This is a genomic window from Neiella holothuriorum (genome assembly GCF_019457915.1).
Lineage (GTDB): Bacteria > Pseudomonadota > Gammaproteobacteria > Enterobacterales > Neiellaceae > Neiella > Neiella holothuriorum.
On sequence record NZ_JAHZSS010000006.1, the window covers coordinates 1 to 115343 of the forward strand.

Sequence of the window (115343 nt, forward strand, 5' to 3'; positions counted from 1 at the left end):
GTTGGGGTATCGCCAAGCGGTAAGGCAGCGGCTTTTGATGCCGCCATTCCCTGGTTCAAATCCAGGTACCCCAGCCACTATTTTGAATTGAGATGACTCATCTTGATTCCGGTAATTTGCTTAGCCACTTTTGAGCAGTTGCCATAAAAAAGCTTGCTGATGCAGGCTTTTTTAATGACCCAGTTTTGTTGGGGTATCGCCAAGCGGTAAGGCAGCGGCTTTTGATGCCGCCATTCCCTGGTTCAAATCCAGGTACCCCAGCCATTCTTGTGAAAAGCCCGCTCTTTCGAGCGGGCTTTTTTGTGCTTGTTATCTACGCCACAATAAGTCAATTGCGATCTAGCATAAAAGCTCCGACTTCTCGCCGCCCCCCTCCCACCACTCTAGCGCCCTTACATAACGCAATGCGTTGCTTCATAACGTGCGACTAAAGGCGTGGGCGCGGAATCTACTTCACAGGCCGCACGCATATTGGGTGGCCAAACGTTTGGCCATTGGCAGCTTATTGATGAGGTTTAAACCGAATTGGCGGGCGATTTTAACGCTAGGCCGAGCGTTGCTGAATGTCGCATAAATCGCATCCATGGCCGACATCATCGCTAAATTGTCGAACTTGCGCTGGCGTTGATAAGCCGTAAGGATCTTGTCGCTGGCCCAGTTAGCCTCATCAGCGTCAGCCATCACATCAATCAACGCACGCACATCCTTAAAGCCCAAATTAACGCCCTGTCCAGCTAGCGGGTTAATCAAGTGGGCAGAGTCTCCGAGCAGAACAACGCGTCCGTCAACATAGGCTTGAGCATGTTGGCGAGTCAGTGGAAACGACGCCACCTGCTCAATGGCAAAGTGGCCTAATTGGTCGGGAAAAGCCTGTCGGATCGCACTCAGGAGTTGCGGATGGGGTAACTTTTTTAATTGAGCAATTTCATCGGCGTGGTGATACCACACCAGCGAGCCTTTTCCTTGAGCTAACGGTAAGAATGCCTTAGGCCCAGTCGCACTCATTTGTTGCCAAGTGATGTCTTGCGACGCCTGCTCAGTATCGATGCCCACAACCAGCGCATGTTGCTGGTATTGCCAGCCTTCAACGCCAATTCCTGCGAGTTGACGAATACGCGATTGGCCACCATCACAAGCAATCACTAGATCGGCACGATAAACATCGCCATCAACGGTCAATTCAGAATGGTTATGTTGTTGCATGAGCGACTCAACTGAGCCAATTAATTGGCAATCAATCAGCTCATGTTGCAAACAACGCTGCCACAACACCATTTGCACCACATCATTTTCAACAATGTGGCCTAAATGAGTTTGCGAGATATCGTCGGCATGAAATTCGACCGGCTCAAGTTGATCTTCCCACACGGCCAAGCGACGATATCGACATGCTCGCACGCCAACAATGTCGTTCCAGCAATCAATCTCTGAGAGTAATTTCTCACTCGCCAGATTGAGCGCCGAGACTCGAAGTCCCATTGGCGATTGCGCTGAAATAGCTTTTGGCTCCGCCCGCTCCAAAATGGTAACGCGCTTGCCCTGTTGTGCGAGCATTAACGCAGTGGCACATCCCACCATTCCGCCGCCAACAATTAAGGCTTGGGTCGTTTTATGGGGACAGGGTGCCTGTTGAGATTTCATGATGCGAGCCTGTTTTAGAAACGAATGCTAACGGCATTATTACCTGATTTACCCATCGAATCACCCGTTAACCAGTTGCCCTGTATTGATTAAATGCCAGATCAGCCGTCAACTGTACGATTTTCATTCAAAACAGCTATGGTCAGCGGCTAAACTAGGCGCTAAAATACGCCACCTTATTTTTCAAGCCAGCGGTATTAAAGGCCACTACTCGAATGAGCAAAAAACTACATATCAAAACCTGGGGCTGCCAGATGAACGAATACGATTCATCAAAAATGGCCGATCTCCTCAACTCTAATTCCGGTTACGAATACACCGATGAACCGGAACAAGCCGATGTGTTGCTGCTCAACACCTGCTCCATTCGCGAGAAAGCGCAGGAAAAAGTATTCCATCAACTCGGCCGCTGGAAAGACTTAAAAGCAAAAAAGCCCAACTTAGTGATTGGCGTTGGCGGCTGCGTGGCCTCGCAGGAAGGCGCCGATCTGCGTCAACGCGCACCGATTATTGATGTTATTTTTGGCCCTCAGACATTACACCGTTTGCCAGAAATGATTGCCGCCGCGCAAGCCGGTGAGCCTGTGGTTGACGTTTCTTTTCCTGAAATTGAAAAATTCGACCGCCTGCCAGAGCCGCGTGCCGAAGGCCCAAGCGCTTTTGTCTCCATCATGGAAGGCTGTTCAAAATATTGTACGTTCTGTGTGGTGCCATATACCCGCGGTGAAGAAGTCAGTCGCCCGCTCGATGACGTGCTGTATGAGATTGCTCAACTTGCCGAGCAAGGCGTACGCGAAGTGAATTTGCTGGGGCAAAACGTTAACGCTTATCGCGGCGAAACCCACGATGGCGAAGTTTGTCATTTCTCGGAGTTGCTCCGCTTGGTTGCCAGTATTGATGGCATCGATCGTATTCGTTACACCACCTCGCACCCGGTTGAATTCACAGACGACATCATCGACGCTTACGCCGAAGTGCCTGAGTTGGTGGATCATTTACATTTGCCGGTGCAATCCGGCTCCGATCGAATCTTGAATCTGATGAAGCGTGGCCACACCGCCATCGAGTACAAATCAAAGATCCGCCGTTTGAAAAAAATTCGCCCCAACATCTGCATGAGCAGCGACTTCATCGTTGGTTATCCTGGCGAAACTGCCGACGACTTTGAAGCCACCATGAACCTAATTAAAGCGATCGACTACGATCTCAGCTTCAGTTTTATTTACAGTGCTCGCCCTGGTACGCCAGCGGCAGATTTGCCAGATGACGTGACCGAAGATGAGAAAAAGCAGCGCCTGCATATTCTGCAAGCGCGTATTAATCAGCAAGCTCAAAAGATAGCCCGCAACATGCTCGATACTGAGCAGCGCATTTTGGTAGAAGGGCCATCTAAGAAAAATCCAATGGAGCTGCGCGGTCGTACTGAGAATAACCGAGTGGTGAATTTCGAAGGCGACCACCGCTTAATTGGCAAATTTGCCGACGTCAAAATTGTCGATGTGTTCCCGAATTCATTACGGGGCGAATTTATTCGCAGTGAAGACGAAATGGGCTTGCGAGTTGAAACTGCGCCGGCCGCGATCCTTGCTCGCCGTCAACAAGCAGAATCAAACAACGGCGCTGTGGTATTTGACCCCACCGCATAAGCCATTCAATGCGCTTGGGGCGCGAACCGCCTCAAGCTACGTAAAACAAACAAGGCAAACATACATTGAGTCAAACATTAACGACTGTTGAGTTTTCCCTGGAGCCGGCCGAAAGTCGCCGGCTTTCTGCCCTTTGTGGCCCTTTTGATGACAACATCAAACAACTAGAGCGCCGCTTGGGCGTTGAGATTGCCTACAACGGCAATCAATTCAAAGCGATTGGTTCCGCCATTCCTGCTGAAGCTGCCGCCGATGTGCTCCGTCGTTTATACATTGAGACCGCCCCGGTGAAGGGTGTTTACAGTGACATCGAGCCAGAGCAAGTTCACCTCGAAATCCAAGAAAGTAACGCCCTTGAGCAGCAACGAGACAAAGCTGCAGAGCATGCTTGGCAAAGTAAAGAAACCTTTATCAAAACCAAACGTGGGGTGATCCGCCCGCGCGGCCCGACTCAGGCACAATATGTAGCGAACATTCTTCAGCACGACATCGCCTATGGCGTTGGCCCTGCAGGTACCGGTAAAACCTACCTTGCCGTAGCCGCCGCTGTTGATGCGCTAGAGCGCCAAGAGATTCGTCGCATTCTGCTCACCCGCCCAGCAGTTGAAGCTGGTGAGAAATTGGGCTTCCTGCCCGGTGATTTAAGCCAGAAAGTTGACCCCTATTTGCGCCCGCTGTACGACGCACTATTTGAAATGATGGGCTTTGAGAAAGTCGAACGTTTAATTGAGCGCAACGTCATTGAAGTCGCACCATTGGCTTATATGCGTGGCCGCACTCTTAATGATGCCTTTATCATTCTTGATGAAAGCCAGAACACAACAGTGGAGCAAATGAAGATGTTCCTAACCCGTATTGGTTTTAACTCCAAAGCGGTGATCACCGGTGACATCACTCAGATCGACTTACCTAAGCACCAAAAATCTGGCTTGCGACACGCCATTGAAGTGCTTGAAGGTGTAGAAGGCATTAGTTTCAACATGTTTATGGCCGAAGACGTGGTACGGCATCCGGTCGTACAGCGCATTGTTCGCGCTTATGATGCGTATGATCAACAACAAGCTAAGAAAAAAGCAGAAGCGAAACGCGCTGCCGAAGCGGCTGCGTTAGCGCAAAGCAACTCAGCGGAATCCGGCGCCTAATGGCCATCGAACTCGACTTGCAAATTGCTTGCGAACGCGATGATTTGCCCACCGAAGCAGACTTTCAGCGCTGGCTTGAGACGGCAGCAAACGCCTTGCTGCCCGCTCAAAGTCCAACGCAAGAAATGACGATTCGCTTGGTTGAATCGGCTGAAAGCCAATCGCTCAACAGCACCTATCGCGGCAAAAATAAACCAACCAATGTGTTGTCATTTCCGTTTGAAGCGCCACCGGGCATTACCCTGCCATTATTGGGCGATTTGGTAGTATGTGCCGAGGTTGTAGCGCAAGAAGCCGAGCAACAAAATAAGCCGTTGACAAATCATTGGGCGCATATGGTCATTCACGGCCTCTTGCATTTACTTGGCTATGATCATATACAAGACGATGAAGCAGAGGAAATGGAACAAAAAGAGCGAGACATTCTTGCCTTATTGACGATTCCAGATCCCTATATCGAACGCTGATTGAGCAGCAGAACAGGACACCATGAGCGACGATAATCCCCACTCTAGCAGCGGCTCTGCGCCGAAAGGCTGGCTAGAGAAACTGGGCCAAATATTCCATGCAGAGCCGAAAAATCAGCAAGAACTCATCGAAATTATCAAAGATGCCCAATCCAATGGCCTTTTTGATACCGACATAGCCCAGATGATTGAGGGCGTGTTGGAAGTGGATGATTTGCGCGTTCGCGACATCATGATCCCACGCTCCCAAATGGTCACCGTTGAGTTGAGCCAAACCGTTGCCGAATTTATGCCAACGGTACTGGAGTCTGCCCACTCGCGTTTTCCGGTGATCAGTGAAGACAAAGACCATATCGAAGGCATTTTGCTGGCCAAAGATTTACTGCCCTACGCATTTGATCGCAACGACAAACCGTTTAGTCTTGAAGACGTACTCCGGCCCGCCGTTGTGGTGCCAGAAAGCAAGCGCGTTGATGTGATGCTCAAAGAGTTTCGCGCCAACCGCTATCACATGGCCATTGTCATTGATGAGTACGGCGGCGTTTCCGGTTTGGTGACGATTGAAGATATTCTTGAAGTCATTGTTGGTGAAATCGAAGATGAAACCGATGATGTTGAAGATGATATTGAACCCATCCGTCAAGTCAGCAAGCGTTTATTTTCCGTACAAGCGCTAACGGCCATTGACCAATTTAATCAATATTTTGAAGCAGAATTTAGCGACGATGAATTTGATACGGTGGGCGGTATGGTGGTTCACGCCTTTGGTCATATGCCAGAGCGTGGCGAGTCCATCAAGATCAACGGCTTTCGCTTTAAAGTCATGGCCACAGACAAACGAAGAGTGTCACAGTTGCAGGTTAAAGTGTTGAAAGAACAAACCCAAGAAACCGTTAGCGATTAACATGACCTCGCTTGTTACAGGCAACCGACGTTGGTTGCTCGCATTTGCTGCGCTGCTATTTGGCGCAGCCTATCCGCTTGCTTACGCCCCATTTAATCATGCCGTTGTTGCCTTACTGGCAATAACGGGCTTGTTTAGTATTCTCCGCATGAGCCAGTCTTGGCGTCAGGCGATGACCATCGGCTTTGCGTTTGGCCTCGGTCAGTTCACCGTTGGCATCAGTTGGGTGCATGTGTCTATCGACTCATTCGGTGGCCTTCCCCTCGCGGTTTCTCTGCTGTTAATGGCACTGCTGTGCGCCTACTTAGCACTATTTACCGCCTTTTCTTGTTGGCTCTGGTATCGACTCACCCGCGAAACGGCAACTGCGTTTAATGCCTTACTCTTCCCATCATTATGGATTGTTGGCGAAGTACTGCGCGGCGAATTGCTAACAGGCTTCCCATGGCTTGCATTGGGTTACAGCCAAACCAGTAGTTGGCTGTTTGAATGGGCGCCGTTTATCGGCGTGTTAGGGATTGGCTGGCTTGTTGCCTGCCTGGCGGTATTAATCAGTTATGCATTGGTGAAGCGTCATTTACTTTGGGTTTTGCCAAGCCTCCTCGTCATTGTTGCAGGCTCCTTGTGGGCCAACTTGCAAACGGTACCGCACGCAACAGGAAAGTTTGCGCATGTTGCTTTGGTTCAGGGCGATATTCCCCAAAGTATGAAGTGGGAGCCGGAGCAGCAATGGCCGACCATGAGCAAGTATCAAGACATGACTCGGCCTTACTATGACTATGATTTATTGATCTGGCCGGAAGCCGCGGTTCCCGCCATTGAGCTGTCGGCCCAAAGCTTTTTGCAAAACATTGACGCCACCTTAGCTTGGAAAGGCAGTGCGTTGGTCACCGGGATTATCGACTATCAGCCCTACAGTCAGCTGTTTTTCAATAACCTCATTGTGCTGGGCCGACGCCAGCCAGAGCTGGAAAAAAGCAGTTACTACTACGGCAACAGTAATCGTTACAGCAAACATCACCTGTTGCCCATTGGTGAGTTCGTGCCCTTCGGCGACATCTTGCGCCCGTTAGCCCCTTTGTTCAATTTACCCATGAGTTCATTTAGCCGAGGCGCTTACATTCAAGACAATTTAGAAGCCAACGGGTGGCGACTAGCACCGGCCATTTGCTATGAAATATTATTCGCCGAGCAGGTTCGTCAGAATGTACAAGAGCAAACCGACTTTATTCTCACCGTTAGCAATGACGCTTGGTTTGGCGATTCGATTGGCCCCCATCAGCATTTACAAATTGCCCAAATGCGGGCCAAAGAACTAGCACGGCCCGTGTTGCGAGCCACCAATAATGGCATTACCGCCATTATTGATGCCGACGGTTCGGTTCAAACTCAAGCGTTGCAATTTACCGAAGCCGTGCTCACTGCAGAAGTTGGCCAATATCGCGGGCAAACCCTGTTTGCCCGTACCGGTCATGCCCCCATTCTGATGTTAGCAGGCTTGGTGTGTTTAGCGGCCATGTGGCGCCGTTACCGCCGCCCTCACGAATAACCAGAGCGGTCTATGGCGCGAATGGCTCTCGAGCAAATTCGTCACCACCACAGTTAGCGCAGCCACTTAGCTGGGTTGGGTGGTAAACCTCCAACACATGCTGACAGTTGCAGCAACGCAGTACACCAAAGCCAACGTAATCACCGTTACGGTAAATGCCATCGTGCTTGAGATCATCTGCGAGTTCTCGCCACTCGCATTGGGTTTTGTCGGTAATTTCCATCAGATTGTGCCAAATGCCCTGCGAGATCCCTGTCAGCCAAACGGATGGCGGATGGCTTTTGGAGTCGGGATCCATGGAGTTGGCAAAGGCTTGAATGTCTCGCTTGAGGTAATCGCGCATCAAGCTCAGTTCATCTTTGGTCAAATCACTCGCCGCCCCCAGGTATTCGGCCGAACGCGCTAAGAAGCGATCTAATCCTGCTGCCGTCAACTGTTGCTCTTGATTCAACCACTCAACAGCCTTGCCCAGTAACACATCATAATTATTACTTTGCTGCGATTTATCGTTGGATTTTTTCGATTCAGACATGACGCACTCCCATCGCTTCGATTAACGAGCTCTAAGTTATATGAGTCAGTGTAGATAAAGCGGCAGTTTAGTCTTGTTGGCTGGATCACGGATGCGGTATCCTATGCGGCCTTAAATTTTCAAAGTCGGTCGAGCGATTGTGATAACAACTCAGCTCGAAGCGGCGCTCACAGTTAAACAACGGAACCCTTAATGGACGTGCCATACAACCACCGCGAGATTGAATCGCAAGTTCAGGCTGCTTGGGAACAAGCAAAAACCTTCACCGTTCAAGAAGATAGCGATAAAGAAAAATACTATTGCCTATCAATGTTTCCGTACCCAAGTGGGCGCCTGCACATGGGCCATGTGCGCAACTACACCCTAGGTGACGTGATTGCTCGTTTCCAGCGCATGCAAGGTAAAAACGTATTGCAGCCCATTGGCTGGGATGCGTTTGGCTTGCCAGCAGAAAATGCAGCCATAAAAAACAAAACCGCGCCGGCCCCTTGGACTTATGAAAACATCGACTACATGAAGAACCAGCTGAAAATGCTGGGCTTCGGCTACGATTGGGATCGTGAGCTCGCCACCTGTACGCCTGAGTACTATCGCTGGGAGCAATGGTTCTTCACCAAGCTGTATGAGAAAGGCTTGGTCTACAAGAAAATGGCCACAGTCAACTGGGATCCAGTGGATCAAACCGTTCTTGCCAACGAGCAAGTGGTGGATGGCCGCGGCTGGCGCTCAGGTGCGTTAGTGGAACAAAAAGAAATTCCTCAGTGGTTTATCAAAATCACTGACTATGCCGAAGAATTGTTGAACGATATCGATCAACTCGACGGCTGGCCTGACACCGTGAAGACCATGCAACGTAACTGGATTGGTCGCTCCGAAGGTGTTGAAATGGCGTTTGCCGTTGAAGGTCAAGACGAGCCATTGCACATTTACACCACCCGGCCCGATACCGTCATGGGTGTTACCTACGTGGCCATTGCTGCAGGCCACCCATTAGCGGCCAAAGCCGCAACCGCCAATGCCGAGCTAACCGCTTTTGTTGATGAGTGCAAAAACAACAAAGTAGCCGAAGCTGACATGGCAACTATGGAGAAAAAAGGTGTTGCCACCGGTCTCTATGCCATCCACCCGCTCACTGGCAAACAAGTTCCAATTTGGGTCGCTAACTTTGTCTTAATGGATTACGGCACGGGTGCTGTAATGTCGGTACCAGGCCACGATCAACGTGATTACGAATTCGCGCAAGCCTATGGTTTACCCATTGAAGCCGTCATTAAACCTGCCGATGAAGAAGTCGACATTTCTGAAGCGGCTCACACCGAAAAAGGTGTGCTATTTAACTCTGGCGAATTTGATGGCTTGGATTTCCAACAGGCATTTAACGCCATTGCTAGCAAGCTTGAAGCCGATGGTAACGGCGAGCGCAAAGTAAACTACCGCTTGCGTGACTGGGGCGTGAGCCGCCAGCGTTATTGGGGCGCACCGATCCCAATGGTTACCGATGCCGAAGGCAACACAGTGCCAGTGCCTGAAGATCAACTGCCCGTGGTGTTACCCGAAGATGTGGTCATGGATGGCGTCACGAGTCCAATCAAAGCCGATCCTGAATGGGCCAAGGTTGAGATCAACGGTCAGCCGATGACCCGCGAAACCGACACCTTTGACACCTTCATGGAATCAAGCTGGTACTACGCACGCTATTGCTGCTCAAACTTCGATGAAGGCATGCTGGACTCAGATGCGGCTAACTATTGGCTGCCAGTCGATCAATACGTTGGTGGTATTGAACACGCAGTGATGCACCTGCTGTATTCGCGTTTCTTCCACAAGTTGCTTCGCGATACTGGTTTAGTAAATTCTGACGAACCGTTCAAGCGCCTGCTGTGTCAAGGCATGGTTTTGGCTGATGCCTTCTACCACACCGATGAAAAAGGTGGTCAAGTTTGGGTCTCACCAACCGACGTTGATTTGGAAAAAGACGACAAAGGCCGTATTACCAAAGCAACCAGCAATGATGGTCAAGCTCTTGAATACGCCGGCATGAGTAAAATGTCGAAATCGAAAAACAACGGCATCGATCCACAAATGATGGTGGAAAAATTCGGCGCCGATACCGTGCGCTTGTTCATGATGTTTGCCGCGCCGCCAGAACTCACACTGGAATGGCAAGAATCCGGTGTAGAAGGTTCTCACCGCTTCGTGAAACGCGTTTGGAAGTTTGTCCAAGATGTGGCTGCCTATGAGCAATCGCCGGTACTCAATGTTGCAACGCTTAACAAAGCGCAAAAAGATCTGCGCCGCGCCGTTCACAAGACCATTGCCAAAGTGTCTGACGACTTAGGCCGTCGTCAAACATTCAACACCGCGATTGCCGCGGTGATGGAACTCATGAATAGCCTGACCAAAGCGCCATCTGACACAGAGCAAGACAAAGCCGTGTTAGCAGAAGCGGCCGAAGCGATTGTACTGATGCTAAACCCAATCGCACCGCATGTTTGCGATGAGTTGTGGCGAGCACTAGGCAATAGCAACGTCGAAAACGCTGACTGGCCACAAGCTGATGAAAGTGCCATGGTCGAAGATGAGAAGCTCATTGTGGTTCAGGTCAACGGCAAGGTACGCAGTAAAATTACGGTTGCCGCCGATGCCACCAAAGAAGCGGTAGAACAAGCCGGAATGGAAGATGCCAATGTGAGCAAGTTCACCGAAGGCAAAACCGTTCGTAAAATTATTTACGTACCGGGTAAACTACTGAATATTGTTGCAAACTAATGAGCTGTCGGGCTGCACTTGGCAGCCCGCTAATTAAACGCCACTGAAAATTTGCCGCCGCAGGAGCACTTAATGTTAAAACGCTGGATGTTAACTTTGGCATGTTGCGCAATGATCAGCGCATGCGGTTTTCAATTGCGCGGAAGTTACACCCTGCCTGATGAATTTCAGCAACTGCACTTACAAAGCCAAGACAGCTACTCTGCCATTACTCGCGAAGTAACCAAGCGTTTTAAAGACAGTGGCATTACCTTACTGCCGGTCGCGAGCGATGAATCGCCGATTGTGGTGTTAGGCCAAGACAAACTCGAACGCGCCAATCTGTCGGTTTATCCTGATGGCCAAGTGGCTGAATACCGGCTCATTTACAAACTCAAAGTCACCGTTTTGCGAGCCGAGAAACCGCCCGAGAATCTCGAACTGCAGGTTCAGCGAGATTACCTTGATGATCCAAGACAGGCACTTGCCAAGCAGCGCGAACGTGAATTGCTGCTCAAAGAAATGCGCAAGCAGATTGCCTATCAACTCATCGCCAAAGTCTCATCGCTTTGATCATCATCACTCGCTGCAATCAGGCTTAACCATATGGCAGCCAACCGAATTTACCCCAATCAACTCGAGCAGGCGCTGCGCCAGCAGCTGCAACCGGCTTACCTGATTTTTGGCGACGAACCCTTGCAGCGATTCGAGTCCGTCTCTGCCATTGTCGCAGCCGCAAAACAGCAAGGCTTTGAAGAAGTCGAGCGTCTCTATTTAGATACCAGCGATGGTGCCGAGCAATTGACTCAGGCTTTACAGGGCATGAGCTTGTTCGCAAGCCGCCGGGTTATTGTGGTGGATTTAGGTAACGGCAAAATTGGCAAAGACGCGAGCCAAATTTTTAATTATTACGCCGAGCAGCCAAGCCCCGATTTACTGCTGATCTGCCATGGCAGCAAGCTAGAAAAAGCACAACAAAACAGCAAATGGTTTAAAGCGTTAGCCGCATTTGCCGTCACGGTGTCCATTACCGTGCCAACCGGAGAGCGTCTGACTCGCTGGCTCCAGCAGCGAGCCCGTAGTTGTGGCGTTCAATTGCCGCCAGATGCTGTGCAATATTTGCAAGAGCATCATGAAGGGAACTTAATGGCGCTCAGCCAAGAGCTAGAAAAACTAGCGCTGCTGCACGGCTCAGCTCCTATTTCCGTTGAACAATTGCATCAAGCGCTGATCGATCAATCGCGCTTTGATGTGTTTCAACTCACCGACACCTTACTTGCCGGTAATCACCACGAATTAAGTCACATGCTAAGCCAATTGCGTGATGAGGGTGCCGAGCCCGTCGTGGTTTGTTGGGCATTAAGCCGCGAAATAAGTCAGTTCGCGCAACTTAGCCAACAACCAGCGGCACAAGCCAAACTGTTCAAGCAATTTCGTATCTGGCCATCGCGACAACCGTTGGTAAAGCAAGCGCTGGCCAAGTTATCGCTACAGCAATTACAACAAGCCTTAATGTTGGTGGCGCGCCTTGAACGCAATGTCAAAGGTGCGCAAGCCGATCCGCAAGCTAGCTGGCCGCTCATAGAGCAGTGCTGTCAATTGCTGATGGCTCCAAACGCCACAGCCGACTGGCTGCTCGCGGCTGACCAAACGTAATTAGCGGAACCTCACAGCCATGGCTATCAAACACCCAATCCAACACATCGGCCTGCTGGGTGGTACGTTTAACCCCATCCACAATGGCCATCTCGAGTTAGCCACTTACGTACAACGGCGGCTTGGCCTCGACGTCATGCAATTATTGCCAAACCATGTGCCGCCCCACAAAGAAACGCCCATGGTCAATGCCAAGCACCGATTGGCGATGGTTAACGCAGCCATTGCAAACTACACACAGCTTGATGTGAACCCCATTGAGCTTGCTCGCTCACAGCCGTCATATTCGGTAGATACCCTCCTCACCATTCGCCAGCAGCAACCCGATAACGCCATCTATTTCGTGATGGGCATGGACTCATTCGCTTCGTTGAGTCAGTGGTCGCGTTGGCAACAATTGCTCGACTTGTGTCATTTAGTGATCTGCCAGCGCCCTGGCGATGCCATACCAACCAAAGGCATTGAGGCTGAATTACTTGCCCAGCATCAGAAATCAGGTATTAGTGAGTTAAATGGCAAATTGAGTGGCCATATCCTGTGCTTAAACAATCCGTTGTGGCCTGTCTCTTCCACTCAAATTCGCCAACACCTCAGTCATGGCACAATTGATCTCGATTTGTTACCCGAATCGGTTGTGCAATATATCGCTAACCATCAACTTTATCGCCAATAGCGCTGACGCATTGAAGCTAAATTTGTTACGCTTATAGGGTTAATAAAAACTCATTCGCAGGAGAGCAAGTTGCACGGTAAAGAGTTGATTGATTTCATCGTTGATAAAGTTGACGACATGAAAGGCCGAGACGTTATGACGTTGGATGTTGCCAAGCGCAGCACCATCACCGACACATTGATTATTTGTTCGGGGAATTCCAAGCGTCACGTCCAGTCCATCGCAGAACACGTGGCAACGGAAGCCAAACATGCTGGAATGCCAGCGCTAGGTTTGGAAGGACAAGACGAAGGCGAATGGGTGCTGGTAGATTTAGGTGATGTAGTTCTGCATGTAATGCAGGAGAACGCGCGTGAATTCTATCAGCTGGAAAAACTCTGGAGCTAACGGGTGCGCCTGCAGTTAATCGCGGTCGGTCAACGCATGCCCGCCTGGGTATCCGCCGCGTTTAGCGACTACCAAAGTCGCTTCCCTCGCGACTGTACCTTTGAACTCACTGAAATTCCCGCAGGTAAACGTGGCAAGAATGCTGACATCGCGCGCATCTTGGCACAAGAAGGCGAGCGCATGCTCAGCGCTGTGGGGAAAGGCAATCGTATCGTGACCCTAGAGGTTACCGGTAAGCCATGGGACACCCCTCAGCTTTCCAAGCAGTTAGCCAGTTGGCAGATGGACGGTCGTAACGTTAGTCTACTCGTTGGCGGGCCCGAAGGGCTTGCTCCGGCATGCATCAGCGCCGCAGAGCAGCGTTGGTCTCTGTCGAATCTAACATTGCCCCACCCCATGGTACGCGTCATTATCGCTGAAAGCTTGTATCGGGCCTGGAGCCTGTTGAACAATCACCCCTATCATCGGGAATAACAGAGACAAGTATGGCGGCGCGTAAACGCATAACCATTCGAGATCGGCAGGCCGAATCCTCACTATTTTACCGTCGAGCCGTTGTCGCCTTGTTGGTGGTTGTGCTGTTGATTGCCATGCTGATCTCCAACTTGTATAAGCTGCAAGTCACCCGCCATGAAGACTTTAATACACGCTCTCACGACAACCGTATTCGGGTGCTGCCAGTCGCGCCAAACCGCGGCTTAATCTACGACCGAAACGGTGTGTTATTAGCTGACAACCGGCCGGTTTACTCACTTGAATTAGTCCCTGAAGAAATTACCGATCTCCCTGCAACTGTTGCCGCACTTGCGCAGTTACTTGGTATTTCAGAAGAGCGTCAGCAGAAGTTTCTGGAACAATCGCGAGTCAGTCGCCGCTTCAAAAAAATTCCGCTAAAAGAAAGTTTGTCAGAGCAAGAAGTCGCCCAAATAAGCGTGAATCAACATCATTACCCAGGTGTTTATGTTGAGGCTCGCTTAAAACGCCATTACCCGTTTGGCGATGCCTTTACTCATGCTGTGGGTTATGTGGCAAAAATCAACAAACGCGATCTAGAGCGGCTCGATCAAGAAGACAAGCTCGCCAACTACAAAGCGACTCGCGATATAGGCAAACAAGGCATTGAGCGTTATTACGAAGACATGCTCCATGGCTCCGTTGGTTATCAAGAAGTTGAGGTAAACAACCGCGGCCGTATTACCCGCACCGTTAATTTTGAGCCACCGGAGCCCGGCAGTGATTTGCGGCTCAGCCTTGATATTCAATTGCAGCTGAAAGCACAAGAATTACTGACCGATAAACGCGGCGCAGTGGTGGCGCTCGATCCACGTGACGGTAGCGTATTGGCACTGGTATCTGCCCCCAGCTACGATCCCAATCCGTTTGTTCATGGTATTAGCAGTAAAGCGTACCGCGCCCTGCTTAACTCGGACGATCGCCCTCTCATTAACCGGACGACGCAAGGCCAGTACCCTCCAGCGTCCACCATCAAACCCATTTTGTCGCTACTGGCGCTCAATGAAGGCATTGTCACCCCAGAAACTCGCATTTGGGATCCGGGCTGGTTCCAAATTGATGGTGTGAAACGTAAATATCGCGACTGGAAGAAGTGGGGCCACGGCTGGGTTGATTTACAATCGGCCATCGAGCAGTCATGTAACATCTACTTTTTCGACATTGCCACCAAGCTCGGCATTGACAAAATTGATGAATTTGCCAGCCAGTTTGGCTTTGGCGAGTACACCGGCATTGATATCCGTGAAGAAAGCGCAGGCGTACAGCCATCGCGCGCTTGGAAACGTGCTCGCCACGGTCAGCCGTGGTATTTAGGCGACACCGTCAATATCGGCATTGGTCAGGGCTACTGGACCGCCACGCCACTGCAGCTCGCGCACGCCATTGGCATCATGGCTCGCCATGGTAAAAACTACACGCCGCGCCTCGTACAATCGATTCAAACCGATACCGGCAATATCAACTTGCCGGCCGATCAACGCCCGCCAGTGGTGTTGAATCGCGATACCTATTGGGATGAAGCGATTGAAGGCATGCGTCGAGTCAACCATTCCGAACACGGCACTGCCCGCAAGGCATTTGCTAACACGAGCTACATATCTGCCGGTAAATCGGGCACGGCGCAGGTGTTCAGTCTTAAGCAAGATGAAGAATATGACGCAGAAAAGCTCAACAAGCGTAAACATGATAATGCGATGTTTGTTGCTTTCGCGCCGCTCAATAACCCGCAAATCGTAGTCGCGGTCGCCACCGAAAACCAAGGTGGTGGTTCAAGTAATGCGGCGCCTATTGCCAGAGCCATTATCGATCACTATGTTGAAACGACTGGCTTTGAAAGTAACTTACCCATTGGAATTCCCGTGCCATGATTTTCGGCTCTGTTGAACGCCTCGAAGCGCAAATGCGCAAACCTAGCGTGTGGTTTAAGCTTCACATCGACGCCTATTTGCTAATGCTGTTAATGGTGCTGATGGCCGTGGGTCTGATGGTTATTTATAGCGCTGGCGGCCAAGATTTAGATCTGGCCATTCGACAAATCGTGCGCTTAGGCGTGGCATTTTTCGTCATGATCGCACTGGCCCAAATCAACCCTGAAAATTATCGCCGCTGGGCTTACCCCATTTATGTGATTGGCACCTTACTACTGGTGGCCGTGCTGGTTGTGGGGGTTGTAGGCAAAGGTGCTCAGCGTTGGATTGACCTCGGTTTTATGCGTTTTCAGCCATCCGAGATCATGAAATTAATTGTTCCCATCGCAGCGGCTCACTTTCTTGCGAATGATGCCCTGCCCGCCCGCTTTGGCCGCGTGGTCATCGCATTTGTGGTGATCTTAGTTCCCACGCTACTCATTGCTCGCCAGCCTGACTTAGGGACGTCATTGCTGATTGCTGCATCCGGCGTGTTTGTGATTTTCTTAGCCGGCGTGAGTTGGAAATTAATATTCGCAGGTGCAGTTGCGCTCGCAAGCTTTCTGCCGGTGCTGTGGTTTTACCTCATGCACGATTACCAACGAACGCGCGTATTGACCTTGTTTGATCCCGAACGCGATCCACTTGGCAGTGGCTACCATATTATTCAGTCGACAATTGCAATTGGCTCGGGCGGCTTTAGCGGCAAAGGTTGGCTGCACGGTACGCAATCGCAGTTAGAGTTTTTACCAGAGCGTCACACCGACTTTATTTTCGCAGTATTCAGTGAAGAGTTTGGTCTGACCGGCGTGTTATTGCTGTTATCGCTCTATTTGCTCATCGTGGTGCGCGGTTTGTACATTGCTGCCAATGCGCAAACCACGTTCGGTAGTTTGTTAGCCGGCAGCATTACCCTCACCTTTTTCGTTTACGTATTCGTGAACATCGGCATGGTTTCTGGCATTTTGCCGGTTGTTGGCGTTCCATTGCCACTGGTCAGCTACGGCGGCACTTCGATGGTGACATTGCTAGCTGGCTTTGGCATCTTAATGGGCATTCACACCCACCGACGGATGATTATATGAACTTTTCGACGATTCGCCTGCCAAGCTGGGCGCGTTCCATCGGGTTATCAGTTTGTGCCAGTCTGGCTGCATTTTCGGCGCATACAGCAGCTAGCAATACAATTGATGACGCATTTATTAATGAAGTGGTCAGTAGCTACCAACTCGATGAGCGTTGGATCCGCACTCAGGTCAAAGCCGCGCAATTTAATCCGGAGATTATTGAGCGCATTACCACGCCTTGGGAAGCGAAGCCTTGGTATCAATATCAAACCATTTTTCTTAAGCCTGAGCGAGTCGAGCAAGCCGTTGAGTTCTGGCAGCAACACCAACAGGTGTTGGCTCGCGCCGAGCAACAATATGGCGTGCCACCGCAATTTATTGCCGCCATCATTGGCGTAGAAACCTACTTTGGTCGTTTTAAAGGCGATAAGAAAGTTCTGGATTCGCTCTATACGCTGGGTTTCCATTACCCGAAGCGCGCTAAGTTTTTCCGCTCAGAACTCGGTCACTTCCTTGCGCTGAGCTACGAGCAAGGCTGGGATCCAGCAACCATTTATGGTTCTTACGCTGGTGCCATGGGATTCCCGCAATTTATTAGCTCAAGCTACCGCGCCTACGCCGTGGACTTTAATGGTGATGGCCAGCGCGATTTACTCAATTCGCCCGAAGATGCCATTGGCAGCGTTGCCAATTACTTTGCTGAACATGGCTGGCAGGCTGGAACTTGCCTAGTCGATGAGGTGACGCTTACGCCAGCGGCTGAAAAATTTGTTCAAACCGATACCAAGATTAAACACTCATGGGGCGACGTTCGTGGCGCCGGCATTGTCACCAGCCAGCATTTGAGTGACAACGATAAGGTGATGCTATTCCCGCTGGCTCAAGATGAGAACATCAACCGACATTATCTCGGCTGCAATAACTTTTACGTGATCACCCGCTACAACCACAGCCGACTGTATGCCATGGCCGTTTATCGTTTAAGTCAGCAAATTGAAGCTGCGTGGCAGGCCAAACAAGTCGCCAATTGATGATAAAGCCTGCGGCATCATACGCCTGTTTATTGAGCGCCATATTGCTGGCTGGTTGCGCCAGCAATATGAGCGCCTCAGATCGTTATCAGGCCAAACGCTATCAGCAACTTGACGACAGCGCCCCAGCCAGCCCGGTTGATGTGTCACAAGTTCCCGATGCAATGCCCGCCTACGAGCCAAAATCTCGCGGCGGCAATAGCAACTATAAAGTCCGGGGTAAGCACTACAAAGTCATGGACTCAGCCGATGGCTTTAGTGAACTGGGCAATGCCAGTTGGTATGGCAATAAGTTTCATGGCCATAAAACAAGTAATGGCGAAATCTACAACATGTACGCCATGTCTGCCGCTCATAAAAACTTACCGTTACCTAGCTTTGTGAAAGTCACTCGACTCGACACAGGGAAGCAGGTCATTGTACGCGTGAATGATCGAGGGCCATTCCACTCAGGCCGGATCATCGATTTATCATATGCCGCGGCTTATAAGCTCGACATGCTGAAGCTCGGCACCGCCAAAGTTAAAATTGAAGCCATTACCGTAACACCGCCTTGGCAGCAGTCCGATCCCATCATGGCGTTGCTCGACCAACAGGCTGCGGAAGCAAAGCCAACATTGCCCATTCATGTTGCTGTAACCTCACAGGTAGCATCTGCCTTCACTCCAATGCTCGATCCCGTAGTGACCAACTCAACTCACTGGTTTATTCAAGTGGCAGCAACGCAAGATAAGCAACGAGCAGACGCCTTGGTGACACAGTTATCCTCCATTTTCGAGCAAACGGGCCGCACGGTTACTGAACAGAATTTACACAAAATTCAGCTCGGCCCCTTTGCAGATGAAGTTGCGGCAGACAAATTGCTGGAAATATTAAAAAAAGGTGAATTTTCTTCGGCTTTTAAGGTCTATCAATGAAACGAAGCGTATTTGATATAAGTCATGTTATGCTAGCGTTCACTCACACATCCTAAATTCCTAAACCTAGAAATAAGCTATGCCTCAGCACACAACAATTCGTTCGTTAACCGCAGGTCTGGTTGCTTTAGCAACTTCATGTGTCGCTTTTGCTGCGCCAGTTGTGACGCCTGATCCGCCAAAGGTCAATGCCAAAGGCTACGTCTTGGTCGATTACTTAACAGGCCGCACGCTGGTTGAGCACAACGCTGATGGCCGTTTGGCCCCTGCCAGCTTGACCAAAATGATGACCAGCTACGTCATCGGCACCGAAATTAAAAACGGCAATGTCACCGAACAAGACATGGTCAAAATTGGCCCCAATGCTTCGCTTTATACTAATGCCGAGTTACGCGGCTCATCCTTGATGTTCGTACAGGTCGATACCGAAGTGCCTTTGGGAGAGCTGAATAAAGGCATCATCGTGGTTTCCGGTAACGACGCTTGTATCGCGGTGGCTGAACACCTAGCCGGTACAGAAGATGCGTTTGCTGACATGATGAATGCTTATGCCGAACACTTAGGTATGAGTGGTTCGCATTTCATGAACAGCCACGGTCTTGATCACCCGGAGCATTACACCACGCCACGTGACATGGCCACCTTGGGTGTCTCCTTGATCCGTGATTTGCCAGAAGAATACGCCATCTACAAAGAGAAAAGTTACACTTGGGATGGACGCGAGCAATTTAACCGCAACGCCTTGCTGTGGGATAAAGATCTCGGTGCAGACGGCATCAAAACCGGCCACACCAATGAAGCCGGTTATAGCTTGGTGTCATCCGCAGTGAAAGGCGACATGCGCTTGGTTGCCGTGGTCATGGGCACCGACAGCACTCGCGCCCGTAACGCCGAAAACCGCAAATTGCTGCAATATGGTTTCCGCTTCTTTGAAACCGTGGTGCCATACGATCCGGGCACAGTCTTTGCCGAAGAACGGGTTTGGTTTGGTACGCAAGAGTCCGTTGAACTGGGTGTCTTGGAAACCGTTGCGACGACCTTGCCAAAAGGCCAGCGCAAAAACCTAAAAGCCGATTTTGAGCTAACATCTCGCCCTGAAGCGCCAGTGACAAAAGGACAAGAGTTTGGCGTAGTACACGTCACTTTAGATGGTGAAGATATTGCGACCTATCCGCTCGTTGCGCTGCACGATGTGGAAGAAGCCGGTTGGATGAGTAAGCTCATCGATCACATCTTGCTGTTTATTCACAATCTAACGAGCTAAAGCAAAGTATTTAATTTGCTAAAAAGCCGCCAGTAGGCGGCTTTTTTATTTTTCTAGATTCGATTGAACTTGCAGCTCGATCTTCTCAATAATCATTTCATAACGCTGTGGCAGCGGCTTTCGACGTTTGTGGGTCCAATATAACGGTTGTTGAACCGGACTACTTAATGGCACCACATCAACCTGCTCACTAAGCTCAAAAGCTTGCCATGCCGATCGGGGCACCACTGTGAAGCCAATCCCTCGCGATACAGGGATCAAGATTTGTCCAATTTGATTGATAAATCCTCGCTCAGGCAAAAGCTCCATCCCGCTAAATTCTTTAAAGTAGTTAGATGACAACACTGCTGTTGCAAATTGGTAGCCGTCAGGGTGATTAATAAAACCCAATTCTTTTAGCGTGCTCCAATCTCCGTTTACCCCTTGCGGAACAACTAAACACAATTCGTCCGAGCCAAATAGCTGCTGGCTAATAGCCGCATCCTGAACGACTTCACTGGTAATACCCAGCTCAATCTCTCCGCTTTTAACTTCTCGGATAATTGTTCGCTCCGGCGCAGCTTCTAACGAAAACCTAAAGTCTGGGTAGCGCTGTTGAATATCAAGTAATAGAGGGTAGATCTGCAGCGCGAGGCCACCAGAACAAGCTAGCTTGCAATGGCCCCCCAATGTTTGCTGATAGTGCACAGAATCTCGAAATGATTGCTCTGCTCTGAATTGTGATTGGGCAAATTGCAATAGCATCTCGCCCGCTTCGGTAAATTCAAACTGCTTGCCATCTCGATGCAACAAGGGCTTGCCCAACCACTGCTCGAGTTTTTTCACATGCTGCGAGACTCCCGGCTGCGTCATATACAAGTTTTCAGCGGTGCGGGTGAAATGCTTAGTTTTGCCAAGCTCAATAAACGTTCGCAAGTAGCTAGGATGTATCAAAACGACACCATAAATATAAATTATCAGAATGATGATGAATCATAATTTATATTTTTAACTTTGTCCGTCTAAACTTCTCCTCGTTGACATCGACTTTTACAGGTAAACCCCATGACCGAACAAGCTAAAACTTATCCTCGTACTTTTTCTCACATCGGCATTTCTGTGCCGGACTTAGAAGCAGCAGTAAAATTCTACACAGAAGTACTGGGCTGGTATCTCATCATGCCGCCAACGGACGTCAATGAAGATGACTCTGCCATTGGTGAAATGTGCACCGACGTCTTTGGCGCCGGCTGGAAGCACTTCCGCATTGCCCATATGTCTACTGGTGATCGCATTGGCGTTGAATTATTCCAGTTCGATAACCAAGAAAACCCTGAAGACAACTTCGAATACTGGAAAACCGGCGTGTTCCATTTCTGTGTACAAGACCCAGATGTAGAAGGCTTAGCAGAGAAGATTGTTGCAGCAGGCGGTAAAAAGCGGATGAAAGCACCGCGTTACTACTACCCAGGTGAAAAACCTTACCGCATGATCTACATGGAAGACCCATTCGGTAACATTCTGGAAATTTATAGCCACAGCTACGAGTTGCATTACTCAAGCGGTGCATATAACTAATTGACTCAATAACTCAGAGTGCCCAACTGCACTCTGAGCCATGTCACAGTTTATCTTTCTCTTGAAACTTCGTGATAGAATCCCCATCTACCGGCTTCCACTGGATTATTTAGCGCGCATTTGGAGCAAATGATGGATACCAAATTTGGTGAATTACTCGACTTCCCCTGCAACTTCCCCTTTAAAGTATTGGGCGTTGCCGACGAGTCATTACCCGAAAAAATTATTGCAGTCATTCAGCAACATGCGCCAGGTGACTACGCTCCCAAAGTGAAGCCCAGCAGCAAAGGTAATTACCACAGTGTTACCATTGACGTCACCGTGACGAGCAAAGAGCACGTTGAAACGCTGTATGTTGCCCTTGGCGATATCGACTTAGTACGTTATGTACTCTAATCCCACTAACGCGTAGCGAGTCGTCACGTGAGTTCATTGATTATCCGCAGCCTTGGCCAGCAGCCTTATCAGCAATGCTGGCAATGGATGCAGGACTTCACCAATCAGCGTGGGCCAGAGACACCCGATGAGCTCTGGTTACTTGAACACGATCCTGTGTTTACCTTGGGTCAGGCCGGCAAAGAGGAACATATCCTCAGTCAAACCAATATTCCCATTGTGAAAGCTGATCGTGGTGGCCAAGTGACCTATCATGGTCCCGGCCAATTAATTATCTATTTATTACTGGATTTGCGGCGGCTAAAAATCACCGTGCGCGATCTGGTCACGCACATGGAGCAGGCCATCATTGAGCTACTAGCTCAATACCAAATTAACGCTTATGCCAAGTGCGACGCACCCGGCGTTTACGTTGATGAAGCCAAAATAGCTTCGCTCGGTCTGCGCGTGCGTAAAGGCTGTACTTTTCATGGCTTGGCATTGAATGTCGACATGGATTTGCAGCCGTTTCTAACAATTAATCCATGCGGCTATGCCGGCATGGCAATGACTCAGAGCTCAACTCTGGGCGGCCCCGCCACCACACACGACGCTGCGGCCAAACTCGCTCAACGACTCGCTGAGCGCTTAGGGCATGCAACAACCGACTATAAAGATGAATTACCGAGCCTTGTAAATGACTAAGTCTGTGAGAAATGAAGCTGGCGTAAAGAAGCGCGATGCCGATAAGGTCCAGCATATCCCCATTACCGTGCTGCCCAGCGAAAAGGCCGAGCTGCTCCGTAAACCTGAGTGGATGAAAATCAAGCTGCCATCAAACAGCGCCAATATCGAAAAAGTAAAAGCCGGCATGCGCAAACACGGCCTGCATTCGGTATGTGAAGAAGCAAGCTGCCCGAATTTGGCAGAATGTTTCCATAAGGGCACCGCAACCTTCATGATCATGGGTGATATTTGTACCCGTAAATGCCCATTCTGCGACGTTGCCAATGGTAAACCATTGCCGTTAGATGAAGGCGAACCCGAAAAGCTTGGCCGCACCATTGCTGACATGGGTTTGCGCTACGTGGTGATCACCTCGGTTGACCGCGATGATTTGCGTGACGGTGGCGCTGCTCATTTTGCCGCTTGTGTTGAGGCCATTCGCCGCCATAGTCCAGACATTCAAATTGAGATTCTGGTCCCCGACTTCCGTGGCCGTATGGATGTTGCGCTTGAAGCGCTGGCCAAGCATCCGCCAGATGTATTCAACCATAACTTGGAAACTGCGCCGCGTTTATACAAGCAGGCTCGTCCGGGCGCCAACTATAAGTGGTCGCTAGAGTTAATTCGTCGCTTTGGAGAAATGTTCCCAGAGATTCCAACCAAGTCAGGCTTGATGGTTGGCTTAGGCGAAACCAATGATGAGATCTTGGAGGTTATGGAAGATTTACGTGCCAACAACGCCACCATGCTGACCATTGGACAATACTTGCAACCAAGTTTGCATCACTTGCCCGTCACCCGTTATGTGCATCCGGACGATTTCGATATGTTCCGCGACAGAGCCAATAACATGGGCTTTGAGCATGCCGCTTGTGGCCCACTAGTTCGCTCAAGCTACCACGCAGACAAACAAGCTGCCGGTGAAGAAGTGAAGTAAGTAACTACTTACTCTAAATAGAAAAAGCCAGTCAAACGACTGGCTTTTTTATTGGCTCTATTGTGACAGTCAGGCTAGCTTAAGGCCCTGTTAGCTGCAGTTTTCGAAGGCTATATTTAGCGTCGCTATCATCTTCTAATTCCAAAAAAATCAAGTTGTCACCGGAGGTAAATAGCCATCGTGCACTACCTTGTGTTTCAACGGTGTCAAGCAATAGTCCTTGCTCAACATCGATGATGTTTATGCCAAATTCAGGGTTATTAACGGAGCCATTATCAAAACTGTGATAAGCGATAGCTCTCGCCTCATCTATAGCGACATCTAGTGGTAACAAATACTCCACACCTTCCACGCTAGTATAATTCTCGGGATCATCTAGGTGATAGATAACTCCGGGATTTGCACTAAAAGCAAGATCTGAATTTGGCAACATCCACACATTTTGCCGGAGTTGCCAATAGGCAAACGACGTTGCCAGTATTTGATTATCGCCATCTGAGTAGGCCCGCAAATCGGCATAGCTTGCCGTAGGTTCAGCAAAGTCTCCCGAACGAATTTTTAGTAATTGAACAAAGCCATGATCGAAATAGTTGTCTACGGTAAAGTCGCTCAGCAACTCATTCTCTTTCGCATCATAAACAGCCCCAACACTTCGGTAACTATCCTTGTAATACCAGTTGAAGTGCGGTGTGATGTAAAGCCTGTTGTTATCGACAAGCAATGAACCCGGCGTTAATTCCACCTTATACGCGTCATAGAATGAACCTGTATCTAAGTTGAGCTTTGCAATGACGCCTTCATTTGGCTTTATCGGCTCAACGTCACAATTAACTGAAGAAGGATATTGGCATCCCCAAGGACCCATACCGACGTACAGAGTGCGATCCGCAATGGCCATTTGCTCTGGCATATACCTAAACTGATACTTGTTCAGAATCGCACCGCTGCTAGCATCGATAGCGTAAACAGCCCCTAAATAGCCAGCAGATACATAAATAATATTGGTCTCATCATCTATTACGGCATCAAACAAAATAAAATTATCTGGCATTTCAGATAGAACACTAGATTCAGGAGACGCTCCCGCATTCTCTCCATAACTCAAATTGAAGTTGAGACTTTGCTGTGCAACCAATCCAGAACTATCTTTGACTTGTACATTGATGGTTCGATCTCCTGAGTAATCGAACTTATTGCTATAGGTGCTGGAAGATGAGAATGGAGTATCCCAGGTACCATCATTGTTCCAATCCCAGCGGTATAAAAGTTCTCCGCTTTCGTCTGTGTCAAAACTTGCCGACGCATCAAATTCAATAACATCCTGCACCGTGGTTGGTGAGGGTATGTCAGCAATTTGTGCTTGTGGGGCTTGACTGCTGGCACATTCCCCACAGGGATGATTAAAGCTTGTTACTTGCGTACTTCCATCAGCAAGAGGCCTGATAAAAAACACTCGATTATCTACAACGTCAATAACATGACTTACAGAAGAAATAACACTTTCTTGTTCGAAAAGCTGTAAATTCTGGTGAGATGACTCCGCCATGCTACTTGCATTGACAAAATACACATTGCCTTCGTAGTCGCCGAAAATGATTTGACGGGTTTCAGTATCCAGAGTAGCGCCATCGAGAAAAGGGGAAGTGATCACTCCCTGCGAGTCGTAACTCGACAAATTGATCAATTGATATGGCTCTCCACCAATTAAGTCACTACCGACAGTTACCTGTAAGTCAATTGCGCTTCCATAAGTCGATATAATTCTACGCTCAGCTTCATCAATATATACAGGCTCCTGAGGGGTGGGAGTCGTTCCGTAACCAACATATTCCAGCTCCTCTCCTACCCCAAAGACTGCGAAATATTGATCACCCGACAATACAGCTAACTCTGTACTAACGCTTAAAAAGTCCTCGGCCATACCTAGGTAGGCAACTTCCGCCATTAACTCAAGCGTATCGTAACGGTACCTTGCCAAGGTACGCTCACTATTGAGTCCGTTGAATATTGATATCAGAAATGTCTGTTCAGAATCGAAGGCTATGTCGAACACTAGACCATCATGTTGCATAGTTTTAAGTAGATTAAACTGATAGTTAAGCGCAAGTACGGTGCTGTTTTCACTCGACATAGTCGGGTACATGTCTAGGTAAGCATAAGACGGAACCGTTGCAACTAATATCTCTTCAGCCCCAGGCTTCACAGCAATGCCGGCTATGACTTCATCAAATTGGATATGGCTAATTGGCACTCCTGTTTGTAAGTCATAGCTCGTTAAATTGCCTAGATAATCGGCAATAAATAGTACTTGAGCCTCTTTATCCAATGCGTATCGCTTGACACCATTTCCATCAATAAATACGTTGCTGACATCTACTTTTTGCCTTTGCGCCAAGCTATGGCTAGATTGCTCCCAAGGAAACTCATCAGCATTGTTTAGGACCCCGTCACCGTCAAAATCTTCGGCATAATGCCCTCCGGCATGAAGCCATTGGAAATCGCCATCGGAGCCCATCGATTGATTCATGTAGCGCATGAAATAGGCTGTAACGTTTTCTAATGAAGGCAACTCATTAATCGCAAGTAAGGACATCAGCTTCGTTGTAGAGGAAAGCTGAGAAAAATCTGATGGTGAACGATTCAAATCAGCAAAGCTGAGCCCAGATTCGAAGAGGGCTTGTCGTACTTCCTCACCAATATTAACTAGGCTCGACTGGCTTTCATTCGTGTCTATAGCCATTAACAACCGAGTTAAGTTAACGACTTCATTGCTTTGCTGGTTAAAGGTTTTTACCAAACTAAACAGGGACATGCTTCGTGGCGACGGCATTGCGGGAAACTCAATTGAACCTAACCAAAAATGAGTGGTTTGCCCTTCGGTGCCATCATATTCAAGCATCTCAGAATATTGATTAAATGTTGTGTAGCCGTGCGAACCCGTACTTGTGAAGTACTCTAGACCTTCGACCATAATACCGGACATTTGGCCTACATAGTCATGACCCAAGTTGCTTATTATGTCTCCGCCAACCATGCTGTAATTTTGCTTCTCGTATTCCGCCAACAACTCTGTAATTCTAACTTCGTCTTCTGTTGGCTCAGATGGCGTTGATGGCGTTGATGGCGTTGATGGCGTTGATGGCGTTGATGGCGTTGATGGCGTAGCAGAGTCTGAACCACCTCCCCCGCAAGCAACAAGGGCTAAGCACAACCCTGCAACAATAGCTTTATGACACAACACAATTCACTCCTTTGAAATATACAATATCGCCATGTAAGCGCTTTCTTGTATTATTTGAGGAGGCTACTCCGATACTTTTGCCTCATCAAATTTGAATTTCAATTCAGTGAGTTTCATCACCAACAAAAGTTTCACAACTCTGTAAATGGTGACTTACAAAGATGCCGTCCTTGCGGTAAACATGGATGCATCAATAAAAAAGCCAGTCAAACGACTGGCTTTTTTATTGGCTAGCGCAACCTTATGCGTTATTGCCCCAAAGCCAAGCCGCACCGCGCACACCACTTGAATCACCGTGAATATTTTTCACAACCTTAGTGTCGCATTCGCCGCCAAACACCCAGTCGGCCAGCATGGCGTTGATCTTGGGGTAAAGAACGTCAATATTCGACATACCGCCGCCTAGTACGATAATGCTGGGATCAAGGACGTTCACCACATGCGCCAGTGACTTGGCTAAACGCTGGCAGTACTCATCAAACGCTTTCACGGCCAATGGCTGCTGTTTTGAGGCTAACTCAATGATGGCTGGCGGCAGGAGTGCTTCACCACCCGCGAGTTGATAAAGGCGAGCAAATGAGGGCCCAGCGAGCCATGTTTCAATGCAGCCTCGGCGGCCACAAAAACAATCTTGCTGATGAGCAAACTCATCATCGGTCAATCTAGGTAGAGGGTTGTGGCCCCATTCTCCGGCAACACCATTAATGCCGGGCCAAACTTGTCGATGCACACTAAACCCCGCACCGACACCAGTACCAAGAATGACGCCGAACACCACATCATGCTCGGCACCGGCTCCATCCACCGCTTCTGAGACAGCAAAGCAATTGGCATCATTTGATAGCCGCACGTCTCGGAGCAAGGCGTGTTGTAAATCTGCTTGTAAATTTTGTCCTATCAGCCAAGTAGAATTGGCATTTTTTACCAAGCCCGAAGCTGCAGAAACGGTTCCTGGAATACCGACGCCTACCGTCCCATTTTCGTGATAGCTTTTGCTCAAGTCGGCTTCGGCTTGGTGTACTAAGTTCGCAATAGCTGCAACTGTGCCTTGATAATCATGGCGCGGCGTCGACGTGCGTTGTCGCCAAAGCGCTTTTCCGGTTGTAGCATCAAGCGCTACACACTCTATTTTTGTGCCGCCAAGATCAATACCGATTCGCAATTGTTGCTTGCTCACTAAATGCTCCATGGTGTGCCCATTCGATAGATAGGTCATGCTAACCATCGGTGATGACAACAGCCAACGCGGCATGAAAAACCGAGACCAAGCGCACTGGGTTTATACAAAAAAAGCGAGCCTAAAAGGCTCGCTTTGCAACGGAATCATGCGCTATGAGAAGCCACTAAATGCGACTTAACTCAACAAGGTCATTAGAACTTAGCGCGCAGACCCACGGTAATGCGACGGTCAGCTTCGGTGATCCGCCAATCGTCACCACGTGCAGTTTTGTAAACCAGTGGCTCTGACGTCAAGTTAACCACGTTACCAACGAAGGTCAGGTTCTCGTTGTAATCATAACTTGCTGAATAGTCCAACTGACCACGTGATTTGCGGTAGCTGTTGCCAGAGGTAACATCAACACGCTCACTGTCATAGCCTAAGCCCACAGAGCCCGCACCCCAAAGACGCTTACCGTAGTCTTCATCATCGAGGAATTCATCACGCCAGTTGTATGCCAAGCGTGTTTGGAAGCCTTCCCATTCCCAGTACAACTGAAGGTTATATGAATGGTCTGAGATATTTTCCAATGGCAGGCCGTTTGGCTGCTCACTGTGAGCGTAGGTATAGTTCGTGCTCATCCCTAAACCGGCCCAAGGACCCGGTAAGAAGTTAAAGGTTTGTTGATAAGCCAATTCAAAACCAACAACCTCACCACTACCGCCGTTAACATCACGAGAAACAATCACCCCCGTCAAGCCGGCATCTTTCATTCCTTCAACGTAAGCCATACCTTCTGAATCACTGAGCCCCATACCTGACGCAGTATTGATATCGGAGGTTGATTCACCAGCATTTTCCAGCAAACACACAGTGCTCCACTGTTCATCAGTTTGTTGGTTATTCACCGTGCGGCTATCCGCGTAGCAGTATGTGCTTTCAACGGTAAACGACTCAACGTCTTTATAGAATACCGCACCAGAAACCAAGCCACCGTCACCGAAGTAATGCTCTAATGACATATCGAATTGAGTGACGCGATATGGGTCCAGCTCGTAGGAGCCCTGTGTGCCGGTCAGGTAACTTGTACCTGAAATGCTATACGCAGGGCTTAGCTCGGTAAACGCAGCTCGGCGCATCACTTTGGCGGCGGCAAAACGAGCGATGGTATCGTCAGAAATGCTGTAGCTGACGTTCAGGCTTGGCAAGAAGTCTGAGTAATCATTGGAGCCGGTCGAATAACCTGTGTCTTCAATGATGGTCGAATCTAAATCAGTCTCGATGTAACGCGCACCAACAACGGCCGTTAGTTCATCAAAGTCCAAATTAAATTGCATATAAACCGCACGGGTTTCTTCTTCAATTTTCTTCCACTCGCCTACATCTTCGACCAAGTTGTCTTGCAAAGACCCCGTGGTTTCGTAGGTCGTGCCAACCCAAAGCGCCTGGAATTTTTCAAAGGTTCCATTTGGATCATCACGTAGCAACTCCGCATCATAAGCATTGACGGTGCCCGCAAGCATGTTCTCGCCAGCGAAACCAGCTTGGTCAAACAGGTTGTCATGATTTACTTCGATAATGCCACTAAATGAATCTGTTGAGGTTTGGGCCGCGTGATAATCTGTTTCATTACCATTGTCATCAACTTGCATGGCCTTTTTATAGGCATCACCAAACTTGGTTTCTTCATCAGGATCCATGTACAGCGTTGCTTGGTTGTATTCGTAAGAACTATCAGTAAGACGAATACCTACCTGAACCGATGAAATCCAGTCCAGATCCATAGGCTCTGCGTACTCGGCATCAAAACGGAATGCCTTCTCATCGGTTTCAGTTTTGTATTCATCGTAAAAGAACTCACGAACCACCATGGTGTCGCCACTGGTGAGCAAGTCTGGATCGTCATAAACAACACTAGAAACCTTGTCGCTTTCATGAGAAACAGTGGCAGTAACCTTGTTCATGTAATCGCCAGGGCTGGCCGTTGGATCAGACTCAAGCGCTTCGTAGTAAGTGTCGAGATCAACCGGGCGCAGGTTTAACTGCGAGTTCACCCCATTTTCTTCTGCGCCAGTCATGGCAAATTCAGAAGATACTTTTAACCTGTCACTTAACTGCCACTCGCCACCTAAAGCATGCGAATAACTGTCATTTTCAGCAAAGTCACTCTCGGTTTTTGGAATAACAAAAGCACCAACCAAGTCATAGTCAGTTAAGTAACCATTTGACGTTTGGGAAGTATTTTCGTTCGCGGTAACGGTACCACCGACATCAAGAAAGTCGTAGCCTGCCTGCCCACCGGATAACTCTGAATAACTCAGATCTAAATAGATATTGCCTTCATTAGAGCTTGGTGCCCATTGGAATGATGCGGCATAAGCGGTGCGCTCTCGATCTTCAGTTTTCAGGCGAACTGTGTTTTCACTGCGGTACTGGAATGTACCATTTGGACCCAGCGCCTCCTCTTCAAAACCATCGATGCTTTCAGTTGAGTTAACCTTTGTTTGGAACTCATCTTGGCGAATTTCACGATCCAAGTATGAGAAAACAAAATTTGCACCAAACGTACCGTTATTGCCTAAATCCCAGTTTCTGCCCGCAGCAAACGTTAACTTAGGCGCAAAATTTTCTGTTTTATCGGCATATTCGCCATCAAGCGTCATCGCCACGAGCGGCTCTTGCAGCTCTAATGGGCGAACCGTTTCCATATTGACCGTACCACCCAAGGCACCTTCAATCATGTCTGCTGTTGGCGACTTAATGACAGATACAGTTTTCAAAAAGCTCGATGGAAAATCATCCAAGCTGATACCGCCACGACCGGTACCCGAAGTCGAGCGGCCGTTTAACTCCACTCGGTTTTCAGAAATACCGCGAATGGTGACGGATTCACCAACGCCAAAATCAGAGCTAATTGAGATACCTGTAATACGTTGCAACGCTTCAGCAATGTTGTTATCTGGAAGTTTACCGATATCCTCTGCAACAATGGCGTCCACGATTTGATTCGAGAAACGCTTTTGACGAGCGGATTCGGCCATACTGCCTGCAATGCCGCTAACTTGAATTACTTCGACATCATCTGCCGGTAATTGAGACTCTTCTTCTGCAGCATAAGCGGCAGAAACCAAAGATAGTGTGGATGCAGAAAGCACCGCCACGGCAATTTTCGAAAGTCTAAATTGCATACTTTTTCCCCTTGCTGCGTGACCTTTGTTATTTAGGAAATCCGGTCGGTCACACTCACAAATTCAAATGGTGATGGTTAGCGCAACACGCGATAACCGAGGCGATACTGCACCAGCCTTTATCGGGTTTCAAAAATGGGGGATTTTGATAAAAATCTTCGAAAAACAGGCGTAAATTGATTAAAAAATGTTGAAAGAATCGAAATTGGAATGACCATTCGGCATGACCAACGTATAAAAAGTATTTTGGCCTGACCGAAACCGAGGGGTATGGAGCGTAACAAAGCCCCTAATATTAGGCCTCTCAGGGAAATTTACATCCTGGCAACATTAAGTGGGCGCATTATTGGACTGACCAAAAATTAAATTAGGAACGTGAACAAAAGACGTTTAAAAAACCATCAAAGATAGCCGCCCGCTAGGCGTTACCTATAAGACTTATCCCCCCGAATAGCGCTGATACAGGTGCCATTGAAAAGCCCAGGATACCTGCCAAAGACAACCGTAACGATCTAACCAAATGCTATTACCAATAGGCATTGCAGCTAATTTAGGTTGATGACACCCACCCCACAACTGGTAACAAAAGAACACAAACTTATTGCTTTAGTTCACACTTTTAACTTAGTTCAAAAAAATTGGACTAGTATTTATCTCAAATGTGACAGATCCCGCGATGTGCCCGAACTGTGCAGCAAAAAAGGAGCAAATCTGGATTTTTTATGCATTTAAATCATAAAGTTAAACTACACAATGTCTGCACAATCTGGCGTACCAAACAGCACTCAGCAACCTTTCCAAAACGTCTCATTAACATTTAGATAACACTAATCCTGCCTTCGGTTAGCACTTTAATTGGTCAAACAATACGCTTCAGGTTTTGACTAAACGTGTTTATGTTCAATCCCCTTAAACCGTTAGAAAAAACCATATTTAAATGGAAAGCAGCACCAATAAAAAAGCCAGAGACAAACGCTCTGGCTTTTCTGGATTCGACTCTAACAATCGACGGGTTAAATCGGCTCAACAATAAAGTAAGGGTTCAACACCGATTCTTTTTGGTTGTAGGTCAATGGCTCGCCTTCTACCGTAACAACTCGTGCGCCGGCTTGCAGCGCTACGCCATGGGCTGCGCCCGTGTCCCACTCGGAAGTAGGCCCTAAGCGTGGGTAAACATGCGCCGCACCCTCAGCAACTAAACACAGCTTCAATGAGCTACCCATAGCGACCATTTCATGTTGATCAAACTGCTCAAGGTAAGCGGCCATATCAGGGCTTGGGTGTGAACGACTACCAACCACTTTGACAGTTTCACCTGCAGAAGCTTTGCTCGCCTTTATCGCAACAGATTCGGCATCAGCAACTTGTTTGTATGCACCGAAGGCCTCGGCTCCCCAATACAAAATGTCGGTTGCCGGCGCGTATACAACACCCATGATCGGCACGCCGTTACTTACCAGAGCTATATTGACGGTAAATTCGCCATTCTTCTTAATGAACTCTTTCGTGCCATCCAGAGGATCTACTAACCAGTATGTATCCCACTGCTGACGCTCCGCCCAATCAATGTCGGCATTCTCTTCAGACAAAATAGGATAGAACACAGCGAGTTGCTGCAAGCCTGCCACAATCACTTTATGAGCAGCCAGATCAGCTTCAGTCAGCGGGCTTTTGTCGTCTTTTTCATAAATAGAAAAATCTCGCTGATAGATGCTCATGATTTCTGCGCCGGCTTTTTTTGCGATCGCAATAACGTCGTTAACCAGAGCCTGGTTAATTAAATCAGACATTAAGTCGTCCTTGTAAAAATAGTGATAGATGGTTGTCCTAAAACGCTAGAGCGCAAGCAAGCGCCCTAGAGTCTTAGGTTCAGTATTACTCAGCGTCGAGGTAACCATTGTCGGCCAGAAAGGCGACAATTTGGTGCGCACAGTCAAGTACGTCGCGGCCACTGGTTTCAACTCGAACTTCTGCGGCTTCAGGCTCTTCATAGGCCGAATCTATCCCCGTGAAATGTGGGATCTTGCCAGCTCGAGCTTTCTTATATAAACCTTTCGGATCGCGACTTTCACAAACGTCCAGCGGTGTATCAATATACACTTCGACAAATTCGCCTTCAGGAAAGAGTTTGCGCGCCAACTTACGATCGGCTCGGAATGGCGAGATGAACGCCGTAGTAACAATCAAGCCTGCATCAACAAACAGTTTTGACACCTCACCCACACGGCGAATATTTTCCACTCGCTCTTTATCAGAAAAGCCTAAATCGCCATTTAAACCATGACGCACGTTATCGCCGTCGAGCACGTAGGTATGAACACCACGCTTATGCAATAACTCGTCAACAGCATTGGCTACGGTAGATTTTCCAGAGCCACTCAAACCGGTATACCACAGTACACAAGACTTGTGTCCACAAAGCTTATTGCGTTGCTCACGGGTAATTTTATGTTCGTGCCAAACAATATTTTCAGCCATGTTCTAGTCCCACCATTAAAAAGGGAAGAAATAAGGTACTGCTAGCAGCACCACCGCACTGTACACCAGTGATACCGGCAGACCGGCGCGTAAAAAATCTTTTAATTGATACTGCCCGGCGTTATACACCATCAAGTTGGTCTGATAACCATACGGGCTGATAAAGCTTGCGCTAGCCCCAAAGGCCACCGCCATGACAAAGGGCATGGGGTCTACACCAAAACCAAGTGCCATCCCATAGGACATGGGAAAAACTAAAGCCGCAGCTGCATTGTTGGTGACCAACTCCGTTAGTACCAGGGTCAGTAAGTAGACACCAGCAAAGGCCAAATAGATCTGACTGTCACCAAGCGATTCAGCAAACAGCGTGGCGAACTCACTCACCATGCCGGTATTCGTTAACGCATGTGCCAACGTCAAGGCTGAAGCAACCACTAACCAGATATCAAGTGGCAAGCGTCGCTGTACTTCGTTTAAGCTTAGGCAATCAGTGAAATAGAGAACAGCTAAAAACAACATTAAACCTTTGAGTAAGCTCAAAGTTCCGGTAGCTGCTAGCACCACAACAGCCAAAAAACCAAGCCCGGCAATCCATTCGCGTTTACCGGCTAGGCGGGTCTCAGGTGCCACACCAGAGATTACGATGAAGTTTTTGGTTAAGTTATTGCGTGATGAAAAGTCTGGGCCCACCGCTAAAACAAGAAAATCACCGGCTTGAATTCTAACGTCACCGAGCTTACCGGACAGGCGCTGGCCGTCGCGGCGCATGGCAACAACGGCGGCGTCAAATCGCGCTCGAAAGCCTGCATTTTTAAGGGTTAGACCAATCAAAGAACTGTCGGGGCGCACCACCACTTCAGTAAGGTTCGACGCGAGCATGCCGCTTTCATCGGCAAAGGTCTTCAAACCATCGAACTGACTTAGTTGCATCACTTTTGAGATGTCGCCTGAGAACACCAAGCGATCACCTGATTGAATCATTTCTGCTGGCGTAACCGGGGAAATTAATCGTTCGCCACGAGCAATTTCCACCAAGAATAAAGATTCCAGATGACGAAGGCCGTTTTCTTCGACCGACTTGCCGATCATTGCAGAGCCAGCCTGCACCTGCGCATCGAGGAAGTAACCAACAGAGTCCTCTTCGGTCACTCGGGTGCCTGGTAACCATCGGCTGGTGAAGAACAACGTAAAACCACCGGCGGCAACTAGCAAAATCCCCACCGAGATAAAGGCGAAAAAGTCGAGTCTGTGGCCCGTCGATTCGTACAACATACTATCGACGATTAAATTGGTTGAGGTGCCGATTAAAGTCAGCGTACCGCCAAGAATGGCAGCATAGGAAAGTGGTAGCAGTAGCTTGCCTGCGGGGTGATGCGGATTACTGCGAATAGGGGCAATTAGTGTCGCAACGACGGCGGTATTGTTGAGTAATGCTGATGAAAACACCGTGGTGCCAAACAGCCGAAGCCAAGTTAACTTAAAACCGGGCTTGATTACGGTAGCTGCGACAATGCGCAAGAAACGCGTTTTCTCGAGTGCGAATGAACAGATAATGAGCAGGATGAGGGTCATCAGTCCGGGGTTAACCAGACTAGAGAGCATTTGCTCCGTTGATACCAAGTCGAGGCTAAACACGGCCAACAAGGTACAGGAAAATACCTTTGCTGGCCGTTTTTGAAAGCGAATTAAACCGGCTAGGGTAGCAACAAAAATTGCTACCACCAGCCAGCTATCGAGCGTCATTTGGTAACCTCGGCTTGGGATAAGAAAGTCAATGTCGTTAACTTATACATTCCGGAGGCTAAAGGCATTAGCCAGTGCGGCAATTTTAGATGCCTAACAAGGCAAAATCACAAGCCAATAGCCAGCCTATTGCATTGATTTTAACGAGGTTAGGCGCTAAAAGTGCTGTGCAGGCTGGCTTGGCTTATCCCAAGTTGAGGTTACTTCAGCAACTCTCGCAGATCTTTAGAGTCCCAGTGTGGGAAGTGTTTGCGTATTAAAGCATTCAACTCCCATTCAAACTCACTGAACGTTGCCTGGGCGCCAGATTTATCATCTTGGCCTTTACCTGCAATCATACCTGCGCCAACAGTGACATTAGTCAGGCGATCAACAATAACAAACGCGCCAGTGCCAGGGATTTTGTCGTAAGCATCAAACGCGACCGGCTGATTCAAATGTAATTGGCAACGACCAATCTCATTCAAGTTTAACCGCACAGCAGACTCGTCATGCTCTAAGGTATTCACATCAATTACATGTTGAATATCGGCAATTGAGCCAGTCACCGTCTTGGTGGCCACCTTAAAGTCATACTGCTTGTTGGCGACTAACGCATCTTCTGACATCCAGACAATATGAACATCCAACGATCCGGCAACTTCCGGTTGATTGTTGCTATGAACAATCATGTCGCCACGACTGATGTCGATTTCATCTTCTAACGTCAGGGTGATGGCCATTGGCGCGTAGGCTTCTTGGATTTCACCTTCGAAGGTGACAATCGATTTAACCTTTGAGCTTTTACCGGACGGCAGCGCCGTGATCTCATCACCAACGCGAACCATGCCAGCGGCAATGGTGCCACAGAATCCACGGAAGTTGAGGTTCGGACGGTTCACGTATTGAACTGGCAGACGGAAGTCTGTCAGGTTACGCGCAGCGGCGATCTCAGCGCTTTCGAGCATCGACATTAAGGTTTCGCCGTGATACCAAGGACTTTGGTCACTGCGCTCGACTACGTTATCGCCTTTCAAAGCCGAAATGGGTACAAACTTGATACTTGGAATATTCAAGTTCTTAGCAAACTCTTCGTAGTCCGCTTTGATCTTGTTATAGACATCTTCAGAGAAGCCCATCAAGTCCATTTTGTTGACGGCAACCACAACTTGACGAATACCCAGCAAAGACACAATAAAGCTATGGCGCTTGGTTTGAACCTGAACGCCATGACGGGCGTCGATCATTAAGATGGCTAAATCACAGGTTGATGCACCTGTGGCCATGTTACGAGTGTATTGCTCGTGACCAGGGGTGTCAGCGATGATGAATTTGCGTTTGTCCGTTGAGAAGTAGCGGTATGCAACATCAATGGTAATGCCCTGCTCACGCTCAGACTGCAGACCATCAACCAATAACGCTAAATCAAACTCTTCGTCAGTGGTATTGAATTTTTGTGAGTCTTTTTTGATGGCTGACAACTGATCTTCATAGATCATCTTGGAGTCATGCAACAAACGACCAATTAAGGTGCTTTTACCATCATCAACACTACCGCATGTTAGAAAGCGCAGTAGTTCTTTGTGTTCGTGCTGGTTCAGGTAGGCCTGAATATCTTCCGCAATTAAATCTGATGCGTGACTCATTAGAAATAGCCCTCCTTCTTTTTCTGCTCCATCGAGCCAGCGGAATCATGGTCAATGACTCGGCCTTGACGCTCTGATGTTTTCGTCAGCAGCATTTCCTGAATAATTTCTGGCAACGTCGTCGCTTCAGACTCAACAGCGCCAGTTAACGGGTAGCAGCCTAATGTACGGAAACGCACCATTTTTTGCATTGGCACTTCGCCCTCAGCCAATGGCATACGCTCGTCATCCACCATGATCAAGGTGCCATCACGTTCAACCACTGGGCGTACTGCCGATTTGTACAACGGTACAATCTCAATATTTTCGAGGTAGATATATTGCCAGATATCCAGCTCAGTCCAGTTGGACAGCGGGAACACGCGAATGCTTTCGCCTTTGTTCACTTTGCCGTTGTAGATATTCCACAACTCTGGGCGCTGATTTTTTGGATCCCAGCGATGGTTCTTATCGCGGAACGAGTAAACCCGCTCTTTAGCGCGCGATTTCTCTTCATCACGACGAGCACCACCAAAAGCGGCATCAAACTGATATTTGTCCAATGCCTGCTTCAAGCCTTGCGTTTTCATCACGTCAGTGTGCTTAGCACTGCCGAAATCAAACGGATTCATGCCCATAGCGATGCCTTCTGGGTTCTTATGAACCAACAGATCAAGGTCATACTTCTTGGCCATGTGATCCCGAAACTCAATCATTTCCTTGAATTTCCAGTCGGTGTCGACATGGAGCAAAGGAAACGGTAAGCGACCCGGAGCAAAAGCTTTACGCGCCAGGTGCAACATCACAGCAGAATCTTTACCTACGGAATAAAGCATGACTGGATTATCAAATTCAGCCGCTACTTCGCGAATAATGTGAATACTTTCGGCTTCGAGAGCCTTAAGGTGGGTAAGGGTATGAGCATCCATATGCAATATCTTTGTCCAGCTAACCTAGTTCAGGAGTCTAACCAATGAATTCGGATCACACTAGGAATAATGTGATTATGATCTCATCAATACGGCGCTAGCACATCCTGTGAAAGAGCCTTAGTCGAGGGGCAAATATAAAGGATTTCAATCACAAGGAAAAGATAAGTTTGGAATAGTTATATAAAGATAAATTTTTATACTTTTTTATTCTATGTTCACTCATGATAGCAGTAGCGTAAATACAGCCAATTACTTGTCTAGTGGGCCAGATTTAGCTGCCAAGCCGTGCCAAACTCCTTTCAACATTAATCTGCAACGCTTATATCTTGGTGCTTGAAACAGGCTCATTAATAGAAAGCGAATCGGCATAGCCAGCAAATTTCGAACCTTCCAATAGAGCGGTACATATGGTCTGCGGCTCAGCACTAATATATTTCGAAACTGATAATACAAGCGTTCGGGGCTACCTACTTTGTAGGAGAGCCCTAGCAAACCGCCTCGGCTATCTCCCAGTACGTGAGGCATTTTGACGGTCTCACATACCGCCACCGAAAAGCCTTTAGCTAAAGCCCGCCAGCACCATTCATGATCAACACCGTCAATAAACAAGCCGCTTTCTTTAGGGCCAACTTGATCAAAATCTGACAAACGAATAAGCATGCCCGATGCGATAATTTGCCGTACTAAGGTTACTTCTCCGAATTTACCCAAAGGTGACTGAACTCTCGGTTTAGACTCTTTATTCTCGTGCAAGCAAAACGGCCGGGGGCCAATACAGGCAAGCTGGATACCTTGAGATCTTAAACTGTTCGCAGCCACGGCCAAGCCCTCAACAAAGCCAGTATTAACTTGGCTGTCTTGATCAAACAAGATGACTTGTTCTGCTTGCATTGATTTTGCGGCTTCAATGCCTAGGTTATGGGCTCGTGCAATGCCAACATTCCTGCCAAGAGCTAACCAACGAGCATGTGGATCATTTGAGGATGAAAACCAATCAGGCGCGGCATTAGCTTTAGGCGTATTATCGACCACCACAATGCCGGCAACCTGCTCAGATAAGTTGCAGATCAAATGTTCTAGCTGTTCTGACCTTGGAAAATAGGCTACGACGACCGCGACAATCACTTATTTCGAACCAATAGATGCAGTATTAATCGATCGATTTTGTAGGCGATTTTCAATAATTTCGGCGGTAACATGCGAACAAAAAGAACCGAGCAGGCATAAAACAAATTGCCGGGACTAACTCGTTTCAGCGTTTTCATGGCGTACAGGCGCGCGCGAAACTCGTTTAACGACTTAGCCAAACCTCGGCGCTTAAAGAAGCCCTTGGTTCGACGAAACTTCAGCAAGGGCTTGTCTATATTTGCAAATACAAAACCGTTGGCGGCTAAATCCACCCATAAAAAATAGTCCTGCGTATTGCTTAAATCGGGGTTATAGCGAAAGCCTTGCTCAAAAGTGCGATAACGCATGGCGATTGTTGGATGATTCAGCGAACAGCGCTTGGTCATAAAACGCATTATTTCGTGATGTTGCTGTGGCATTTTTCTGCGCCCAACACCCTTGCCGTTTTCATCAATTTCTACCAAAGATGAGCCGACGATATCTACATTAGGGTTGTTGCGCAGAAATTTGACTTGCCGTGCAAGCCTGCCCCGAAAGCAGATATCATCAGAGTCCATGCGAAAGAAATAACGCGGCGAGTAGGTGCTCGCATAATCAATCACGCCATTCATGCATGCCGCAAGGCCCAAGTTAGTTTGAGTTTCAATCAGAACCAAGCGTTTTTGTTGCTTATCAAGTGCGGTAAGTAAAACTCGCATTTCGTCGTTAATTGGCCCGTCAATAACAACACAGAGCAAAAAATCGCGATAAGTTTGGTTAAGCACGCTTTGAACAGCTAACTCAACCCAGTCAGTTCGATCGCCTGCATAAACAGCCATACCGACGATGCTCTCAACCTGAATATTTTCCAAGTGAAAGTGAGAGTAAACGACGAAGTCTGATTGCTTTCTGGTTTCCATCAGCATAGGGCTAACGGCTGTCCTTAGTTGCTCTGTAGCGAATAATGAATCCATGTGGCTAAACATCACATCCTTGTGATAGTAGCGAGTTTAACCATTAATCTGCGCTATTCGGGCAAACTAAAGTCTTCTCGCTTTAATGTTAGGTTGGGATTATATGCGGGATCAGGAAGAATGTCTGTCTTCCATGTGGTTTTCATATAGTTAATTTCAGCTTCAAAGCGTTTCAGCTTGGCACCAGATTGGTCACTGCCGCGCGAGACGCTTTCATGGTGATATAAGCGAGCGTAAGGCGTCCAAACATTGCGATAACCTGCCGCCTGCACTTTCAGACAAAAATCGACGTCATTAAACGCTACCGTTAAATCGCGCTCGTTTAGCCCTCCGACTTGATGATAGATGTCTTTCTTTACCACCAAGCAAGCCGCAGTAACTGCACTAAAGTTTTGTACCGCCTGAAGCCGATTCATGTAGCCAGGATGATGCATGGGGAAATGTTTATGTGCATGCCCAGCAACACCGCCATAACCAATAATCACACCCGCGTGTTGAATTGTGTTATCGGAATAGAACAGCTTGGCTCCCGCACAGCCCACTCCTGGTCGCACCGCGTGACTAACCATTTCAGTTAACCAGTTGCCATCAATTACTTCTATATCGTTGTTTACCAGGGCAATAATCTCACCTTGAGCTTGCTCAACGGCAAAGTTGTTAATGGCTGAATAATTGAAGGGTTGATCGTATCGTAAAACTCGAATTTTCGGGTGTTGATTTAACTGCTCAAAATACTTTAGTGAAGCTGAATCATCGCTTTGATTGTCAACGAGCAGAATCTCGAAGTTATCATAATCAGACTTTTCTAGAATCGAGTTGATGCATGTTTTAACAAGCTTCAACGCATTTTTGGTAGGGATGATTAAGCTAACCAGCGGCTTCTCATCAGGAAGAGGCCAATGAATACGTAAGCAACCGTGTTCATCGAATAGCGGCTGCTCAGGTAAACCCAGGGAAATTAGATTATCCGGAGTTAGCGTTACGTCATCGTTTAATGTTGAATTAGGCTGCCCCCCTAACCGAAACAGTACTCGCGGGATATGTACTATTTTTTTAGAGCCAGTTACTTCGCCACTGTCAGATGTTGCTAGAGCACATGCTGTGGTCAAATTGTACAATGCACATCTAATAGTGTCCCGCCCGGACAAAATATCACTTAGTTGTTCTAAGGTTAGCTGCCAAAATCCGGTGGTTCCGACGTAATTGGTCGTCAGTTGCAAATCAAAATTCCAGCTTGGCTTAAATTGCGGCAAAGAACGCTCGCCAACAAGGTTCAAGTAATCATGATCACTGTAAAAAATTTGCGCCTCAGGCCTTTGCTCCATTGCGGCTGATAAGTGGGCAAAAGTGTTGGCAGCTAGGCGGTCGCCAGCATGAATAAATGACCAGTAACAGCACTCAGGTGTTATTTCACTGCAGATATAATCATCGGCAAACTGCCACGCGATGATATCTGATTGCTGGCTACTCATAAGATCCAAGACTAGGGGCTTTAGCTTTTGAGAAGCTTTAATCAACAACACTTGAGGCTTACTACTAGATGCTGAAATAGACACCAGAGAATTAACTAGTCGCCTGAGCAAGCTCGAAGTTACGATCACAACCAAGCCGCACTTCACTTGTCGGTTGGCCACTGTAGGAGCAACTTCATTGTCTGTTTGCTTATCGCACCAAGTTTGGTAATAAGAGGTTCGCACACTCGAATCAAAGCTATACGACTCAAAATAATACTCATTTAAATTTTTTCGATACCAAGCGCGCAATCCAGCTAAATTGTGAAGCCAGCTTTTAGCTACGGGCGGTAAGCAGTCAATTAGCCGCTTAAGAACATGTATAACGAATTGTTTCAAGGAAATGTCTCTGTAACTGGCTACATCTATAAGTGACGCAGCTTAACCTTGCCAATATTGCAATGGGAATTCTGAGCCGTTGAGTAGCAAGGAAAAATTTGTTGTTTTGTTAACCGTATCTGACAGTTTAGAATTCATTTCGAGCATGCCATTTTTCGAGCTCTCAGCTTTGAATGCTAGGCGTTGCTTCGCGCCTTGCTGTTGAACAATCACCTCTGCCCGCTCTAACGGCATACCATCTTCAGCAATGGATACTTTCACCAGCCCTGAATTTAAAAGGCTAACGCCACCACGCACCATTGCTTTTTGTTGTCGAATCATTGCCAATCGGTTATCTAAGCAATGGTTAACCTGCTCATACAGGGCTAAGTCCAGTCGATTTAACTCATTAATTCGACTTTCATACTGGCTCATATCTGCTTTAGCGTGTTGTTGTGCTTTTTCTGATATTTTATTTTTCCGGCCAGCGTCAATATTTTTTCGCTTTTCAACCAAACTCAAGCCGAAGTGATGGTTAATCACATCGAGCGATTCGGAAAATCGCTCAGTCACTCCAACACAAGCAAAAGCTGGCCAACACTGTCGAGCAAGAAAGTAGCTTTGTCGGTTATGAAGCTTGGGATCTTCAATAAACTCGGCAAACGATTTATCCGTTCTGTTATGGCGCAACCTATGGCGATAGACTGAATTTAAATAGTCAAAAGGTCGGCGAACAAACGCTACAAAGCTGCTGATATCGAAAAGATCTGAGTAACGATCTGCAGGGTAATGACCAGACAAAGCAATATAGCCTTTTCTATCAAATACTTCCCTAAACTGTGCAGGTTTATTTTCGTCAATGAGCCATTGACTAACTTCAGGGCTAATGAGCCCTGATGCTCCTCGGTAATCAAAGCAGATTTTCTTTTTACCAACAGCTGCAGCCAATGAAGCTCGAAAACTTGTTCCCGCCGCTTTTGGAACATGAACAAAGACCAAAGGATATTTGGGTTTGGGTTGCAGAAACATATTAAACATAAACAGTGACCAGATACTGGAAAAAAGAAAAGTTAATGGCGATCATTTGATCCCTTAGAGCAACGATTAATGCCACTTGCTGCTCTAGTTGAATTAACGCCTACAAATAACTTTTTCACTTGAACTTTGAGCAGCCATAAAAGCTTTGAAAAGTTCCGCTTGAAACGCTTATCTTCTGGAAGTACCGCCTTAAAATCATGACGATAGAGTGGATTTCTAATATTCACATGCACACGCTGGCAGAGCGCTTTATATAGCGAAGGGTCTTCAGCCTGAATGTAATTAACAACGTCAGAAAATTGCTCAACGCCAATGTTTTGCTCCATAAATGGCGCTTGCTGAGATCGTCTTACGTGGTTAATGAGTGCATTAGCTTGATAAAATGGCACCGCTTGCCGAAACTCTCGGAGTAAACTGACTGTTTGCTTGCGGAATTTCTCAAATTTATCAGCGGGAATAAACGAATAATCAAGCTGTTCACCAGGATAACGCTGCATTAAGTTATCGAGTTTATGCGCCAACTCATCGAGTTCAAAACCATTGAACCAGCGCTTTGTTTCCAAGGCTTCAAGACTATAACTAGGGTTAACAACCAGAGCCTGCTTCGTTAAATAACCTTCAACGCCTATAGATGGCAAAAAGTCAGCCAATATATCTTGCTGCGGGAACGAGCTCGGTAAGTAAGCTCTTAATCTCAATCGAGAGCGAGCAATTTGTCCACCATACTCTTTCAGTTGTAATAATGGGCGAGCATTTACATTTGGTCTCAGCTTAATTTTTTCCGCATTGCCATGACGCTTTACCGACTGGTTATATGAAGAATCAATAAGCTCTATGGGGCTACGCACATAACCAATGAACACGGCAGTTGGCAGCGCGTTTGAAAGCTCTAGCAAGCGCTGAAAAAAGAACTCGGAGCTCAGCACCAATGTATGCGCCCTGCTTTGCTCAAACTGATCAAGCAATTGTCTGATTTTTTGCTGATTCAATGACAGAGTTCGATCTGCGGCGCGATCATAAATCGCCAACACATTACCCGAACTGACGCCATTACTATCGACTGAGTGTTGGGGATAAAAAAAGCCCTGTTCATGTAATACTTGGCTATTGCTTTGCAGCCATCGTTGAATAGCTGACGTTCCCGTCTTGGGAGGCCCAAAATGGATCAGAACTTTTTTTGACACTGAAAACTACCTATTCCGAGCGGCTTGTTGTAATAACTTCGATCAATTGTGTGGTTGAAACAGACGGTGTGCGCTCCAAGTAAACCACTTCACAAATATCTCGAAATTCATCAAACTTACCCTTCCAGTCATCTCCCATGACCAAGACGTCGGCTTTGTAATACTTTAAGTATTCAGCCTTCTTTTCAAGCGACTCTTCACGAAAGCACAAATTTACATACCGCAAACTGTTAATGATCTTCATCCGATCCTGTTCGCTGTAAATCGGGTAACGGCCTTTTTTCGAAAAATTAAGCGCATCAGATGATACCCCAACAATGAGCTCATCACCGAGAGCGGCTGCTCGCTGTAGCAGATTGATATGTCCGACATGGAACACATCATAGGTACCAAATGTTAATACTCGTTTCATGGATTTACTCAAAAATATAAAAATTTAAAATCGCGTTTTGCCTTACCCCAATCAAATGACCAGAGCGGATCAGGTGTACGCCAGCTTGGTCCATAGTTTAAGACAAGTAAAGGCTCAGGGTCTTGCGGCAAGTATAAAGTAACCCCCTTAACGACTTGTGTTTTCAAGGGTAAGACAGACTCAACTACTACCTCTTTCCTACTAATTGGGTTCATGCTACAGAACCCATCTTCCATGAAGCCGCTGAATATATCCATGCTGACACCATGTGGTGTAGTACACCAATAATGGGCAATCCCTGAAGGTGCAGTTTTACAGCCTTTTGATTGGAGAAAAGCCATAATCTCGAGGCGTTCGCTCAAAATCTCTTGCTCTGTCGTTTTTGAACTGACGTAACAAATATCAACATCATCATCATGACCAATAAACTTGCCTTCTCGAACAATGCCAAGCAAGGTGCCGGAGCTAATAAACGCAGGAATGCCATAGTCCTCATTTAGCCACTGAAGTACTTGAGCAAGCTCTTTGTAAGTCTTGTTTTTTTCTTTTTCAGAGCTCAAGTCAAAAGGTCGCGTAAAACCGTGCTGTGGAGCCAAGGCAAAGCCTTTGTCTTTCACTAGCTCATTGGTTAACTCCAGCAAATTGGCGGCTCGCTTTAAGTCACCTTCGCTTTTATAGCGCTTTAATAATTTGCGAACGGGATCTGCCTCTAACACACCAGCGAACAACAAAGCTTGTTCTTGCTCGGAAAACCCTTCAGCATCTCCGGCTTTTAAGCATTCCCAGTTATCATAGATAGGTTGCCATTCATGTAAATCTCGGCTGGACTCAATTTTTAAGCTAAGGGCTCGGGTGTAGAAATTACCTTCGCGGTTGTAAACAATTACCTCAGCAAGGTTTCTAATTGTACCTAAATCGACAACTAACCATGGGTTTCGTTCGCGTTTTGTATGGAAGCCACAGCCACCATTTTTTTTACCAACAAGGGCGCCGCGACCGTCGTATTTATCGTCATCATCGTAACAAGAGCTAATAATCGTACGTTTATTGGGCGCAATATTTCGCCCTGCCTTATTGAAAATTTCAATCGTATCAAGATGAAATGAGACCTCCGCCTGCAAACTGAAGCGAACGAATCGTCCTTTATTATCTGTTGTGATACGCAGCGGCGAATCAGATTTAGCCCCCTTAAAATGCACTACAGGATGCGAAGTTAAGTGCTCTCGGACTTTAGCCAACGAGCACTCAAGTTTTGAGGAGTCACAGGGCTGAGACTTACTCTGCTTTTGTTTCTTTTTTTGAAACATCGAGAACATACATGTTCCTAGTTAACAACGACCAGCACGCAGTCGTTAGAATTTGTTAAAAACCACTATTGATTATTACGCTTGATTACATTTCGTAAGTAGGGTCTGGCGTTACCCAACCTTCCCCATAGCGGTCCTCTAAAAAGCCTTCAACTTTAGCCGGAACGTAAAACGTATGGCCTTTAAACTCTCGGGTGCCTAGAGGCTCTAACAAATCTTTACGAACTTCGCGTGTTTTATAGCCTTGCATGTGAGTCCAGACTTTATTCATCTTTGAAGGGTGGCGGTAAACCAAAAACAGGTCCATATCGCAATCGGCGAAATAACAGTGAAGATTCAGGCTTTCTGGCGTTGGAGGCCGGCACTCGACTCCGGCTTTCCTTAGTCGCTCAGCCCAATATTCGGTAGCTTCTAAGTAAGTCATTCCTTGAGGCAAATCGACAATGGCCGCTAAATCGATATCGTCATCGTGCGGTAAGAAGTCCCCATCCCGGTGTATTCCCAACAGCGTACCGTAACAGGGAAATGCTTTGAGCCCAAACTCGCCCTTGAGAAATTCGGCGAACTCAAACATCCTGCGAGCAAGAAAGTCCGAATCTTGCTCACTAAATGGCACCGCTATACCATGCCGCGTATAAATGACATTCGGAAGATGTGAACTTCGGCTCCCTCCAGCACACACCCCATCAAGGAAAGGTTGAAGGGGCAGGTTATTGGGGCGTAATAATCGCTTCGCACCTCGGCCGGGAGCCATACGATACAATGCAACGATCTCACCTACTCGATAAGCAAAGCGTTCAGAAAGCCCTGGTCCAAGTACCCATTCGTACATTGCCATAAGCTGATGGTGAAGCAACATATTATCGAGCGTTGTTTCGATTGTGTGCCAGTTCTTACCGTCTTCAGAAATTTGCACTAAACGCTGAACAAGAGCTTCTTGACTATAGTCATCAGCAGCCCACAGTTTGATGTTGTGCTGCTTGAGCTCGGTGATATCTAGTTCAAATAAGTGAGCCGCCTGTGCGCACCAATATGTTTGTTTGGCAGCAAGAACTTGGCCATCGTGAGCAGAAACACTCGATTCTGAGAGAGAAATAGGCTGCTTGCCTCCGACATCCACCGACAACTCTAGCGGTCGCATCATTCGACGCTTAAAGCAACAAACGCGTAAGAATCTAGCGTTAGGGTTGCCAATATGAATATCTAAGCTTTCGCTAGCGCTGGTACCCAAATCGCGAGGTGCAATTGCTAGCACATCCAAGCACTGCTCAAGGCAGTCAATTAGCTGCGTTTTGCTCTCTTGAGTGACTTCAGCAACTTGACTGTATGCCTCCCATTCAGCCACGAAGCGTTGGGCTAGCCCATACTTTTCAGCTTGTTTTAATGCATCAACAACATTGTCATGCCAAGCTTGGTATTCTTGTTGCAAAATTTGGGTTTGCGTGGCTTTTGTACAACGCGCATAACGAGCAATAACCTTTCCTGATTCAGAAATAAACTCAAAAGCAATAGCTTTAGCCCTAACTCCATGCTGGTCTTTTCGGTTATGAAACTCCAAGCTCACCACATCTGTTGGTCTATCTAATTCAAGCTGCCACCAAGGACACTCTTCTCGTTTAGAGTGAATTGCAACTGAATTATTAGAATCGCCTCTCATAACTGCTGAAGGATCTGGTCTCGCATCCGCTAACGAACTCATGCTGCATTGGTAGCCTTCGTTGAGTGCGTAAACTTGACCTTGCGCATCACGACACCAAACTCGTATGAAATTGAAATTCATCGACACAGGAGTCTTGGCAATAATCCGAAGGCGTATCAACTTCGTTTTATCTACACCGTCGATATATCTAGGGCTTAAGTTTCGCCAAGCACCATAAACTAACCCAGGAAAGCGCTGATTAAGAGGTGAAGATGGCAACGGTCCAACCGAGGGTTGCGCCGAATCCTTGTGTTCACTACGTTTGGCATCCTGCCTAATTAGCGCGATAACTTTTCGATATACTCGCATTGGAAAAGTAATCACCGTCGATAAGACCCTTTTATTATAAATTCAAAAGGGCGTCATGATAACGTCATAAAGCTGTGGTTGCCAGCCAGTTCCATTGGCAAAAACTGTGAAAATGCGCGAAGGTGAGCGAGGTCGTATTTAATACTTTACTCACTCAATTTTTGACGATGAAGCCGAGCTAATTGCATTAAATTGAAAGCTGGAAAGTAACTAACTGATCAAGTTAGATAAAGTAACTACTATCCAGCGAATAACCTTGGCGTTTCATTTCTTTCGAGCATATTGATGTAAAGGTAGTTTGTTGCTCTTCACTCCAACCTTGCTCAGAAATTGATTTAGACCCTTTTCGCTTACTGGTGCGCTGAGGGCTATGTTGCTTTAGGTAACCTAGAGTTTTCATTGATTGCTCATCGCTCAAGCCTAGGCTTCGTTTGATATCCTCAACCTGAATGTCTGGCTTTTCTTGTAGCAAATATTGATCGACTTCGACAAACCATTCTTTGCTCGACAAAAACTCCGTAATCGTCGTTTTTGCCGCATTCCACTGATGAAAACTATTGCGCCATTGGCGGCAATGTTGTTCAAAAGGTACTTTAGGAAACTTCACCAGACGGGATGCCACGTTTTCTATACCGCGACGTTTGCAAAAAATAACTTTTGCTTGCGGATAAGCCTTAAATAACATCGGCAGAGCGTTTAGCATCGGCCCTCCCGGCGTTTTGTCGATAATAACCCGCTCCCCGTAATACAACTTGTGAAGGTGACGCAATGAATCAAGCAGAATACTTTCGAGCTCAACATCAGAAACAGCATTGGCTAAAGTGCCGGGGTTTCGCGCCGCGGCTTTCTTGGTAACGAATTCTCGACTCTGAGTCACCAATTTATCGTATAACTCAGCCAAATGAGACTCACCATGACTACTCACATCATAGCCTGCCTGCATCGCATTACCCACTGCAGTAGTTCCACTTCTAGGTGAGCCCACGATAAAAACTACTTCCGGTATTGCGTGAATCGGTGTAAATGCTACTGCACCAATTAAGATTGGTTTACCTAGTTTGGGAATAAATTTGATAGTTACCGTTGTACGATTAGAGAAAAGTTCGAGCGGGGCTAAATCAACGTTTATCACGCCGTCACGGGTTTGGCTGAGCGGCAACACTATAGAGGTACCAGCAGATAACCCTCTTGCCTCGATCTCTCCATGAAAATCGCCTTGACAATTAATATTCCCAGCAAGAACTAAGTTGCCTATATTTTCTACATAGCCAGCTAAAGGCCCTTCAAGCCGACAAGAAATTTGCTCATTCTGACAACCGACCATAAGAAAATGGAACATAAGAAAACGACACCCAATTCAGTTGTGCATCTAAAAACAAAGCATTACAGCCTGATGCAATTGTCACGATTCGCCAAATTACCCGCACTTAAAGCCGCTTGGTTAGCACAGCTATAGAGAGCAATTCCTTTACCATAAAACGGGAAATTACAGCGAAACATTAAAGTAGCAGGATTCTACCAACAGGACGCTATTAAATACATCACTAAGGTGCTGGCAAGCTGTTCTTTTATACTTGGCAAGATGCTTTTAGCAATGGGTAAGAGTCGTTAAATGAACCTTCAGCTTTGGCTAACAGCGACGGCTCAACAAATTGCAACTCATAGCTGTCTCGCCGTGCGATCAAACGCCCAGATTTAACATAATCAGACGGATCACCATGACCTGTTTTACCTGTTTTGGCAAAGGTTTGATACTCAGGACTGAGGGGCGAGTTTAGCTTAAGATAGTGAGTGACCAACTGCAAAACCGTTTCTGTCTGCTCAATCAAATTTTCAGCCTCGAAAAACAGTGGTTTACAGGGCGCCTCAGTACAAAAATCAACCAGCCATTTGAGCCTATTGCAGTAGTAATTGACAACAAATTCTGGATTAGTGAAATTGGCTTTGTTTTCGCCCTGAGTATATTTTTTTCCCATGGTCAAAATACTTTTTATCGTCCGCTCTGGCTTTCGCACAACAACCATCGGAACAACGCATTTTTCAGTCAATAGCTGATAGGACACAGGAGCATTGTGAAGCAATTTATCGAATAGATATTTAGCTTGCGCATAACCTTGCTCTTCAGCCAATCGCTTGTCCGTTTGTACAAGCTGAGCTTTTGAAGCGTATGGTGTGTGAAGCTCAGAGTAACCACAAATATCCGGGTGGCTGCCCAAAATATGGGAAAACACGGAAGAACAGCTCCGCATATGGCTAAGCAATAAAACGAGGGGTTTCATAATTCTGTTCGGTACTTCTTTAGCTTTTTAATCAATTTATGTGATATCTCTGGGTGCATTTTACGGGCAAACATCCGCCCTGAATTAGCAATATCCCCAAGGTCACGCTCATCCAACACTTTTGGCAGTTCTCCAATTTGCCCGGGTTCACGCCAATTTAAGTAGTGAGTCGGTTCGCTGTGGATGCTCTTCTCATCACAAACCAAGCGAACCAAAGATTGAAACATCGCCTCATCAGGCACTTCGCTGTACCGAAAAAAAGCTTTAACTGCAGGTTGTTTATCAAGTTCCTCAAGCATTTTAACGATTGTGTTGCGAGTTAACGCCCACCATTGCGAACCAACATGAACAGGAATGGGGAACTTTTTCTCAGGAAGGCTTTGACAAAACACCTTCAGGTAATCATTGATATGGCGCCGTGAATTATCACTAAGCTCTTCACCACGAGGGTTAATATAGCGATTATCGAACAAGTGATAGTTGGCAAAGCGAGGGTAGAATTTATGCCCCTTCTTTAATGCCTTAGGCGGTGATTCAATATACTCAAGATCCGAATCGAGTAATTTTTGTAGTAGTTGTTTATTACTAAAAACCGGGTAGCTGGAACCACTCAATAAACACAAACGCTGAATACTCGGATCCGTCAATGCCGCCTTTATTGCCAGAAGTGTTGCTTCAACCATATGGAAGCCGCGCCAAAACACTTTGACTCGGTTTTCCACCCAATGAACATTATCAACTTCGCTGAACAAGCTGATGTATGGTTCTAGGGGTTTACGTGCGTCAATGTGAACGAAAAACTTGGTTTTCCCGGATACGTTTAACGCCTTAATGAGCTTTTTTAGCTGTTCTGGCGTTTCATGAGCGAGGAGTAGATATCCAATCAAATGTGGCTTGTCTCATTTAACTAAATGGAAAGCCACATTAAAACGAAGGAATGTTACAAATATAAGTCAGCGTGCTGATTAATACATTCTTCAATAGACATCGGCGGCCTAATGTTTGCCGAATATTCATTTTGTAGCGCCCTATTCGCTACGACAGATTCAATCACGCGAGCTAAATCCATCGCATTGCCAGCACCAAAATGAATACCATTAATACCATCTAGAACCTTTTCTGCCATACCTCCAATGTCGCTAACGATAAGAGGTACTTTTTGGGTAAATGCCTCTTGAATCACCATAGGCGAGTTTTCCCACCATTTTGAAGGTACAACAACCCAATCCACTCTGCTGAGCAATTTCGGCATTTCTCTGGCTTCATAGGCTCCACACATTTTGACAACATGGGTTAACTGATCGAGTAACTTGTGGGTCGACTTTTGATACTGCCCTGATTGCAATTCAAAGTTCGCACCATGAATTTCAACACTCAGTTGATATTGCACTTTCTTAGGTAGCGACTTGACCGCATGTAACAACACATCAATCCCTTTGTATGGGTTGATTTGGCCGAAAAATGCCAACCTGACCTTACTCAAAGGAGAGTCATCTCGCTTCAGCTTGTCTGTGGGTAACTGCCCATTTTCAATCACTTCAATTCGATTAAAATCGAGCCCCCAGTCCACATAACGCTGCTTAAGGAAGGCTGATGGCGACACAAACTGGTCAACTACAGAGAAAATGCGTTTGATGTATTGTTCACGTAAGAAAAAATCTCCAGGCTGTTTATCTGGAAAACAACCATGGCAATCCCGAGGCGAAGCTTTGTAGCAAAGCTTTCCGCTTGGTTTCACCATTAGTCCTTTCTGATGGCAAATGCCTAGATACTCATGGAGGGTCAGAACAATTTTGCACTTTGGCAGGCTTGTTCTGATCTCCTGCATCATTTCAATACCGAGCAAAAAATAATGATGCAAATGAACAACGTCGGGCTTAATTAGCATTAACAAGTCACGGAACTCTTGCCACATATGGCGTGTTTTAATGTTGGAAAAGAGAAACCAGTCGTCCATCGTGGTATGAAACAGGATTTCACGATCGCTATTGCGTGACGAAAACGCAGCGCCCCCATGAGGTTTTTGATCCGTACGAGCCAAAAAGAAAGCGTCAACATCCTGGCGGCGAAATTCATTAAACATATTGTAGGCGGCCATTTCTGCACCACCTTTGTTAAGGTCAGGGTGGCCATGTGCAACAACAAGAACGCGTTTATTCGCTAGGCTCATTTAGCAACCTCTTCAATCAGCTTCTGCCAACGGCTAACCTGAAATACGCCATTCATCAAAGTCAATTTAAACTTCCAGTCTCCTGCATCAACAAGATCTTGGGAAAGGCGCTCGAGGTGATACAGTTGAGTCTGACCAGACACGTAAATCTTAAGGCCTTTGTTGTGGCACTTTAAGCATAAATCAGAATCTTCAAAGTCGCCTAAGACATACATGGGTTCAAAGCCTCCAAGCTCTCGGTAAAGCTCTGTATGCATAAGCATGCAAGCACCTGTAGTTAATGGCGACTCAAACAAATCATCAAGCGGAACTAAACTAAGCGGCACCCCCTTATAAGGGTGGTGGTTCATCCAAATACCTGGATAGCTCGAGTCTTGCCGGAACTCCATCCCTGCATGTTGTACCGTGTTATCTTCGTACAATAAGGTGGCGCCAAGAATACCGCAGTTATCAAGGGAGTCGAATTGGGCTAAATAATTTTCTAACCAACCACTGCGGCATGGCACAATGTCTGAGTTTAATAACAACAATCGCTCAGAATTTGCGTGCTCTACGCCAAGATTATTAGCACCAGCAAAACCGAGATTACGTTCCGAAAGAACCACTTTAAACGGCAGCTTAAAAGTCTCGAATAATCCATGGGCGGTGACACTGACTTCATGGGCTAACGGGGGATCATCTAAAACATAAATAAGTTCAACATCCGCAAACTGCAAGTCTGCAGAAAATTGAGCCAATTGATGTTGCATGAAATCATAACGCCCGTACAACGGCACCACCACAGATAATTTAGGGTTTGAGATCGGCGAACCAAATTGTTTTATCGCAGGGTTATTACCTTTGGCCAGCCGGCTTTTCCAAATACGATGAATGCTAGGCATCGCATCGTTAAGCAAATCGGATTGAAAGTCGGCAGAATGCGGGTTGACTCCACCCATTACATTTTGGATTTTAACCACGTCCTGATCTTTAGGCCGCTTACGAGCGGCAGCAGCAGAGCTTGGCATATCGGAAACGTCGATATTGTGCGTCTTTAAAAAAGCTACCGCATCGCCGGATTCAGCGCCAATATGTGGAATAAGTGCGTCGACCGAATCGACTCTGGTAAAACGAAGCTGAGCTAAACTAAAGCTTCGACCTGAATGTGATAACACCACTTTTTGTAACTGAGCATCCGAACATTCTAAAACAGCCAAAAAGCCAAAACATTGGTTTAATGAACTAATTCCATACTTAGCCGCAACATCAGCCCTAGAGAATTCAAAAAGATCTAATTTCAGATCCTTGCCAGCATTGATGGCAGTGACTTCATCAATTGATTCGGATAGGTTAGCGCACCACCCGAGCAAAACCGTTTTACCCAACGCTGAATAGCGGAAATCTATATTTAATAGTTCATAGCGATTGGAGAGCGAATTTAACAGCCTCCTCGCTAAGGACTTTAAGGTTTTTTTTGGCATGAGATTATTTAGTAACTCGTTTAGCATCTAGTATTAGAATTCATGTAAGGAGCATCAACCTTGCGACAAACAAACATTTATATCAGGATGGTCTTAGCCTAGCAATCAAATTGCTCAGAATGGAAAGCGACAAGTTGAATTCGAATTGTTGCTCATATGATTTCTCTTTAAAAGTCTCAGCTCCCCCGAGCTTGCCAGCCCTAGAGCATAACTTTTTGGGATATTAAGTTGGCAAGTTTTTTAACCGAGCGTAATCAAAATTTCAGTATAGCTCGAAGGAGAGACTGTTGTGAAAGCTATAGCAGCTTAATTAATAAGTAGGCATCAAATTACACCAAAAAGTATGCGTCATGGAAGACCTGTGTATTTAATCAGCGTTAGCAAAATCCCAATACTCATCAGGAACGCCACAGAATATGACTTCACTACGGTCAACGATTGAAAACCTTACATCTCCGCCATTTTCAATTACGTGATTGTACATTGGAGCAATATAGTACTCATTACCATCTAGCTCTTCTATTGGCTGATTTTTCATCTGTGTAAATGCATCCAAAAACAGGTGATAGTTTTTCCACATATAAATCCCCGTACAACAAAATTCTGATAGCTCTTTTTTTTCTGCAGTCAACAAAACGTTTGAGCTGCCGACTCGCACTGGCACTACGTTGCTCCAATTCGGACCGCTACCAATAAAAGTTTCCAAGTAACCATCAATTTCATCAATATCGAAATCTGAAGGAAACTCATAATTAGGCCTGAACGTATCTATATTAAAGATGAGAAGCCTCTCTTCTTTATTTACGCTCGAAGCCTTCAACCCTTGTACTACTGTTTCTGCTTGTCCTGCGGTTGGATGTTCTAAACAAACAATTTCATAATTTTTAATACCTAACGATTCAGACTTCGTTTTAATAAACTTAACCGTATCGTTAACACCCAAGCAAATAAACAAAAATCTTTCGTTTTCAAAGAAACGTTTAAAACTTAAAATCGCGTGTTCAAATAGTGTCGATCCTCTAGCCTCGAGCATATATTTTGGCAGTTCGAATCCGGCTCTCTTAAATCGACTAGACAAACCAGCCATAGGAATAACAATCATTTAGGATTACCTTAAAGGAGAAGTTAAGTGTATGAGCTTGCCGAATAATCTAATAGCATTTGCAATCATAGCCATTTGACGTTCTGGACGGTCTGCATGTAGAGGCAACATTGAAATAAATAGTTGGACGTTTATTGCTAAAATTTCTATTTCTGAATAGCCAGAAATCCGCAACACGTGATCGTTAAAAATCTTTTCTAATTGTTCTTGACGATTACTTGCCAACACTTTGAACTCAAATGTATCGTCCAAACCTGTTAGTTTTATTTCGTATCGCCCTGCAATAATAAAATCATATAAGCCAACTACGGAATGATACATCTTGGCAAAGTCGTATCGACGATCACCGAAAATAGAAAGGTTGCCTTCAAGATCAATACCGCGAGGGTCAATCATTTTTATACATTGAACACGACTATCATAAAGGATATTGCTAAAGCAAAAATCTCCGTGCACTATACCAACATCAGATTCAGAAGGCGGATTGATAAACCGACTAGACTTTTTCGCCATATCATGTAGTGAAATAGGCGGGATATCTAAGCCTTTTAATGTTAATGGCCGATGAGTATTGTAACCTGACGTGACGGCAAATTCTTCCAGCCTATTAAGTGTTTTTGTTAAGTAAAGTTTGTTCAAATTATCTAGGCACGTAGTATTTGAATTTTGCGTTGAAAAATCCCGCAAAACCTCAGTAGCAGCGCTGAATATTTGTTTCCAAGCCCCTACACTAAGCTCGCCAAACACAAACAAATCATTTAAGGGTAAAAGGTACAAGTACTCCAACTTGTACCCAGTAACTTTATTGGAATGAATAGTTTTAGCAACAAGTTTTGGTGTATTGATTGTCATCTGAGAAGGAAGGAGCTCAAACCAATTCACTTCTGCAGCCATCTTTTCATAATTTCTACTAGCTTTGTCAACAATACGTGGTGTTATTGTCATTTCGTTAAAAGCTCTCTGAGTCGTCATTTCAGTCCTAGAGCGGAAAAAGCTATTCAGATGACCAAAGTCGTACCATTTTCCTTTTGTAAAAGGAGCAAGCCCCTCGTGCTGCCCATAATGTTCCAATGCACCAACGAAACAGCCTTTAGATTTAACAATTCCTTGCATTAGACGCTGGGGATTTTGAAATGAAAAGAAACCTGAGACAACAAGTTCCTCTTCCGTAGCCCAAACATCTTCAAATTGCTCAGCAAAAAGCGTATTTGCGCCTACTCGAGCTCTTTGATAGTAGCCACAATTCTTGTGTATTGAAATACTATCACTAGGTATCGGGGGCACTTCTGAAAAAAGTGTATCACCGTGCAGTATCGACATGCTCTGATACGAAACCCCGCTGGCATTCCAACAATAAAGGATAGACTCACCTAAAGGAATATTCTCTGGAACTCGGATCAAATTAACATTGTTAGATTCGATTATTTGTTTATCTGCTGGTAAGATTTCGTAAGAGTCAGGCACCGATATATAGACATCTTCCCCCAAAGGGGTTAATAAGGCTAACTGATGCTCAAATAAGCGCTTATTTGAGACTGGTAGGAAACTTGGTGGCAACACACCGACTTCAGAAGCAAAGTCTTGGCTTATGTAGGCACCTGATGTTATCAAAATCATTTGTTGCTGCCATCGTCTTGAGAGTTTTCTATAGCTAATAAGTTTTTAATTTTTTCATGTGACATTGAAGCAAATTCAGAAGGACGAATAGCCTTATCATCAATATAAAAACCATTGTGACCGCACCAAGGTTTTCCTACGATAACTTCATCGTACGGTACATTGTGCACTTTTAGCCATTCTAGGATAATGGGTAGTGTATTAACGTTTATCTTTCCAACATTACCGTCATACGTGCGCATATTCCGAGCTGTGAAGATACAAATATAGAAGCCGGAAGACTTATACTCCCTCAACTTACTAATTAACTCGCTATTGGGAGACACACTTTCATAATCAGACGAATCTCCAAGTGTAATAGTTGAGTCTAAATCAACAATCAATTTATCCATAAATAATAAAACCTAAACCTTCATTTACGGCCAAATTTCGCGAAATCTGGCCTGGGCAGCAGTCAAATTTGATGAGCGAAAAATTTCGGTCAAGTGAACATATCTTAGCCAGAGTGATTTAATATTAACAGGCGAAGACGATAGAAACCTTTCAAGACACACGAGTTCTTCTTCAAGCTTACCTGAAAGCCTATTTAAAATTGATTTTGAAGCAGGGAAAATTTTTGGAGCACGTTCTATAACTGACAAAGAGGTCGAATCCAAAGTATCAGATTGGTTCGAGCAAAGAACTTCATAAGCAAGAAAATCTACACCTGACACAATGGACATTGGTATAGAATCGACGTTATTAAAAACATAGTTAACTAATGAATTCACAATATCGCTTTCATCTAAAGTAATGTTCAAGAACGAGGGATATGGACGATGTCTAAAATACGACCAATTTACGCCATTCAAATTAAGGTGCTCATATACGATTCGTTCTGGACTCAAAAGCTCAGGAGAGACGTTATCAAAACCACCTTCTAAGTACAGATGAAGTTTATTCCACACCTTTGAATATGTATAAAAGTCATTTTTGCTACCAATACATATTTGATCTGATGCAAAAGGGTTATTTCCATATCCTGGGTGATACAGTACATTCAATTCATCAATATCTAAGAGCGGTAGTAATTGTTGTGAGTCAAATATTTGATCTGGTCTTAAACGAATATACACATCAAATTCTTCTGAACTATCTACTTCGTATTGCTCAACCAAGGTTCTACACTGTTCCATTTGGAAGAACATTGGTAGCATGCCTAATGGAAGATTCAATTTTGCTATAGCATCATGAAGGGAAGTGTTATTTCTTTTGAAACTATTATAGCTATACACCTTACATTGACTAAGTTTCGGAATAGCGTTGTGTAAAAATTCAGGAGTAATAACTTTCTTGTCGCTAGATATTTCAATCAAGCTTTGTAAAGGAGGCAATACTTGTAGCAAGTGGCTTGGATTCTTAGAGCGGTCACTCCGAATCATATTTCGAGGAACAAACGACCTTAACTTAGATGGTAGAATGCGAGTTAGATCTGAACTAATCCCCTGCTCTGACCAAGTAGCAAAAAAAACTCGAACATCGTGTTCCAGTGAAAAATCGTCGATCAGATTGTTCAAGTGAACAGTCGAACTAGAGATCTCTCGACACTGGCCGGATATACATATTGCTATTTTCATAAGTTTTCACGCTCTGTAAATTAAGCGCTGAATGAAAAGCCGAGGCGCTTAAAATTATCGACCACCCAAGGTTTTGTTTCAAATAGGCTATTTTTAAGAACTGTACGTTCGCAACCTGAATAGCTCTCATAGAATGATTTAATAACTTGTTCCCAACTTAATTTACCTCCAACACCATGAAATGTCTGTTCGCAATCGAATTGCAAAGCTAAATTTTTAGTTGTGGAAGGGTATATTGGACATTTTATAGAGTCAAGGTGCTCTCGACCATTTGACGAAATAGATATATCAGCCAGTAAGTCACTTTCTTGAGAAATAAGTCCCCATAGGTGGCTAAACATAAACCTTGTTGGGTGATTAAATTGATTAAAAAGGAGTCTTTCACTATAGCTATTAGCTATATATTCAGAGACCTTAAGGCAGCCACTATGGTCCTCTCGCTTTTTCAAATTATAGATAGAATCTTGGCAAAGTAATTGTGAGGTAGAACTCGAATAAAACTTTTCTGACAGTAGCAAGTCCAACAAATCATCTTGGCGAAACCCCAAAAGGTACCCAGCAATGATGTTATAGTCGTGCACTAAATTTAATACTGATCGACTTCCCCTGAACATGCCTAAGTGAGGGAAATATCCGTCAAAGTACATATTAGGAACTTTGATAGAAAGAGCTGTATTTTTAAGTTTTCGCCATACAAACTCCGACGACAGCCTTTTAATAAAGTAGTCCGTAGATATAAATTGATTAATAAAAATATCGGCTTGCCCAATTATATTTTCAACTCGACTCAGATCCGGACCACGTATATTTTGAATTGGCTCAATGGGATTAAGATCTAGCACATCAAAAATACCAGTTTCTGATAAATAATCAGCTAAAGCAGCACCTTGACAGTTGCCAAATATAGATAGTTTCAATCGCTTATACCTAGGTCTAATTAAATAAAAAATTATATAAACGCTCATCAACTGAGCAGCGGCGGGCTAAAACTTGCCGAACAACTGGTACATTAATATCAATTTTTCGTGTAGTTTTAGCCTCATTAACTCTAGAATAAAAATCCATTCTCTTAATTAAATCAGACGAAAAACCAAGACGACGAAGAAGCACAGGGAGAGACGAGGATAATTTATTTTGATCTATCACGAGATCTAAGAATCTTGCGTTCTCGATAGCCTCATCAAGATCAGACAGAGATAGCGGGACTTCTCCCTTATTAAGTAAGTAACGACATTGGCAATTATCAAGAAGCTGAATACCTACACCACTTAAGCTTACTAAAAATTTATCAAGTTCTTTGTAATTCGTTATATCTGTATGTTTAATTGAGTAGACCAGCTCTTGTATTTGCGGAGAAAGCCTCTTTCGATGAACCTCTTTATCCACATTATTATAATGATCTAGCCACCCTATATGAGACGCAAGATGTGAGACACCATCTCGTATAACAGTAAATTTAAAAATTCCCTCATTTAAATGTTTACGAATATTGTGTAGATGAATATGTCCGGATATAAATTTATTCTTTGCTAATACCGATTCAAACTGGTCTAACTTAAACTCAGCATGCTCCTGATAAACATCGGCATCAATAATATCTCTGAAAACCTTATTAACTTTGCTACCAGCAGTCTTAGCGATATGCATGAAGAATATTTTGTCATCAAACATTAATCGTCCCCTCATCAATTATATTTTGTAGTCCTATGATTTTATTAGTTACGTCATCTAAACTATCACCTTGCCCCTGGTCAAAAATACTATTAATGGTATCCAATTTTATATTTTCATTATATGTAAGACAATTATCTTTAAGAAAATTAGCAATAGCCATCGGCTCAAGGCTGCCAAACGTCAAATATGGGCTATCGTAATAACTCGCCCCTTTATTATCATAGACGTTAGTATATGTATAAACTTGAGATGAACTCATTTCTAGTGGGGGGTAACTCGGGTGCGGTGATGCCATTAAAGAAATACCAACATACGATTTTGCTAAGTAGTCAGCATACTCTGATAAAGTTACCTTTCCTTTAACATCGACATCGTATGACTCAACTAATTGGCTTGAAATATCTTCTCCCAGAGATATAACTGTCCAACCTATTGATACATCATCTTGCCTCCATATACGGATTGCTTCCAAAATCAGCTCAAAACAATTTCGTTCAGCCGAAGGCCGCCCATATATCAAAATCAGTTTTTCTTTAGGTACACCGATTTTTTTATTTACTTCGGACAAAATATTATCATTTAATCTAGGTTTCAATATATAGCTTTGGCCGCTAGACTTTCCTCTAAATTTAAAGTAATCATAGAGAGCGATCGTGTTATATACTTTAATCCAATCATTTTCATATGTTAGATCGGCTAATTGACTTTTACTAGACCAAGCATAAAAATGGGGCTCATAGTCTTGTATCAAGTAAATATGTTTAGGGCTAAATTCAAAATTATCTATTTGAAACTTCTCTATTTCCCTCAGGTGGTTTGCTGTCCACCATGCGGTAGCAACAAAAATGTCATTAGCTCTAATTGACAAATCTCCGTTATGTCGCTCAGAAACACTAAGAATCTGCCTAGGGTCGTCATCTGAAAAGTATGACAAATTGTAATTAGAGAAATTTTTATATTTAGTCGCAGAAGTAGATCGTGCGGCCTGGTCTGTACATATTATTCGTATATCGAAACAGCTTTGTTTCCATAGAGACATTAAAAATTTCAATGCCGTCGATATTCCACCAAAAACTGCCTCTTCATTAACTGTTGGTACAAGCAGGTTAATACGATATTTTGTACTGTCAGCGCTTTGAAATGTTAAAGGAGCAAGCTCAGGATAGAAATTTTCTAGAGCAAGATTATAATCGGAACTAGATTTAGTTATATGGTCAGGAAGATAACGTTCGAAATCATAGTAGCCCTTATCAAACGAAAAAATTTTTGTATCTTTTTTACGTATAGGAACCAATTCTTTATCTATATGTCCAACGTAGACCCCAAAAAGGCGCTCAAGTGCATGTGAAAGAGTACCATCAACTTGCCCAAACTCTGGTTCAAACAAGTAGTCAGAGATATTTAGGTTAAAAATCGGAGCGAGGTCAGCAATGCGAAACCAAAACATTGAGCCTGCAGGGAAATCTAAAGGAAGACGATTATCGAAGTCTATTCCTAGCATATCAAGAAGGCCAATAACTCTCTTTTTATTGCCGCCCCAATTCATAATATCTTTCAAAAAATCGGGAGCTTCCGGATATACAATTGAAACATTTTCATTGTCGAAAGCGCGTTGGACAAAGTCAGACGAACTCAGAAGTGATTCAAGGCAATAATCTAACCAGTCGCTTCGTTCTTCACCGTAGTGCAGCGACTTTTTTGTATGTAAATGTAAGCAAAAATCATAGTCATTAATTCTTTTTTGCAGACTTCTAATAAAGGGCAACATATCCCGCCCTCTATTTGGATACTCTTCAATAGTTATATTGTCGCCATATCTTTCTAAGTGATGAATATAATGCCCCCCCTCAGTTACTGTCACAATGACATCAATACCTAATTTAATACAGGGATCTATTAGCTTATAGGCTATATCAGGATAGTAGCAATGAACAATAGCTACATATTTTGTTTTATCTGTAAAACCACGATTGCAACTTCCGTTATCCTCTATATGTCTAGGCGAAGAAGTAGGCATATATCGTTGATAGACATCTTCAATCCCAACATCAAATATTGCTCTATTCTCTTTATGTCCACTTTGCAAATAGTGCTGAATGGGATCAATCCCTAGCTCATCTAATTTTTGTTCAAGAAAAGGTTCAGATCTTAGGTATGCAAGAGTATTAAACAACGCTGACGGATCTCTTAACTCTTTCCAGCCAACGTTTATATAATGTAAAAAAGGACTAGCTTCATAATTTTTGACATCAGGGTATTTTTTTAAATACCACTCTTCATCAAATATTTTTTTTTGTCCATCTTCATGAAACAGTTCTCTAGAAGCAGATGATGCTATATATGGTAGTTTTATTAATTCTTTATAACTATAATCATGAAAAATCACATCACAAAAATAACTTAATGGGTTTGTTTGTTTCTGATTAAGAAACTCGGTATTGTTGTAGAGGCTTATAAAAATATCGTTATCAAAATATACAGAAGGATTTCGACCTTCTTTCCAGCCAAAATTGCAATAATGATAAAATGGGTCCATATCACTACTTTTAACATCGGGATAACTATTACTGTACCAATGTTCATCAAATAATATCGCTAATACTTCTTCGCTATTCATGCTCACTCAAATCCCGTAATTTAACATGCCAACTCGTCACACCAATTCGAGTTATTAATGTACCAATGAATGGTTTTTAGTATACCGGTCTCAAATGATTCAGTCGGTATATAAGCTAATTCTTTATTCGCTTTAGTCGCATCAATAGCATAGCGCCTATCATGACCAGCTCTATCAGTTACAAAGCTAATTAATTGCTCTGCTTTACCTGCTATTGCCGATTTTGCACTCGCATATTGACTTGCAAGCTCAGGGTTATTTGCAAATTGTTCATTCATTAACTGACAAACTAGCTTCACGATATCAATGTTGGCCCACTCATTGTGACCACCAATATTGTAGTTTTCTCCCACTCGGCCTTTATCGAGCACTAGCTCAATACCTCGAGCATGATCTTCAACATAGAGCCAGTCACGAATTTGTTGCCCGTCACCATAAATTGGCAGCGGCTTATCATGCAGGATATTTGTGATAATCAGTGGGATCAATTTTTCAGGGAAATGATATGGGCCGTAATTATTTGAACAGTTAGAGGTCGTAACCTGTAAGCCGTATGTGTGGTGATAGGCTCGAACCAAATGGTCAGAGGCCGCTTTACTAGCCGAATAAGGAGAATTTGGCTCATAGGGGTTGTCTTCTTTAAACGGCGGATCATTTGGTTCTAGCGTGCCATAGACTTCATCGGTAGATACATGATGGAAACGGTGAGGAAGCGCTTGTTTACCTGCAGCTTTCGGTTCATCGAGCCATACTTTTTTGGCGGCTTTAAGTAGACTGTAGGTACCAATAATATTGGTTTCAATAAAGGCATCTGGGCCAGTGATCGAGCGGTCGACGTGTGATTCAGCTGCAAAGTGAACCAGAGTGTCAATATTACGCTTTTTTAACAGTTGCTCTACCAATTCTGTATTACAGATATCTCCATGAACAAACGTGAGATGTGGATTGTCAATAACAGAATCTAAGCTAGCTTTGTTGCCAGCATAGGTTAATGCGTCCAATACGACGATGTTGTCCTCTGGGTGCTGGCCTAACCAGTAGTAAACAAAGTTCACGCCTATGAAACCTGCTCCACCAGTTACTAATAAATTACGTTTATTCATAAGATCTAAGAACCTTTTACTAACTCATCCATCATAGCGCTTAGCTGTTTGCGCCAATGAACGGTTTCAAGCTTGTTGAACACTTCAGCAGATGTTTTATCTATGACACTAAAAGCAGGCCTTGCGGCAGGCGTTGGGTAAGCAGATGTTGGAATGGGCAGAATCGGAATTGATTTGTTGATTAACCTTTTTTCAATCCCCAACTCCTGAATCGCAACAGCAAAATCATACCAAGATGCTACGCCGGCATCCGTCCAGTGGTAAATTGGCGTATCGTTGAAGCCCCAATCGGCCTCTAGAGCAGCCCAAAGCCATTTTGCTAAACCCTTCGCCCAAGTTGGAGTGCCAACCTGATCGTAAATAACACCTAACTGCTCTTTTTCCGACATCAGCCGAAGCATAGTCTTGACGAAGTTATTACCATTGGCGGAATAAACCCATGCAGTTCTAACGATCAGTGCTTGCCCAGCCATAATCTCAGCAACAGCCTTGTCACCCGCGAGTTTAGAGGCGCCATAAACCCCTAGTGGGTTTGGTTCATCTTCTGGTTGATAAGGCGTGACTTTATCGCCAGAAAAGACAAAATCGGTCGATACGTGTAACAGTTTCGCATTTACTGACTTTGCAGCGTTGGCTAAATTTACCGCGCCAGTTTCATTCACAGCATAAGCAATCTTTTGCTCTGATTCTGCTTTATCTACCGCGGTATAAGCTGCAGCATTGATTACAGCATCAGGCTGGTGCTCCTTAATCGCGTTTTGAACTGCTGCTTGGTCGGTAATATCGAGTTCTTCTATACCTAACTCAATTAATTCAATATGCTCGGGCTTTGTTTGTGTCAATTCCCAAGCGAGCTGACCGCCTTTTCCTGTTACTAATACTTTCATCTTTTTCCTTTGTTCATCCTTCGAGAAGCTCTGGACGAACGATTGGTTCTATCTAGCTCACCCTATGGCAGGCTCTCGGCGAACGGATGCTTTTGCGGCCATCCTTCGATAACTCTAGGACGGCATCGTTTGAGAGCTATTGTCCAAAACTAGAATTTCGGTGCTTCTTCAAAGCTTTTGCCGCTAATATCTTTTTCAGATAATAGTGGTTGTTGCCCGTTGACGAGCGGCCACTCAATACCAATATCGCGGTCATTCCACTTCACAGACACATCAAATTCAGGTGCATAATAGTCAGTGCATTTGTAAACAAACTCAGCAGTTTCGCTCGTCACGTAAAAACCATGTGCGAACCCTTCTGGAACCCAAAGTTGGCGTTTATTTTCAGCAGAAAGCAAATACCCAACCCATTGACCAAACGTAGGCGAATTTTTACGCATATCGACTGCTACATCAAATACTTCACCTTGAATAACTCTGACCAACTTTCCCTGTGTTTTCTTAGTTTGATAATGCAGACCGCGTAAAATACCTTGAGCTGATTTCGAATGGTTGTCTTGCACAAAAGGTTTTGCGCCCGTTATTTTTGAAAACTCGTCAGCTCTGAAGGTTTCCATAAAAAAACCACGCTCATCACCAAATACCTTAGGCTCTAGTAATTTCACTTCAGGAATGGCGGTATCAATAAAATTCATATTTGTATTACCCGCTAAATAAAAACATCGTCGTTAAGCATTTGAATTAAGTACTTGCCATAACCATTTTTCATGAGTGGTTTGGCCAGCAATTCAACCTGCTCTGCAGTGATATAACCATAACGGTATGCAATTTCTTCTGGGCAACACACCTTAAGGCCTTGGCGCTTTTCAATCGCCGAAATAAAATTCGCAGCCTCAAGTAGCGAGTCATGAGTACCAGTGTCGAGCCAGGCTGAACCGCGCCCCATGACTTCTACATTTAGATCACCTTGCTCTAAATAGCGCATGTTAACATCAGTAATTTCCAACTCACCACGGTTGCTCGGTTTAATTGATTTGGCAATATCCACTACTTGGTTATCGTAAAAATACAAACCTGTTACTGCATAGTTGGATTTAGGTTGTGTAGGTTTTTCTTCTATAGATTGCGCTCGCCCATTCTTATCAAAAGCCACTACGCCATAGCGCTCTGGATCATGAACGTGATAACCAAACACTGTTGCACCGGAGGGTTGTGAGCTAGCATACTTCAAACTTTCGGATAGCCCATGACCATAAAAGATATTGTCACCAAGCACGAGGCAGCTTGGATCATTGCCAATAAAGGTTTCACCTAATATGAACGCTTGAGCTAACCCGTCAGGTGATGGCTGCTCAACATAAGAAAGGTTAAGCCCCCATTGACTGCCATCACCAAGCAGCTCTCGAAATCGGGGGAGTTCTTCAGGTGTTGATATAATCAATATATCTTGGATACCAGCTAGCATTAATGTAGATAACGGGTAGTAGATCATTGGCTTGTCATACACTGGCATCAGCTGCTTACTAATGACCCGCGTTAATGGATGCAAACGGGTTCCAGACCCACCGGCTAGTACAATTCCCTTACGCTTCACTCGTTCAACCTCTTTATCCGTTCGTGCTCGACACTTGGCGAGCTTATGTTGTGAGTTCTTTGATAGTTGCGACCACAATTCTCACTATGCCAAATAATAACAAGCCAAGCACTGCAAATAATATAATATTATATAACCGCTCTGGGTAACGGGCATCCTCTGGCAATGTTGGTGATTCAATCGTTACCAAATACTGTAGTTTTCTGTACGCTTCAATTCTAGATTTCTCCAGTGAAATCAGAGAACTTGTGTAAGCTTGCAATGCTAACTCCATAGCTACTTTCAAATCACTGTAACCAGCCAATATCTCGCCGACCGACAATTGTTTCGCCGAACTGCTTCCCACCCTAGTCATGTCAATCATTTGATTAGGTGATAGTCGTTGCCGCTCGAGTTTAAGCTGTTCTGTTAACGCATCAATTTCAGCTTGAGCAGCCATTACTGCCGGGGCCGTATCACTCATAACAGATTTAAGCGCCTTTAATTCTGCGTGCTTGACCGATAATTGGCTTTCAATACCATAAGTAATTTGCTGTAGGGCTGCGCCTTCGGCTGTTGGATCTAACAGGTTGTAGCGCTCTTGAAAGTTAAGTAGATCTGTTTGTGCTACATGTAATTTTTGCTCAGTTAACGCGTGCTCATTTCTAGCAAAGGCGAGTTGCTCTTTTGCAAGCATATGCCCAATATTGTTAATAAACCATTCCGCACGCTGGACAATAGCTTGATTTAGCCTTAAGGCATATTCTTGCTCAAATGCTTGTACTTGAATGGTAATAATACCTGATTCGCTAGAAGCTAGCACACCAACATGCTGTTTATAGTATTCCAGAAACTCTTCTTGTTCGTTCCACTTATGCAAGCGGCTAAAAAAATCAACGCTGTAACTTGAGAAATGAGCTCGAAGATTCAACTCATTCTCAAGATAATTAAGCATGTCATTAGAGTGAATATAAACCATAACTACTTGAGTATCTGAGCCTCCACTAGCAACGCCAAAGCCAGAGAGTAGCGCCATGGCAGGGTCGAGCGTTGCAGCAGCATCGGGCTGTTTAACAATCACTTGTGCTTGGCTTTCAAATCGAGGCGATGCCCAAAGAAGCTGGTAAACAGAAAACAGTATCCAAGGCAGCATAAACAACAGCATCATAGGTGTTTTTAAATTGGCAGGGACTAGCTGCCAATTTTGCAGAGCTTTACTTTTTGCTCTCTCTAAGTGGCCTTGAAAAGGAGCAGACTTCACTTTGTGAATCAAACTAGAAGCTGGCTTTAAAGCATTTGATGAAGCCAATTTGAGTCTCGCTTTAATCTCGGCATGGGCAGTAAGCACTGACTGATGCTCTGGCTCTATATTATGCGCCCGCTGCATAATTCTATATGCTAGCTCTAAGTCTGTTGCTGCAATATTTAGTGCATGCTCTGTTAATTTTAGCGCGTCATCCCAATCAGAAGCTGAAACTTTCTTACGAAAATCTTTTAATTTACTTGCAAGATCTTGGTTAGATTTCATTTTATTCCCATCAGCCATTATTCGCCCTCATAAACCATAATGGCTTCTTCTAAATCGTTATAGAAAGTCAATTCACCATTATCAATGACGATAGCGCTGTCACAAAACAAACGGATTTCATCTATTTCGTGGCTTACCATTAAAATATTGGCTGTTCTACTTTTGTCGAGCAGTGCTCTTTTCGCTTTTCGTTTGAATTTTTTGTCCCCCACAGATAATGCTTCATCGATTAGATATAAATCAAAGTCGATCCCCATACAGCATGAAAATGCCAAACGAGAACGCATCCCGCTTGAATAGCTTTGTACCGGTAAGTCGTACTTTCTACCTAGCTCTGCGAAGTTTTGAACACGCCCCTCATACTCTTCTAAGTCTTGCACGCCATTAACCCGAGCTATAAATCGAGTATTTTCTCTCCCTGTCATTTTTGGATGAATTCCAGTGCTTAATGCTACAGGCCAAGAAATAGTAGCATCGGTTTTAATTTGGCCCTTATTTGGATATTCACTACCAGCCAACATTCGGAATAAAGTAGACTTACCTGCACCGTTTGAGCCGAGTAAGGCGATATTGTGATCAGTAGGAATTTCAAATGTTATCGAGCTAAATATATGCTGTTCACCTTTTTTGGTGGAGTACCATTTGCTCACGTTATCCAAATAGATCATCGACTCAATACCTCTTTCCAGGTTAGCCGATAGCATGCCAAGGCCAAAAATAAAACACAAATTGTGATAATCGATACGTAAGAATAATCAACCCCCACAGCACCAAAATTAGGATACGCGGCCTGCCGACTTAATTCGATGCAATGAAGAAGGGGATTCCAAGTAAAATAAGGCCATAACTCTTCGGGAATATCTTGTAGCGAGAAAAAGACGCACGAAATAAACATGAGCGGCCGAGTAATTAGAGATCTGATCTTATCTAATTCTCGAACAAATGTAGAAGCGATGCCAAAAAGCAACCCAAAAGAAATCCCCATCATTATCAACTGAGCATAAAGTAACAAAATGGTCAACATATCCGAAATTTGAAACTCGATTTTCATTAGGTACATGAATAGTAGGATTAGCGAAAAAACAAAAATGTCGATAATGACATTAAAAATAGCAGAGGCGATAACAGAACTAATTGGCTGAACTTGACGAAATGCAAACAGGCTTTTGTTTTTTCGCAGCGCAGATGCAGCATCACTTAAAACATCAGTAAAAGCTCTTAACATCAACATGCCGAACATGATAAATACAAAAACTGGCATTCCATGGGACTCTTCGCCTCCCATTCGTCCACGTAGAAACGACAACATAAGAATAAACAACAGCGGTTCAATAACAGCCCAAGCCATACCAAATTTATCATCAAATTTGCTACCTACATGACGAACGAGCAGAGCGAATATTACGTCGCACCATATTTTTATACGTGAACGTCGAAGCGCTTTTGCCACGATCTAATCCAAAACCACATTCGCAGCTACGGCGATTTGATAGATAATCTGAGTTATATCTTTAACTGCTTGCAGAGCCTTGGCATCAATTTTAGGCAGCACGAGGATTTGGTCACCAGGATGTAGTCTTACGTTACTGGTATCGGCCATCCAATAGGCACTAGGGTCCCCTACGAAGCTCGACAGTCCATTGGCGTGAACAATTAAAATTCGCTCGTAGTTTGCCCGTTCGGTATAGCCCCCAGCCCATGCCACATAGTCTTGAATGCCCGCTTGCCCGTTAAACACAACGGATTGCGGCATAAGTACTTCACCACCAATATGAATGAGATCTGACTTCTGCGGAATCACAACCTCATCGCCCTGCTCCAGCAGAATATTGGCAATTTTGCCTTTCTCTGAAACAATAACTTTTCCTAGCGGTTGGATTTGTTTTGCGCGGCGCACAAAATCTGACACCAAACCGGCTTCTTGCGCGCGAATAGTGCCTTCGCCGGTCGATTGAACTGGCGCTGTATACACACTGCGTTCGAGGCGATCCAGCGATTGGTCAATCATTTCTTTTTGGCGCAACGCCACGCTTTCGCGCAAGATGTATATGTTTTTGAAGTCTGTCAGTACTGGATCTATTTCAACTTGACTGAGTAAGTCGTATAAGCGTGTTTGCTTACGAACGGTATAGTAAGAAGGGCCTAAATGACTACCGGATACCTGCACGTCGTAAATTTCAGGATCCCAATCGTCATTGAAGATTAAGCGGTCACCATCACTTAAACGAAAGGCAGTGAAATCCGCGTACGGCATGTAAACAGAAAATGGGCCATCTCGACGCGTGCCAATAACGCCTACATGAGAGATTTTAGCTAATGGCCGAGCATATGTCGCAAGTTCTTGACCTGAGGCAAACTCACTTGAGAACTCAAAACGAAACGGGTTGCGCGCACCTTCCACCACAGTAACAGCTGCACCTTGCGGCTCTACTAAGATCACGTCTTTGTCTTTAAAGGTGAAATCAGGCAGTTGACCATTGCGCATAAAATCGTACAAATCGAAACTAACAACAGCTTGCCCTTTGCGTATTACCTTAATATGGCGATAGCTACCTCGGTCAGCATCGATGCCGCCAGCACGCTTGAGAAAGTACAGCACACTGTCAGAGGCCATTCCTGCATATTGCCCAGGCCGAATAACGGGCCCAGCTAAATAAACGCTGACCGGCGTTGCCGTTAACAAATTAACGTAGACCTGCACATTCTTCTGGTAAATCTGTTTGATTTGCTGAGTAACCAAAGCATTGACTTGACTGGCTTTGGTATTTGCCACCATTACCGGGCCGATATTTGGAATAAAAATATTTCCTTGATTATCGACAGTGACAATTTGCGAGAAATTAACCGCGCCCCACATCCAAATATTGATTTTGTCGCCAGCGGCAATCAAATAATCATCATTCAAACCATCGATACGTTCACTTTCATAACCACCTGCGAATAAATTGGCACCGTAAGGCGCGGGCGCGCCTAGTTCAGATGGCGGCAACAACATTTCAACACGCTGCTCGCCAGGCAGAATAACGCCTTGACGGCCAGTTGCCGGGTACTGACCTTGTGCAAGCGACTGATTGGTGGTGACCTGCGAATTCAGATCTTGGTTTAATAAGCCATTGGAGAAACTAGCTTGTTGATTTCTTGCCGCTGCTTGAGAGTTATTGCTCTGCCCGCCCTGTTGTTGCTGAAGGGCTGCAATTTGGTCTGCGGTTAAGGTCTGAGCATGGGCTAAAAAACAACTCAACGCGACTAGCAGAAGCGTAGTGGCCTGAAGACAATATTTATTATGCATTCTTATACGTCCTAATTCAGTTTCTTAGCTTCAATCGGCATCAAACTTGGCGTCGTGAACCACCCTTCATCATTTTTGCAGGCGGCTGTTTTATAAGGCGCATAGGCGGGCGTTGACACAATGATTTTTTTACAAGGCATACCGAGCGCAGATACATACTGGTGAATCACAGAAATTTGCTCGTTGCCGTTGACGATTACGCTACCGACAGCGGCCATTTCTAGCTGATTAGCTGTATTAGACGACAGATAGCTGGCATCGTAAGTCGCTTTTTCAATTAGTAGTGGCACAGAGGCAGTAACTTCAGGTGGAGGACTAGCACAAGCAGCCAGTAAGGATGCAGCAATTGCAGCAAAAAAATGCGGAGTTAATTTTATCATGATTTTCTTAAAGTCAGTCCATTGCCATCGCGAGAAAGCTTTTATCCAGCATCTAAAAATGACTCATTTAGTGAGTCAAAATCGATGATTTTCGGACAGAGACTATAACGCGTTCGCTATCGGAGAAACAAGCAACCACCTAGCCGAATTCGGCTTGGCGCTTACGATTTAGGAAGTTTGCGATGGAGACCAAAAATTTGCGCTGTCGAATACGGCCATGGATGACAATAGCGTATGTCGCAAAGCAAATCAGGAAGGCGGCAAACATGAGCGGTTCGGGCAAACCAGCTAATTCGCCTAGAATACCAATTACAGCAAAGAGCAAGGACACAGCCATAACCATCAACAGTATTTGTGCGCGGCTGAAGCCAGCACGTAATAACACATGATGTAAATGCTCTTTATCAGCGTTGAAGATCGGGTTTTTCTTATACAAACGTCGAGCAGTAACCGTCGCCAGATCCATCAGAGGGATAGCGGTTAACCACAAAGCGGTAACAGGACTAAATGCAATCTCTTTACCTTGAGAGCCAGCGATCATTAGAAACGCCACGCTCAAGCCCAAAAACATGCTTCCGGCATCGCCTAAGAATATCTTAGTGAGTTTATTACCGGGAATGCCGATGTTGTAAACCAAGAAAGGAACTATTGCGCTCGATAGTGTAAACGCAACGAATGCTTGCAAATGCATGCCGTAGTTCAACATCAAAAAGCCGCTCGCCATAAGCGGCACAATGCTTACAGAGCCGAGTAAGCCATCCATACCGTCAAGCATATTAAATGCGTTTATAACGGCAAGAACTGCAAACACGGTGAGGAAGAAGGCAACGGACGGGCTCAACACGATGTTGCCCAAACCAAATAGATCGCCCAGCGCCGTCAAATGAGTCTGTGCGCCAATCACAATCATGAAAGAAACGATAATCTGCCCGACCAATCGAGCACGTACACTTAGCTCATATTTGTCATCGAGGATGCCAACAAACACGACTAGCGATGATGCGAGGAAGTAGAACTTAAGGGATTCAATGGCTTCGCCTAGCCAAAAAGCACAACCGATTGCGGTACTGATAAAGACAGCAATGCCGCCAGCGAGAGGAACATCGCCTACATGGTGTTTGCGAGTGTTATTAGGGCGATCAACTAAGCCGAGTTTGACGGCAAGCGGCGTCACAAACTCAATAATGATAAAAGTTGAAAGGGCCGTTAGGGCCAAAACTTCCAACAACATGAACAAAGTCACTTGCATTCAAATATCCTAAGATGCCTTTTCAATATGCCAACTACCTACACAGCATAATGGTCACATCCAACCACCTAGCAGTTACTCAGTACCGCCGATAAACTTACGAACGGGTGGTCGCGAAATCCGTTATCTCTCGATGCGTTCCATGCTGCCCCACACGCCTTGACTTTCAAATACCCAGATAAAAAACTAGGGTAATAATGTGAGGCTTGTCGCAAATAATGGTCGTCTAATCGATATATGTCAAATTGAATTCACCAATTTGATGCAATTAGTTCTAGTGGCGATTCAAATGTTACTAAAGCGTTAACAAAACGATTCAATAAGCCATTTCTGTCGATCATTTTGACTTGACACCATCATCCTTGTCCGAAGCGGGGCCATACATTGAAATCACCATATGGTTTCTGTATAACCAAGCTCGCAATGCTGCGAACCGGCACCCTGCCGAAGCGGCGCATAATACAACAATAATGATTTTTTACTACCGAATACTGGGAAACTATTAACATGAGTCAATTACCATCCAATAAGACGATGTTCGGCCATCCAGCCGGCCTGTTCTTGTTGTTTGGCACTGAATTGTGGGAGCGCTTCAGCTACTACGCAATGCGTGCCATTCTCGTTCTCTATCTCGTCGACAAAGCGCAAGGCCAAGGCGGCGCTGGTTTGGGTTGGTCAGAAGCCGATGCAATCCACTTGTACGGCACATTTACAATGCTGGTCTACCTGACGCCACTCATCGGTGGCTGGTTAGCCGATAACTACCTAGGTCAACGCAAAGCCATCTTGATTGGTGGTGCCTTGATGGCTCTTGGACAATTTACCTTGGCTATGCCTCATGGCTGGGTTCCGGGTATGTCCAACGAAGTATTTTACGCGGGTCTAGGCTTGCTGATGGCTGGTAACGGTTTATTCAAGCCGAATATTTCCACCATGGTTGGTGACTTGTATGAAGAAGGCGATCATCGCCGTGATGGTGCATTCACCATCTTCTACATGGGTATCAATATCGGCGCTTTCCTATCCGGTATTTTGGTTGGCTTGGTATACGTTCAATTTGGTCATGCTGAAATCATCAATGGCCAAGAAGTGTTTGTGAACAACTACCAAGCAGGTTTTGCTGCTGCCGGTATTGGCATGGTGTTGTCACTGATCATCCAGTTAACGTTTGCACGCAAACTACTCGGTAATATTGGCGTTGAGCCGGTCGCCAAGTCAAAACAAGCTCAGCAAAAAGCTGATGAATCAGCTGGCCCATTGAGCAAAGTCGAACGCGATCGCATCAAGGTTATTTTCGTACTCGGTTTGTTTACCATCGTGTTCTGGGCGGGCTTCGAGCAAGCCGGCGGTCTGATGAACATTTACACTGATAAGTTCACCGATCGGATGATTGGCGATTTTGAAGTACCAACGGCTTGGTTCCAATCAGTTAATGCGTTCTTCATCGTATTATTTGCTCCAATATTTGCACTACTCTGGACTCGCTTGGGCAAGCGCGATCCGAGTTCGCCGGTTAAATTTGCGATTGGTTTGCTATTCCTCGGTTTGGGTTTCTTGTTTATGCTCGGCGCATCTGCAGAAATCGCCGGCGGCAATGCTAAATCAAGCATGCTTTGGATTATTGGTGCTTATTTGTTCCATACATTGGGTGAGCTGTGCTTGAGCCCTGTGGGGCTATCAATGGTGACCAAGTTGGCACCGATCAAATTGGCTTCACTGTTCATGGGTTTGTGGTTCTTCTTTACTGGCTTGGCCAACAAAGTTGCAGCCTTGGTTGGCGCAATGATTGGCGTGCATGGCGGCGAAGCCGACTTTGCTGCAGCCTGTGCAAACGATGCCAATGTACAAGCTTGCATTGATGCAGCCAAAGAAGCGGCCATGATTGACAAATCATTCTCGATCTTCGGTGGTTTGGTGATCACCGGTGTCGTGTCCGCAATCATCCTATACTTGTTGTCAGATAAGTTGATTGACTGGATGCATGGCGCCGAGGGCCAAAACCATGAGTCGCTTGAAGAAGAATTAAAAACTACGAGTGAACATCAGTAACTCTTCAGTTGATTTTTAAAGAAAAAAGGCTGCTTGTGCAGCCTTTTTTGTCTCTAACGAAGCTTATGAAGAACGAGGAAAGCCGATGCAGTTGACGTTGAATCAGGTCGCCGAATTAAAGTCCTACCGACCACTTGAACGTGTCGCTATCTTAAACTTGGCATTGAAAAAGTTAACGCCAATACAAAAGGTAACGTTAAACCTCATTAAGCTGGTTATTTTTGTACCGCCCTTTTTCCTTCTTGCGCAATTCCCCCCAATAGCAGCGCTAGCCGGCGTACTGGTGGTATTGCTTGCATTTAGCCTGCTGACTAAGCCAATTCACATAGCCTTTGCCAAATCTCACTGGGACGCAGCCATTCACGAATTTGATAAAACACGCGCTTCATCAAACAACTAGTCTTTTATCAGCAATCGATTATAGGTGCGGAGGGCTTGACGGCTAGCTACTTTGGCGTTCGGCCTATAACAAAGCTAAACGCGTTGTTATCAGAATCGCTGGCAAGCGCTTGAGTTAGCAGATCACTGACGGGAATAGGTAAATTATTGGTTGTTTTCTGTTTTGCCAACAATTTCAATTGCTCTCCCGGTAAATGGCTAAAGACTAGCGGGCGCCCTTCATCGACATTAAATTCATTACAGCGATAAGCATTAGCGGGCGCGCTTAGCGCAAGTTCAGGACCGGGATCGGCCAATGCTTGGGTGGCTGCATCAAACCAAACGTATGGCCCTTTATCAAATGCCGCATTTGCCCATTTCATCCGGCCGTTTTTGGCATCAATAAGCCCATAAACTAAAGCTGGCGGCTCTTTTAGATTCAGCGAACTTAAATAGTGGTTGGCCCAACTCATCACTTGAGCAGGATTCCGCAGCAACGTTGATGAATTATGATTTGATTCGCGTAGCGCCTCGTTGAACACCACTTTCAAAGCGCCACTTGCAAACGCAGCATCCAAATTGTTATCGCCAAAATCGGCGATGTAGAAAGACGCTTGGTCGTCAGAAACAGGAAACACATCAAGGAAGTAACGATTCGCTTGAGGCTTCAGTGGCATTCGCCAAGAAACACGATAGCGGCCAATATCAAATTGCTGCTGTGGCAATAAGCTCGCTTGAAACAGGCTTGCCATAGCTTCATCGTTGCGCAACTCTTGCCGGTTGTAGCTCAGCTCGCTGATGGCAATTTCCATTTCATCCTGTTGTTGCTGTTCATCATCAATCAGCAAACTGCGCAACGTGTGCATCAACAACGATGGATCAGGAAATGGTTTCGTCACGAAGTCTTGCGCACCAAAGCGTAAACCGGACAAGGCTCCGGCCATGTTGGCCTCTTCTGCCAACACTACAAATGGTGTCGTTTTATCTAGCTTTCGAATGGTTTTGAGGAATTCAGTACCCGAGGTACTCGGTAGCTCTAAATCGCAGAAGATCGCAACAGGGCGAGCATGATGGTAAAGCGCTAGCGCTTCGGCATGAGTTGCAGCTTGGTCAACCGTATAACCGTAAGCGCTAAAAATGTCAGAACATTGATGGCGATAAGCTGGATCAGAATCGACAATAAGAATACGGCCTAGACTTATAGCGCTGTCGGTCAATTCGTTCTCCAACGGAATGAAGAGATTGCTACATTGAGTCAATCTCGTCTAAATAGTCTTCTAAAAAGGCATCATCTTCAGCCTCTACGTCAGGCAACTGGCCATCGTAGACTTGATAGCGAACATGCTGAAAATAGCTTTCTTTGACTAATAAATATGGGTCGAGACTCGTTTCAAGAAAACCATCTTGTTCCAATAACTGGGCTCGTGCGTAAAGGCCTTTGAAAACCCCCATCAACAGCTTAGGCCAGAATCCAATCTTCGCCAAAGGCCAGTAAGCATTGTCAACGTAGTCGCCTGCTTCTTCACGCACCGACGATGGTCCCATCGCTGGCAACATTAAATAGGGTCCGTCACTAACGCCGTAATAACCGAGCACTTCGCCAAATTCGTCTAGCTTGCGCTCCATACCAAAGTATTGAGCAACATCGACAATACCTAAAATACCAACAGTCGAGTTGATAACAAAGCGGCCTGCATTGTTTGCCGAGTCACCGCCTTTGCCTTGTAATAAATTATTTACAGCAGACGATGGCTCTTCGAAGTTAAGCACAAAGTTGTTGATGCCTTCGCGCGCCAATTCTGGCACATAATCCACATAAGCTACTGTGAGCGGCCTAAAGAAATATGGATCTAACACATTGAAATTAAACCGGTAGAACACACGGTTTAAATCCTCTATCGGATCGCGCGGATCATAAATCCGGTTGGCATAGTATGCTGCTCGGCGTGCTTCTTCGCGCTTTTGGACTTCGGCATTTTCATAGCCTGCGTGCACGTTTCCGACCATGATTAAGGAGATAAATAACGCACTCCACCCCTTCAATTTCACGAAAGCATTTCCTTAAATTTTGATTTCAATTACTGAGCTTGCAGACTCAGGTTGATCTGCGTAGGCAAATCTTGCTTGCTAAGATTACGACTAACCGCTTCATAAAGACTATCAGCGGTCGCGACATTCGCACTGGCAACAATCTTAACCACAACTTCAAAGGGTTCAACAGCCCCAAGCTGATAATTTTCCATCATGGCATCGGCAGAACTTAATTCCACCGTTAGTGGGAATGATGGCAGCGCCATGCGCTTGACAGCCATTGGCATTGGCGGCCCTTGCACCGCACGGGCGTAGACCACCAAGAAACTAGTATCCGGTACATTCACGCTGGCGGCCGCATCGATGGTTACTTGGATGCTAAGAGCTTCGGCCTCTGGCGTGTTGGCGTCGCTTGCAGCCACTTGTGGTTGCGGAGCCGCTTCGGGCTGCGGCTCAGCTGCTGCTCGTTGCTGCGCGTGCGGATTGCTCGCGTGTTGCTGTGATTGCAACATAGCAATGGTTTGCGCTATTTGTTGATGGCGAGGGTTATCTTCTGGAATGATCTCGAGCATTTTTTGCCAACTCGCAAAAGCCCCCTTGCGGTCACCCGTTTCATACAACGTAAATGCTTGCTCACTTAAGATATCGAGATCATTGGGCGCCGTAGCCAGTAGTCGCTGATAAACACGTTTGGCGTAGTTAATTTTGGCGGGCTCGCCGGTCATTGCCATTGCTTTGGCATAACTCAAATTAACCGACCGGTTGTCAGGCTCCAAACGAAGCGCATGTGTAAAAGCTTCAGTGGCTTCGTTTAATCGACCGAATGACAGTTGGATACGGCCAAACAACAACCAACCCATGGCATCGTCGCCATTCTGCTGTAGCTTGGTTCGCAACGCTAAGGCGAACTGTTCAAGCTCTTCGTTCGACAATGGGTTATCGCCCGGTTGCATTAAACGTTGCGCCAGCTCTGGCATCTCAACCATGCTTTGTTGCCACTGGTCAACTTTTTGAAAGTGGCCCATCGAAACATACAGCGCAATCGCAGCCACAAGACCTACCGCGGTCATTGCCCATAATGGCGCCATACTGCCATCTTGACGCTGTTCAACAGCCATATCCTCTGTGTCGTCCAACAAGTTGGTTTGCAGCTCTAAGCTAAGCTGTGCGTGCTCATCTTTGGTCAACGTGCCAGCCGCTAATTGTTCGGCAAGCTCCTGTTGACGCTGCTCAAACACTTGTTTATTCAGCTCTAGCTGGCTAATGCCTTCGGTAACTTTGGGTCGTTTTGCAATCATCACAAAAGGAACCAGCACGATCAGCAGTAAAATTACCGCCCCTACCCAAAACAACATCATGACGGCGAATCATCCTTTTTCAGTAATTGCTGAAGTCGTTGCTGCTCGGTCTCTGACAATTGAGGCTGAGCTTTTGCTGGCTGTTTCTTACGGATCACCAAAACCACAGCAAGAAGGGCTACGGCGAGAAACACAAACGGACCAAACCATAGCACCCATGTTGTTTGTTGAACTGGCGGTTGATAATGAACAAAATTGCCATAGCGCTGCACCATGTAGTCAATCACTTGGTCTTTTGTTGCGCCTTGCTGAACCATTTCGTAGGTTTTGTCTTTTAAATCTTTCGCCAAGCCAGCATCCGAGTCTGAAATCGTTTGGTTTTGGCATTTGGGGCAGCGCAATTCGTTGATTAGCTCTCGAAATTGATTTTCCTTGGCATTGTCGTCAAATGGATAGGCATCAATGGTCGCAAAAGACACTGCGCTATATGCCAAACCAACCACAAGCAATAAAGTTTGTATCATGGCTGTCATTTATAAACCTCCAGCTTGGCGGTATATATCGGCGAGTTTGGCTTGCCAAACTCGCGCGTTTACATCGCCAACATGGCGATACAAGATCATCCCGTTGCTATCGACGATGAAGGTTTCCGGCGCTCCGTATACGCCTAAGTCAATTGCCAAGGTGCCTTCGTAATCCATCACGTTCAGTACATAAGGATCGCCTAATTGCGCTAACCACATGCGCGCTTTGGCTGGCTCATCTTTGTAATTCAAGCCGATGATTTTAACGCCTTGCGCCGCCAGCGTATTAAGGTATTCATGTTCCGCGCGACAAGTCGGGCACCAAGTGGCCCAGACATTCAACAAATACGGGCCATCGCCAAACGCTTGCTGACTGACCGTTTGATTTGGTTCAAGCAAGTTCGGTAGTTCAAACTCAGGCACAGGTTTGCCGACTAAGGCGGACTCCAGCTCTCGCGGATCGGAGAATAACGCCGAATAAAAAAACACCCCAACGGCAAGGAATGCCAGCAGTGGCAACAACAAAAAAAGCTGTTTTTTCATCCTGCTTCTCCTTCTGTTGTTTGAACTGCTTGAGCTGGCGATGATTGACGACGACGAGCAACACGATAGCGACGATCAAATATCGCTAAGCCGCCGCCGAATGACATCACCAATGCACCCAACCAAATCCAGCGAACAAATGGCTTATAGTGCAGGCGAACAGCCCAAGCATCGCCACCTAGAGGCTCGCCAAGAGCAATAAACAAATCTCGGAAAAAACCAGCATCAATAGCAGCTTCGGTCATCATCGAGCCCGATGCGAGATATTGTCGTTTCTCAGCATGGAGTTGGGCAATCTGCTTATCGCCGTCCCACACCGAAAACTCACCAGCCGTGCCACGATAGTTTGGCCCTTGCATTGGGCCCACTTGTTCAAATTTAACCACATAACCGGCCAGCGGTTGGGTGTCACCGGGTTGCATACGGACATCCCGCTCAGTGGTGTAAGTGCTGGTCAACGCAATCCCCACCACGCTCATGGCAAACCCAAGGTGACCTAACACCATCCCCCAGTGGCTGCGCGACAACTTAGATAACGCTTGCCAAAGGGTTTGATTACCATGCTGATGACTCAGTAATTCCTGCAGCGTGCAAATAACCACCCAAATCCCAAGTACCACACCAAGCGCCGCGTGAAATTCCTGTACATCACCAAAAACAGCGTTGAGTACGATGCCGCTGGAGATGCTTAAGCCCAAGGCAAAAAGAATCCTCTGCCGCCATTTGGCCATCGACTGACGACGCCAACGCGCCAACGGCCCAAGGCCTAAAAGAAACACGAATGGCACCACCAGGATGGAAAACAGCAAATTGAAGAACGGCGGGCCAACTGAAATGGTACCCCAACCGATTTCTTTATGAATCAACGGCCAGATCGTACCGACCAACACCACTAAGGTTGCTGTTACGAGTAGCAAGTTATTGCCGAGTAACAATGTTTCTCGGCTGACGACTTCGTATTGCCCACGACTTTTGATGGCCGCACCTTTCCAAGCAAATAAGCCGAGAGAGCCGCCAATGACCAAGAATAAAAATGCCAGAATGAACAGGCCACGACTCGGATCGCTGGCAAACGCATGAACCGAAACCAATACGCCCGAACGGACTAAGAATGTGCCGAGCAAACTGAGTGAAAATGCCGACAGAGCCAATAACACTGTCCACAGTTTGAATACGCCGCGTTTTTCACAGACGGCCAATGAATGAATTAATGCCGTACCCGCCAACCAAGGCATAAAGGAAGCATTTTCGACCGGATCCCAGAACCACCAGCCGCCCCAACCTAACTCGTAATAGGCCCACCAACTACCTAAGGCAATACCCACCGTCAGGCTGATCCAAGCTGCCAATGTCCAAGGCCGAGACCAACGGGCCCAGGCAGCGTCTAATTGCCCAGACAACAACGCGGCAATCGCAAACGCAAACGCCACAGCAAAACCTACATAGCCCATGTATAACATTGGCGGGTGCATGATCAAGCCAACGTCTTGCAGCAACGGATTTAGGTCGCGACCGTCTACCGGGTAGAAAGGTAACAAGGTTTCAAACGGGTTCGAGGTGAACTGAATAAATGTCAAAAAGCCTATTGAAATCAGCCCCATGACCGCTAAAACTCGGGCAATAGCGACTAATGGTAAAGCACGACTGAACACCGACACAGCGGCTTGCCAGCCACTTAGCATTAAAATCCATAGCAGCAAGGAGCCTTCGTGCGCGCCCCAAACAGCCGAGAGTTTATAATACCAAGGCAATTTCGAGTTGGAGTTTTGAGCAACGTAGCTGATGGTGAAATCATCTTGAATGAAGGCATAACACAATGCAGCAAACGCAATTGCGACGAACAAGAATTGCAGTTGTGCTAGCGGGCGCGCGAGCTGCATCCAGTTGATGTATCCGCGGTAGCTGCCCACCATCGGGATCACGGCCAGTAAACAGGCGCAGATCAGCGCTAAGATCTGTGCAATGTGGCCCCATTCAGCAATCATTAATAACCACTCCCTTGGTTTTGCTTGTCACCACCCACGCCATTTGGATGAACTTTACCAACCGCCTCTGCCACGTCAGGTGGCATATATTCTTCATCGTGCTTGGCTAGCACTTCAAATGCTTCAATGGTTGTTGCGTCGCGCAGTACACCGTTGGCCACAATGCCCTGACCTTCACGAAACAAGTCCGGCAAAATACCCTCATAAACAATGGTTACCACAGGACCAGTGTCAATCAGACCAAAGCTTACTTGTAAGCTCTGCTCATCCCGCTCAACACTGCCAGGTACCACCATGCCACCAATGCGCAGGCGTTGGCCAACTTGGGGCTTAACGCCGGTTTCATTCTTGCCGTTAACGATTTCTGACGGGGTGTAAAACAGATCAATATTTTGAGTCATAGAAAACAACACAAAGCCAACGGCAACACCTAATCCAATCAAAATGGCCAGCGTAGTCGCTAAACGTTTTTTGCGACGAGGATTCATAGGACTCGCTCCGTTTGTTGAGTTGTTTTACGACGCTGACGCCGTGCTTCTAAATCTTTTACGCCAGCCACAATTTTTGCTCGGGTAAACAGGCAATGGCCCCAAATAGCAGCAAATGCCAGCAAGCCAACGCCATACGAAAGCCAAACATAAAAACCGTGCTTGCCCATTTGGATAAATGCAGAAAAACTTTCAAACGCCATTAGCGGCCTTCCTCCAATACTTTCTTCACCCAAGGCCGGTGCCCTTCTTTCATCAACAAGTCGTTGCGTAATCGCATTAATGTTAATGCCCCAAGGATCAAGCCAAAGGCCACAATATTGATTAGCAGCGGCCATAACATACTCGAGTCCATCTTCGGCTTTTCAAAAACCGTCACCGTGGCTCCCTGATGAAGCGAGTTCCACCACACCACCGAGTAATGAATGATAGGAACGTTAATCACCCCGACCATGGCTAAAATAGCAGCTGCACGAGCGCCACTGCGCTTGTCTTCGTAGGCATAATAAAGCGCAATAACGCCCAAATATAAGAACAACAAAATGAGCTCAGAGGTCAGCCGTGCATCCCATACCCAGTACGTTCCCCATGTGGGCTTGCCCCACACCGCGCCGGTAAATAACGCCAAAAAGGTATAGACAGCACCGACTGGCGCCAGAGCAATAACCGTCATATCGGCATGACGCTGTTGCCAAACGGTACCAATAAAGGCGGCAATGGCCATACCCAAGTAGCCACTCATTGACATCATGGCTGTCGGAACATGCAGGTAGATAATGCGAAAACTATCCCCTTGCTGATAGTCAGCAGGCGTGAATGCCAGCCCCCAAATCGTACCGATAATGGCGCCAATGGTGCCGAGCCAACCGAACCAGAATAGAAACTTTCCGCTAAGTCGATATAGATTTTCTGATTTTGCGTAAGGATGAAGCCACTTAAACATATGTTATTGCACACTAATTTTTAACGCTGCCAAAACAGCAAAAGGAGTAAGCGTAATAGCAGCAGCAGAAAACGCGGCCAACAAGGCCAGCTGCCCCAAATAAGGTAGCGACATAGCGGCCGCATCAATTGCTGCCGTCGCAAAAATCAATACCGGAATAAACAACGGCAAGATCAATAAACTCAATAACACGCCGCTTCGGCCCACACCAACGGTCAGTGCTGAGCCTACTGCGCCAATCATACTAAGCGCCGGCGTTGCCACCAGCAAACTTAACATCATGGCCACTAGCGCAGGCGGGCTAACGCCCATGAGCAATGCCGCCAATGGCGACAATATTAAAATAGGTACGCAAACCATCAACCAATGGCTTAGGATTTTGGCCAAGATTAAACCAGCGCCAACATGAGGAGATAGCAATAATTGTTCAAGTGAGCCATCACGGTAATCGTCTCGAAATAACCGCTCGAGCGACAACATCACACTCAATAGCACCGCCACCCAAATTACACCCGGCGCAATACGAGCCAGCGTTTCCGGTGCTGGGCCAACGCCCAGCGGAAACAAGCTAATCACCAAGAGGTAGAACACCAGCGGGTTTAGGACATCTGACTTTTTGCGCATCACCAGCAAGGTTTCACGACGCATGGTTTCAAGCCATACCGTCATGCGCTTGCCTCGGACTCTGGCTCCGGGCAGCTTAACTCCAGCCGCGTCGTTGCGTGCTCAGGTAAAACTGCAGGTTGGTGGGTTGTTACTATCAACATACCACCGGCATCTAGGTGTTGCTTAAAACGCTTTTCAAGCCCAGCGACAGCTTTTACATCCAACGCTGTAAGCGGCTCATCCAAGATCCATAATGGCGCTTTGGATAACCATAACCGACTTAACGCAATTCGCCGTTGCTGGCCGGCCGATAACTGCCCCGCCGGCACATCTTCATAGCCAGCAAGACCAACCGCAACCAAAATGTTAGCGATTGATTCGGCGTTATCATCATGAAGAGCACATAAGTAGCGTAAATTTTCGGTTGGGCTCAATTCCACATTAACAGCGGGTTGATGACCGAGGTAAAGCAGTGAAGCATGGAAGTTTTCAGATTGTTGAATAGGCGAGTCTTGCCACAGCACTTGGCCATCGTCGGCCTGTGACAAGCCGGCCAAAATCCGCAGCATGCTGGTTTTACCGGCGCCGTTGCGTCCTTGGAGTAATAGCGCCCGTCCTGGCTCTAAAGAAAAGCTAACGTCACTAAATAATTGTCGGGATTGGCGAGCCAAGCTCAAGCGGCGCGCTGATAGCATTTTGTTATCTTTCTAATCCAATTATTATCGCTACGCTCGATAATAACAGAGCCGTTAACAAAAAGGGATGCCTCTTTGAGCCGCTTCTACGTCACCTTTAAAAATGCCAAAAACCTTATTTTATATAGGGAGTTGCGAGTTAAAAGCAGCGAGACTGACGTGTCAAAGGTGAACAGAGCGAAGCGAGAGGAATGAGTCTTCGCTAACCTGATTTATTTTGATGAAGGCTAAACAACAATTCGGCTTCGGCACGTGGTAATTCACACTCTCGCATGATTTCTTCCAGATCCGCGCCTAATTCAACCATACGAACCGCACGACTATAGATCCGCCGTTCCGGCTCGAGATCATCAGGATTTGGTTGTTGTTCAGCAATTTCGTCGAGGCGTGACTCGATGGCAAGAATACGACGACCAAGGGCTAACGAGCCAGCACGAACTTCGTGAACTTCATGCTCGAGTTGATTCGTTTCAGCACTGGCCATTAAATCAACTTGCTCGCTAAGCTGCTCTAGCTCGGTTTTAAGCAGCGCAGCAGCCGCTTGCTGTCTAAGCAGGTTACCCAGCAACAGAAAAATGGCGGTAAACGATAAAATGGCCAGCGCTAAGGCCAGCCATAAAACTAACGTATCAATGGGCATGATGGATTACAGAGTTGATAACTCGTCCCATTCTTCGTCATTCAGTAACTTGTTCAAGTCCACTAAGATCAGCAGTTCATCATCGCGGTTCGATACACCTTGAATAAACTTGGCACTATCTTCGGTACCCACGTTTGGCGCGCTATCAATTTCAGAGCTACGCAGATACACAACCTCAGCGACACTATCAACCAGAATACCAATCACTTGCTTTTCTGCTTCAATGATCACAATGCGCGAATTTTCGGTTACTTCCGCCGACTGCAAACCAAAGCGAGAGCGAGTATCAATCACAGTCACCACGTTGCCCCGCAAGTTGATAATCCCCATCACATAACCGGGAGCGCCCGGTACTGGAGCAATTTCGGTATAACGCAGTACTTCTTGTACCTGCATTACATTAATGCCATAAGTTTCATTATCGAGTCGGAAAGTAACCCACTGCAGGACCTGATCATCAGTTTCGGGATTGGTGGCAGTAGTTCTATCGTCAGCCATGTTGTTACTCCGGATTATTAGCTTGCTGGCTGTTCATGCCAGTATTGAGTAGCTCGATTAGAGCATCTACATTAAGCAAAGCACACATTTGCTCTTTTACCATGCCGCGTAGCCAAGGTCGCTTGCCCATGGTGGTACGCCAGTTGACTGCCGAGGGCATCAATTGGCTGGTGGTAATCAGTCGCTCGCACGCAAGTCCCCAATTACTATCCTTTAACATAACAAGATATTGATAATTGAGCTGTTCTGCCAGTTTATCATCGTATTTTTCTGGCATTACCCACAAAGCGGTGTCAACAACGTTCAACTTTCGTTCACGATGGGCTAGCAAGCCGCGAAACCAAGACGGTTTACCAATCAAATTGCTGACTTGCTCTTCATCTAAATTATGAATGCCGCCCAGTTGCTCTAAAGGCACCGCGAGCGTCATTCCGGCCACTTCAAAGTAAAGCGCCTGAAACTCTTCATCTGGCACCGGCGGAGCTTCTGTTAAGCTATTTGCAGGCGCCGTCTGAGGCGCTACATCGGTGTCGCTTTGAACATCAACAACTGGCTCTTCAATGCGTTCCGTCGGTGCAACTACCGGCGCAGGAGCGATAATTCGCGCAACCGACTCAGGCTTGGTCACGACGGGTTCACTAACGACCGGTTGTTCTGTTGGCGTTACCTGTTGCGGTACTGTCTCAACCTTTGGTTTGTCGACACCATCTAAAAGCTTTTGCAACGGAGCCGAATCGACTTTCGCCTCTGGCTCATCAAGCAAAGCGGTAAAAAATTCTTGCAGCGCTTTATCACTAGACTTCATAACTAGTTGGTTCCATTTCGTGCTGCGACTTGTTCATCGATTAAATCATCAAGTAGTGCGCGATAGGCCACTACCCCACGAGAATGACCTGCGAACATCGATGGTGGCAAATGCTCTAATGAGGCATCGCGAAAACGCGTATCAACCGGGATGACATCTCGCCATACGGCATTGCCATATTGCTCTGCTAAACTCACCATGGCCTGATTAGCCGCCTTGGTTCGTTTATCAAACATGGTCGGCACAATCATATAATTGATATTTTGGCTGGGTGATGACTTCATTAACTCAAGGGACATAATCATACGTTCTAACCCCTTAAGCGCAAGAAATTCAGTTTGCACCGGTACCAACACCCGCTCACTGGCTGCGAGCGCATTGACCATAAGTACGCCGAGCACTGGCGGACAATCAACCAAGACCACATCGTAGTCTTGCTTCACCCTATTTAACGCATGTCGTAGGATTAATCCCATTCCCTCAGTATGACCAAACTTTCTGTCGAGAGTCGCCATGGCCATGTTGGCAGGCATGATATCAATGCCATCTATGCTTGTGGCATGAATGCTTTGCTTAACCTGCTCACGGGTTGCTGCGCGGCCGTGGACAAAAACGTCATAACCGGTGTGCTCAAGGCTTTCAACATCTAACCCGAGGTAATAACCAAGTGAGCAATGGGGATCCATATCGACAAGCAGGACGTTGTAGCCGCGATCAGCCATCAACCCAGCTAAGGACACCGCCGTGGTGGTCTTACCTACGCCACCTTTCTGATTGGCGACCGTCCAAACCATCATTGCTCAGGTTCACCTTGGTCAGCCGCTTCGCGACGGGTGGTAATGCGAATACCACCGCCGGGTAACTCGAGGATCTGAACCTCATCATAATCAGGTAACGGCTCGGCTGCTGAATCGTTCGCTTGTTCCGGCGCCGGCTCTGTGTTTTCAGCTGCTACAGGTGCGCCCCACTTGGACACTGCGATATCGACGCGGCGGTTTTCTGCTCGCCCTTCCGCCGTATCATTTGATTGCAGTGGAAAATTTGCGCCATAAGCTTCAACACCCAATAGCTCTGGACGGATCCCTTCGGCAACAATTTGCGTTAATACTTCGACTGCGCGGGCCGAGGACAACTCCCAGTTTGAGCTGAATATTTCATTGCGAATAGGAGACGAATCGGTGTATCCACGAATACGAATGTAATTATCCACAGGCGCTAATACTTTGGTTATCGTCGGTATGATCGCACGTAAATTTGAGGATGGCGCAGCGCTACCGCTGGCAAATAGCAAGTTTGAGTTGAGCGATAACACCAACCAATCTTCCTGTCGCTCGATATCTGCAAAGCCTGAATTCACCAATTCTTGTAACGCTTCATTAAATTCATTTTCTAAGTTCGACAGGCTACTGCCTTGATGCTTCTTGTTGAAATTCACGAGCTCACTACGCCCATCAATCAGATCGGGCCCGCCTTCGGGCCGCAATCCGTGCCCGTACAGCATGTCATCATTTGCTTGCGTCATGATGCCGTCGTTTGGGTTAGGCTCTGCGATAGCGGTATGTTCGGAATGAAATAGATCACCTAATCGACGAGTTAGTTCATCCAGTGATCCTTCACGTGCCAATGCCATGGCATAAAGCACCACGAACAAGGCGAACATTAAGGTCATGTAATCGGCGTAAGAAATTAACCAGCGGTCGAGATGTTGGTCATCCCGGTGTCGATTGCGGCGCTTGTATTGATACACGGTTACTGCCCCAGAAAAGCACGCAAACGTAGCTCAATATTCCTTGGATTCTCTCCGTGAGCAACGGCAACCAGACCTTCAACCATTAATTCCTGATAGTTAACAATACTGTAGATGTGGTAGCGCATTTTATTGGCAATAGGTAGGTAAAGCAGATTAGCAAAACCAACACCGTATATCGTGGCGACAAAAGCGGTCGCGATGCCTACGCCCAGCTGGTCCGGATCGCTCAGGTAATTCATCGCCTGAATTAAGCCAAGTACCGCACCAATAATACCAATGGTTGGCGAGTAACCACCCATGGCTTCATAAGTTTTTGCGGCGTCTAGTTGCAACTCCCGCTGCATCACCATTTCAATATCAAGCATTTCGCGAATGGTGCTGGCATCTGCACCATCAACGAGTAGCGTCAGGCCTTTTTGTACGAAAGGATCGGGTTCATCTAGGATTTGGTTTTCAAGCCCCAACAACCCTTCTTGGCGGCTGGCATGGGACCAAGTAATGATTTTCTCAATACTGTGTTCAAGTGGTAATTCAGGTGGATTGAACATCCAACCTAACTGAGTGATAGCGCGTTTAACCACCACCAATGGCGTTTGCAGCAGCACAGCACCGAGTGTGCCACCCACGACAATGAGAAAAGCCGGAAAACTGAGCAATGCCAGTAAATTCCCGCCTTCCCATACTTGGCCGAGTAAAATAGCACCAAAGCCAATGATCAATCCCAGCAGTGTCGATTTATCCATTTGCCGTTTCTATGACGATTCGTTCCGCGATGTCGTCTAGTGCAATACTGTCTTCTGAGATCCCCGCACTAGCGACGGCTTGTGGCATACCATATACAACACAGCTTGCCTCATCTTGTGCCCAAATTTTAGCGCCATGGGTTTTCAACATGCGGGCGCCATCTCGGCCATCCGCTCCCATTCCGGTTAGCACAATCGCGAGCACTTCACTGCCATACACTTTTGCTGCTGCCCCGAAAGTAACATCAACACATGGCTTGTAGTTCATTTTCTCGCCGCCATCGATGATCTTAATCCGTCCACTAGACGCATTTCCTTCGATCATCATCTGCTTACCGCCTGGCGCTAAATAAGCACAACCTGGTTTTATAGCGTCACCATTGGCTGCTTCTTTAACATTAATTTTGCACAGCGTATTGAGGCGTTGCGCAAATGCGCCGGTAAATGCTGCCGGCATGTGCTGAATCAGGAGTATGGGTAACGGGTAGTTGGCAGGTAAATTTGTTAGCACTGACTGAAGCGCAACAGGACCGCCAGTTGAAGTGCCAATAGCAAGCAACTTGTATGATTTACCGCTCGCGCGGCTTCGACTAACCGGTCGAGATCTCGGTTGCTCCGTTTGCGCTGTCATTGCCGCCGCGCGTTGTTTACGCTCGGCATTGGCTTTTTCCAACGCACTCGTCGCACTGCGAACCGCTTGCTGAGTTGACGAAAGCGAATTACGCACTGGCGACGACGTGCGAGTAACGGGTTTAGGTTGCGCCTTCATGGGACGCAGACCAAATCGACGTCGGGCAATCTCTTTGATTCGTTGTACTAAGAGATTTGAAGCCTCTTTCCGATCGCGCGCAATGTCCTCAAATTTTTTCGGTAAAAAGTCCAGCGCCCCCGCCTCTAAAGCGTCTAACGTGGCCTTTGCGCCTTCGTGGGTCAACGAAGAAAACATCAGAATAGGCACAGGGTTAGCGCCCATAATAGCTTTAACGGCCTCAATCCCGTTCATGACCGGCATTTCAATATCCATGGTCACAACGTCAGGCTTTAATGTACGGACTTTTTCTACGGCTTCCTTACCGTTTACGGCAGAGTCAATAACCTTCAATCCGGCGTCGGCATCAATAATTTCAGTTACACGCCGGCGGAAAAAACTGGAGTCATCGACCACCAAAACTTTTAGCTGCATCAGGTTCTCTCTGTTCTTACGCTTTGCGTGCGTAGAACTTTAATAAGCTTGGTACATCCAGGATAAGGGCAATACCACCATCACTTGTAATTGTAGCGCCTGCCATGCCTGGTGTTCCTTGAAGCATAGTGCCAAGGGGCTTAATCACCACTTCTTCCTGACCAATTAGAGCATCCACCACAAATCCGATTTGCTGCATGCCGACCTGTACGATAACAACATGCCCTTTGCTCTCGCGGTTACGCGTATCCACAACAGCACCACGAACGAGCCATTGTTCAAGATAAAATAATGGGATTGCTCGGTCTCGAACGACGACCGTGACTTGACCATCAACCACATTGGTTTTGCCCAAATCTAGGTGGAAAATTTCATTGACCGAAGCCAGTGGCAAGGCGAAGGTTTGCTTACCGACCACGACCATCAGCGTTGGCATAATGGCTAGTGTCAGCGGAACTTTAATTTCTAGGCAAGTACCCATACCGCGTTCAGAGCTAATATGGACAGAGCCGTTCAATTGGGTAATTTTGGTTTTCACCACATCCATGCCTACACCACGGCCTGAGATATCAGAAATCTCGGTCTTGGTAGAAAAACCTGGTGCGAAAATCAGGTTATAGGCATCTTCATCGCTCAAGCGAGCGGCGGAGTCAACATCAAGAACACCGCGTGAAATGGCTATTTCTTTTAGTTTTTCGGCATCCATACCGGCACCATCATCTTCGATGGTCAACAGAATATGGTCGCCTTCTTGGCTTGCGGTTAATTTAACTTTACCAGTACGAGGTTTACCAGCTGCCGCTCGGACATCAGGCATTTCAATACCGTGGTCAACAGAGTTTCGAACCAAGTGAACCAATGGATCGGCCAAGGCCTCAACTAAGTTTTTATCAAGATCGGTTTCTTCGCCTTCTAACTCTAACTTAATGTCTTTTTTCAAGCTTCGGGCCAAATCACGGACAACCCGTGGGAAACGACCAAACACTTTCTTAATTGGCTGCATGCGAGTTTGCATGACCGCGCCTTGTAGGTCGGCAGTCACCACATCTAAGTTGGCAATGGCTTTCCCCATGTCCTCGTTATTGTGGTTCAAACTCAAGCTTAATAAGCGGTTACGGACCAATACCAGCTCGCCCACCATGTTCATAATTTGGTCGAGACGCGACGTATCAACTCGAACTGTGGTTTCACTCTGTGGCGGTTTGATTGGCGCTTTTTCTTTTGGCTCTTTAGCCACAGGTGCAGATGCTGCCGGAGCTTTTGGTGGTGCCGGCGGCGCTTGTGGTGGCGCTTGTTTGACAGGCTCAGGCTGTGACGGTTGAGCAGCTGCAGGTTCAGCTTTAACAGCAGGCGGCGGTGTTGGAGCTACTGGTTCATCTTTTAGTGTCGGCGAGCCGCCGGCACCGTGCAATTCATCAAGCAACGCCTCGAATTCATCATCTGAAATGGTATCACCGCTGGCAGGAGCGGGCGTTTCAGGTACGGCCGGAGCTGGAGTCTCGGCTGCTGCAGCGCCAAAGCTGCCTTTACCATGAAGCTCATCAAGCAGAGCTTCGAATTCATCGTCGGAAATATCATCGGCGCTGCTAGTCGCGGCTGGTTCGCTAGCGGGTGCTGGCGACGGTTCGACCGGAGCCGTTGCCACAGCGGTTGGACTACCACCGGTACCATGCAAATTATCAAGCAAGGCTTCAAATTCATCATCGGTAATGTCTTCAACAGGACCGATACCGCTGGCGGCTGGAGTTTCAGGGGCTGGCGGAGCAGCAACTGGCTCTGGCGGTGGAGCAACCACAGGGGCTGGCGCTTCTGGTTCAGCGGTAGGTGCTGGCGCGGCGCCTGCAGGTTCACTTAATTGATGTAGCGCCTCAAGCAAAGCTGGATCGGCTGCACTTAATGGCTCTCGCGCTTGCACCTGAGCAAACATTTCGTTGATGCTATCGAGCGTTTGCAAGATGACATCCATCAACTCAGAGGTAACCTGGCGTTGGCCGTTACGCAGAATATCAAAGACGTTTTCTGCACCGTGGCAAGCGTCAACTAATTCGGTTAGCGAGAGGAAGCCGGCGCCACCTTTGACCGTGTGGAAGCCACGGAAGATTGCGTTTAATAAATCGCTATCTTCTGGGTTGTTCTCCAGATCAACTAACTGCTCTTGCAGCAGCTCTAGAATTTCTGCAGCTTCAACCAAAAAGTCCTGCAGGATATCTTCATCTAAATCGAATGACATACTTCAAACTCCCGCTAGAATCCAAGGCTCGATAACAAATCGTCGACTTCATCTTGTCCACTGACCACATCAGTGCGCTCTTCCGCATCGATGACAGGCCCTTCAGCTTCAATGGCGGGTAACGCTGTGGTTACCTTGGCAGCAGGAGCAACGCTCTCAGCTTGAGCCATGGTGCTTTGGTGATCACCAAAGACCTTCAGCATGTGAATTAAGTTGTCTTCAACTTCTCGAACCAGATTGATGACGCGGCGGATCACTTGGCCGGTCAGATCCTGAAAGTCTTGTGCCATTAACACGTCCGTCAACTTACCGTTGAGTTGACTCGTATCGTCATTCGCTTCTTTCAGGAAGGTATGAGTGTCCTGACACAGGCTTTTGAAATCATCGATGGGCATGCGGCCGTCAACAATGCTTTGCCAACGAGGCAGCAAATTAGCAAACGACTCATTTAGTTTGTCAGCAACTGGCAAACTGAACTCCACTGCATCCATTGTCTTGTTCGCCGCCTTTTCTGTCATTTCAATAACATAGTTCAGGCGAGACTGAGCGTCTGGCATATCTGTGTGAGCCAGCTCAGTAATTCGATCATCAAGTTGGAATTCGTTGAGGGCAGTGTGAAGCTGGCGAGTCATTTTGCCGATCTGCTCAAACAAATCACTATCAAGGTTCAATAAGCTTCCGACTTCTTGAAAGCTTTTATCAACGGCTTGATCAATAATTTGATTGGCTTGTTCAGTATCTCCTTGCTCAAGACTTGCAACCAGTGCACGCGCTTGCTCAAGCGAAATCTTCGGCTCTTTCGTTGTTGTCATTATGGCTCCGACTCCGCGGCATCGAAATATCAGGCAATTCGCTCAAAAATCTTATCGAGCTTTTCTTTCAACGTAGCTGCTGTAAACGGCTTCACAATGTAACCATTCACACCAGCTTGAGCGGCGGCCACAATCTGCTCTCGCTTGGCTTCCGCTGTCACCATCAACACAGGCAAATGCTTGAGTTGGTCGTCAGCACGAATGTTTCTCAGCAAATCAATACCCTGCATGCCTGGCATATTCCAGTCAGTGACCACGAAGTCGAAGTCACCATTTTTCAGCATAGGCAACGCAGTGCTACCGTCATCGGCTTCTTGTGTGTTGGTGAACCCGAGATCGCGCAAGAGGTTTTTGATGATTCGCCTCATTGTAGAAAAGTCGTCCACAATCAGGATCTTCATATCTGTATTCAAAGCGAGCCCTCCTACAGGCGCATTTTAAAAATGTTATCGGTTAATCTTGCCAAGACTGAAGTCTGGCTTTCAAGCGATGCATTGCTTGTGAGTGAATTTGGCAGACTCGCGATTCACTCACACTCAGCACATCGCCGATTTCTCTTAAATTTAATTCGTCATCGTAATACAACGACAATACCAATGCTTCTCTCTCTGGCAAAGTTTTGATGGCGTCGACTAAAGATTGCTGAAATTGTTCCTGACTCATGTCATGGAACGGTGTCGATTCCTGTCCTTGCCACTCTGGGTTCAATGCATCTTCCGATACGCCCAGGTCTTCAATGCCAATGATCCGACCACTATTTAGGGTCGCAATGAGTTGGTGGTATTCGGTTAAGCCCATTTCGAGCTTTGCCGCCACCTCCGCATCTTGTGCATCGCGTCCAGTTTGTTGCTCAACGGTTTTAATTGCTTCGGCAACACGCCGACTTTGTTGATGCACTGAGCGCGGTGACCAATCACCACGACGCAACTCGTCAAGCATTGCGCCGCGAATTCGAATACCGGCATAGGTTTCAAACGCGGCACCTTTGCTCTGATCGTAATTTTTAAGTGCTTCAAGCAAACCAATCATGCCTGCTTGAATTAAGTCGTCTACCTGAACGCTAGCCGGTAGCCTTCCTTTTAAGTGATGTGCAATTCGCTTCACCAAGTCCGCATGTTGCCGAACTAAATCGTCCCGCTGTTGCTCCTGGTAAAGGGCAGCTTTATTCACTGAGTGAGTCTTCCTGCTCTCTCGCGGTACCATTCAACAACTGCTCAACAAAAAAGGTCAAATGCCCTTGCGGTTGAGATGGAATTGGCCAAGTTGTCACTTTCGATGCCAATGTTTTATAGGCAATCGAGGCCGCTGATTTTGGAAACTCTTCGACCACAACCTTTTGTTTGCGAACTGCGCGGCGAACATTTTCGTCGAATGGCACAATTGCAACCAACTCTAAAGCGACATCGAGAAATCGATCCGTCACTTTGGTTAACTTGGCGAACAACTCTTGCCCTTCGCGCAGGCTTCTCACCATGTTGGCTACAATTTTGAATTTGAATAGACCGTGCTCGCGATTAAGAAGTTTAATCAGTGCATAAGCATCGGTGATGGAGGTGGGTTCATCACATACAACCACTACCACATCTTGTGAGGCGCGAGAGAAACTCAGCACCATGTCCGAAATCCCAGCTGCTGTATCAACAATTAGGACATCGTAATCATCTTGTAACTCACTGAAAGCTCTAACCAAACCGGCATGTTCAGTCGGTGTTAATTCCACCATGCTGCGCATACCAGACGAGGCTGGAACAATTGATATACCTTGTGGGCCTTCTAACATGATCTCTTCTAGATCACATTCGCCGGAAAGGACGTGAGAAATGTTTTTGTGTACTCGCAAGCCTAACAATACGTCGACGTTTGCTAAGCCTAAATCGGCGTCAAGTACAACCACACGCTGGCCTTGTGACGCTAAAGACACAGCCAGATTGATGGAAACGTTTGTTTTACCTACGCCTCCCTTACCGCCTGTTACAGCAATGACTTTCACCATTTTACGGCGATTCATATTTCTCAACCCTGTTGCTTGGTCCAGTTCCATACTACCTATTTATAGCCTCATATGTTGCTTCCGACTATCTGATGTCTGTGAGTTTGCCTGTACTTTACGCTGACGGCTAGCGGCTAATGTAAATGCTTGTTTAACTAAATAGCTCGCATCGGCAACCCGAAGATCTTCTGGCACTCGTTGACCGTCGCTAAGATACCCGATTGGCATCGCATTTTGAATCGCAACGCTAATGCACTCGCCAAGGCTGAGACATTCATCGAGTTTGGTGAAAATGCAACCACGCAGCGGGATTTGACGGAATTGCTCAATCGCCTCTTGCATCACATCGCGCTGTGCCGTAGCAGGCAACACCAGATAACTCTTTATTTTAACACGGCTATTGCTAATTAATGTATTTAACTGCTCATTGAGACGCATATCACGTTGCCCCATGCCCGCAGTATCAATGAGAATCAGCTTGCGATGGCGAAGTTGGTACAGCTGATCGGCCAATTCATCGGGGTTTTTCGCGCTTCGCACCGGACAGCCTAAGATCCGACCATAGGTAGCGAGTTGATCTAGCGCACCAATTCTATAGCTATCGGTGGAAATGAGCGCAACCTGATCGGCGCCATATTGTGCAGCAAAGCGGGCTGCCAGTTTAGCAACCGTTGTTGTTTTGCCAACACCTGTCGGACCGACTAAGGCCACAACACCGCCTTGGCGTAGAATTTCATCTTCTGTGACGACCAATTGCTCGGTCAGTAATTGCTGCAATTGTTTCCACGCTTCACGTCCCGTGGTGTGTTCACCAATGTAGCAAGCAAACTGATCCGCGAGGTTCTCGGCAATACCCATTTTACAAAGCTGTTTGACCAACATGGCACGAACCGGCTCAGAGCGCTCCATTTCTTGCTTCATTAAGCCTGACAGTTGGTGCTCAAGCAATTGACGCATGGCCAACATTTCTTCTTTCAGTGCTTCGATTTCGGCCGGGTTAGTCGCCGGAGCCGCTGGCGTCGTTGGGGCCATTTCTTGACGCCCACTGACATCAGCAAAGGCTGGGTTAACCGGGCGCTTGGTTTTGGCTGGCGTTTGTTCTAATTGCTGCTGCTGACGTTTTAATAGGCTATGCAGGCTATCGGCAGGCGCTTCTGGTTGACGAGTCGAAGTCGATGGTTTCGTCGGCTGACTCAAGCCAAGTGAAGCCAATTTCTTTTTGAAACCAGACAAATCAATTTTATCGTCAGTCAATTGGCGCTGTGCGGCAGCTTGTTGTTGTAGCGTTTCGATAGCACGTTGAGGAGCAGGTGCTTGGGTATCCGTCTCAGCGTCAATGCCAGCAACCAGCTCAATACCACCAGTTACTTTCTTGCTCGACATGATTACCGCATCGGCACCCATCACTTCTTTTACTTCGGCCAAAGCAGTACGCATGTCTTTGGCAAAAAAGCGTTTCATTTTCACGAGTTAATCTCCTCAAGGTATCCGTTACTGGCCAATCGAGCTGACGATTTTTATTTGTTTGTCGTCAGGAATTTCCTGGTAGGCCAGCACTCGCATGCTCGGAATCGTATTTTTGATAAAGCGCGCTAGGGTGTTTCGCAACACACCGGATGTCAGCAAAATCGCTGGCTGGCCAGCAAGTTCTTGTTGCTGAGCCACTTCTTGCAGTGAACGCTGCATACGCTCTGCAAGACCCGGTTCAATAGCAGCGCCCTCATTTCCGGCGGCTTGGAGAGACTGGTGCAACATTTGTTCCAACTCTGGCAACAGCGCCACAACTGGCAACTCATGCTCCAACCCGTTGATTTCTTGTATAATTAATCGTTTTATTGCCACACGAACGGCAGCGGTTAGAACGTCAGTATCTTGACTCCGAGGCGCATACTCGCGAACCGTTTGCAAAATACTGCGCATGTCTCGAATCGGTACGCCTTCATTGAGTAAGTTTTGCATGACCTTGGTTAAGGTGCTCAGCGGCAGCAGATCGGGCACGAGACCTTCAACCAATTTCGGATATTTACGGCTCATCATGTCCAGCAGATTCTGTACTTCTTCATGCCCAAGCAAGGTTGCCGCTTGGTTCGTGAGCAGCTGGCTCAAGTGAGTCGCAATAACGGTTGAGCAATCAACCACGGTATAGCCAAGCGCCTGTGCTTGTTCGCGCATGTTGGGGTCAATCCACACCGCATCGAGACCAAACGCAGGATCTTTGGTTTTAGTACCGCTCATTTCTCCAAATACTTGGCCCGGGTTGATGGCCATGTCTTTGCCTGGCATGACTTCGGCTTCACCGACAGAAACGCCCATCAATGAGATGCGGTAGTTATTGGCAGGTAGGTCAAGGTTGTCGCGAATGTGAACCGCCGGCACCAAAAAGCCAAATTCTTGTGAGAGCTTTTTGCGAACGCCCTTGATTCGGTTGAGTAATTCGCCGCCCTGACCTTTATCCACCATTGGGATCAGTCGGTAACCGACTTCTAAACCAATAACATCAACGTGCTGCACATCATCCCAAGACAGCTCTTTTTGCTGCTGAGTTTTCACTTGGGTTTGTTTTTCTTTTTCTACTTCTTGAACCTGCGCAGCGGCTTTTTGATCGCGTTTGTGAGTACCAAACCAAGCACCACCAGCAGCAACAAGCGCCAACGACAAAAATGCAAAATGCGGCATTCCCGGCACGATGCCCATGACAAATAAAATACCTGCGCTAATTGCCAACGCCTTTGGACTTTCAAACAGCTGTAGTACAACCTGCTCGCCCATGTCCTGATCGGTATTTTGACGCGTCACCATAATCGCCGCGGCAATCGACAGCAATAACGATGGAATTTGTGCCACCAAGCCGTCACCAATGGTCAACAAGGTATAAATTTGTACCGCTTCGCCAAACAATAATTCGTGCTGCACCATACCAATGACAAAGCCACCGATGATGTTGATAAACAGAATCAAAATACCGGCAATCGCATCACCTTTTACAAATTTACTGGCACCGTCCATTGAGCCGTAAAAGTCCGCTTCTTGGGCAATATCTTCACGTCGTGCTTTGGCCTGTTCTTGCGAGATCAAACCAGCATTCAAATCGGCGTCAATCGCCATTTGTTTGCCCGGCATTGCATCTAAGGTAAAGCGAGCACTTACTTCCGAGATGCGCCCTGCACCTTTGGTTACCACTACAAAGTTGATAATGACGAGAATCAAAAACACCACCAGACCAACAGCGTAGTTACCGCCAATCACCACATTACCGAAGGCTTCAATCACTTGACCGGCAGCATCGCCACCCTCGTGACCTTCCAACAACACTACCCGAGTAGAGGCAACGTTAAGCGCCAAACGAAGTAATGTTGCGACAAGTAGTACTGTGGGAAAAGCAGAAAATTCGAGCGGTCGGCGGGTATACACAGTGACGAGCAACACCACCATGGATAAAGAAATATTAAAGGCAAAGAGGATATCCAGTAGCAGCGGCGGCATTGGTAAAGTAACCATTGCCAGCGATGCCAACACCATGATTGGAACGCCCATGCCTGATAGATTAATACGACCAGATTTAACGTTATCGAAGGTTGCAGCCAGGTTCATTCAAAAACTCTTCAGCGCCAGAATATTGTCATTGTGGGTGATGTCTGCAAAGAGTGCGCCAAGGAAGAACTCGGCATTAAAACTAAAGCGGGTAGGCAATGTGAGAAAGCAAAAACTAGGCGTCAGGCGGCGTTGATTCGTTGGTTGGATGCATTGGTTTACCATCTTGATCGAGCACCAACTCCGTTGGGATATGTTGCTCGACAGACAGAGGTTTTGGACGGGCACCTTTGCCTTGTTGGAACATTTTCAATTGGAACACGTACGCTAAAATCTGCGCCACCGCAGCGAATAGCGAACCCGGAATTTCTCTATCTAGTTCAGTCGTATAAAAGATCGCCCGTGCCAAGGTTGGCTGACGCATGATGGGAACATCATGCTCTCTGGCGAGCTGGCGAATCTGTTCGGCCAGAAAGTCGACGCCTTTTGCGATGACTACAGGGGCTTTGCCACCATTGGTGTCATAGCGCAGAGCCACGGCAAAGTGGTCGGGGTTGGTGACCACCACATCAGCCTTCGGCACTTCCCCCATCATTCGCTGTTGCGCCATTTCCATCTGCACTTTACGAATGCGCCGTTTAATTTCAGGGTTACCTTCAGTGTCTTTGTATTCGTCTTTAATTTCCTGCATCGACATCTTTAATTGTTTGTTGTGATTGTAGATTTGGAACGGCACATCAATCAGTACAATCAGCAACATCGAGCAGCATAAGCCGACAAACATCCATAAAAACAAGGTCATGGCAGACGTAATGTCGTGGGGTGATGCTTTCTCTGACACTTGTAAAATATTAGGAAACAGCCAGGTCAACATCAAAATAGCAACGGAGGCCACCACCAAGAACTTGGCGATCGCTTTGATAAGTTCTACCCCTGCTTGCGGTCCAAACATACGTTTAAAACCCGCGAGCGGAGACAGTTTATTCCATTTGGGGCTAGCGGCTTCAGCACTAATGGTGACACCACCAAGGGCGATAGAGCCGATAAAAGCACAGATAAAAACCAGCGCCATAAAGGCAGACATGGGGCCAAGCAAGCCGCTCATAACGCCAGCTAAGCCATTCAAAAAGGCATGAATATCATAAATTTTGGCACGTTCAATCGTGAACATTTCGATGAACACTTGCTGTACCGCCATCGCCAAGGATTTACCAATCCATAGGAAACCAATAGCACTGGAAATCAGTACTGCTGCGGTGGCCAATTCTTTGGAGCGAGGCACCTGACCTTTTTCGCGTGCCTTCTCCTTTTTTCGGGGCGTTGCCTCTTCTGTTTTTTCCTGATCGCTGTCTTCAGCCATAGCAATTCGAGCTTATGCGCTACGCCTCCTCAACAGTTCAACAGTAACAGATCGCACACCAAATCGAGGTGTCGGTGCCATTGCCGTTCAAAATGAATCGCAAAATTGCCAATGGTCAGCCACAAAATCAGCAAGCCCGAGAGCATGGTAATCGGGAAACCAATAGCAAAAATATTGAGCTGCGGCGCGGCTCTTGTCATCACGCCAAACGAGAAATTAATCAGCAACAATGCCACCACTGCCGACAGCGCCATGCTCAGTGCAGCGGTATACATCCAAGCAGCCCACTCAACAATGGCGAACAAGTTCACTTGTGACAAGCTGTTGATTGCCACTGGCAGTGAGTGGAAGCTTTTGGCGATGGCCATTAACAGCGCAATATGACCATCAAAGGCTAGGAACACCAAGCTAGCCAACAATAAGAAGAATTGGCCGACGGCGGGCACTTGTTGACCATTCATCGGATCAACAATGTTGGCAAATCCTAAACTGGTTTGCATACCAACAATCTGGCCGGCAAGCACGAAACTGGCAATCAATAATTGTGATGCCAAACCGACGGAAAAACCGATAATCATTTCCTGTGCCGTCACAAGAAAGCCCGCAATGGAAAACAATTCAATGTCGGGCATGGGCGGCAGCGTGGGTTGAATCGCCACGGTTAGTGCTACGGCTAACGCAGCACGAATGCGCGCGGATATGTTTTGCGAAGAGAATAACGTCATGGCGGCGAACATGGCACTGATCCGTGCCAGCGGCCAAAGCATGGTCGCTAAAAAATCAAGAATGACCTCAAGCGGCCAATCCATCAGCCAATTACCGTTGGGATCATCTGCGCCAACCGTAATGTAAAGTCCATGATGGTGGCGGTTAGCCAATGCGCACTCGCCATCAAAGCCACCAGCGTGACAATCAGACGAGGCAAGAAGCTCAAGGTTTGTTCGTTAATGGATGTTGCGGCTTGAAACACAGCCACAATTAAACCGATGCCCAAGCTCGGTAAGACAATGACAGACACCATCATAACGATCAGCTTGAGCGCTTCACGAAAGATATCGACAAAGACTTCAGGTGTCATCGTTGCTCCCCTTGCCCTACAAGCCGAAGCTTGTTGCCAGTGTACCCATCACCAGATTCCAGCCATCCACCAGCACAAATAACATCAGCTTGAACGGCAGCGACACAATCATCGGCGACAACATCATCATACCCATGGCCATCAATACACTGGCAACCACGAGATCGATAATCAAAAATGGAATAAACAGCATAAAGCCGATTTGGAATGCGGTCTTGAGTTCACTAGTCACAAACGCGGGTACCAAAACCGTCAGCGGTATACGCTCGCCCGCTGGCACCGCATCAATCCCCGCAATCTCCATAAAGGCTTCTAAATCAGTCGTTCTTGTTTGTGCCAGCATAAACTCTTCCATCGGCACTCGGCCAACGGCAACAGCATCCTGAAACAGCATTTGTTCATTCAGGTAAGGCTCAACGGCTTGGGTATACACCTGATCAAAAACCGGCCGCATAATGAACAAGGTCATGAACAATGCTAGTCCAATAATAATTTGGTTTGACGGTGTTTGCTGTAGACCTGTTGCTTGGCGCAGAATGGACAGCACCACCACAACTCGGGTGAAGGAAGTCATCAGCATCAAGATGGCCGGAATAAAACCAAGCGCGGTCATAATTGCCAGCACTTGTAGGGTGACCGAATAGCTTTGCGAGCCATCTGGATTTGTGGTCACCGTAAACGCGGTAAGACCTGCCGGGTTGTTTTGCACCGCGGCCGCAGGGTCGACCAATGCCGTAACAGCAGGATCTTGTGCCAACACGCTGGTTGAAACCACAAGGAGCAGGGTGCATATCAGTTGGACGAATCGGGTCATGCGTTGCGTCGCCATTGTTTCCTTTGCCATTCTTTCCATTGCCATTCGTTCCGTTGCAATTATTTGCTACGCCATTTTTTACTTAACCAATCTTTACCAAACAATAGCTGAGTGGGCGAAAGCTTCTGAGTTTGAGAGGGCGTTTGTTGAAGTTGCTGCAGTGCATCTGGCAATTGCTCGGCGGTAAATTCGGCAAGGGTATTAATCGCTTGCGCGGTCGCCCCGAGTAGCAGGTAGCGCTCACCAACTTTAATCAGCAACAATCGCTCTTTGGCTCCAATGTGGCGAGTTGCCACCACATCTAGACCGGTTTGGCCCATCAGATTGGTCGGCATAAAACGCTTCCAAAGCCAAGCTAAAGCGATGGCCACCGCCAACACCACCAACAATGAAACAAACATGGCGATGAGCTGATCTACTGAATTTGTTGCTGCCACAAGCAGTTGCCTTTGCTAAACATGTTGCGTTACTGACTATTCAGCAACGCATTGGATTAACGCAATTTTTTAATGCGCTCAGTTTGGCTGATCACATCGGTCAATCGAATACCAAACTTATCATTAACGACAACCACTTCGCCATGAGCAATGAGGGTGCCATTCACCAACACATCAAGAGGCTCACCAGCGACTCGATCAAGCTCGACAACAGAGCCTTGGTTTAACTGCAATAAATTTCGAATGTTGATTTTACTGCGCCCGACTTCCATCGAAATAGTGACAGGAATGTCTAGAATACCTTCAAGTCGGCGCTTGTCTTCTTGGGTAATTTCAGTTTCTTCACTGAACTCTTGTAGTTCAGCGGGCTGCGCTTCTAACGCTTCGTTACCAACACCATCGGAGGTTTGTGCCGCTAGGGCTTCGGCCCATTCATCGGCGACCTGTTGATCATCAATCTTGTCATTGTCGTCGCTCATAAATCCTCCTCGTCCAGGGTTTCTTCAAGCCGTTCTATGTCGGCTTGCCCATCAATCCGTACACCACCGCGGGTGACCAACGCCAGCTCGCTCTTCACGCCAGCAGGACGTTTTATTTTTTCTTTAATTTTCAGCGCCATCATGTCATTGCTACGACCAACAGTGGCACGATAAGACGGTAAATCTTCAACAAACACTGTCGCCGCTTCTGGCATCTCAACGGGAATAACATCCCCGGGTTTATAATTCATGATGTCACGCAGGCTTACTTCGGTGTCTAGCAGTTTGGCATGCACTTCGACAGGCACGTCCATGATTTCATCACGAAGCGCCATCGCCCAGCGCAAATCAGTGTCTTCTTTATCGCTCTGAACACCGGCATCAAGCAGCTCTCGAATCGGCTCCAGCATGGAGTAAGGCATGGCAATATGAAAGTCACCACCGCCGCCATCGAGATCAATATGGAATGACGACACCACCACCACTTCAGTTGGGCTAACAATGTTAGCCATGGCTGGGTTGACTTCACTATCGAGGTATTCAAACTCGCAATCCATGACCGGCGCCCAAGCTTCCTTATAATCAACAAAGACAAGCTTGAGTAACATTTGAATGATTCGACGTTCGGTTGGAGTAAATTCACGACCTTCAATTTTTGCGTGGTAACGACCATCACCACCAAAGAAGTTATCAACCAAGACGAACACCAAACGCGCTTCCATGGTCACCAAGGCCGTGCCTTTGAGAGGGCGGAAACGAACCATATTCAGCGAGGTAGGAACAAACAGGGTGTGAACGTATTCGCCAAATTTAATCATTTGGACGCCATTGATCGACACTTCAGCGGAGCGTCGCATCAAGTTAAATAGGCTGATCCGCATATGGCGAGCAAAGCGTTCGTTGACAATTTCGAGGGTCGGCATGCGCCCTCGGACAATCCGATCTTGCGACGAAAAGTCGTATTCCATGACGCCTTCGGCGCCACCTTCGTCAATCTCGTCTTCTTCGACCTCATCGGCGCCATGCAGTAGCGCGTCGATTTCGTCTTGGGATAATAGATCGGTCACTCGTTTGTCCTACTCAATGACAAAACCGGTAAACAACACTTGCTCTACCACGTTTTGTCCTTCCACATTGAGGAAGGTTTCACGAACATCACTTAATGCTTGCTCGCGAAGCCGCTCCTTGCCGGCTAGTGACACTAGCTCTTGCTCGGTAGTGGCACTAAAAGTTTTGTGTAATGTCGCTTCAACCAGCGGAATATGCTTACGGGCCAGTTGCTCTGCGTCTTGTCCTCGAACCAATAATTGCACTTTGATCTGCACGGTACGTGGACGAGAAGCGCCTTGAATCATAAAGTCCAGCGCTCGCGGCATAGCCACATAAAGGGCATCGCCAATCTTAGCTGAAGCTGCAACAGGCTTTTGTTCAGACGCCGCCGCCGATTCTTCGACACTCGGTGTACTACCAAGCAAAAACCAAGCCGCAACGCCACCACCCACTAAAACAACCACCACAAGTGCGATAATGATCGGCAATTTGCTCTTTGCAGGTTTTACTTCCAATTCAACTTCTTCAGCCATAACCAGTCCCGTTATTTTCAATCGGCGAATAATCGGCGCTAGAGTAGCACAGCGGCCGTTATGCGTAGAAGTCCACCTTGCCCGCTTTGAGATTTACATGCACGGTTTCTTCAGATTCGGATAACGATTGACCATCTGCGCCAACATCAGCGCTTGCTTGCTGCTGATTGTTCTGATCTTGGTTACCTTGACCACCCTGACCACCTTGTTGCCGTTGATGAGAAATGTTGGCTTGTGTCAATTCAATCTGCTGTTGCTGCAGCATTTCTCGCAGTCGCGGCAAGGCTTGCTCTAATGCATCTCGCGCTTGCGCCGATTGCGCAACCATACTGACTTGAGCTTGGTCGTTCTGCACCTGAACTCTAACCATCAAGCTGCCCAATTCCGGTGGATCAAGCTGAATTTCAGCTTGCTGCATTTTGCTATCCATCATCATCATCAGGCGCTGGCCAAGCATGGGTGCTAATTTGTCTTGCAATACCTGCATGCGTTCTTGGACTTGAGCTAATTGCTGGGTGTGACTCAATGGCTCAGCTTTGGCTGCTTCAACAGAATGTGTTGAAGCCTGCGCGGTACTGGCAAGCTGACTCATATTGGCTGAAGTAAGGTGTGGCTCAATATTCGCAGGGTTAGCGCTGATATTCGTTCCTGGAACTTGTGCAGAACGTGTATTGACCGAGGCTAACTCCACTTCAGACTCGGCGTCACTGTCACTACCGAGATCCGTTTGCAGTGACGCTAACGTTTTAATGTCACCATCACGTTGCGCGGCTGCTTTTCGCTCGGTATTGCTCAATGTGGCTGTTTGTTGCTGAGAGGCTGCCAATTCAGCATTGCTCAACGTTTTTTGGCTCAACTCGGCGTCTGCTGCGTCCTGCTCAGAATTGGTTTCGGTCGCCGGCTGCATCACTGTTGCGGCACTTTTGTCCACAGAAGCAGCTGCAGCGATGCTCTTATCAAGCGACTTTGATTGATCATTGATAGCTGCAGTCAGTGTTACACCAGAGTTTGCTACACGTCGTACAGACTCATCGAGCGGCAGATCAAAGTCCCCTTCTTCAGCTGTAACTTCATCGCCTAAGAGCACATTTTGAGGTTGACCAGACAATAGTGTCTGGGATTGCGAATTGCCTAGGTCAGATACCGTTTTTGCTTCGGGTGGTTGCGTTAGCGTGCCGTTACTAGCGGGAATATAACCATTAACACCGGCTTTTAAATTAGTGGAACCTTCTGTTTCCTCATTGTTCGAGAAAAGCTGCATTTGGCCAGTTTGATCTAACGGCAAGCCGCCTTCGGCCGCTGCAGATAATTCACTCAGGCTAGCCTTCGCATCGTTTAACTGCTGCTGCCCCATTTCAGCTTCGCTAGAGTCAGTTTGCAACGCAAAAGCATTCGCATTGGTCGCTAATAACTGTGCTATTTTCGATTCGTCAGAGGCTAATTGGGGCGCGTCTTCTAAGTTACCCGCGCTATTGATGGCGGCATCGTTCGAGTCCCCATCATGACGAGAATCCCCCTGACTTTGTTGTAAATGCTGCCACAGCAACGCTCGTAATTGTTCGTTAGCGCTAATATCAGGTGTCTGCTCTAGCGCGACCAAAGCTTTTTCCGCGTCTGAAGCACTGTCAGTTTCACTACCGGTAACAGCATCAGTAACAACGAAATCGCCTTCGCTGTCATTGCCTGAAGCCAAGCTCTCCGCTGTCAATAATTCGTCAAGCGGCCAAATGCTACCACTCCCGTTATCATTGGCTTGCTCAGCACCTATCTCATCGAAATTGACACCGCCAATACTCGCCTGCTGTTTTGAGAGGCTTGGGTTCTGTTTATCGCCAAGTAATTGATTCAATAAGCTCAGCACTTGTTCAGACTGCTGATGATCGTCTGACATAGGCGGCAAGGGTTTGCCTTGTTGCTGGAATATTTCGGCAATTTTCGATTTAAGCTCAGAGAGATCATCAGTGGCAACATCATGCTCACCAGAAAGCACGCTCGCGAGCGCTGACAACTGACTATCCGCCGAGTCAAAATCACCGTCTAAGCCACTAAAAACATCAGCAAAAAGACCGCCAGCATCGCCGTTTTCAGAGCTATTACCAGACCAAGATGATGAATCAGAGGTGCCTACAGATGGCGCAACAAACAGCATATATTTTCCTCAACAATGACGCTTTAAGGCCGCTACTTCACCATTAAATTCATGGAAAAGCTGGCCTGCTAGTTAATCACAGCAAGGTTCATACCAATTAGAATGGAGAGGACTACTAGAGGTAAGCACAACACAGCTACACGCCATCCTGTTGCAATAGCGGCAATTCAGAGCAGTTAGGAGTTTTGAGCGCGGCGAATGAAGCTACGACTGGCAAATTCGTCCATTTGCTTCTGCTCGCGTTGATTTTGAATCAGCAGTTGTTTTTGCTGCTCACGTTCAATCAACATTTCGATGGCATTTTTCTCACCACGAGCCTGAAGCCAACCTTGACGCCGTTGTTCATAGACTTGGCGGGCAACATTCATCGATTGCTCAGCGCGCCCTAGCGCATCACCTAATCGCATGACGAACTGTTGATATTGCATAAACAGCTGACCACTGACACCACTTTCGCCAGAGTTGTTGAGTTTGGTCATGTAATCTTTGCGATAGGTCTGCAACGTCTGCAGCTGTTGCTCTTGTTGAGCAAAGGCCTGCTGCGCTTGTTCCATCAGCTTGGCCGCTTTGTTCTCTACGTCCTGGCGCAATTTCACAATCATTTCCAGCTGCTTGATGTTGGCCATTAGCCAATGCCTCCAAGTCGCTGGCTCATCACGCCGGACAGCTCAGCTAGCTTTTGCAAGCTGGCATCGTATGGCGTGACTTCTTTCATTTCCTGCTGCAAGAATTGTTCAATAATAGGCAAGTATTCAATGGCAGCATCAACTTTGGGATCGGAGCCTTTGGCATAGGCGCCAATGTTAATTAGGTCGCGGTTGCTTTGGTAGGCGGCGTAAATCTGACGAACCATACGCGCGCAAATCACATGTTCATTGCTCGTAACTTGCTGCATCACCCGGCTGATAGACGCTTCAATATCAATTGCAGGGTAATGCCCGGAGTCAGCCAAGTGACGTGATAACACTAAGTGACCATCAAGAATAGCCCGCGCGGAGTCAGCAATCGGATCTTGTAAATCATCGCCTTCCGTCAAAACAGTGAAGAATGCCGTAATCGAACCCTGCCCTTCACCACCGTTACCCGCGCGTTCAACTAGCTGTGGTAATTTAGCGAAAACGGAGGGCGGATAACCTTTGGTGGCAGGCGGCTCGCCAACGGCCAAGGCAATTTCCCGTTGGGCTTGTGCATATCGCGTTAAGGAATCGACCAACAGCAATACATTGAGCCCTTGATCTCGGAAATATTCGGCAATGGTCAAGGCGGTTTCACAGCCTTTCAAGCGCATTAGCGAAGAGGTATCTGCTGGCGCCGCCACAACCACTGCTCGTTGGCGCCCTTCTGGGCCTAAAATATCATCAATAAATTCTTTTACTTCACGGCCCCGCTCGCCCACTAATCCAACCACTACAACATCGGCAGACGTACCGCGCGTCATCATGCCCATCAACACACTTTTACCCACCCCCGAGCCGGCGAACAGCCCCATGCGTTGACCTTGGCCAACCGTATTCATGGCATTAATGGCGCGAACGCCCACATCTAACGGCTGAACCACAGGCTTTCGCAGCAACGGGTTAAACGCTTTAGCTTTACCAGATGCATGGTGTTGACTGTATATGGCTCCCAAACCGTCAAGGGCTTTGCCTGTGCCATCGATGACGCGTCCTAACAAAGACATGCTAAGGGGAATGCCATCAACTTTTCCGAGCGGCGTGACCCGTGCCCCAGGCACGACGCCTTGGGTATCATCTGAAGGCATTAAATATAAGGTATCACCGTCAAAACCAATCACTTCAGCAGTGATATTGCCGTCTGCCACTTCAACAGCGCACGCATCGCCCACGGCCGCTTTGCAGCCAACGGCTTCAAAGGTCAGGCCAACAACGCGCGTTAACCGCCCCGACATAATCGGTGGTTGCGACTGAATTCCGTGATGATATTGACTAAGACGTTGGCTCAGGGTCATTCGACGACTCCGGGCTAGCTGTATCAGGTTCCGCTTCTTGTGCTTCAGGTTCTTGGGCAGTTGGTTCGTTGATCGTTAACGCAGGGCTTTCGATGTCAGAAAGGTTGTTTAGTTGTGCCAAAAAGATGTCGCTGACTTTGGCTAAGCGTTGTTCCATGTCAATAGTGACATCCGAATGCTCCGTAAGCATACGCACGTCGCCTCGGTTAAGGCCGGCTTCAGGCTCTAACAACCAACCGCGCTGCTGAATTTGTTCATCAGAATAGCTACGTTGGACCTGCTCCATGTCTTCTGGGTGCAACTGCACTCGAACACGTTGTTGCTGGAACGGTAATAAATCGGCAGCTTGTTTAAGCGTGTTGAGGATCAGCGCAGGGTCGCTCGTTAGCTCATGACGAGTCACAGCTTGAGCAACCGCGGTCACCAATTGTACTAATTCTCGCTCCACGAGTTGATCGATCTGCTGCTGTGGCACGTGCAAGCCGCGCATCAGCGCGTCAAATTGTTGTAATCGCTCATCAACTTCAGCCTGACCTGTCGCGAGACCTTGTTGATGGCCTTCTTGTATGCCTTTTTCTAAACCTTCAGCATGCCCCGATTCAACACCTTGCTGATGACCTTTAATAAAACCTTCTTGTTTGCCTTCTGCAAAGCCTTCTTCGCGCGCAGCCGCGCGGATCTCTTCAAGCGCTTCAGCCGTTAACATTGGCGCTTCGTCAACAACGTCTTCTTGCTCTACGTCTGCTGTTTCGGCGCCAAGCGTGAGATTCATGGCGTTGCCAACATCTTCCTGCTCAACGGTAACGTCCGGCAGGTTCCAGCGAGCCATTAACTCGGCTTCGGTTTCGTTACTAGGCGTGACCACTTTGTGGTCTTCAGGGTTTGTCACACGCTTCTCTTATCGAACTCTTGCGATTGCTTTAAACGAAATCATCACCACCACCAGCGCTCAGCATCAACTCACCAGAGTCGGCTAAGCGTCGGGCGATGGACAGAATTTCTTTCTGCGCGGCTTCTACATCAGCCACACGAATTGGCCCCATGGCCTCGAGATCATCGGCCAGCAAGTCTCCCGCACGTTTAGACATATTGCTGAAGAATTTCTGTTTGAGCTGATCATCAGAACCTTTAAGCGCTTTTTGCAGCACTTCTTGTTGAATTTCACGCAGCAATGCTTGAATACCGCGGTCATCAACATCAATCAGGTTCTCGAACACGAACATCAGATCTTGAATCTGCTGCGCCATTTCTTCGTCGCTCTCACGCAACATATCCATCAACTGACCTTCGATAGTGGTATCGAGGTAGTTCATAATATTGGCAGCAGACTTCAGGCCGCCCATCTTGGCTGCTTGAGCACCAGATTGACCGGCGAATTGTTTCTCCATGATCTCGTTTAACTCCTGCAAGGCTGCTGGCTGTACTTCTTCGAGGTTGGCGATACGCATCATTAGATCAAGGCGCACTTTATCTGGGAATTGCGACATGATCTCAGCCGACTGCTCAGGCTCAAGATAAGACATCACAATAGTTTGAATTTGTGGGTGTTCGTTTTGGATGATGTTGGCCACTTGGCGCGCATCCATCCATTTGAGGGAATCCAGCCCCTTCGAGCCACCACCGGCAATAATCTGATCAATTAAGTTGCCCGCTTTATCTTCACCCAACGCCTTGGTTAAGGCATTGCGGACAAAGTCAGCGCTATCCACACCAATGGAGGAGTATTTCTGAATATCATCGAGAAACAGTTTATGAACGGCGGTGATCCGCTCTTGGGTGAAGTCGCTCATGCCCGCCATTGCCATACCAACTTTTTGTACCTGCTTAGGTTCAAGTTGTCGCAATATCGATGCAGCATCTTCTTCGGTCAAACTGAGTAGCAAGATGGCGGTCTTTTCAAACCCTGTCATTCCCTCTAATTCGGGAGCAACTGCTGTCTCTTTGTTTTCTTCGATTGCAGCCATGTCTAATTTCCGCCTCTGTTACTCTTCCAGCCAACTTTTAACCACTTGAACCGCAAGTTCAGGCTCATTGGCAACCAGCGCTCGTACCGCTTTGAGTATGTCTTCATCTCGATGTAGATCGGGCAGCTCTAGTCTACCACTGGTCAGGGTGCTGATCAGCTCGTCATTATCAGACTCCAACAGCGCTTCCTGAGCGGCCAGCATAGTATCATCGAGTCTGCCAGCAACCGGTCCATCAAGTAGCAAGGCATCATCTTGACCATCATCACTGCTGGTTAAGCGACGTAGCATAGGTCGCATCACACCGAGGATCAGGGCAATACAAACCAGCGCCAACATGAACCATTTGATGGAATAGCGGAACCACTCGGCGTCGTAAAATGCTTTCTCTTCAACCAAGCCCAAGTCTGGGCGCACAAACGGTACAGTTACCACTTCTAACGCATCACCGCGCTGCAATGAGAATCCCAATCCGCCTTGTAGCAAGCGACGAATGTTATCCAGCTCCTGCTGCGTGCGTGGGGTCGTTGTAGGGTTACCTTCAGCATCCACAGTATCGGAATAGTCCACGGCGACTGACACGCTCAAGCGGCGGATCACGCCAATCTGTTGACGGGTGTGACTGATGGTTGTGTCCAGCTCGTAGTTACGCGTCGCTTCGCGGTGAGAACTGGTTGGTGTTGTTTGATCTTGACCACCACCAGCGGCTTCTTCAGGGATGTTGGCATCCAGCGGCGGTTGGTTGGTCAACGCCCCGGGGATCCCCACCGCTAAATCGCCAGAATTGGTGTTTTCCACGGTCATTTCTGAGCGAATGGCTGGCAAGTCAGGATTGTAGCTGCGGTGCGTTTGTTCAACCGCGGTGAAATCCATATCAACATCAACTTGCGCGGTGTAACGCTCAATGCCCACCGTCGGGATCATGATGGTGTCGATTTTTTCCATATATTCTTGTTCGCGCTTGCGCTCAAGCTCATATTCTCGACGTTGCGCCATGCTTAGTGGATCTTGTGAACCCGAATTCAGCAAGCGACCGGTTTGGTCAGTTACTGTGACACGCCCAGGGGCCATGCCGTGAACTGCCGAGGCGACAATATCAACAATCGAATCAACTTCTTCTTGCATTAAGGCACGACCACGAGCGAGGCTCACCACCACCGTAGCCGAAGGCTGCTTGGTTTGTCGTGCAAATACGTTTTGTTTTGGAATCGCCAGCAAAACGCGGGCTTTTTTAACTGGATTCAGGGCTTCAATGGCGGTTGCGAGTTGTTGTTCTCGGCTGTATTTAAGGCGCTCGCCTTCTAATCGTTGAGAAACGCCAAATCCCATGTCTTGCATTAGGATGTTGTCACCCGCTTCATGATCTTGGACCAATCCAGCACGGGTCATCAGCAAACGAATGTTCTGATATTCCGACATATTGACCAGCACGGTATTGCCGTCAATTTTGTAATCGATTTTGTTTTGATCGAGGAAGTTAAGCGTCTCAATCAGCTCTTCGGTATCCATTTTGCCAAGAGGACGCATGTCTGGCTCGTACGCCCACATCATCACAAAAATGAGCAACGCCAAACTAATGGCTAACGACAGGATGATCACCACCTGACGCATCAAATCAATGCTGCCTAAGCCTTCCAGTAATTTACTCTTGGCGCTTCCAGAGGCAGCGTCATTTTCAGTTGGAGTGCTAGCAACTAGGTCGGTGCTTTCGGTAACAGCTTCAGCCACGGGACGGTCTCCTTAAATTACACCGGCATGCTCATGATTTCTTTGTACGCTTCCATCAATTTGTTGCGTACCTGAACCGTTGCATCAAAAGCAACGCCCGATTTTTGCGACGCAATCATCACGTCGCCAAGCGAGACCGAACGGTCGCCCATTTCAAAGGCCGTCGCTTTCGCTTTTGAGTCCGCTTGCAGTTCATTAACATTGTCAATGGCTTGGCGTAATAAGTTGCCAAAATCGACTGAGGACGTGTTGTTAGGAGCGACAGGCGTGCGCTGAGCCAAACTGTTGCTGGCTTCCAGCTGCATGCCTTGCATTTGTTGAAATACGTCGTTGCCCATCACTTTCATGGCGGTATCCTCAGGTTGCCAAATAATTGGCAGTTGTTACGAATTAGTGAGGATTCTGCAAGGACTTTGCCAACAACGAAAAAAGCAGCCTTAACGGCTGCTTTATTTGATTAACTACCTGATTAGGCGGGAATATCAATTCCCTGATCGCGCATGCGTGCAATCTTATATCGTAACGTTCGAGCGCTAATTCCAAGCTTTTCCGCCACCGCAGAACGCTTACCACCACATTCAGCGAGGGTGTTTAAGATAATGTGATGTTCTTGGTGACGAAGTTCGCTTCCCAAATCATCAGCAGCAACCGCGGCATCGGCCAACGCATTGGCTTGCTCCACCGGCACCGTTGGTCGAACAGCAGTCACATTCGACATCATGGACGATTGAACTTCCAGCAGTAAATCGGCTGCTTCAATGCGTCCTTGATGCAAAATCAACGCGCGCTGAATGACGTTGTCGAGCTCGCGAACATTGCCTGGCCAGTGATAGCTAGAAAGCTTCGCGATGGCTTCTTTTGATAAGGCTGGGATCGGTTGGCCTGAGCGTTTACAGTGTTTGCCAATCAGATGATTCGCCAGCGGCACAATGTCAGCGGCCCGCTGAGCCAGCGGCAGCCAGGTCAGCGGAAAGACATTCAATCGATAAAACAGATCTTCTCGGAACTTACCATCGGCCACTGCCTGTTGTAAGTCTCGGTTACTGGTTGCCAATACGCGCACGTCCAAGGTAATTGTTTTGCGACTACCTAAGCGCTCAACTTCACGCTCTTGCAGCACCCGCAATAGCTTGGCCTGCAATGACATATCCATTTCTGTAATTTCATCGAGCAACAAGGTACCACCTTGTGCTTGTTCAAACTTGCCAGGACACGCTTGAATGGCGCCGGTAAACGCGCCTTTTTCATATCCGAACAAGGTTGCTTCGAGCATGTTTTCAGGGATCGCAGCACAGTTAATGGCGACAAAGGCTTCATCCCGTCGCGGCGAGCAATCGTGAATATACCGCGCTAAGACTTCTTTACCCGCGCCCGAAGGACCTAACACCATCACACTGGCGTCAGACTGAGCAACACGAGCAGCCAAATCTAGTAATGCTTGTGAGTTTGCATCTGCAACCACGGGCCGTGTTGGCTCCACTTGGGCAACAGGCGCATAGCGGCTAACTTGGTTTAACAATACTTCCGGCGCAAATGGCTTTGATAAATAGTCTGTAGCGCCATCACGTATCGCCGTCACGGCATCTTGCACGTTGGCGTACGCCGTCATCAGTAGCACAGGCAGTTGGGGGTACTTGGCTCGAATTGAACGCAGTAAACCTAAGCCGTCCATGCCAGCCATTTGCACATCTGAGACGACGATATCGAACATCGGCTCTTTGAGCGCCAACATGGCTTCTTCGCCACTTTCGGTTTCAGTACATTGATAACCGGCAATTTCTAGCGTATCGACCAGCGCTTCACGCAAGCCAGCATCGTCTTCGACAACAAGTACATGAGCAGACATTTATTATTCTCCTACCGCTGCGGCGCTTCGCTGGCAAGCCAGCACAGGTATTTCTATGCACACTTGGGTGCCGAGATCAGGTTTGGAACGAATGGTTAACTTGCCCTGATGTGCTTGGACAACGGCTTGAACAACCGCTAAACCCAGCCCAGTGCCCTGACTTCGGGTGGTAAAAAATGGTTGTTGAATTTTAGTCATGAGCGCTTCAGGAATGCCGCTACCATCGTCACTCACAACAATCTGAAGCATGCCTTCGGCATCGCAATCAGCATTAATTTGGATTCGCTTCGCTTTCGCTTGCAGCGCGTTGTGGATCAAGTTGCTCATTGCACTCGATAGCGCATTGGCGTTGCCCGTGATCATTTGGTCAGGATCAGGCAAGTTCACCTGCAAGGTCGCTTTATGCTGTTGCACCATCACTTCTACCGAGCTCTCGATAGAATTAAGTAGCTGCTGACATGAAAGCTCTCCGGCAGCTACACCTTCACCTGAGCGGGCAAAGAGCAGCATGTCGTTGACCTGATTTTCTAAATCTTTAAGGCGATCGAGTAACTTACCTTGGAATTTGTGGCGAGCCGTTGGGTTCAACGATTCGTTTCCCAAATTTGCTGCGTAAAGCGTGGCTGCGGCCAGTGGCGTTCGCACTTGATGTGCCAGTGACGCAACCATTTTGCCAAGCGACGATAAGCGTTGCATGTGAGCAACACGCTCTTGCAAGCGACGCGTTTCGGTCAGATCGGTTAATACAATTAATTGACCCGTACCACCTTGAATGGCGCGAGTGACAAATTTGATCCGGCGACCATCTTTCAAACTGATTTCATGGCCGTCGTCTTCGCGAGGCTGGAATGAGCGTTCAATGATATTGCGCCATAAAATGCCGTGGAGCGGCTCACCGAGCATGTCAATAGCGGCTCGATTGGCATCGGTCACAATCCCTTTTTCGTCAAGCACCACAATGCCAGACGGCAACTCATCAACCAAATGTGCCAACATCTCCGTTCGGTCACCCGATAGAATCGAGCTCGCCATCGAAGAAGGCGCATCTGTAGGAAGTCCTGTTGATGACGCTGAAGGATTGATTGACTGCATGCAAACCTCTGTCAGAATATTGAATCCAACAAGGCTATGCACTCAATGTGCCAATTTTATTTCTATTTAATTTCAGCTAGTTAAGGGTTAAATTTGAGGTGTCATAATGATGACACCTCAGGAGGGAGGCTAGACAGTATCTTTCGACAGGGAGTACTTACGCATTTTTTCAACCAAGGTTGTTCGGCGCATACCGAGCAGATCCGCCGCACGAGAAACAACCCAATCTGTGGTGTCTAAGGCCTGACGGATCATGTCTATTTCCAGTTCCGTCATCATCTCTTTTAAGTTGACACCTTCGGGCGGCAATTGCGTTGACAAGCTATTTTCTGGTGGCTCGTACACTTCATTCTGGAACACATCGTTGAGCATCTCTTGCTCAAGCAATGATTCATCATATTCATGTTCGTAATCGGCGGCTTCTAAATGACGATACTTGACCGGTAAGTCGTTTACGTCGATCAAGCCATTCGGGTAGAGGATCACCAAGCGTTCCACTAAATTAGCCAATTCCCGCACATTGCCCGGCCATTGATGCTTCATCAACGACTCCAATGCGCGCTCGGTAAAACGAATAGAAGCTTTATGATCTGCCCATAAGCGCTCGACCAATTCCTTCATGAGCAGCGGCACATCTTCGCTACGTTCACTGAGTGACGGCATTTCTATCGGAAAGACATTGAGGCGGTAGAACAGATCTTCGCGGAAATCGCCTTTCTCAATCATCCCTTCAAG

104 protein-coding genes, 2 tRNA genes and 3 pseudogenes (1 of these 109 running past the window's edge) are annotated in these 115343 nt (G+C 46.8%); 24 read left to right on the plus strand and 85 right to left on the minus strand.

Going from position 1 to position 115343, the window contains the following annotated elements:
• The first annotated feature begins 2 nt into the window (after window positions 1–2).
• Together K0504_RS06630 and K0504_RS06635 are read left to right on the plus strand one after the other, a co-directional pair.
• Window positions 3–77, plus strand: a tRNA-Gln gene (locus K0504_RS06630).
• A gap of 112 nt (window positions 78–189) precedes the next feature.
• Window positions 190–264: transfer RNA gene (locus K0504_RS06635), tRNA-Gln, on the plus strand.
• A gap of 189 nt (window positions 265–453) precedes the next feature.
• Here K0504_RS06635 and K0504_RS06640 read toward each other — a convergent pair.
• Window positions 454–1647 (minus strand): annotated as a pseudogene (locus K0504_RS06640) (FAD-dependent oxidoreductase); the annotation flags it as partial.
• A gap of 209 nt (window positions 1648–1856) precedes the next feature.
• Between K0504_RS06640 and miaB the strand changes: the two are divergent.
• The 5 genes from miaB (at window position 1857) to lnt (ending at window position 7349) form a co-directional block, all read left to right on the plus strand.
• The gene (gene miaB, locus K0504_RS06645; protein WP_220103396.1) at window positions 1857–3287 is read left to right on the plus strand and encodes a tRNA (N6-isopentenyl adenosine(37)-C2)-methylthiotransferase MiaB; all 1431 of its coding nucleotides are present in this window, start codon (window positions 1857–1859) and stop codon (window positions 3285–3287) included.
• A gap of 65 nt (window positions 3288–3352) precedes the next feature.
• Window positions 3353–4429 (plus strand): PhoH family protein, encoded by a 1077-nt coding sequence (locus K0504_RS06650; protein ID WP_220103397.1) that lies wholly within the window; start codon window positions 3353–3355, stop codon window positions 4427–4429.
• Window positions 4429–4896 carry an rRNA maturation RNase YbeY gene (ybeY, locus tag K0504_RS06655; RefSeq protein WP_220103398.1) on the plus strand — a complete coding sequence of 156 codons (468 nt, stop codon included), beginning with the start codon at window positions 4429–4431 and terminating at the stop codon, window positions 4894–4896. The genes K0504_RS06650 and ybeY overlap by 1 nt, the downstream gene beginning before the upstream one ends.
• Before the next feature lie 22 nt (window positions 4897–4918).
• Window positions 4919–5800 (plus strand): CNNM family magnesium/cobalt transport protein CorC, encoded by an 882-nt coding sequence (corC, locus tag K0504_RS06660; protein WP_220103399.1) that lies wholly within the window; start codon window positions 4919–4921, stop codon window positions 5798–5800.
• Window position 5801: 1 nt separating this feature from the next.
• Window positions 5802–7349 (plus strand): apolipoprotein N-acyltransferase, encoded by a 1548-nt coding sequence (lnt, locus tag K0504_RS06665; RefSeq protein ID WP_220103400.1) that lies wholly within the window; start codon window positions 5802–5804, stop codon window positions 7347–7349.
• A 10-nt stretch (window positions 7350–7359) separates the two neighbouring features.
• Here lnt and K0504_RS06670 read toward each other — a convergent pair whose 3' ends face one another.
• Window positions 7360–7881, minus strand: a complete 522-nt coding sequence (locus tag K0504_RS06670; protein WP_220103401.1) for a zinc ribbon-containing protein — start codon at window positions 7879–7881, stop codon at window positions 7360–7362.
• A 192-nt stretch (window positions 7882–8073) separates the two neighbouring features.
• Here K0504_RS06670 and leuS point away from each other — a divergent pair, with 192 nt between their 5' ends.
• The 11 genes from leuS to K0504_RS06725 all read left to right on the plus strand — a co-directional run bounded on the left by leuS (window position 8074) and on the right by K0504_RS06725 (window position 20044).
• Window positions 8074–10650, plus strand: a complete 2577-nt coding sequence (gene leuS, locus K0504_RS06675; RefSeq protein WP_220103402.1) for a leucine--tRNA ligase — start codon at window positions 8074–8076, stop codon at window positions 10648–10650.
• 72 nt (window positions 10651–10722) lie between these two features.
• A complete protein-coding gene (locus tag K0504_RS06680) occupies window positions 10723–11202 on the plus strand; it encodes an LPS-assembly lipoprotein LptE (RefSeq protein WP_220103403.1) in 480 nt (159 codons plus the stop codon).
• Between the two features lie 33 nt (window positions 11203–11235).
• Window positions 11236–12285 (plus strand): DNA polymerase III subunit delta, encoded by a 1050-nt coding sequence (gene holA, locus K0504_RS06685; RefSeq protein ID WP_220103404.1) that lies wholly within the window; start codon window positions 11236–11238, stop codon window positions 12283–12285.
• A gap of 19 nt (window positions 12286–12304) precedes the next feature.
• The gene (gene nadD, locus K0504_RS06690) at window positions 12305–12958 is read left to right on the plus strand and encodes a nicotinate-nucleotide adenylyltransferase (protein ID WP_220103405.1); all 654 of its coding nucleotides are present in this window, start codon (window positions 12305–12307) and stop codon (window positions 12956–12958) included.
• Between the two features lie 69 nt (window positions 12959–13027).
• Complete coding sequence (gene rsfS, locus K0504_RS06695; protein WP_220103406.1) at window positions 13028–13345, plus strand: ribosome silencing factor; 318 nt, start codon at window positions 13028–13030, stop codon at window positions 13343–13345.
• Window positions 13346–13348: 3 nt separating this feature from the next.
• Window positions 13349–13819 carry a 23S rRNA (pseudouridine(1915)-N(3))-methyltransferase RlmH gene (gene rlmH / locus K0504_RS06700; protein WP_220103407.1) on the plus strand — a complete coding sequence of 157 codons (471 nt, stop codon included), beginning with the start codon at window positions 13349–13351 and terminating at the stop codon, window positions 13817–13819.
• Window positions 13820–13830: 11 nt separating this feature from the next.
• Window positions 13831–15726 carry a penicillin-binding protein 2 gene (gene mrdA / locus K0504_RS06705; protein ID WP_220103408.1) on the plus strand — a complete coding sequence of 632 codons (1896 nt, stop codon included), beginning with the start codon at window positions 13831–13833 and terminating at the stop codon, window positions 15724–15726.
• On the plus strand, window positions 15723–16850 hold the full coding sequence (gene rodA, locus K0504_RS06710) for a rod shape-determining protein RodA (protein WP_225918010.1): 1128 nt from the start codon (window positions 15723–15725) through the stop codon (window positions 16848–16850). The genes mrdA and rodA overlap by 4 nt, the downstream gene beginning before the upstream one ends.
• Window positions 16847–17863 (plus strand): lytic murein transglycosylase B, encoded by a 1017-nt coding sequence (gene mltB, locus K0504_RS06715; protein WP_220103409.1) that lies wholly within the window; start codon window positions 16847–16849, stop codon window positions 17861–17863. The genes rodA and mltB overlap by 4 nt, the downstream gene beginning before the upstream one ends.
• Complete coding sequence (locus K0504_RS06720; protein ID WP_220103410.1) at window positions 17863–18780, plus strand: septal ring lytic transglycosylase RlpA family protein; 918 nt, start codon at window positions 17863–17865, stop codon at window positions 18778–18780. Before mltB ends, K0504_RS06720 begins: the two co-directional genes overlap by 1 nt.
• A 79-nt stretch (window positions 18781–18859) precedes the next feature.
• Complete coding sequence (locus tag K0504_RS06725) at window positions 18860–20044, plus strand: D-alanyl-D-alanine carboxypeptidase family protein (RefSeq protein WP_220103411.1); 1185 nt, start codon at window positions 18860–18862, stop codon at window positions 20042–20044.
• 45 nt (window positions 20045–20089) lie between these two features.
• Here K0504_RS06725 and K0504_RS06730 read toward each other — a convergent pair whose 3' ends face one another.
• Window positions 20090–20977: a LysR family transcriptional regulator gene (locus K0504_RS06730; RefSeq protein WP_220103412.1), complete on the minus strand. Its 888-nt coding sequence runs from the start codon at window positions 20975–20977 to the stop codon at window positions 20090–20092.
• 111 nt (window positions 20978–21088) lie between these two features.
• On the opposite strand from K0504_RS06730, the gene K0504_RS06735 reads away from it, so the two are divergent.
• The 4 genes from K0504_RS06735 (at window position 21089) to lipA (ending at window position 23639) form a co-directional block, all read left to right on the plus strand.
• On the plus strand, window positions 21089–21601 hold the full coding sequence (locus tag K0504_RS06735; protein WP_220103413.1) for a lactoylglutathione lyase family protein: 513 nt from the start codon (window positions 21089–21091) through the stop codon (window positions 21599–21601).
• Between the two features lie 129 nt (window positions 21602–21730).
• Complete coding sequence (ybeD, locus tag K0504_RS06740; RefSeq protein ID WP_220103414.1) at window positions 21731–21997, plus strand: DUF493 family protein YbeD; 267 nt, start codon at window positions 21731–21733, stop codon at window positions 21995–21997.
• Between the two features lie 27 nt (window positions 21998–22024).
• Window positions 22025–22681: a lipoyl(octanoyl) transferase LipB gene (gene lipB, locus K0504_RS06745; protein WP_220103415.1), complete on the plus strand. Its 657-nt coding sequence runs from the start codon at window positions 22025–22027 to the stop codon at window positions 22679–22681.
• Complete coding sequence (gene lipA / locus K0504_RS06750) at window positions 22674–23639, plus strand: lipoyl synthase (RefSeq protein ID WP_220103416.1); 966 nt, start codon at window positions 22674–22676, stop codon at window positions 23637–23639. Before lipB ends, lipA begins: the two co-directional genes overlap by 8 nt.
• Window positions 23640–23718: 79 nt before the next feature.
• On the opposite strand, the gene K0504_RS06755 is transcribed toward lipA, so the two are convergent.
• From K0504_RS06755 to K0504_RS06940, 38 genes are all read right to left on the minus strand, one after another.
• Window positions 23719–26880 (minus strand): hypothetical protein, encoded by a 3162-nt coding sequence (locus K0504_RS06755; RefSeq protein WP_220103417.1) that lies wholly within the window; start codon window positions 26878–26880, stop codon window positions 23719–23721.
• A gap of 241 nt (window positions 26881–27121) precedes the next feature.
• Window positions 27122–28069, minus strand: coding sequence for an ROK family protein (locus K0504_RS06760; protein ID WP_220103549.1), 948 nt, complete (start codon window positions 28067–28069; stop codon window positions 27122–27124).
• Between the two features lie 182 nt (window positions 28070–28251).
• Window positions 28252–31227, minus strand: coding sequence for a TonB-dependent receptor (locus K0504_RS06765; protein ID WP_220103418.1), 2976 nt, complete (start codon window positions 31225–31227; stop codon window positions 28252–28254).
• Window positions 31228–32240: 1013 nt separating this feature from the next.
• On the minus strand, window positions 32241–33005 hold the full coding sequence (gene cysQ, locus K0504_RS06770) for a 3'(2'),5'-bisphosphate nucleotidase CysQ (RefSeq protein WP_220103550.1): 765 nt from the start codon (window positions 33003–33005) through the stop codon (window positions 32241–32243).
• 97 nt (window positions 33006–33102) lie between these two features.
• Window positions 33103–33705 carry an adenylyl-sulfate kinase gene (gene cysC / locus K0504_RS06775; RefSeq protein ID WP_220103419.1) on the minus strand — a complete coding sequence of 201 codons (603 nt, stop codon included), beginning with the start codon at window positions 33703–33705 and terminating at the stop codon, window positions 33103–33105.
• A gap of 15 nt (window positions 33706–33720) precedes the next feature.
• Window positions 33721–35448 carry an SLC13 family permease gene (locus K0504_RS06780; RefSeq protein ID WP_220103420.1) on the minus strand — a complete coding sequence of 576 codons (1728 nt, stop codon included), beginning with the start codon at window positions 35446–35448 and terminating at the stop codon, window positions 33721–33723.
• A 200-nt stretch (window positions 35449–35648) separates the two neighbouring features.
• Window positions 35649–37073, minus strand: coding sequence for a sulfate adenylyltransferase subunit CysN (gene cysN, locus K0504_RS06785; RefSeq protein ID WP_220103421.1), 1425 nt, complete (start codon window positions 37071–37073; stop codon window positions 35649–35651).
• The gene (cysD, locus tag K0504_RS06790; protein ID WP_220103422.1) at window positions 37073–37981 is read right to left on the minus strand and encodes a sulfate adenylyltransferase subunit CysD; all 909 of its coding nucleotides are present in this window, start codon (window positions 37979–37981) and stop codon (window positions 37073–37075) included. The genes cysN and cysD overlap by 1 nt, the downstream gene beginning before the upstream one ends.
• Before the next feature lie 252 nt (window positions 37982–38233).
• A complete protein-coding gene (locus tag K0504_RS06795) occupies window positions 38234–39109 on the minus strand; it encodes a glycosyltransferase family 2 protein (RefSeq protein ID WP_220103423.1) in 876 nt (291 codons plus the stop codon).
• On the minus strand, window positions 39106–40065 hold the full coding sequence (locus K0504_RS06800) for a glycosyltransferase (RefSeq protein WP_225918012.1): 960 nt from the start codon (window positions 40063–40065) through the stop codon (window positions 39106–39108). Before K0504_RS06800 ends, K0504_RS06795 begins: the two co-directional genes overlap by 4 nt.
• Before the next feature lie 53 nt (window positions 40066–40118).
• On the minus strand, window positions 40119–41537 hold the full coding sequence (locus tag K0504_RS06805) for a glycosyltransferase family 2 protein (protein ID WP_220103424.1): 1419 nt from the start codon (window positions 41535–41537) through the stop codon (window positions 40119–40121).
• A 420-nt stretch (window positions 41538–41957) separates the two neighbouring features.
• Entirely contained in the window at window positions 41958–42932 is a 975-nt protein-coding gene (locus K0504_RS06810; RefSeq protein ID WP_220103425.1) for a sulfotransferase family 2 domain-containing protein, read from the minus strand.
• Between the two features lie 32 nt (window positions 42933–42964).
• Window positions 42965–44116 carry a hypothetical protein gene (locus K0504_RS06815; RefSeq protein ID WP_220103426.1) on the minus strand — a complete coding sequence of 384 codons (1152 nt, stop codon included), beginning with the start codon at window positions 44114–44116 and terminating at the stop codon, window positions 42965–42967.
• Window positions 44117–44126: 10 nt separating this feature from the next.
• A complete protein-coding gene (locus K0504_RS06820; RefSeq protein WP_220103427.1) occupies window positions 44127–44528 on the minus strand; it encodes an adenylyltransferase/cytidyltransferase family protein in 402 nt (133 codons plus the stop codon).
• A gap of 8 nt (window positions 44529–44536) precedes the next feature.
• Window positions 44537–45835, minus strand: a complete 1299-nt coding sequence (locus tag K0504_RS06825; RefSeq protein WP_220103428.1) for a discoidin domain-containing protein — start codon at window positions 45833–45835, stop codon at window positions 44537–44539.
• Window positions 45836–45920: 85 nt separating this feature from the next.
• Window positions 45921–47615: a LicD family protein gene (locus K0504_RS06830; RefSeq protein WP_220103429.1), complete on the minus strand. Its 1695-nt coding sequence runs from the start codon at window positions 47613–47615 to the stop codon at window positions 45921–45923.
• Window positions 47616–48066: 451 nt separating this feature from the next.
• Window positions 48067–49182, minus strand: coding sequence for a sulfotransferase family protein (locus K0504_RS06835; protein ID WP_220103430.1), 1116 nt, complete (start codon window positions 49180–49182; stop codon window positions 48067–48069).
• A 229-nt stretch (window positions 49183–49411) separates the two neighbouring features.
• Window positions 49412–50074 carry a hypothetical protein gene (locus K0504_RS06840; protein ID WP_220103431.1) on the minus strand — a complete coding sequence of 221 codons (663 nt, stop codon included), beginning with the start codon at window positions 50072–50074 and terminating at the stop codon, window positions 49412–49414.
• Window positions 50075–50118: 44 nt separating this feature from the next.
• Window positions 50119–51009, minus strand: a complete 891-nt coding sequence (locus K0504_RS06845; RefSeq protein WP_220103432.1) for a beta-1,6-N-acetylglucosaminyltransferase — start codon at window positions 51007–51009, stop codon at window positions 50119–50121.
• Between the two features lie 53 nt (window positions 51010–51062).
• On the minus strand, window positions 51063–52292 hold the full coding sequence (locus K0504_RS06850) for a glycosyltransferase family 4 protein (RefSeq protein ID WP_220103433.1): 1230 nt from the start codon (window positions 52290–52292) through the stop codon (window positions 51063–51065).
• Entirely contained in the window at window positions 52289–53656 is a 1368-nt protein-coding gene (locus K0504_RS06855) for a glycosyltransferase family 2 protein (protein ID WP_220103434.1), read from the minus strand. The genes K0504_RS06850 and K0504_RS06855 overlap by 4 nt, the downstream gene beginning before the upstream one ends.
• A 463-nt stretch (window positions 53657–54119) precedes the next feature.
• Window positions 54120–54854 (minus strand): glycosyltransferase family protein, encoded by a 735-nt coding sequence (locus K0504_RS06860; RefSeq protein WP_220103435.1) that lies wholly within the window; start codon window positions 54852–54854, stop codon window positions 54120–54122.
• Window positions 54855–54860: 6 nt separating this feature from the next.
• Entirely contained in the window at window positions 54861–56471 is a 1611-nt protein-coding gene (locus K0504_RS06865; protein ID WP_220103436.1) for an aminoglycoside phosphotransferase family protein, read from the minus strand.
• Window positions 56468–56863, minus strand: a complete 396-nt coding sequence (locus K0504_RS06870) for an HAD family hydrolase (protein WP_220103437.1) — start codon at window positions 56861–56863, stop codon at window positions 56468–56470. The genes K0504_RS06865 and K0504_RS06870 overlap by 4 nt, the downstream gene beginning before the upstream one ends.
• Window positions 56864–56887: 24 nt before the next feature.
• Window positions 56888–58027, minus strand: coding sequence for a hypothetical protein (locus K0504_RS06875; RefSeq protein ID WP_220103438.1), 1140 nt, complete (start codon window positions 58025–58027; stop codon window positions 56888–56890).
• An 80-nt stretch (window positions 58028–58107) separates the two neighbouring features.
• The gene (locus K0504_RS06880; RefSeq protein ID WP_220103439.1) at window positions 58108–59004 is read right to left on the minus strand and encodes a WcbI family polysaccharide biosynthesis putative acetyltransferase; all 897 of its coding nucleotides are present in this window, start codon (window positions 59002–59004) and stop codon (window positions 58108–58110) included.
• 16 nt (window positions 59005–59020) lie between these two features.
• The gene (locus K0504_RS06885) at window positions 59021–59758 is read right to left on the minus strand and encodes a hypothetical protein (RefSeq protein ID WP_220103440.1); all 738 of its coding nucleotides are present in this window, start codon (window positions 59756–59758) and stop codon (window positions 59021–59023) included.
• Window positions 59751–62378, minus strand: coding sequence for a rhamnosyltransferase WsaF family glycosyltransferase (locus tag K0504_RS06890; protein ID WP_220103441.1), 2628 nt, complete (start codon window positions 62376–62378; stop codon window positions 59751–59753). The genes K0504_RS06885 and K0504_RS06890 overlap by 8 nt, the downstream gene beginning before the upstream one ends.
• Window positions 62379–62398: 20 nt before the next feature.
• Complete coding sequence (gene rfbB / locus K0504_RS06895) at window positions 62399–63481, minus strand: dTDP-glucose 4,6-dehydratase (protein WP_220103442.1); 1083 nt, start codon at window positions 63479–63481, stop codon at window positions 62399–62401.
• A gap of 5 nt (window positions 63482–63486) precedes the next feature.
• Window positions 63487–64368 carry a dTDP-4-dehydrorhamnose reductase gene (gene rfbD, locus K0504_RS06900; RefSeq protein ID WP_220103443.1) on the minus strand — a complete coding sequence of 294 codons (882 nt, stop codon included), beginning with the start codon at window positions 64366–64368 and terminating at the stop codon, window positions 63487–63489.
• Between the two features lie 149 nt (window positions 64369–64517).
• Window positions 64518–65063, minus strand: a complete 546-nt coding sequence (gene rfbC / locus K0504_RS06905; RefSeq protein ID WP_220103444.1) for a dTDP-4-dehydrorhamnose 3,5-epimerase — start codon at window positions 65061–65063, stop codon at window positions 64518–64520.
• Window positions 65064–65077: 14 nt separating this feature from the next.
• On the minus strand, window positions 65078–65962 hold the full coding sequence (gene rfbA, locus K0504_RS06910) for a glucose-1-phosphate thymidylyltransferase RfbA (RefSeq protein ID WP_220103445.1): 885 nt from the start codon (window positions 65960–65962) through the stop codon (window positions 65078–65080).
• Window positions 65963–66005: 43 nt separating this feature from the next.
• Window positions 66006–67487 carry a lipopolysaccharide biosynthesis protein gene (locus tag K0504_RS06915; protein WP_225918013.1) on the minus strand — a complete coding sequence of 494 codons (1482 nt, stop codon included), beginning with the start codon at window positions 67485–67487 and terminating at the stop codon, window positions 66006–66008.
• Window positions 67487–68137 (minus strand): ABC transporter ATP-binding protein, encoded by a 651-nt coding sequence (locus K0504_RS06920; RefSeq protein ID WP_220103446.1) that lies wholly within the window; start codon window positions 68135–68137, stop codon window positions 67487–67489. The genes K0504_RS06915 and K0504_RS06920 overlap by 1 nt, the downstream gene beginning before the upstream one ends.
• The gene (locus K0504_RS06925) at window positions 68134–68919 is read right to left on the minus strand and encodes an ABC transporter permease (protein ID WP_220103447.1); all 786 of its coding nucleotides are present in this window, start codon (window positions 68917–68919) and stop codon (window positions 68134–68136) included. Before K0504_RS06925 ends, K0504_RS06920 begins: the two co-directional genes overlap by 4 nt.
• Window positions 68920–68922: 3 nt before the next feature.
• The gene (locus K0504_RS06930) at window positions 68923–70758 is read right to left on the minus strand and encodes a polysaccharide biosynthesis/export family protein (protein ID WP_220103448.1); all 1836 of its coding nucleotides are present in this window, start codon (window positions 70756–70758) and stop codon (window positions 68923–68925) included.
• 11 nt (window positions 70759–70769) lie between these two features.
• Complete coding sequence (locus tag K0504_RS06935) at window positions 70770–71138, minus strand: hypothetical protein (RefSeq protein WP_220103449.1); 369 nt, start codon at window positions 71136–71138, stop codon at window positions 70770–70772.
• A gap of 139 nt (window positions 71139–71277) precedes the next feature.
• A complete protein-coding gene (locus K0504_RS06940) occupies window positions 71278–72387 on the minus strand; it encodes an undecaprenyl-phosphate alpha-N-acetylglucosaminyl 1-phosphate transferase (protein ID WP_220103450.1) in 1110 nt (369 codons plus the stop codon).
• A gap of 507 nt (window positions 72388–72894) precedes the next feature.
• On the opposite strand from K0504_RS06940, the gene K0504_RS06945 reads away from it, so the two are divergent.
• Together K0504_RS06945 and K0504_RS06950 are read left to right on the plus strand one after the other, a co-directional pair.
• The gene (locus K0504_RS06945) at window positions 72895–74436 is read left to right on the plus strand and encodes a peptide MFS transporter (protein ID WP_220103451.1); all 1542 of its coding nucleotides are present in this window, start codon (window positions 72895–72897) and stop codon (window positions 74434–74436) included.
• Window positions 74437–74521: 85 nt separating this feature from the next.
• On the plus strand, window positions 74522–74836 hold the full coding sequence (locus K0504_RS06950) for a DUF6170 family protein (protein ID WP_220103452.1): 315 nt from the start codon (window positions 74522–74524) through the stop codon (window positions 74834–74836).
• 46 nt (window positions 74837–74882) lie between these two features.
• On the opposite strand, the gene K0504_RS06955 is transcribed toward K0504_RS06950, so the two are convergent.
• The 44 genes and pseudogenes from K0504_RS06955 to K0504_RS07165 form a co-directional block, all read right to left on the minus strand.
• Window positions 74883–76031 carry a response regulator gene (locus K0504_RS06955; protein ID WP_220103453.1) on the minus strand — a complete coding sequence of 383 codons (1149 nt, stop codon included), beginning with the start codon at window positions 76029–76031 and terminating at the stop codon, window positions 74883–74885.
• Between the two features lie 28 nt (window positions 76032–76059).
• On the minus strand, window positions 76060–76863 hold the full coding sequence (locus tag K0504_RS06960; protein WP_220103454.1) for an MlaA family lipoprotein: 804 nt from the start codon (window positions 76861–76863) through the stop codon (window positions 76060–76062).
• Between the two features lie 29 nt (window positions 76864–76892).
• A complete protein-coding gene (gene ccmI, locus K0504_RS06965) occupies window positions 76893–78203 on the minus strand; it encodes a c-type cytochrome biogenesis protein CcmI (RefSeq protein WP_220103455.1) in 1311 nt (436 codons plus the stop codon).
• Window positions 78200–78676: a cytochrome c-type biogenesis protein gene (locus K0504_RS06970; RefSeq protein WP_220103456.1), complete on the minus strand. Its 477-nt coding sequence runs from the start codon at window positions 78674–78676 to the stop codon at window positions 78200–78202. Before K0504_RS06970 ends, ccmI begins: the two co-directional genes overlap by 4 nt.
• On the minus strand, window positions 78677–79210 hold the full coding sequence (locus K0504_RS06975; protein ID WP_220103457.1) for a DsbE family thiol:disulfide interchange protein: 534 nt from the start codon (window positions 79208–79210) through the stop codon (window positions 78677–78679).
• Window positions 79207–81195 (minus strand): heme lyase CcmF/NrfE family subunit, encoded by a 1989-nt coding sequence (locus tag K0504_RS06980; RefSeq protein ID WP_220103458.1) that lies wholly within the window; start codon window positions 81193–81195, stop codon window positions 79207–79209. The genes K0504_RS06975 and K0504_RS06980 overlap by 4 nt, the downstream gene beginning before the upstream one ends.
• Window positions 81195–81683 carry a cytochrome c maturation protein CcmE gene (ccmE, locus tag K0504_RS06985; protein ID WP_220103459.1) on the minus strand — a complete coding sequence of 163 codons (489 nt, stop codon included), beginning with the start codon at window positions 81681–81683 and terminating at the stop codon, window positions 81195–81197. The genes K0504_RS06980 and ccmE overlap by 1 nt, the downstream gene beginning before the upstream one ends.
• Window positions 81680–81886 carry a heme exporter protein CcmD gene (gene ccmD / locus K0504_RS06990; protein ID WP_220103460.1) on the minus strand — a complete coding sequence of 69 codons (207 nt, stop codon included), beginning with the start codon at window positions 81884–81886 and terminating at the stop codon, window positions 81680–81682. Before ccmD ends, ccmE begins: the two co-directional genes overlap by 4 nt.
• Entirely contained in the window at window positions 81886–82626 is a 741-nt protein-coding gene (locus tag K0504_RS06995) for a heme ABC transporter permease (RefSeq protein ID WP_220103461.1), read from the minus strand. The genes ccmD and K0504_RS06995 overlap by 1 nt, the downstream gene beginning before the upstream one ends.
• 3 nt (window positions 82627–82629) lie before the next feature.
• Window positions 82630–83295: a heme exporter protein CcmB gene (ccmB, locus tag K0504_RS07000; protein WP_220103462.1), complete on the minus strand. Its 666-nt coding sequence runs from the start codon at window positions 83293–83295 to the stop codon at window positions 82630–82632.
• Window positions 83292–83927, minus strand: coding sequence for a cytochrome c biogenesis heme-transporting ATPase CcmA (gene ccmA / locus K0504_RS07005; RefSeq protein ID WP_220103463.1), 636 nt, complete (start codon window positions 83925–83927; stop codon window positions 83292–83294). The genes ccmB and ccmA overlap by 4 nt, the downstream gene beginning before the upstream one ends.
• Before the next feature lie 202 nt (window positions 83928–84129).
• Window positions 84130–84567 (minus strand): DUF2802 domain-containing protein, encoded by a 438-nt coding sequence (locus K0504_RS18330; protein WP_225918014.1) that lies wholly within the window; start codon window positions 84565–84567, stop codon window positions 84130–84132.
• A 6-nt stretch (window positions 84568–84573) separates the two neighbouring features.
• Window positions 84574–85065, minus strand: a complete 492-nt coding sequence (locus K0504_RS07015) for a chemotaxis protein CheW (protein ID WP_220103464.1) — start codon at window positions 85063–85065, stop codon at window positions 84574–84576.
• A 4-nt stretch (window positions 85066–85069) separates the two neighbouring features.
• Window positions 85070–85870, minus strand: coding sequence for a chemotaxis protein CheW (locus K0504_RS07020; protein ID WP_220103465.1), 801 nt, complete (start codon window positions 85868–85870; stop codon window positions 85070–85072).
• 2 nt (window positions 85871–85872) lie between these two features.
• A complete protein-coding gene (locus K0504_RS07025) occupies window positions 85873–86667 on the minus strand; it encodes a ParA family protein (RefSeq protein ID WP_220103466.1) in 795 nt (264 codons plus the stop codon).
• Window positions 86664–87617 (minus strand): flagellar motor protein MotB, encoded by a 954-nt coding sequence (locus K0504_RS07030; RefSeq protein WP_220103467.1) that lies wholly within the window; start codon window positions 87615–87617, stop codon window positions 86664–86666. Before K0504_RS07030 ends, K0504_RS07025 begins: the two co-directional genes overlap by 4 nt.
• Window positions 87618–87619: 2 nt before the next feature.
• Window positions 87620–88363: a flagellar motor protein gene (locus tag K0504_RS07035; RefSeq protein WP_220103468.1), complete on the minus strand. Its 744-nt coding sequence runs from the start codon at window positions 88361–88363 to the stop codon at window positions 87620–87622.
• The gene (locus tag K0504_RS07040) at window positions 88356–89546 is read right to left on the minus strand and encodes a protein-glutamate methylesterase/protein-glutamine glutaminase (protein ID WP_220103469.1); all 1191 of its coding nucleotides are present in this window, start codon (window positions 89544–89546) and stop codon (window positions 88356–88358) included. Before K0504_RS07040 ends, K0504_RS07035 begins: the two co-directional genes overlap by 8 nt.
• A gap of 16 nt (window positions 89547–89562) precedes the next feature.
• A complete protein-coding gene (locus K0504_RS07045; RefSeq protein WP_220103470.1) occupies window positions 89563–91776 on the minus strand; it encodes a chemotaxis protein CheA in 2214 nt (737 codons plus the stop codon).
• Window positions 91777–91790: 14 nt separating this feature from the next.
• Window positions 91791–92588 (minus strand): protein phosphatase CheZ, encoded by a 798-nt coding sequence (locus K0504_RS07050; protein ID WP_220103471.1) that lies wholly within the window; start codon window positions 92586–92588, stop codon window positions 91791–91793.
• A 29-nt stretch (window positions 92589–92617) separates the two neighbouring features.
• Window positions 92618–93001: a chemotaxis response regulator CheY gene (gene cheY, locus K0504_RS07055; protein ID WP_087505687.1), complete on the minus strand. Its 384-nt coding sequence runs from the start codon at window positions 92999–93001 to the stop codon at window positions 92618–92620.
• Window positions 93002–93041: 40 nt separating this feature from the next.
• Window positions 93042–93758, minus strand: coding sequence for an RNA polymerase sigma factor FliA (locus K0504_RS07060; protein WP_318837945.1), 717 nt, complete (start codon window positions 93756–93758; stop codon window positions 93042–93044).
• Window positions 93751–94629, minus strand: a complete 879-nt coding sequence (locus tag K0504_RS07065; RefSeq protein WP_220103473.1) for a MinD/ParA family protein — start codon at window positions 94627–94629, stop codon at window positions 93751–93753. The genes K0504_RS07060 and K0504_RS07065 overlap by 8 nt, the downstream gene beginning before the upstream one ends.
• A 9-nt stretch (window positions 94630–94638) precedes the next feature.
• The gene (gene flhF, locus K0504_RS07070; RefSeq protein WP_220103474.1) at window positions 94639–96045 is read right to left on the minus strand and encodes a flagellar biosynthesis protein FlhF; all 1407 of its coding nucleotides are present in this window, start codon (window positions 96043–96045) and stop codon (window positions 94639–94641) included.
• 24 nt (window positions 96046–96069) lie between these two features.
• The gene (gene flhA, locus K0504_RS07075) at window positions 96070–98169 is read right to left on the minus strand and encodes a flagellar biosynthesis protein FlhA (protein ID WP_220103475.1); all 2100 of its coding nucleotides are present in this window, start codon (window positions 98167–98169) and stop codon (window positions 96070–96072) included.
• A 115-nt stretch (window positions 98170–98284) separates the two neighbouring features.
• Window positions 98285–99469, minus strand: a complete 1185-nt coding sequence (gene flhB, locus K0504_RS07080; RefSeq protein WP_220103476.1) for a flagellar biosynthesis protein FlhB — start codon at window positions 99467–99469, stop codon at window positions 98285–98287.
• A 29-nt stretch (window positions 99470–99498) separates the two neighbouring features.
• On the minus strand, window positions 99499–100278 hold the full coding sequence (gene fliR, locus K0504_RS07085; protein WP_220103477.1) for a flagellar biosynthetic protein FliR: 780 nt from the start codon (window positions 100276–100278) through the stop codon (window positions 99499–99501).
• A complete protein-coding gene (locus tag K0504_RS07090; protein WP_220103478.1) occupies window positions 100278–100547 on the minus strand; it encodes a flagellar biosynthetic protein FliQ in 270 nt (89 codons plus the stop codon). Before K0504_RS07090 ends, fliR begins: the two co-directional genes overlap by 1 nt.
• Window positions 100548–100563: 16 nt before the next feature.
• A complete protein-coding gene (gene fliP, locus K0504_RS07095; protein WP_220103554.1) occupies window positions 100564–101361 on the minus strand; it encodes a flagellar type III secretion system pore protein FliP in 798 nt (265 codons plus the stop codon).
• 59 nt (window positions 101362–101420) lie between these two features.
• Window positions 101421–101798 (minus strand): flagellar biosynthetic protein FliO, encoded by a 378-nt coding sequence (gene fliO, locus K0504_RS07100; protein WP_220103479.1) that lies wholly within the window; start codon window positions 101796–101798, stop codon window positions 101421–101423.
• Window positions 101799–101854: 56 nt separating this feature from the next.
• A complete protein-coding gene (fliN, locus tag K0504_RS07105; protein ID WP_220103480.1) occupies window positions 101855–102277 on the minus strand; it encodes a flagellar motor switch protein FliN in 423 nt (140 codons plus the stop codon).
• The gene (gene fliM, locus K0504_RS07110; RefSeq protein ID WP_220103481.1) at window positions 102274–103344 is read right to left on the minus strand and encodes a flagellar motor switch protein FliM; all 1071 of its coding nucleotides are present in this window, start codon (window positions 103342–103344) and stop codon (window positions 102274–102276) included. The genes fliN and fliM overlap by 4 nt, the downstream gene beginning before the upstream one ends.
• 9 nt (window positions 103345–103353) lie before the next feature.
• Window positions 103354–103860 (minus strand): flagellar basal body-associated protein FliL, encoded by a 507-nt coding sequence (gene fliL, locus K0504_RS07115; protein WP_220103482.1) that lies wholly within the window; start codon window positions 103858–103860, stop codon window positions 103354–103356.
• A 58-nt stretch (window positions 103861–103918) separates the two neighbouring features.
• Window positions 103919–106009: a flagellar hook-length control protein FliK gene (locus K0504_RS07120; RefSeq protein WP_220103483.1), complete on the minus strand. Its 2091-nt coding sequence runs from the start codon at window positions 106007–106009 to the stop codon at window positions 103919–103921.
• Between the two features lie 176 nt (window positions 106010–106185).
• Entirely contained in the window at window positions 106186–106635 is a 450-nt protein-coding gene (gene fliJ / locus K0504_RS07125) for a flagellar export protein FliJ (protein ID WP_220103484.1), read from the minus strand.
• A complete protein-coding gene (gene fliI, locus K0504_RS07130; protein ID WP_220103485.1) occupies window positions 106635–107978 on the minus strand; it encodes a flagellar protein export ATPase FliI in 1344 nt (447 codons plus the stop codon). Before fliI ends, fliJ begins: the two co-directional genes overlap by 1 nt.
• Entirely contained in the window at window positions 107956–108867 is a 912-nt protein-coding gene (locus K0504_RS07135) for a flagellar assembly protein FliH (RefSeq protein ID WP_220103486.1), read from the minus strand. Before K0504_RS07135 ends, fliI begins: the two co-directional genes overlap by 23 nt.
• 31 nt (window positions 108868–108898) lie before the next feature.
• Entirely contained in the window at window positions 108899–109942 is a 1044-nt protein-coding gene (fliG, locus tag K0504_RS07140) for a flagellar motor switch protein FliG (RefSeq protein ID WP_220103487.1), read from the minus strand.
• An 18-nt stretch (window positions 109943–109960) separates the two neighbouring features.
• Window positions 109961–111670, minus strand: a complete 1710-nt coding sequence (fliF, locus tag K0504_RS07145) for a flagellar basal-body MS-ring/collar protein FliF (RefSeq protein ID WP_318837946.1) — start codon at window positions 111668–111670, stop codon at window positions 109961–109963.
• 17 nt (window positions 111671–111687) lie between these two features.
• A complete protein-coding gene (fliE, locus tag K0504_RS07150; protein ID WP_220103488.1) occupies window positions 111688–112017 on the minus strand; it encodes a flagellar hook-basal body complex protein FliE in 330 nt (109 codons plus the stop codon).
• Window positions 112018–112139: 122 nt separating this feature from the next.
• Window positions 112140–113516, minus strand: coding sequence for a sigma-54-dependent transcriptional regulator (locus K0504_RS07155; protein ID WP_220103489.1), 1377 nt, complete (start codon window positions 113514–113516; stop codon window positions 112140–112142).
• 3 nt (window positions 113517–113519) lie between these two features.
• Window positions 113520–113855 (minus strand): annotated as a pseudogene (locus K0504_RS18625) (ATP-binding protein); the annotation flags it as partial.
• A gap of 153 nt (window positions 113856–114008) precedes the next feature.
• Window positions 114009–114608, minus strand: a pseudogene (locus K0504_RS18630) (histidine kinase dimerization/phospho-acceptor domain-containing protein); the annotation flags it as partial.
• 129 nt (window positions 114609–114737) lie between these two features.
• Window positions 114738–115343, minus strand: the 3' portion of a protein-coding gene (locus K0504_RS07165; RefSeq protein ID WP_404822995.1) for a sigma-54 interaction domain-containing protein. The gene runs 849 nt beyond the window's last position; 606 of the gene's 1455 nt are visible here — the last part of the coding sequence; its start codon lies beyond the right edge, outside the window; it ends in the stop codon at window positions 114738–114740.

Bases quoted from the DNA above. Each gene is read 5' to 3' on its own strand.
- miaB (WP_220103396.1), top strand. From the start codon at position 1,857: ATGAGCAAAAAACTACATATCAAAACCTGGGGCTGCCAGATGAACGAA.
- ybeY (WP_220103398.1), top strand. From the start codon at position 4,429: ATGGCCATCGAACTCGACTTGCAAATTGCTTGCGAACGCGATGATTTG.
- corC (WP_220103399.1), top strand. From the start codon at position 4,919: ATGAGCGACGATAATCCCCACTCTAGCAGCGGCTCTGCGCCGAAAGGC.
- lnt (WP_220103400.1), top strand. From the start codon at position 5,802: ATGACCTCGCTTGTTACAGGCAACCGACGTTGGTTGCTCGCATTTGCT.
- K0504_RS06670 (WP_220103401.1), bottom strand. From the start codon at position 7,881: ATGTCTGAATCGAAAAAATCCAACGATAAATCGCAGCAAAGTAATAAT.
- leuS (WP_220103402.1), top strand. From the start codon at position 8,074: ATGGACGTGCCATACAACCACCGCGAGATTGAATCGCAAGTTCAGGCT.
- K0504_RS06680 (WP_220103403.1), top strand. From the start codon at position 10,723: ATGTTAAAACGCTGGATGTTAACTTTGGCATGTTGCGCAATGATCAGC.
- holA (WP_220103404.1), top strand. From the start codon at position 11,236: ATGGCAGCCAACCGAATTTACCCCAATCAACTCGAGCAGGCGCTGCGC.
- nadD (WP_220103405.1), top strand. From the start codon at position 12,305: ATGGCTATCAAACACCCAATCCAACACATCGGCCTGCTGGGTGGTACG.
- mrdA (WP_220103408.1), top strand. From the start codon at position 13,831: ATGGCGGCGCGTAAACGCATAACCATTCGAGATCGGCAGGCCGAATCC.
- rodA (WP_225918010.1), top strand. From the start codon at position 15,723: ATGATTTTCGGCTCTGTTGAACGCCTCGAAGCGCAAATGCGCAAACCT.
- mltB (WP_220103409.1), top strand. From the start codon at position 16,847: ATGAACTTTTCGACGATTCGCCTGCCAAGCTGGGCGCGTTCCATCGGG.
- K0504_RS06720 (WP_220103410.1), top strand. From the start codon at position 17,863: ATGATAAAGCCTGCGGCATCATACGCCTGTTTATTGAGCGCCATATTG.
- K0504_RS06725 (WP_220103411.1), top strand. From the start codon at position 18,860: ATGCCTCAGCACACAACAATTCGTTCGTTAACCGCAGGTCTGGTTGCT.
- K0504_RS06735 (WP_220103413.1), top strand. From the start codon at position 21,089: ATGACCGAACAAGCTAAAACTTATCCTCGTACTTTTTCTCACATCGGC.
- ybeD (WP_220103414.1), top strand. From the start codon at position 21,731: ATGATGGATACCAAATTTGGTGAATTACTCGACTTCCCCTGCAACTTC.
- lipA (WP_220103416.1), top strand. From the start codon at position 22,674: ATGACTAAGTCTGTGAGAAATGAAGCTGGCGTAAAGAAGCGCGATGCC.
- K0504_RS06760 (WP_220103549.1), bottom strand. From the start codon at position 28,069: ATGGAGCATTTAGTGAGCAAGCAACAATTGCGAATCGGTATTGATCTT.
- K0504_RS06765 (WP_220103418.1), bottom strand. From the start codon at position 31,227: ATGCAATTTAGACTTTCGAAAATTGCCGTGGCGGTGCTTTCTGCATCC.
- cysC (WP_220103419.1), bottom strand. From the start codon at position 33,705: ATGGCTGAAAATATTGTTTGGCACGAACATAAAATTACCCGTGAGCAA.
- K0504_RS06780 (WP_220103420.1), bottom strand. From the start codon at position 35,448: ATGACGCTCGATAGCTGGCTGGTGGTAGCAATTTTTGTTGCTACCCTA.
- cysN (WP_220103421.1), bottom strand. From the start codon at position 37,073: ATGAGTCACGCATCAGATTTAATTGCGGAAGATATTCAGGCCTACCTG.
- cysD (WP_220103422.1), bottom strand. From the start codon at position 37,981: ATGGATGCTCATACCCTTACCCACCTTAAGGCTCTCGAAGCCGAAAGT.
- K0504_RS06800 (WP_225918012.1), bottom strand. From the start codon at position 40,065: ATGGATTCATTATTCGCTACAGAGCAACTAAGGACAGCCGTTAGCCCT.
- K0504_RS06805 (WP_220103424.1), bottom strand. From the start codon at position 41,537: ATGAGTAGCCAGCAATCAGATATCATCGCGTGGCAGTTTGCCGATGAT.
- K0504_RS06810 (WP_220103425.1), bottom strand. From the start codon at position 42,932: ATGTTTAATATGTTTCTGCAACCCAAACCCAAATATCCTTTGGTCTTT.
- K0504_RS06820 (WP_220103427.1), bottom strand. From the start codon at position 44,528: ATGAAACGAGTATTAACATTTGGTACCTATGATGTGTTCCATGTCGGA.
- K0504_RS06825 (WP_220103428.1), bottom strand. From the start codon at position 45,835: ATGTTTCAAAAAAAGAAACAAAAGCAGAGTAAGTCTCAGCCCTGTGAC.
- K0504_RS06830 (WP_220103429.1), bottom strand. From the start codon at position 47,615: ATGAATTTCAATTTCATACGAGTTTGGTGTCGTGATGCGCAAGGTCAA.
- K0504_RS06835 (WP_220103430.1), bottom strand. From the start codon at position 49,182: ATGTTCCATTTTCTTATGGTCGGTTGTCAGAATGAGCAAATTTCTTGT.
- K0504_RS06850 (WP_220103433.1), bottom strand. From the start codon at position 52,292: ATGAGCCTAGCGAATAAACGCGTTCTTGTTGTTGCACATGGCCACCCT.
- K0504_RS06860 (WP_220103435.1), bottom strand. From the start codon at position 54,854: ATGATTGTTATTCCTATGGCTGGTTTGTCTAGTCGATTTAAGAGAGCC.
- K0504_RS06865 (WP_220103436.1), bottom strand. From the start codon at position 56,471: ATGATTTTGATAACATCAGGTGCCTACATAAGCCAAGACTTTGCTTCT.
- K0504_RS06870 (WP_220103437.1), bottom strand. From the start codon at position 56,863: ATGGATAAATTGATTGTTGATTTAGACTCAACTATTACACTTGGAGAT.
- K0504_RS06885 (WP_220103440.1), bottom strand. From the start codon at position 59,758: ATGTTTGATGACAAAATATTCTTCATGCATATCGCTAAGACTGCTGGT.
- K0504_RS06890 (WP_220103441.1), bottom strand. From the start codon at position 62,378: ATGAATAGCGAAGAAGTATTAGCGATATTATTTGATGAACATTGGTAC.
- rfbB (WP_220103442.1), bottom strand. From the start codon at position 63,481: ATGAATAAACGTAATTTATTAGTAACTGGTGGAGCAGGTTTCATAGGC.
- rfbD (WP_220103443.1), bottom strand. From the start codon at position 64,368: ATGAAAGTATTAGTAACAGGAAAAGGCGGTCAGCTCGCTTGGGAATTG.
- rfbC (WP_220103444.1), bottom strand. From the start codon at position 65,063: ATGAATTTTATTGATACCGCCATTCCTGAAGTGAAATTACTAGAGCCT.
- K0504_RS06915 (WP_225918013.1), bottom strand. From the start codon at position 67,487: ATGGCTGATGGGAATAAAATGAAATCTAACCAAGATCTTGCAAGTAAA.
- K0504_RS06920 (WP_220103446.1), bottom strand. From the start codon at position 68,137: ATGATCTATTTGGATAACGTGAGCAAATGGTACTCCACCAAAAAAGGT.
- K0504_RS06930 (WP_220103448.1), bottom strand. From the start codon at position 70,758: ATGCATAATAAATATTGTCTTCAGGCCACTACGCTTCTGCTAGTCGCG.
- K0504_RS06935 (WP_220103449.1), bottom strand. From the start codon at position 71,138: ATGATAAAATTAACTCCGCATTTTTTTGCTGCAATTGCTGCATCCTTA.
- K0504_RS06940 (WP_220103450.1), bottom strand. From the start codon at position 72,387: ATGCAAGTGACTTTGTTCATGTTGTTGGAAGTTTTGGCCCTAACGGCC.
- K0504_RS06945 (WP_220103451.1), top strand. From the start codon at position 72,895: ATGAGTCAATTACCATCCAATAAGACGATGTTCGGCCATCCAGCCGGC.
- K0504_RS06950 (WP_220103452.1), top strand. From the start codon at position 74,522: ATGCAGTTGACGTTGAATCAGGTCGCCGAATTAAAGTCCTACCGACCA.
- ccmI (WP_220103455.1), bottom strand. From the start codon at position 78,203: ATGATGTTGTTTTGGGTAGGGGCGGTAATTTTACTGCTGATCGTGCTG.
- K0504_RS06970 (WP_220103456.1), bottom strand. From the start codon at position 78,676: ATGACAGCCATGATACAAACTTTATTGCTTGTGGTTGGTTTGGCATAT.
- K0504_RS06975 (WP_220103457.1), bottom strand. From the start codon at position 79,210: ATGAAAAAACAGCTTTTTTTGTTGTTGCCACTGCTGGCATTCCTTGCC.
- K0504_RS06980 (WP_220103458.1), bottom strand. From the start codon at position 81,195: ATGATTGCTGAATGGGGCCACATTGCACAGATCTTAGCGCTGATCTGC.
- ccmE (WP_220103459.1), bottom strand. From the start codon at position 81,683: ATGAATCCTCGTCGCAAAAAACGTTTAGCGACTACGCTGGCCATTTTG.
- ccmD (WP_220103460.1), bottom strand. From the start codon at position 81,886: ATGGCGTTTGAAAGTTTTTCTGCATTTATCCAAATGGGCAAGCACGGT.
- K0504_RS06995 (WP_220103461.1), bottom strand. From the start codon at position 82,626: ATGTTTAAGTGGCTTCATCCTTACGCAAAATCAGAAAATCTATATCGA.
- ccmB (WP_220103462.1), bottom strand. From the start codon at position 83,295: ATGACGGTATGGCTTGAAACCATGCGTCGTGAAACCTTGCTGGTGATG.
- ccmA (WP_220103463.1), bottom strand. From the start codon at position 83,927: ATGCTATCAGCGCGCCGCTTGAGCTTGGCTCGCCAATCCCGACAATTA.
- K0504_RS18330 (WP_225918014.1), bottom strand. From the start codon at position 84,567: ATGCCCATTGATACGTTAGTTTTATGGCTGGCCTTAGCGCTGGCCATT.
- K0504_RS07015 (WP_220103464.1), bottom strand. From the start codon at position 85,065: ATGGCTGACGATAGAACTACTGCCACCAATCCCGAAACTGATGATCAG.
- K0504_RS07020 (WP_220103465.1), bottom strand. From the start codon at position 85,870: ATGAAGTCTAGTGATAAAGCGCTGCAAGAATTTTTTACCGCTTTGCTT.
- K0504_RS07025 (WP_220103466.1), bottom strand. From the start codon at position 86,667: ATGATGGTTTGGACGGTCGCCAATCAGAAAGGTGGCGTAGGTAAGACC.
- K0504_RS07035 (WP_220103468.1), bottom strand. From the start codon at position 88,363: ATGGATAAATCGACACTGCTGGGATTGATCATTGGCTTTGGTGCTATT.
- K0504_RS07040 (WP_220103469.1), bottom strand. From the start codon at position 89,546: ATGCAGCTAAAAGTTTTGGTGGTCGATGACTCCAGTTTTTTCCGCCGG.
- K0504_RS07045 (WP_220103470.1), bottom strand. From the start codon at position 91,776: ATGTCATTCGATTTAGATGAAGATATCCTGCAGGACTTTTTGGTTGAA.
- K0504_RS07050 (WP_220103471.1), bottom strand. From the start codon at position 92,588: ATGACAACAACGAAAGAGCCGAAGATTTCGCTTGAGCAAGCGCGTGCA.
- K0504_RS07065 (WP_220103473.1), bottom strand. From the start codon at position 94,629: ATGGAACTGGACCAAGCAACAGGGTTGAGAAATATGAATCGCCGTAAA.
- flhA (WP_220103475.1), bottom strand. From the start codon at position 98,169: ATGAACCTGGCTGCAACCTTCGATAACGTTAAATCTGGTCGTATTAAT.
- flhB (WP_220103476.1), bottom strand. From the start codon at position 99,469: ATGGCTGAAGACAGCGATCAGGAAAAAACAGAAGAGGCAACGCCCCGA.
- fliR (WP_220103477.1), bottom strand. From the start codon at position 100,278: ATGGATTGGCCGCTTGAGGTCATTCTTGATTTTTTAGCGACCATGCTT.
- K0504_RS07090 (WP_220103478.1), bottom strand. From the start codon at position 100,547: ATGACACCTGAAGTCTTTGTCGATATCTTTCGTGAAGCGCTCAAGCTG.
- fliP (WP_220103554.1), bottom strand. From the start codon at position 101,361: ATGACCCGATTCGTCCAACTGATATGCACCCTGCTCCTTGTGGTTTCA.
- fliN (WP_220103480.1), bottom strand. From the start codon at position 102,277: ATGAGCGACGACAATGACAAGATTGATGATCAACAGGTCGCCGATGAA.
- fliL (WP_220103482.1), bottom strand. From the start codon at position 103,860: ATGGCTGAAGAAGTTGAATTGGAAGTAAAACCTGCAAAGAGCAAATTG.
- K0504_RS07120 (WP_220103483.1), bottom strand. From the start codon at position 106,009: ATGCTGTTTGTTGCGCCATCTGTAGGCACCTCTGATTCATCATCTTGG.
- fliJ (WP_220103484.1), bottom strand. From the start codon at position 106,635: ATGGCCAACATCAAGCAGCTGGAAATGATTGTGAAATTGCGCCAGGAC.
- fliI (WP_220103485.1), bottom strand. From the start codon at position 107,978: ATGACCCTGAGCCAACGTCTTAGTCAATATCATCACGGAATTCAGTCG.
- fliG (WP_220103487.1), bottom strand. From the start codon at position 109,942: ATGGCTGCAATCGAAGAAAACAAAGAGACAGCAGTTGCTCCCGAATTA.
- fliE (WP_220103488.1), bottom strand. From the start codon at position 112,017: ATGAAAGTGATGGGCAACGACGTATTTCAACAAATGCAAGGCATGCAG.
- K0504_RS07155 (WP_220103489.1), bottom strand. From the start codon at position 113,516: ATGTCTGCTCATGTACTTGTTGTCGAAGACGATGCTGGCTTGCGTGAA.